106 protein-coding genes, 4 tRNA genes, 1 other RNA gene and 3 pseudogenes (1 of these 114 cut by a window edge) are annotated in these 113,648 nt (G+C 62.8%); 56 read left to right on the forward strand and 58 right to left on the reverse strand.

Features of this window, described 5'->3' with window-relative positions; genetic code table 11:
• Positions 1-243 precede the first annotated feature (243 nt).
• Positions 244-1,149, reverse strand: a complete 906-nt coding sequence (locus tag BMY29_RS07080) for a helix-turn-helix transcriptional regulator (RefSeq protein WP_049988500.1) — start codon at positions 1,147-1,149, stop codon at positions 244-246.
• Positions 1,150-1,299: 150 nt separating this feature from the next.
• Between BMY29_RS07080 and BMY29_RS07085 the strand changes: the two genes are divergently transcribed.
• Together BMY29_RS07085 and BMY29_RS07090 are read left to right on the forward strand one after the other, a co-directional pair.
• Entirely contained in the window at positions 1,300-2,382 is a 1,083-nt protein-coding gene (locus BMY29_RS07085) for a class I SAM-dependent methyltransferase (protein WP_049988501.1), read from the forward strand.
• A gap of 379 nt (positions 2,383-2,761) precedes the next feature.
• Entirely contained in the window at positions 2,762-4,156 is a 1,395-nt protein-coding gene (locus BMY29_RS07090; protein ID WP_049988502.1) for an FAD-binding oxidoreductase, read from the forward strand.
• Positions 4,157-4,725: 569 nt separating this feature from the next.
• On the opposite strand, the gene BMY29_RS07095 is transcribed toward BMY29_RS07090, so the two are convergent.
• The gene (locus BMY29_RS07095) at positions 4,726-5,970 is read right to left on the reverse strand and encodes a S8 family peptidase (protein ID WP_049988503.1); all 1,245 of its coding nucleotides are present in this window, start codon (positions 5,968-5,970) and stop codon (positions 4,726-4,728) included.
• Positions 5,971-6,432: 462 nt separating this feature from the next.
• On the opposite strand from BMY29_RS07095, the pseudogene BMY29_RS21705 reads away from it, so the two are divergent.
• The 4 genes and pseudogenes from BMY29_RS21705 to BMY29_RS20545 form a co-directional block, all read left to right on the forward strand.
• A pseudogene (locus BMY29_RS21705) lies at positions 6,433-7,250 on the forward strand (tyrosine-type recombinase/integrase); the annotation flags it as partial.
• Between the two features lie 15 nt (positions 7,251-7,265).
• On the forward strand, positions 7,266-7,400 hold the full coding sequence (locus BMY29_RS21655) for a hypothetical protein (RefSeq protein WP_338141470.1): 135 nt from the start codon (positions 7,266-7,268) through the stop codon (positions 7,398-7,400).
• Between the two features lie 540 nt (positions 7,401-7,940).
• Complete coding sequence (locus tag BMY29_RS07105) at positions 7,941-8,189, forward strand: hypothetical protein (protein WP_049988504.1); 249 nt, start codon at positions 7,941-7,943, stop codon at positions 8,187-8,189.
• 117 nt (positions 8,190-8,306) lie between these two features.
• Positions 8,307-9,248, forward strand: a complete 942-nt coding sequence (locus BMY29_RS20545; RefSeq protein ID WP_143067664.1) for a hypothetical protein — start codon at positions 8,307-8,309, stop codon at positions 9,246-9,248.
• 983 nt (positions 9,249-10,231) lie between these two features.
• Here the strand turns inward: BMY29_RS20545 and BMY29_RS07115 are convergent.
• Together BMY29_RS07115 and BMY29_RS07120 are read right to left on the reverse strand one after the other, a co-directional pair.
• On the reverse strand, positions 10,232-10,654 hold the full coding sequence (locus BMY29_RS07115) for a DUF7992 family protein (protein WP_049988505.1): 423 nt from the start codon (positions 10,652-10,654) through the stop codon (positions 10,232-10,234).
• A 214-nt stretch (positions 10,655-10,868) separates the two neighbouring features.
• On the reverse strand, positions 10,869-11,468 hold the full coding sequence (locus BMY29_RS07120) for a DUF5789 family protein (protein WP_049988728.1): 600 nt from the start codon (positions 11,466-11,468) through the stop codon (positions 10,869-10,871).
• A 347-nt stretch (positions 11,469-11,815) separates the two neighbouring features.
• Between BMY29_RS07120 and BMY29_RS21660 the strand changes: the two genes are divergently transcribed.
• Both BMY29_RS21660 and BMY29_RS07130 read left to right on the forward strand, forming a co-directional pair.
• Positions 11,816-12,415 (forward strand): hypothetical protein, encoded by a 600-nt coding sequence (locus BMY29_RS21660; RefSeq protein WP_338141400.1) that lies wholly within the window; start codon positions 11,816-11,818, stop codon positions 12,413-12,415.
• Between the two features lie 952 nt (positions 12,416-13,367).
• Entirely contained in the window at positions 13,368-14,087 is a 720-nt protein-coding gene (locus BMY29_RS07130) for a DUF2270 domain-containing protein (protein WP_049988506.1), read from the forward strand.
• Between the two features lie 69 nt (positions 14,088-14,156).
• Here BMY29_RS07130 and BMY29_RS20550 read toward each other — a convergent pair whose 3' ends face one another.
• From BMY29_RS20550 to BMY29_RS07140, 3 genes and pseudogenes are all read right to left on the reverse strand, one after another.
• Positions 14,157-14,555 (reverse strand): hypothetical protein, encoded by a 399-nt coding sequence (locus BMY29_RS20550; protein WP_143067665.1) that lies wholly within the window; start codon positions 14,553-14,555, stop codon positions 14,157-14,159.
• Between the two features lie 235 nt (positions 14,556-14,790).
• Positions 14,791-15,419 (reverse strand): annotated as a pseudogene (locus BMY29_RS07135) (IS6 family transposase).
• 364 nt (positions 15,420-15,783) lie between these two features.
• Positions 15,784-15,858, reverse strand: a tRNA-Arg gene (locus BMY29_RS07140).
• Between the two features lie 170 nt (positions 15,859-16,028).
• Here BMY29_RS07140 and BMY29_RS07145 point away from each other — a divergent pair.
• The 4 genes from BMY29_RS07145 to BMY29_RS07160 all read left to right on the forward strand — a co-directional run bounded on the left by BMY29_RS07145 (position 16,029) and on the right by BMY29_RS07160 (position 18,536).
• The gene (locus tag BMY29_RS07145) at positions 16,029-16,217 is read left to right on the forward strand and encodes a DUF7511 domain-containing protein (RefSeq protein ID WP_049988507.1); all 189 of its coding nucleotides are present in this window, start codon (positions 16,029-16,031) and stop codon (positions 16,215-16,217) included.
• Positions 16,218-16,394: 177 nt separating this feature from the next.
• Positions 16,395-17,252 carry a geranylgeranylglycerol-phosphate geranylgeranyltransferase gene (locus BMY29_RS07150; protein WP_049988508.1) on the forward strand — a complete coding sequence of 286 codons (858 nt, stop codon included), beginning with the start codon at positions 16,395-16,397 and terminating at the stop codon, positions 17,250-17,252.
• Positions 17,253-17,435: 183 nt separating this feature from the next.
• Positions 17,436-18,068, forward strand: coding sequence for an RAD55 family ATPase (locus BMY29_RS07155; protein ID WP_049988509.1), 633 nt, complete (start codon positions 17,436-17,438; stop codon positions 18,066-18,068).
• A gap of 57 nt (positions 18,069-18,125) precedes the next feature.
• Positions 18,126-18,536 (forward strand): CoA-binding protein, encoded by a 411-nt coding sequence (locus tag BMY29_RS07160; RefSeq protein WP_049988510.1) that lies wholly within the window; start codon positions 18,126-18,128, stop codon positions 18,534-18,536.
• 49 nt (positions 18,537-18,585) lie between these two features.
• On the opposite strand, the gene BMY29_RS07165 is transcribed toward BMY29_RS07160, so the two are convergent.
• The 3 genes from BMY29_RS07165 to BMY29_RS07175 all read right to left on the reverse strand — a co-directional run bounded on the left by BMY29_RS07165 (position 18,586) and on the right by BMY29_RS07175 (position 21,512).
• A complete protein-coding gene (locus BMY29_RS07165; RefSeq protein WP_049988511.1) occupies positions 18,586-19,752 on the reverse strand; it encodes a class 1 isoprenoid biosynthesis enzyme in 1,167 nt (388 codons plus the stop codon).
• Between the two features lie 103 nt (positions 19,753-19,855).
• Positions 19,856-20,836: a PLP-dependent cysteine synthase family protein gene (locus tag BMY29_RS07170; RefSeq protein ID WP_049988512.1), complete on the reverse strand. Its 981-nt coding sequence runs from the start codon at positions 20,834-20,836 to the stop codon at positions 19,856-19,858.
• A 334-nt stretch (positions 20,837-21,170) separates the two neighbouring features.
• Complete coding sequence (locus BMY29_RS07175) at positions 21,171-21,512, reverse strand: DUF5798 family protein (protein WP_049988513.1); 342 nt, start codon at positions 21,510-21,512, stop codon at positions 21,171-21,173.
• A gap of 160 nt (positions 21,513-21,672) precedes the next feature.
• Between BMY29_RS07175 and BMY29_RS07180 the strand changes: the two genes are divergently transcribed.
• Both BMY29_RS07180 and ffs read left to right on the forward strand, forming a co-directional pair.
• Positions 21,673-21,807, forward strand: coding sequence for an Hsp20 family protein (locus tag BMY29_RS07180; protein ID WP_241471231.1), 135 nt, complete (start codon positions 21,673-21,675; stop codon positions 21,805-21,807).
• Between the two features lie 164 nt (positions 21,808-21,971).
• Positions 21,972-22,283, forward strand: an RNA gene (gene ffs / locus BMY29_RS07185) — signal recognition particle sRNA.
• A gap of 204 nt (positions 22,284-22,487) precedes the next feature.
• On the opposite strand, the gene BMY29_RS07190 is transcribed toward ffs, so the two are convergent.
• From BMY29_RS07190 to BMY29_RS07200, 3 genes are all read right to left on the reverse strand, one after another.
• Positions 22,488-23,438: a mechanosensitive ion channel family protein gene (locus tag BMY29_RS07190; RefSeq protein ID WP_049988514.1), complete on the reverse strand. Its 951-nt coding sequence runs from the start codon at positions 23,436-23,438 to the stop codon at positions 22,488-22,490.
• Positions 23,435-23,683, reverse strand: a complete 249-nt coding sequence (locus tag BMY29_RS07195; RefSeq protein ID WP_049988515.1) for a YhbY family RNA-binding protein — start codon at positions 23,681-23,683, stop codon at positions 23,435-23,437. The genes BMY29_RS07190 and BMY29_RS07195 overlap by 4 nt, the downstream gene beginning before the upstream one ends.
• A 97-nt stretch (positions 23,684-23,780) precedes the next feature.
• Positions 23,781-24,059, reverse strand: a complete 279-nt coding sequence (locus tag BMY29_RS07200) for a ribonuclease P protein component 4 (protein WP_049988516.1) — start codon at positions 24,057-24,059, stop codon at positions 23,781-23,783.
• Positions 24,060-24,270: 211 nt separating this feature from the next.
• On the opposite strand from BMY29_RS07200, the gene BMY29_RS07205 reads away from it, so the two are divergent.
• The 3 genes from BMY29_RS07205 (at position 24,271) to BMY29_RS07215 (ending at position 28,962) form a co-directional block, all read left to right on the forward strand.
• Positions 24,271-26,142 carry an ABC transporter substrate-binding protein gene (locus BMY29_RS07205; protein WP_049988517.1) on the forward strand — a complete coding sequence of 624 codons (1,872 nt, stop codon included), beginning with the start codon at positions 24,271-24,273 and terminating at the stop codon, positions 26,140-26,142.
• 5 nt (positions 26,143-26,147) lie between these two features.
• Positions 26,148-27,014 (forward strand): phosphatase PAP2 family protein, encoded by an 867-nt coding sequence (locus BMY29_RS07210; protein WP_049988518.1) that lies wholly within the window; start codon positions 26,148-26,150, stop codon positions 27,012-27,014.
• 169 nt (positions 27,015-27,183) lie between these two features.
• Positions 27,184-28,962: an ABC transporter substrate-binding protein gene (locus BMY29_RS07215; RefSeq protein WP_049988519.1), complete on the forward strand. Its 1,779-nt coding sequence runs from the start codon at positions 27,184-27,186 to the stop codon at positions 28,960-28,962.
• Between the two features lie 204 nt (positions 28,963-29,166).
• Here the strand turns inward: BMY29_RS07215 and BMY29_RS07220 are convergent, their stop codons facing one another.
• Positions 29,167-29,544 (reverse strand): hypothetical protein, encoded by a 378-nt coding sequence (locus tag BMY29_RS07220; RefSeq protein ID WP_049988520.1) that lies wholly within the window; start codon positions 29,542-29,544, stop codon positions 29,167-29,169.
• 37 nt (positions 29,545-29,581) lie between these two features.
• Between BMY29_RS07220 and BMY29_RS20985 the strand changes: the two genes are divergently transcribed.
• Positions 29,582-29,740, forward strand: coding sequence for a hypothetical protein (locus tag BMY29_RS20985; RefSeq protein ID WP_160290087.1), 159 nt, complete (start codon positions 29,582-29,584; stop codon positions 29,738-29,740).
• Here the strand turns inward: BMY29_RS20985 and BMY29_RS07225 are convergent.
• Positions 29,737-30,528, reverse strand: coding sequence for a DUF2797 domain-containing protein (locus tag BMY29_RS07225; protein ID WP_049988521.1), 792 nt, complete (start codon positions 30,526-30,528; stop codon positions 29,737-29,739). The genes BMY29_RS20985 and BMY29_RS07225 overlap by 4 nt on opposite strands.
• Positions 30,529-30,770: 242 nt before the next feature.
• Between BMY29_RS07225 and BMY29_RS07230 the strand changes: the two genes are divergently transcribed.
• The 4 genes from BMY29_RS07230 (at position 30,771) to BMY29_RS07245 (ending at position 35,625) form a co-directional block, all read left to right on the forward strand.
• Complete coding sequence (locus tag BMY29_RS07230) at positions 30,771-32,918, forward strand: alkaline phosphatase D family protein (protein ID WP_049988522.1); 2,148 nt, start codon at positions 30,771-30,773, stop codon at positions 32,916-32,918.
• A 69-nt stretch (positions 32,919-32,987) separates the two neighbouring features.
• Positions 32,988-33,350, forward strand: a complete 363-nt coding sequence (locus BMY29_RS07235; RefSeq protein ID WP_049988523.1) for a BsuPI-related putative proteinase inhibitor — start codon at positions 32,988-32,990, stop codon at positions 33,348-33,350.
• A 110-nt stretch (positions 33,351-33,460) separates the two neighbouring features.
• Positions 33,461-34,408: a CbiX/SirB N-terminal domain-containing protein gene (locus BMY29_RS07240; protein ID WP_049988524.1), complete on the forward strand. Its 948-nt coding sequence runs from the start codon at positions 33,461-33,463 to the stop codon at positions 34,406-34,408.
• Complete coding sequence (locus tag BMY29_RS07245) at positions 34,405-35,625, forward strand: DR2241 family protein (RefSeq protein ID WP_049988525.1); 1,221 nt, start codon at positions 34,405-34,407, stop codon at positions 35,623-35,625. The genes BMY29_RS07240 and BMY29_RS07245 overlap by 4 nt, the downstream gene beginning before the upstream one ends.
• Positions 35,626-35,838: 213 nt before the next feature.
• Here BMY29_RS07245 and BMY29_RS07250 read toward each other — a convergent pair whose 3' ends face one another.
• The 3 genes from BMY29_RS07250 to BMY29_RS07260 all read right to left on the reverse strand — a co-directional run bounded on the left by BMY29_RS07250 (position 35,839) and on the right by BMY29_RS07260 (position 38,067).
• Positions 35,839-36,426, reverse strand: a complete 588-nt coding sequence (locus tag BMY29_RS07250) for a DUF7524 family protein (RefSeq protein ID WP_049988526.1) — start codon at positions 36,424-36,426, stop codon at positions 35,839-35,841.
• 15 nt (positions 36,427-36,441) lie between these two features.
• The gene (locus BMY29_RS07255; RefSeq protein ID WP_049988527.1) at positions 36,442-36,636 is read right to left on the reverse strand and encodes a methytransferase partner Trm112; all 195 of its coding nucleotides are present in this window, start codon (positions 36,634-36,636) and stop codon (positions 36,442-36,444) included.
• A gap of 66 nt (positions 36,637-36,702) precedes the next feature.
• Positions 36,703-38,067, reverse strand: coding sequence for an adenylosuccinate synthase (locus tag BMY29_RS07260; RefSeq protein WP_049988528.1), 1,365 nt, complete (start codon positions 38,065-38,067; stop codon positions 36,703-36,705).
• A gap of 415 nt (positions 38,068-38,482) precedes the next feature.
• Between BMY29_RS07260 and BMY29_RS07265 the strand changes: the two genes are divergently transcribed.
• Positions 38,483-38,788, forward strand: coding sequence for a hypothetical protein (locus BMY29_RS07265; protein ID WP_049988529.1), 306 nt, complete (start codon positions 38,483-38,485; stop codon positions 38,786-38,788).
• Between the two features lie 321 nt (positions 38,789-39,109).
• Here the strand turns inward: BMY29_RS07265 and BMY29_RS07270 are convergent, their stop codons facing one another.
• The 5 genes and pseudogenes from BMY29_RS07270 to BMY29_RS07290 all read right to left on the reverse strand — a co-directional run bounded on the left by BMY29_RS07270 (position 39,110) and on the right by BMY29_RS07290 (position 44,669).
• Positions 39,110-41,707, reverse strand: a complete 2,598-nt coding sequence (locus BMY29_RS07270; RefSeq protein WP_049988530.1) for a DUF7527 domain-containing protein — start codon at positions 41,705-41,707, stop codon at positions 39,110-39,112.
• Between the two features lie 48 nt (positions 41,708-41,755).
• Positions 41,756-42,034, reverse strand: a complete 279-nt coding sequence (locus BMY29_RS07275; protein ID WP_006181940.1) for a UPF0058 family protein — start codon at positions 42,032-42,034, stop codon at positions 41,756-41,758.
• 69 nt (positions 42,035-42,103) lie between these two features.
• Positions 42,104-42,745, reverse strand: a pseudogene (locus tag BMY29_RS07280) (DUF998 domain-containing protein).
• A gap of 157 nt (positions 42,746-42,902) precedes the next feature.
• On the reverse strand, positions 42,903-44,093 hold the full coding sequence (locus BMY29_RS07285) for an ABC transporter ATP-binding protein (RefSeq protein ID WP_049988531.1): 1,191 nt from the start codon (positions 44,091-44,093) through the stop codon (positions 42,903-42,905).
• A gap of 108 nt (positions 44,094-44,201) precedes the next feature.
• Positions 44,202-44,669, reverse strand: a complete 468-nt coding sequence (locus BMY29_RS07290; RefSeq protein ID WP_049988532.1) for a DUF5793 family protein — start codon at positions 44,667-44,669, stop codon at positions 44,202-44,204.
• A 229-nt stretch (positions 44,670-44,898) separates the two neighbouring features.
• Between BMY29_RS07290 and BMY29_RS07295 the strand changes: the two genes are divergently transcribed.
• The 5 genes from BMY29_RS07295 (at position 44,899) to BMY29_RS20555 (ending at position 48,795) form a co-directional block, all read left to right on the forward strand.
• On the forward strand, positions 44,899-45,627 hold the full coding sequence (locus BMY29_RS07295; RefSeq protein ID WP_049988533.1) for a class I SAM-dependent methyltransferase: 729 nt from the start codon (positions 44,899-44,901) through the stop codon (positions 45,625-45,627).
• A gap of 284 nt (positions 45,628-45,911) precedes the next feature.
• Positions 45,912-46,859 (forward strand): beta propeller repeat protein, encoded by a 948-nt coding sequence (locus BMY29_RS07300; protein WP_049988534.1) that lies wholly within the window; start codon positions 45,912-45,914, stop codon positions 46,857-46,859.
• Positions 46,860-47,039: 180 nt separating this feature from the next.
• A tRNA-Gly gene (locus BMY29_RS07305) sits at positions 47,040-47,110 on the forward strand.
• 154 nt (positions 47,111-47,264) lie between these two features.
• A complete protein-coding gene (locus BMY29_RS07310; protein ID WP_049988729.1) occupies positions 47,265-48,359 on the forward strand; it encodes a tyrosine-type recombinase/integrase in 1,095 nt (364 codons plus the stop codon).
• A 52-nt stretch (positions 48,360-48,411) separates the two neighbouring features.
• On the forward strand, positions 48,412-48,795 hold the full coding sequence (locus BMY29_RS20555; protein ID WP_143067666.1) for a hypothetical protein: 384 nt from the start codon (positions 48,412-48,414) through the stop codon (positions 48,793-48,795).
• On the opposite strand, the gene BMY29_RS20410 is transcribed toward BMY29_RS20555, so the two are convergent.
• Positions 48,792-50,114 carry an HNH endonuclease gene (locus BMY29_RS20410; RefSeq protein ID WP_049988535.1) on the reverse strand — a complete coding sequence of 441 codons (1,323 nt, stop codon included), beginning with the start codon at positions 50,112-50,114 and terminating at the stop codon, positions 48,792-48,794. The two genes, BMY29_RS20555 and BMY29_RS20410, sit on opposite strands and share 4 nt — an antisense overlap.
• A 135-nt stretch (positions 50,115-50,249) precedes the next feature.
• On the opposite strand from BMY29_RS20410, the gene BMY29_RS07320 reads away from it, so the two are divergent.
• The 3 genes from BMY29_RS07320 to BMY29_RS07330 all read left to right on the forward strand — a co-directional run bounded on the left by BMY29_RS07320 (position 50,250) and on the right by BMY29_RS07330 (position 52,508).
• The gene (locus BMY29_RS07320; RefSeq protein WP_049988536.1) at positions 50,250-50,897 is read left to right on the forward strand and encodes a hypothetical protein; all 648 of its coding nucleotides are present in this window, start codon (positions 50,250-50,252) and stop codon (positions 50,895-50,897) included.
• Between the two features lie 82 nt (positions 50,898-50,979).
• Positions 50,980-51,855 (forward strand): GIY-YIG nuclease family protein, encoded by an 876-nt coding sequence (locus tag BMY29_RS07325; protein ID WP_241471232.1) that lies wholly within the window; start codon positions 50,980-50,982, stop codon positions 51,853-51,855.
• 50 nt (positions 51,856-51,905) lie between these two features.
• Positions 51,906-52,508, forward strand: a complete 603-nt coding sequence (locus tag BMY29_RS07330) for a PH domain-containing protein (RefSeq protein ID WP_074854664.1) — start codon at positions 51,906-51,908, stop codon at positions 52,506-52,508.
• Between the two features lie 179 nt (positions 52,509-52,687).
• Here BMY29_RS07330 and BMY29_RS21665 read toward each other — a convergent pair whose 3' ends face one another.
• Positions 52,688-53,212, reverse strand: coding sequence for an SWIM zinc finger family protein (locus BMY29_RS21665; RefSeq protein ID WP_338141401.1), 525 nt, complete (start codon positions 53,210-53,212; stop codon positions 52,688-52,690).
• Positions 53,213-53,909: 697 nt separating this feature from the next.
• On the opposite strand from BMY29_RS21665, the gene BMY29_RS07340 reads away from it, so the two are divergent.
• The 3 genes from BMY29_RS07340 to BMY29_RS21710 all read left to right on the forward strand — a co-directional run bounded on the left by BMY29_RS07340 (position 53,910) and on the right by BMY29_RS21710 (position 57,752).
• Positions 53,910-54,131 (forward strand): hypothetical protein, encoded by a 222-nt coding sequence (locus BMY29_RS07340; RefSeq protein ID WP_049988537.1) that lies wholly within the window; start codon positions 53,910-53,912, stop codon positions 54,129-54,131.
• An 88-nt stretch (positions 54,132-54,219) separates the two neighbouring features.
• The gene (locus BMY29_RS07350; RefSeq protein WP_143067667.1) at positions 54,220-57,459 is read left to right on the forward strand and encodes a BlaI/MecI/CopY family transcriptional regulator; all 3,240 of its coding nucleotides are present in this window, start codon (positions 54,220-54,222) and stop codon (positions 57,457-57,459) included.
• A 176-nt stretch (positions 57,460-57,635) separates the two neighbouring features.
• A complete protein-coding gene (locus tag BMY29_RS21710) occupies positions 57,636-57,752 on the forward strand; it encodes a C2H2-type zinc finger protein (RefSeq protein WP_394297058.1) in 117 nt (38 codons plus the stop codon).
• Positions 57,753-59,036: 1,284 nt separating this feature from the next.
• On the opposite strand, the gene BMY29_RS07365 is transcribed toward BMY29_RS21710, so the two are convergent.
• The 3 genes from BMY29_RS07365 to BMY29_RS07375 all read right to left on the reverse strand — a co-directional run bounded on the left by BMY29_RS07365 (position 59,037) and on the right by BMY29_RS07375 (position 60,728).
• On the reverse strand, positions 59,037-59,432 hold the full coding sequence (locus BMY29_RS07365; RefSeq protein ID WP_049988541.1) for a hypothetical protein: 396 nt from the start codon (positions 59,430-59,432) through the stop codon (positions 59,037-59,039).
• Between the two features lie 86 nt (positions 59,433-59,518).
• Positions 59,519-59,971 carry a type II toxin-antitoxin system antitoxin SocA domain-containing protein gene (locus BMY29_RS07370; protein ID WP_049988542.1) on the reverse strand — a complete coding sequence of 151 codons (453 nt, stop codon included), beginning with the start codon at positions 59,969-59,971 and terminating at the stop codon, positions 59,519-59,521.
• Entirely contained in the window at positions 59,964-60,728 is a 765-nt protein-coding gene (locus tag BMY29_RS07375; protein WP_143067668.1) for a TrmB family transcriptional regulator, read from the reverse strand. The genes BMY29_RS07370 and BMY29_RS07375 overlap by 8 nt, the downstream gene beginning before the upstream one ends.
• Before the next feature lie 111 nt (positions 60,729-60,839).
• Here BMY29_RS07375 and BMY29_RS07380 point away from each other — a divergent pair, with 111 nt between their 5' ends.
• From BMY29_RS07380 to BMY29_RS07385, 3 genes are all read left to right on the forward strand, one after another.
• Complete coding sequence (locus BMY29_RS07380; protein ID WP_049988545.1) at positions 60,840-62,084, forward strand: hypothetical protein; 1,245 nt, start codon at positions 60,840-60,842, stop codon at positions 62,082-62,084.
• An 80-nt stretch (positions 62,085-62,164) separates the two neighbouring features.
• Positions 62,165-62,255, forward strand: a tRNA-Gly gene (locus BMY29_RS20990).
• Between the two features lie 335 nt (positions 62,256-62,590).
• Complete coding sequence (locus BMY29_RS07385; protein ID WP_049988546.1) at positions 62,591-63,358, forward strand: helix-turn-helix domain-containing protein; 768 nt, start codon at positions 62,591-62,593, stop codon at positions 63,356-63,358.
• 144 nt (positions 63,359-63,502) lie between these two features.
• On the opposite strand, the gene BMY29_RS07390 is transcribed toward BMY29_RS07385, so the two are convergent.
• The 4 genes from BMY29_RS07390 to BMY29_RS07405 form a co-directional block, all read right to left on the reverse strand.
• Positions 63,503-64,441, reverse strand: coding sequence for an LLM class oxidoreductase (locus tag BMY29_RS07390; protein WP_049988547.1), 939 nt, complete (start codon positions 64,439-64,441; stop codon positions 63,503-63,505).
• Positions 64,442-64,496: 55 nt separating this feature from the next.
• Positions 64,497-65,267: an ABC transporter permease gene (locus BMY29_RS07395; protein ID WP_049988548.1), complete on the reverse strand. Its 771-nt coding sequence runs from the start codon at positions 65,265-65,267 to the stop codon at positions 64,497-64,499.
• Entirely contained in the window at positions 65,264-66,373 is a 1,110-nt protein-coding gene (locus tag BMY29_RS07400; protein ID WP_049988549.1) for an ABC transporter ATP-binding protein, read from the reverse strand. Before BMY29_RS07400 ends, BMY29_RS07395 begins: the two co-directional genes overlap by 4 nt.
• A 99-nt stretch (positions 66,374-66,472) precedes the next feature.
• A complete protein-coding gene (locus BMY29_RS07405; RefSeq protein ID WP_049988550.1) occupies positions 66,473-67,018 on the reverse strand; it encodes a hypothetical protein in 546 nt (181 codons plus the stop codon).
• A gap of 118 nt (positions 67,019-67,136) precedes the next feature.
• Between BMY29_RS07405 and BMY29_RS07410 the strand changes: the two genes are divergently transcribed.
• The 3 genes from BMY29_RS07410 to BMY29_RS07420 all read left to right on the forward strand — a co-directional run bounded on the left by BMY29_RS07410 (position 67,137) and on the right by BMY29_RS07420 (position 69,908).
• Positions 67,137-67,697, forward strand: a complete 561-nt coding sequence (locus BMY29_RS07410) for a GNAT family N-acetyltransferase (RefSeq protein WP_049988551.1) — start codon at positions 67,137-67,139, stop codon at positions 67,695-67,697.
• Between the two features lie 107 nt (positions 67,698-67,804).
• Positions 67,805-68,782 carry a flap endonuclease-1 gene (gene fen, locus BMY29_RS07415; protein ID WP_049988552.1) on the forward strand — a complete coding sequence of 326 codons (978 nt, stop codon included), beginning with the start codon at positions 67,805-67,807 and terminating at the stop codon, positions 68,780-68,782.
• 106 nt (positions 68,783-68,888) lie between these two features.
• Complete coding sequence (locus BMY29_RS07420) at positions 68,889-69,908, forward strand: zinc-dependent alcohol dehydrogenase family protein (RefSeq protein ID WP_049988553.1); 1,020 nt, start codon at positions 68,889-68,891, stop codon at positions 69,906-69,908.
• 37 nt (positions 69,909-69,945) lie between these two features.
• Here BMY29_RS07420 and BMY29_RS07425 read toward each other — a convergent pair whose 3' ends face one another.
• The 4 genes from BMY29_RS07425 to mvaD all read right to left on the reverse strand — a co-directional run bounded on the left by BMY29_RS07425 (position 69,946) and on the right by mvaD (position 73,345).
• Positions 69,946-71,148: an NAD(P)/FAD-dependent oxidoreductase gene (locus BMY29_RS07425; protein ID WP_049988554.1), complete on the reverse strand. Its 1,203-nt coding sequence runs from the start codon at positions 71,146-71,148 to the stop codon at positions 69,946-69,948.
• Between the two features lie 139 nt (positions 71,149-71,287).
• A complete protein-coding gene (locus BMY29_RS07430; RefSeq protein ID WP_049988555.1) occupies positions 71,288-71,575 on the reverse strand; it encodes a HalOD1 output domain-containing protein in 288 nt (95 codons plus the stop codon).
• A 123-nt stretch (positions 71,576-71,698) separates the two neighbouring features.
• Positions 71,699-72,169 (reverse strand): Lrp/AsnC family transcriptional regulator, encoded by a 471-nt coding sequence (locus BMY29_RS07435; RefSeq protein WP_049988556.1) that lies wholly within the window; start codon positions 72,167-72,169, stop codon positions 71,699-71,701.
• Between the two features lie 192 nt (positions 72,170-72,361).
• On the reverse strand, positions 72,362-73,345 hold the full coding sequence (gene mvaD / locus BMY29_RS07440) for a phosphomevalonate decarboxylase MvaD (protein ID WP_049988557.1): 984 nt from the start codon (positions 73,343-73,345) through the stop codon (positions 72,362-72,364).
• Positions 73,346-73,618: 273 nt separating this feature from the next.
• On the opposite strand from mvaD, the gene nth reads away from it, so the two are divergent.
• Positions 73,619-74,302 carry an endonuclease III gene (gene nth, locus BMY29_RS07445; protein WP_049988730.1) on the forward strand — a complete coding sequence of 228 codons (684 nt, stop codon included), beginning with the start codon at positions 73,619-73,621 and terminating at the stop codon, positions 74,300-74,302.
• Between the two features lie 101 nt (positions 74,303-74,403).
• The gene (locus BMY29_RS07450) at positions 74,404-74,664 is read left to right on the forward strand and encodes a hypothetical protein (protein ID WP_049988558.1); all 261 of its coding nucleotides are present in this window, start codon (positions 74,404-74,406) and stop codon (positions 74,662-74,664) included.
• A gap of 113 nt (positions 74,665-74,777) precedes the next feature.
• On the opposite strand, the gene BMY29_RS07455 is transcribed toward BMY29_RS07450, so the two are convergent.
• Both BMY29_RS07455 and BMY29_RS07460 read right to left on the reverse strand, forming a co-directional pair.
• A complete protein-coding gene (locus BMY29_RS07455) occupies positions 74,778-75,608 on the reverse strand; it encodes an NAD(+)/NADH kinase (RefSeq protein WP_049988559.1) in 831 nt (276 codons plus the stop codon).
• 110 nt (positions 75,609-75,718) lie between these two features.
• Positions 75,719-77,029 carry a M28 family peptidase gene (locus BMY29_RS07460; protein ID WP_049988560.1) on the reverse strand — a complete coding sequence of 437 codons (1,311 nt, stop codon included), beginning with the start codon at positions 77,027-77,029 and terminating at the stop codon, positions 75,719-75,721.
• Between the two features lie 145 nt (positions 77,030-77,174).
• On the opposite strand from BMY29_RS07460, the gene BMY29_RS07465 reads away from it, so the two are divergent.
• The 4 genes from BMY29_RS07465 (at position 77,175) to BMY29_RS07480 (ending at position 79,530) form a co-directional block, all read left to right on the forward strand.
• On the forward strand, positions 77,175-78,239 hold the full coding sequence (locus tag BMY29_RS07465) for a polyprenyl synthetase family protein (RefSeq protein WP_049988561.1): 1,065 nt from the start codon (positions 77,175-77,177) through the stop codon (positions 78,237-78,239).
• Between the two features lie 131 nt (positions 78,240-78,370).
• Complete coding sequence (locus tag BMY29_RS07470; protein ID WP_049988562.1) at positions 78,371-78,766, forward strand: DUF7541 family protein; 396 nt, start codon at positions 78,371-78,373, stop codon at positions 78,764-78,766.
• Positions 78,767-78,848: 82 nt separating this feature from the next.
• On the forward strand, positions 78,849-79,097 hold the full coding sequence (locus BMY29_RS07475) for a DUF6684 family protein (protein WP_049988563.1): 249 nt from the start codon (positions 78,849-78,851) through the stop codon (positions 79,095-79,097).
• A 160-nt stretch (positions 79,098-79,257) separates the two neighbouring features.
• Positions 79,258-79,530, forward strand: a complete 273-nt coding sequence (locus tag BMY29_RS07480; protein WP_143067669.1) for a DUF7520 family protein — start codon at positions 79,258-79,260, stop codon at positions 79,528-79,530.
• A 45-nt stretch (positions 79,531-79,575) separates the two neighbouring features.
• Here BMY29_RS07480 and BMY29_RS07485 read toward each other — a convergent pair whose 3' ends face one another.
• The 17 genes from BMY29_RS07485 to BMY29_RS07565 all read right to left on the reverse strand — a co-directional run bounded on the left by BMY29_RS07485 (position 79,576) and on the right by BMY29_RS07565 (position 97,533).
• Complete coding sequence (locus tag BMY29_RS07485) at positions 79,576-81,276, reverse strand: methylmalonyl-CoA mutase family protein (RefSeq protein WP_049988565.1); 1,701 nt, start codon at positions 81,274-81,276, stop codon at positions 79,576-79,578.
• 117 nt (positions 81,277-81,393) lie between these two features.
• Positions 81,394-82,134 (reverse strand): SDR family oxidoreductase, encoded by a 741-nt coding sequence (locus tag BMY29_RS07490; protein ID WP_049988566.1) that lies wholly within the window; start codon positions 82,132-82,134, stop codon positions 81,394-81,396.
• 174 nt (positions 82,135-82,308) lie between these two features.
• Positions 82,309-83,127 (reverse strand): CBS domain-containing protein, encoded by an 819-nt coding sequence (locus tag BMY29_RS07495; RefSeq protein WP_049988567.1) that lies wholly within the window; start codon positions 83,125-83,127, stop codon positions 82,309-82,311.
• A 121-nt stretch (positions 83,128-83,248) separates the two neighbouring features.
• Positions 83,249-84,781, reverse strand: a complete 1,533-nt coding sequence (locus BMY29_RS07500) for a DHH family phosphoesterase (protein WP_049988568.1) — start codon at positions 84,779-84,781, stop codon at positions 83,249-83,251.
• A 76-nt stretch (positions 84,782-84,857) separates the two neighbouring features.
• Positions 84,858-86,384 (reverse strand): NADH-quinone oxidoreductase subunit N, encoded by a 1,527-nt coding sequence (locus BMY29_RS07505; RefSeq protein ID WP_049988569.1) that lies wholly within the window; start codon positions 86,382-86,384, stop codon positions 84,858-84,860.
• Positions 86,384-87,913 carry a complex I subunit 4 family protein gene (locus BMY29_RS07510; RefSeq protein WP_049988570.1) on the reverse strand — a complete coding sequence of 510 codons (1,530 nt, stop codon included), beginning with the start codon at positions 87,911-87,913 and terminating at the stop codon, positions 86,384-86,386. Before BMY29_RS07510 ends, BMY29_RS07505 begins: the two co-directional genes overlap by 1 nt.
• On the reverse strand, positions 87,910-89,958 hold the full coding sequence (nuoL, locus tag BMY29_RS07515) for an NADH-quinone oxidoreductase subunit L (protein ID WP_049988571.1): 2,049 nt from the start codon (positions 89,956-89,958) through the stop codon (positions 87,910-87,912). The genes BMY29_RS07510 and nuoL overlap by 4 nt, the downstream gene beginning before the upstream one ends.
• A gap of 1 nt (position 89,959) precedes the next feature.
• The gene (gene nuoK / locus BMY29_RS07520) at positions 89,960-90,265 is read right to left on the reverse strand and encodes an NADH-quinone oxidoreductase subunit NuoK (protein ID WP_049988572.1); all 306 of its coding nucleotides are present in this window, start codon (positions 90,263-90,265) and stop codon (positions 89,960-89,962) included.
• On the reverse strand, positions 90,262-90,678 hold the full coding sequence (locus BMY29_RS07525) for a hypothetical protein (RefSeq protein ID WP_049988573.1): 417 nt from the start codon (positions 90,676-90,678) through the stop codon (positions 90,262-90,264). The genes nuoK and BMY29_RS07525 overlap by 4 nt, the downstream gene beginning before the upstream one ends.
• Positions 90,675-90,959, reverse strand: a complete 285-nt coding sequence (locus BMY29_RS07530) for an NADH-quinone oxidoreductase subunit J (RefSeq protein ID WP_049988574.1) — start codon at positions 90,957-90,959, stop codon at positions 90,675-90,677. Before BMY29_RS07530 ends, BMY29_RS07525 begins: the two co-directional genes overlap by 4 nt.
• Before the next feature lie 40 nt (positions 90,960-90,999).
• On the reverse strand, positions 91,000-91,461 hold the full coding sequence (locus BMY29_RS07535; protein WP_049988575.1) for a NuoI/complex I 23 kDa subunit family protein: 462 nt from the start codon (positions 91,459-91,461) through the stop codon (positions 91,000-91,002).
• Entirely contained in the window at positions 91,458-92,564 is a 1,107-nt protein-coding gene (locus tag BMY29_RS07540) for a complex I subunit 1/NuoH family protein (protein ID WP_049988576.1), read from the reverse strand. Before BMY29_RS07540 ends, BMY29_RS07535 begins: the two co-directional genes overlap by 4 nt.
• A 1-nt stretch (position 92,565) precedes the next feature.
• A complete protein-coding gene (locus BMY29_RS07545) occupies positions 92,566-94,224 on the reverse strand; it encodes an NADH-quinone oxidoreductase subunit D (protein ID WP_049988577.1) in 1,659 nt (552 codons plus the stop codon).
• The gene (locus tag BMY29_RS07550) at positions 94,221-94,928 is read right to left on the reverse strand and encodes an NADH-quinone oxidoreductase subunit B (RefSeq protein WP_049988578.1); all 708 of its coding nucleotides are present in this window, start codon (positions 94,926-94,928) and stop codon (positions 94,221-94,223) included. The genes BMY29_RS07545 and BMY29_RS07550 overlap by 4 nt, the downstream gene beginning before the upstream one ends.
• A 6-nt stretch (positions 94,929-94,934) precedes the next feature.
• Entirely contained in the window at positions 94,935-95,342 is a 408-nt protein-coding gene (locus BMY29_RS07555; protein ID WP_049988731.1) for an NADH-quinone oxidoreductase subunit A, read from the reverse strand.
• Positions 95,343-95,612: 270 nt separating this feature from the next.
• Entirely contained in the window at positions 95,613-96,251 is a 639-nt protein-coding gene (locus BMY29_RS07560) for an AIR carboxylase family protein (RefSeq protein WP_049988579.1), read from the reverse strand.
• Positions 96,252-96,309: 58 nt separating this feature from the next.
• Positions 96,310-97,533 carry a 5-(carboxyamino)imidazole ribonucleotide synthase gene (locus tag BMY29_RS07565; protein ID WP_049988580.1) on the reverse strand — a complete coding sequence of 408 codons (1,224 nt, stop codon included), beginning with the start codon at positions 97,531-97,533 and terminating at the stop codon, positions 96,310-96,312.
• A gap of 306 nt (positions 97,534-97,839) precedes the next feature.
• Here BMY29_RS07565 and ribH point away from each other — a divergent pair, with 306 nt between their 5' ends.
• From ribH to BMY29_RS07590, 4 genes are all read left to right on the forward strand, one after another.
• Entirely contained in the window at positions 97,840-98,286 is a 447-nt protein-coding gene (ribH, locus tag BMY29_RS07570) for a 6,7-dimethyl-8-ribityllumazine synthase (protein WP_049988581.1), read from the forward strand.
• Positions 98,283-99,431 carry a pyridoxal phosphate-dependent aminotransferase gene (locus BMY29_RS07575; protein ID WP_049988582.1) on the forward strand — a complete coding sequence of 383 codons (1,149 nt, stop codon included), beginning with the start codon at positions 98,283-98,285 and terminating at the stop codon, positions 99,429-99,431. Before ribH ends, BMY29_RS07575 begins: the two co-directional genes overlap by 4 nt.
• A gap of 810 nt (positions 99,432-100,241) precedes the next feature.
• Positions 100,242-100,344 (forward strand) — tRNA-Gln (locus tag BMY29_RS07585).
• A gap of 368 nt (positions 100,345-100,712) precedes the next feature.
• Positions 100,713-102,026 (forward strand): aryl-sulfate sulfotransferase, encoded by a 1,314-nt coding sequence (locus tag BMY29_RS07590; protein ID WP_049988583.1) that lies wholly within the window; start codon positions 100,713-100,715, stop codon positions 102,024-102,026.
• A 219-nt stretch (positions 102,027-102,245) separates the two neighbouring features.
• On the opposite strand, the gene BMY29_RS07595 is transcribed toward BMY29_RS07590, so the two are convergent.
• Both BMY29_RS07595 and BMY29_RS07600 read right to left on the reverse strand, forming a co-directional pair.
• Positions 102,246-102,584 carry a hypothetical protein gene (locus BMY29_RS07595; RefSeq protein ID WP_049988584.1) on the reverse strand — a complete coding sequence of 113 codons (339 nt, stop codon included), beginning with the start codon at positions 102,582-102,584 and terminating at the stop codon, positions 102,246-102,248.
• A 169-nt stretch (positions 102,585-102,753) separates the two neighbouring features.
• Positions 102,754-104,112 carry a DolP-mannose mannosyltransferase gene (locus BMY29_RS07600; protein WP_049988585.1) on the reverse strand — a complete coding sequence of 453 codons (1,359 nt, stop codon included), beginning with the start codon at positions 104,110-104,112 and terminating at the stop codon, positions 102,754-102,756.
• A 280-nt stretch (positions 104,113-104,392) separates the two neighbouring features.
• On the opposite strand from BMY29_RS07600, the gene BMY29_RS07605 reads away from it, so the two are divergent.
• The 4 genes from BMY29_RS07605 to BMY29_RS07620 all read left to right on the forward strand — a co-directional run bounded on the left by BMY29_RS07605 (position 104,393) and on the right by BMY29_RS07620 (position 110,557).
• Positions 104,393-106,078 (forward strand): alkaline phosphatase family protein, encoded by a 1,686-nt coding sequence (locus BMY29_RS07605; protein WP_049988586.1) that lies wholly within the window; start codon positions 104,393-104,395, stop codon positions 106,076-106,078.
• A 114-nt stretch (positions 106,079-106,192) separates the two neighbouring features.
• Positions 106,193-106,885 carry a helix-turn-helix domain-containing protein gene (locus BMY29_RS07610; RefSeq protein ID WP_049988587.1) on the forward strand — a complete coding sequence of 231 codons (693 nt, stop codon included), beginning with the start codon at positions 106,193-106,195 and terminating at the stop codon, positions 106,883-106,885.
• Between the two features lie 202 nt (positions 106,886-107,087).
• Positions 107,088-108,740, forward strand: coding sequence for a right-handed parallel beta-helix repeat-containing protein (locus BMY29_RS07615; RefSeq protein WP_241471233.1), 1,653 nt, complete (start codon positions 107,088-107,090; stop codon positions 108,738-108,740).
• Positions 108,741-108,919: 179 nt separating this feature from the next.
• Positions 108,920-110,557: an oligosaccharide flippase family protein gene (locus tag BMY29_RS07620; RefSeq protein ID WP_049988588.1), complete on the forward strand. Its 1,638-nt coding sequence runs from the start codon at positions 108,920-108,922 to the stop codon at positions 110,555-110,557.
• Positions 110,558-110,839: 282 nt separating this feature from the next.
• Here BMY29_RS07620 and BMY29_RS07625 read toward each other — a convergent pair whose 3' ends face one another.
• Positions 110,840-112,102, reverse strand: a complete 1,263-nt coding sequence (locus BMY29_RS07625; protein WP_049988589.1) for a polysaccharide deacetylase family protein — start codon at positions 112,100-112,102, stop codon at positions 110,840-110,842.
• 189 nt (positions 112,103-112,291) lie between these two features.
• On the opposite strand from BMY29_RS07625, the gene BMY29_RS07630 reads away from it, so the two are divergent.
• On the forward strand, positions 112,292-113,296 hold the full coding sequence (locus BMY29_RS07630; protein WP_049988590.1) for a glycosyltransferase family 2 protein: 1,005 nt from the start codon (positions 112,292-112,294) through the stop codon (positions 113,294-113,296).
• Positions 113,297-113,500: 204 nt separating this feature from the next.
• Positions 113,501-113,648 carry the 5' portion of a PKD domain-containing protein gene (locus BMY29_RS07635; protein WP_049988591.1) on the forward strand. The gene runs 1,073 nt beyond the window's last position, so only the first 148 of its 1,221 coding nucleotides appear in the window; the start codon lies at positions 113,501-113,503; its stop codon lies beyond the right edge, outside the window.

Raw genomic sequence — 113,648 nt, forward strand, 5'->3', positions numbered from 1 at the left:
TCGGTTACGAGCCGTGCTTCACGTCCCGTTCTGGGAGGAATAGTAACCGAGAGCAGTTACGGAGCCGTCGACCGGCTCGGCCGAGAAACAGCGTCGCTAACCGGACTGGGAACCGGCGGCCACGACGGTTTGGACGTACGCACGCTCGACGCGATACGCCACCCGAATTACGAAGGATGCACTCGCAGCCAAGGGAACCCTCTTTTCCGGTTCACGATGGGTGGTAGCGGCAGTCCGCAGCGCTCACTGATCCACCCGGCCGTCGAGTGGGGTCGAATCCGCCTTGACTGATGCGTAGACCCGGTCGGCCCACTCACGGGCGAGGGACGAGTCCGTGTCGACGAACGCCTGCATCAGCCCCGTCTCATCGTCGTATCCACCGATCCCGACGCGGTCATCGAAGATCGCGAGTCCGTAGGGTAATTTTTCGCGGGTTCGAAGGGTTAACTGCCCGCGATCGATCGCCTCGTTCGTCCGGTTCGGGTACGTGTCCACTAGTTTCTCGACGACCTGCGGCGTGTAAACGATCTCGCTCTCGGTGGCGTCGAATAGCTGTTGGTAGAATTCGCCGATGCTCAACGGGGCCATGTGCGTCGTATTGAACCCACGGAACGTCTCCGACTCGTTCACGAGGGAGATGAACCGCTCGACTGGCCGATACGGATCAGACGGTTCCGCGACGGTCACGGTCGCATCGACCATCGGTTCGATGGCGAACTCCGCGTGATGCGGGCAGATCGCGTCCAACAGCGGCCCCATCCGGTGGGCGGTGCTCACGTTCGCCTCGAATCGAAGTACCTCGTCAGTGACCGCCTCGCCACGTCCCGTCAACTGGAACCGGCCATCGACCTTCTCGACGAATCCCTGTTCGCCGAGCCACTTCATCAGTCGGTGACTCGTCGCCCGCGAGACGTCGAGTTGCGCTTCGATCTCTCGACGGTCTCGTGGCTCCTCGCGGAGCGCTTCGAGGACCGGGCCGTGGCGCACGATGTCGCTAAGCCGGTCCGGATCGATTCGGTTACCGGCCGCGTCGAGACGCGTACCGAGATATTGCTGGTTCCGTGCGTTCTGCAGGACGGCCTCTAGGATCGGCGACGCAGGTGGCTTGAACACGTGGTCTGCCGATCGATCGTCTTCGGGGGATCCCATGTCATTTACTAGCTCAGCGTAGGCTGGCATGGGTAGTAATTCTATCCCGCACGCGACGCGAAATCCCTCTCACGTCCTGAAACGGCGTCCACGCCGTCGAACGTCGTCTCCGTAAATGAGGCTAATACGTCTGCCGTCAACGGTCCAAGTATGACGCCGCCGACTCTCGCCGACGAACCGATCGACGAAGAAAAATTAGACGAACTCGTCGGGATGGCCGTCAACGAACTCGGAGCGGCCTATTACGCGCCCCTGATCGTCATCGGCGACAGGCTCGGTCTCTACGAGGCGTTGGCCGACGGCGGCCCGCTCCTTCCCGTCGAGTTGGCCGAGCGGACCGACACCGTGGAACCGTACGTCACCGAGTGGCTCGCCGCGGGAGCGGCTGGCGGATACGTCACCTACGATCCCGAAACGGGGCGCTACAGCCTCACGGCCGAGCAGGCGGCGTTGCTGGCCGACGAAGACAGCCCCGCGTTCCTCGCCGGCGGGTACCAGGGTTTGCTGGGCTATCAGCAGAGCCTCTCGGAGATCGAAGCCGATTTCCGAACCGGTGAGGGCGTGGGTTGGCACGAGCAGGACGAGGACGTGTGTCACGGCACCGAGCGTTTCTACCGGCCAGGCTACGAGACTCATCTCGTCACCGAGTGGATCCCCGCGCTCGATGGAATGGACGCGAGGCTCAGGGCGGGTGCGCGTGTGGCTGATGTTGGTTGTGGTCACGGTGCATCGACGATCATCATGGCCGAAGCCTACCCCGATTCGGAGTTCGTCGCCATCGATTACCACGATCACTCGATCGAGGCGGCCCGTAAGCGAGCCGAAGAAGCCGGTGTCGCAGACCGGATCAGTTTCGAGGTAACGACCGCGAAGGAGTACGACGGAGCCGACTACGACCTCGTGATGATGTTCGACGCGTACCACGACATGGGCGATCCGGTCGGCGTGGCGTCACACGTCCGGGAGACGCTCGCCGACGACGGGGCGTGGCTGTTGGTCGAGCCGTTCGCCAACGATCGGGTCGAGGACAACCTGAATCCGGTGGGCAGGGCGTTCTACTGCGCCTCGACGATGGCCTGTGTTCCGAACTCGCTCGACCAAGGCGGTGATCCCGTACTGGGAGCACAGGTTGGCGAAGCGCGTCTCCGTGAGGTGATCACCGAGGGCGGGTTCACTCGGTTCCGTCGAGCGACTGAGACGCCGTTCAACCTCGTACTCGAAGCCAGGCCCTGACGGAATCTGAGTGAATCCCGGCTATAATTATCCGATCCGTCCCCGCAGGAGTTGTACGTCACTCGGCGATCGATTTTCTCGAAGGCAACCAGTTTGGCTGCACGCAAATCCCGGTGGCAGCCACTCGCTCGTCCATCGAACGAATCGACCTTTGAGATTTCGACCATCGATCGAATCGTCCTTTGCGGTGTGCGGCGTCCGACCGTCTCGTCGGGCTGGTGCTGAGAAGTTACCTAGGAATCCATCGATCCGAAGAAGCCCGCCCTCGTCGTGCACCGCAGTGTGTCTTTGCAGCGGTTGCACGACCAGCAGCGGCTGCGGAATTCCCACTCGATGCCTATCTATTCCTCGTGATCGTACCTCGCTTGAGGCGTGACTAATGACCATCAACGCTCCGATCGACGAGCGCGAATACGACACGCTCGAGCAACGACTCCACGGCGAGGCGCTCCAACCCGGAGACGACGGCTACGACGAGGCTCGATCGATCTGGAACGCGATGATCGACCGGGAACCGTCCGTCATCGTCTGCCCCACCGGGGCAGCCGACGTGATGACCGCGGTGACGTTTGCCCGCGAGCGCGACCTCCCGCTCTCCGTCAAAGGCGGCGGCCATAACGTCGCCGGTAACGCCATCTGTGACGACGGTCTCACGATCGACCTGTCCTCGATGTCGTCGGTGCGGGTCGATCCCGCGGCCCAAACCGCTCGCGTCGGGCCCGGTGCGACGATGGCCGACCTCGACCACGAGACGCAGGCGTTCGGTCTCGCTACGCCTGGCGGCGTCATCTCGACGACCGGCGTCGCCGGAGTCACGCTCGGCGGCGGGATCGGCTGGCTCAGCCGTAAATACGGCCTCTCGATCGACAACCTTCGGTCGGTCGATGTCGTCACCGCGGACGGGGAGGTCGTAACCGCAAACGAAGACGAGAACCCGGATCTCTTCTGGGCGATTCGCGGCGGGAGCGGCAACTTCGGGATCGTCACGTCGTTCGAGTTCGACCTCCACGAGGTCGGCCCGGAGGTGCTCTTCGGACCGATCGTCTACCCGTACGAGGACGCACCCGACGTGTTTGCCCGCTACGAGGAGTTTACCCGTGACGCGCCGCGGGAGTGCACCGTCTGGGCGAACAGCGTCGCGGCGCCGCCGCTCCCGTTCCTTCCCGAAGCGGTCCACGGAACCACGGTTCTCATACTGATGGGATTCTACGCCGGCGATCTCGACGAGGGCAAGGCGGTGCTCGAACCGCTCCGCGAGTTCGGTGAGCCCATCGCCGACGCCGTCGAACCGATGCGCTACACGGAGGCCCAGAGCCTTCTGGACGACCTGTACGCCGAGGGGGCTCGAAACTACTGGAAGGCGCCCAATTTCACGGCGCTCGGCGAGGAGACGATCGACACCATCCTCGAGTACGCCGAACGGTCCCCGACCCCGCAATCCGAGATACTCATCCATCAGGTCGGCGGGGCCGTCAACGATGTCGCGTCGGATGCGACCGCATACCCCCACCGGGACACGGAGTTCATCGTAACCGTCGCCGCGCGCTGGGAGGACCGGACGAAAGACGACGAGTGCATCGCGTGGGTGCGAGAGTGTCACGACGCGCTCGCTGAAACCGCGACGGGCGGGACGTACGTCAACTTCGAGGGCGACCGCGAAGGCCGTGAGCGGAACGCGTACGGCGAGAACTACGACCGACTCGTCGAGTCGAAACACGAGTACGACCCGGAGAACCGCTTCCGGTTGAATCAAAACGTGAAACCAGCAGACTAGGTGAGTAGTGGGTCGTGGACGCTCCATACTCACCCACCGCAATTGACAGAACCCGACCAAAACGCTCAGCTGTTATTAAATAGAAGGTACAAATGCGGCGCTAAGTGGTTATACGGCTCGTACCCCTCAATAGCGGAAGTTGAACCGATCGATCGCGGTATCCTCGAATCTAGATCATAGAGATCTACGACCGTTCAAAATGGCCGAAACTCTTTTTCAGAGTCCCACTTCCAGTTCAAGCTATCGAACGAAGGCAACGGCGCTGCGTTCGATTGGAGAATCACTCCGCCATTGTTAAGTGATCATGCTCCTCGAAAGTATGGGAGCTGAAGGCTGTTTTCGACCGACGAAAGCATCGCCCTCTCGCGGTTCCCACGATGTATGACACGACATATGTGTGGCTCCTGTTAGGTTTTACATCGGCACCACGAACCATGAGTCTGAAGCCGATCGAACATACGACGCGCTCAAGGACGGATAAACTTCCGCTAACCAGATATCGGGAATTCTACTTTCTTCCCCCTTCTGCTGAGAGTGTCACCGAGGTACTTTCGGTGCGGCCCTCGAAATCAGTGGGTCGTCTTGCTTTTCTCCTGTTTGTTCTTCAGGTGGGTCGCAACGGCTGCGGCGTTGACTAGACCAGCGCCTTGTTCTTCGGGCGGGAGACCGATGTCCTCTGCCGTCTCCATCATGAAGGTTCGCGCTTCGCCAGCAGTAAACCCGAGTGCCATCAGTAATGCACCTGTCCCACTCACATGTGGTGACGCCATCGATGTCCCGCTGAGTACGCCGTAGTTATCGTTCGGGAAGGTCGAAAGGACGTCCACACCGGGTGCCGCGAGCTCGATTTCGGGACCGAAGTTTGAGAACCACGCGAGTTCGTCGTCGGAGGTCGTCGCGCTCACCGCGAGAACTTCGTCCGCAGATGCGGGATAGCTCACCGGACCGGCCTCGTTTCCTGCTGAGGAGATCAGTAAGACTCCTTGCTCAGACGCAAACTCGACGGCAGCCTGGACAAGTGGCGAGAACGGCCCGCCTAAACTCATGTTCGCCACATCGTACCCCTGTACAGCGGTCCAGAGGATGCCAAGTGCGACATCCGAAGCGAATCCGATCCCGTTCTGATTCAGCACCTTCGCGGCATGCAGTGTGGTTTCCGGCGCCACGCCGAGAACACCGAGCTGGTTGTCAAGCGCACCGATCGTTCCGGCGACGTGCGTTCCGTGACCGTGATCATCATCCCACGGTGCATCGCAGTCTCCTTGACACGGCGTGAACGCAACCCCCTCACCCACGCTTGCGGACAGGTCCTCGTGCGTGGAATCGATTCCCGTATTGATCACCGCGACATGAGACGTTTCGCCTCGGATTCCCTTCTCGTGTGCAACCGGCGCACCGATCCGATCAACGCCCCAGGGGACTATTTGGCCGTCTGGATCGTGGACCCGAATCTCCTGTGGCGGCAGACCGGTTCGATACCGCGGATCGGCTTCTATAAACTCGATGGGGTCAGCCTCGGAGAGTTCCTGCAACCCCTCGGGAGACGCCTCAATGGTGACCGTATTGAGTGGATCGATATCATAAATGACCTCTTCTGCCACGGCTTTTGCTCTCTCAGCTCCCCTCTCGTCGGCATATTCAACGTTGAATCTGTCTTGGCCGTCGAGCGTGCTCAGTTGCTCCTCCATTCCAGTATCTTGTGCTTGGATACTGGTCGCACCTGCGATCCCGCCCAACGTGAGACCTGCTGCGCCCACCGTTTTAAGGATATTCCGCCGGCTGAGATTGCCGATGTCCGCTATCTCATCAGGCATGTCAAACTAGTCAGAGATATTCGTGTAAATCGTATTATTCCAACTACCAGTAATTCAGCAACAGCTAAAATAGTAGCATCAAGAACTCACCAAGAGTTCTTTTCAATTTCTTGTGTATAAATTAAACAAGTGAGCAGATTTCCTGTGTATATTCGTATTACAAGTTTTGTAAGTAGAGGATATAGTCCATCAGTTACTGAACGCTTTTCGAAATAGGCAGTGAATCCTGGCGAATCGCAGGACGACAGGGATCCCCGTTCGATAATCGAATGAAATCAAACGCGCGATCGGCGGATTGTTTATAAATTATGTACTGCCGTCTTCCGAATGTGATTCGTTCAAAAACGAATGGGTGCTGCAGGCACTAGTTCGAGTGTCGAACGAATCGACATTTGAGGTGTGAGGCGTCCGAAATCGGACGTCTCAAAACGGTAATTCTGGGGAATCGCGTGGAGATGACCAATGAGTCTCGAACCAATCGACCCCGAACACGCACTCGAACTGTACTTAGCCGACCGTGAAAACAGTGTCACCCAAGCGACGATCTATTCACATCGTTCACGACTGGGCCACTTCATCCGGTGGTGCAATGAGGAAGGAATCGGGAACTTGAACGAGCTATCAGCCCGCCAGCTCCACGAGTTCCGGATCTGGCGGCGTGTCGAATGCGACCTGGCACCGGCTACCGAGAAGACCCAGATGGACACGTTACTAGTCTTCATCAAGTGGCTGGAATCCATTAATGGCGTTGAACAGGATTTGCACACGAAGGTGCTGTTCTCCGGCGCTGACTGGTAACGACAACATCCGAAGCGTGATACTGGACTCAGAGCGAGCTGAACAGATCTTGGAATACTACGGAAATATGAGTACATGTCGCGGCCGCACGTGGCGTTGGAACTAATGTGGCACACAATGCTGCGGGTCGGTGCAGTCCACGCACTGGATTGTGCCGACTACGATCCTGTAAACCAGGCTCTCGAAGTAATCCATCGTCCAGAGACTCGAACACCACTGAAGAACGGTGAAACGGGAGAACGGTTCGTCGCGCTCTCGGAAGACGTCTGTGAGGTGCTCGACGACTGGATCGAACAGCAACGACCAGCAGTCACTGATGAACATGGCCGTGAACTACTCGTGACAACGCCGGAAGGGTGTGCTCACACAACACCCTTCGCGGCGACTGCTACCGGTACGCTCTCCCGTGTGTCCCGACGAGAGAGTGCCCGCACGGGCGCGAAATGGAGGAGTGTTCAGCGGCCGACTACGACGGCGCTTCGTCCGACGTGGCCGTAATGGACCCGTTCGAATTCTATTCGAACGACGGCCGCCAGCACTGGTGGCGCTCGGATACACGGGACGCCTGGTTCGCGCGAAACGTCTACGTCCCGATGAGTACGACACTCGGCGATTCGCGCGACGAGTTGTGAGATGAATAGCACGACAACCGACCGGCGGCACGCGACAACTCCCGATATAATACAACCATGAGTTCCAACCCCAACGATCCGACAAACGACAGCGAAATCGACGAAATAAGTATGAGCCGGCGCGACACGATAATGGCAGGCGCAGCGGCTCCGATGTCATTTTGGGATCGGTTCGAACTGTTCGGCGAGGAATCGGAAGCGAGTATGACATCCTCCGCATCCTTAACGCCGAAACGCCAGTCGATGAGGAAGTCACTAAACTCGATTTCGGCGATAACCTTTCGGTCGAACAGACTGGCGAGGACGGCGTCCGAATCGATGCAGCGGCCAGTGGTGGCGACAGTTCCTTAGCGGAATGGTCTGAAACCGACACTGGTGTGCTCTCAGGCCCCTCGCTCAACGCGGGTGAAATAAATAGCACTCTCGAACTTATCGGACCCGATGACGACATAGCTACTATCAATTCACTACTCTCCGAACAAGGAACGATCCTTCTTTTCGAGACCGGAAGACACGATTTAGCTGACGAAAGGGTACGATATGCTCACGAACATGGCCGGTAAACTCGCGTGGCTCAAGCAACGCGGCGACCTCAAGCAACGGGTCGTGATCGAACGGATAGTTGTGACGACTAAGCAGATTGAAACTCTGGACCTCCCGCGGAAGCCGATAGAGGAGAGTATGGCGGCCGGGACTGGCGGCGATGTACCGCTACCCAAGGATTCAATCTATGGTTCAGATCGATCCGACATTGCGAACGATACAAGCACTAATAAAACAATTAAGTGAATATATCTAATTAATTATTGTAATGGTATTAATTCAGTATACCCATGGGAGCAGTACCTATAGATAACCAATAGACATATCCAAAGATTTATTAGTTATTGCACGTGTTTAACTAATATGCAACGTAGGAAATTGCTAAAAACTACTGGGATTGGTCTTGTAACAACTGGTACCTTTGTTGGTCAATCATTAGGATCAACACAAAGAGATGATCCTAAAAGTATTAAAGAGGATATGATAGAAGCAACAAAGACTCAAAGAGATGAGGGAGAGAAAGCAGCAGACGACGTCTTAGAAGATAATGGTTATCGTACCTCTAGGAAAAATTATAAAGTTAAAAATATAAAATTAGGCCAAGGTACTAACGGGGAAGACCTAGACATCGAGGAAGAAGATCAGGAAGATGGAATAGGTATCGAGTCAATTGAGGATCCGGATGATGGGGGTATTGGATTAATTATGAGAGGAACAACTAGAGATTCGTCTGATATATATACATTCCAACTCCAATATGATTATCATTTTGAGTTCTATCGTCACGCTGATCCAAACGGCGGTTGTACTATTGAGGACATCAGTTATGGTGTTGATCCAAAAGATGGAGTTGGTCTTTTTTATAAAAACCCAGAATCATATTGGAAACTTGCTACTGATAATGTTCAGGATGACATTATCACAATAGGAAATACTGAGTTTTCTTCAGATGCGTCATCTTATACTGATGGAAAAATCGGGTTTAGAGCCGACGATAAAGAACTGTATAAGTCCTGGTTATCTAGCTTTAGTGATTATCCTTGTGTAGATGAGGGACGATACATTAATCAAAAATTTGGAGGTACGTCCGCTGTAATGCTTAAACCACTTGGGGACTACTCCGAAACACAAAGAGCTGTTTATATGAGATATACCCATGCTCATGACTCCTTTGCAATTAGTCCCTCACTTTCACTTGGGATACCACCAAGCGTTTCAATCGAAGGCTATAACAGTGTTGACCAAACAGAGATAGCTGAAAAACCAGATGGAGACGTTCTAGTTATTCGTCAAGAAGACATATAATACCTCCCCCCCCCAACATCTAAATAACTATTATGATTTCATTAGTTTTATTATGGGTGCATTTATCAAGTCCTCGTATCTGCACTTGAAATGAAGTACCTTAGCAGAGTTAGAAGGGAGAAAAATAGTCCACCAATCACCATTAAAAAAGGAATATCATTTTCTTCTACAGCGCTTAATTGTGTGTAAATCATTAATATCCCACCTACTAACGATATATGCATCCCAATAATGCTAATATGCGTTTTATCCATGACTATATCTACTCACAACCCCAATTAATAATTTCGATTAAAGGACGATGTTTAGTAAATATAAAATTATATTAGTGATGGTCACAAAAAGTAGAATATATCTAATCCCCATCTAGTCGTAGTCCAGTCGGAACATAGCTCACCAGCAATATGCTGCACTAGCTGTCTCTTTGGCACTACTAAGCGCGACTGAGTTCCTGGGCCTGGCGATAGTTCACAGGCAGTCACGAAGTAGCGGTCGATGATCTTCCCCGCAAGATGGTTCGGTTATCGGAGCCACTGACGGGCACTCGAGCGCACGTGTCTGTTGACACTGTCTTGCCTATTATTCACCATATGATTATTTGCCTCCGGGCTGTTCTTGGCTCTACCGAATCGCATGACGGGAGTGACCGGTTCACAAATCATGACGAACTCCAGCCAGGGTGGCGGCAGAGAATTTATATACACCATGCCGCCAGCTAATGGATTCGAACCGTGACGAAGTGTGATGGGCGCTGCAGGCTCTAGTTCGACCATCGAACGAATCGACCTTTGAGGCATGAGGCGGTCGAACTCGAGCAACTGAGAATAGGACTGATAACAACCATTTGATACTCTTGCATCTCCATGCGAGATACATAGCGCATAGTCAGCATGTTCCGACCGCAATCGAGGAGCAGGGGCGATTGCTTATTACAGAGAAAATCTATATCTCGGACGCCGTCGAACAGGCTGTAGTGACTGGAATCACTCCTCGCGTTTACCGTACGTTTCCTCACCCCAACCATAGTCGGACGCTTCGTCGTTCCGTTCGAGGTAGTCCTCCAGTACCTCCTGTACCGCTCGGCCGAGATCCTCTAACTCACCGTCAATCATTGAAACCGTGCTCGAATCGAGCGACTCAGTCGCATTTCGCTCCCGCCAGTCGTCCGAAATCATTGGGGCGTCGAAGCGAAGGCGGTCTTCGGTTGGGTCCCAGTAGAAGTCGAACGCTTGGAACAGGCCGAGGTCGCTGACAATTCGAACGTGTTCTTCATCGAGATTCGTGTACTCGGTCCACTCGTTGAATCCCTCCTTCCACGCACCCTCCTGAAGCAGGTCTTCGATGTCCTCGCGGTAGAAGTCCTCTGACCCGAGCGTCTCTTCTTGCCACTCGAACTCGCGAGGCATTCCTCGGTTCGAGAGGTCTGGTGGTTCCGGCACCTCTATATCGAGCGCCATAACAGTGGTTTCACTGGTAACACAATAAAGGCATAGCAGTTCCAAACGAGACGGAACGAGACGCCTCTCGCAAGAGAATATCCCGTTACTGGATAGAGGGCGCGTATCGGTCACGCTTGGAACTTGACAGCAGTCATTGTAACGATCGCCCGTGATCGTCGGTCTATATCCCGAGCCACTCGTCGTTTCGGACCTGATATCCGTTCGCCCGACAGAACTTCGCCGCTTCTCGGCGTACCGCCCGGGACGTCGGGAGCGTTTCTTTGTCGCGGATTTGCTCGACGATCCAGTCGCTGATGGCTTGGATCCCTTCATCGTCGTCATCGGCGTCGATCGCTTTGAGTTCTTGGAAGGTCTTCTCGTAAGCCTTGCGCTGTGTCCAACTGAAATCCGTATTCCGAAGCGTCTTGCTGGCTTCCACGACCCGTTTCATGGCCGCGGCAACTGTCGGCCGCTGTACCTGCACCCGGACGGCAGCTGGAGAGTCGAACGTCTCCTCGTCTGTCTCCGGTACTAGTTCCTCGATACTGTAGCTCCCCTCGACCGATTCGATCTTACGATCGCCGATCGCCGCGGCGACCTCGATCCCCGTCGCCGGGAATGTCAGCTCTTCAAGTTCCGCCTCAAAATCGGCGAGTTCCTCCGCTTCCACCGATGGCTCTATTTCGTCCCCGCGCTCCAGTTCTGTGGCAATTTCACGCTCTTGCTGGCGTCTTTCAGCGTCGTGTGCTTGCTTGTCTCGACCGCGCTTATCGTCTGCCATCCTAGAATTTTGGCTCTCCAGCCAGATAGCTCTGTGGTCGGTAACAGGTACTCCTAAACGTTTACACCAGTCATTAAAATCGAGTGTATCGGTCATCGCTCGACAGGTCGACTAGTTCACTGAACACCAGTGGAATTACCGGTGTTTGAGTTCTGAAGCCATCCTCTGTATTCAACACGGTATTCCTGACAGAATCTGATGTGATTTCAGCCTGAGTTCTCTTATCCGGCGCAAGCAGAGAACTGGCCGTCAATCGGCGATTGATTTTCTCAGTGTGGGCCAGTTTGGACGTACGTGGACCCCGGTGGAAACTACCTGTCGTTCGATGATCGAACGAAAGCAGAATCGTGCCCATTCGACCGATAATCACCGCGCTGATTGGCGATTATCGGACGTCAAATGTATGGGCGCTGCAGGATTTAGTTCTGCGAGACGGTCCCGGAATAAATTCCGCGCTGCGACTCGCTTCGTTCGCAGACCACAAGGGCCTGCTCACAACCCGCGACCTCAGTTCCAGGCGCGAAACCGCCGCGCCGGGCATCCTGATGTGGCCGAAGCATAACTATAGGCAATTATTGAGCTATGCGAGTCGCTCGCTTCCGAATCAAAAACAGCCGTCAATCTGCGAATCGATAACAGTCGCCTTTGCGACCCGTGCATGCAGATTCGTTAAAACATCAACAATAGGCATGACACGAACCCCCAACAATAGGGAACTGATTCCCACCGAACCAAGCGAAGCACTCCAACTATACATCGACGACCTCGAAGTCGATGGAGCAGCACAAGCCACCATCTACAGTCACAAATCACGGCTCGGCCATTTCGTCAGATGGTGCAACGAAGTCTCCAATATCAATAACCTCAACAACCTAACCGGACGCGACATCCAGAAGTACCGGACATCCAGAAGTACCGGAAATGGCGACGTGACGATGGTGATCTGAACCGAGTCAGTGTCAAAACCCAGATGGATACTCTCCGCCGGTTTATCCGATGGTGCGAGAGTTCAGATGCAGTTCGCCACGATCTCCATCTCTCCGTCCGATCACCTGATCTTGATGACGGAGACAATCAACGAAGCGAAACCCTTCCAGAAGAGCGATCAGAACCAATCCTCGAATATCTCAGCCGTTACCACTACGCATCAGTCCAACACACCGTCATCGCATTGATGTGGACGACATGCGCCCGTGTCGGCGCTCTCCACGCTCTCGATCTCGACGATTACGATCCAAAGAAACAATTCATCCACTTCGTCCATCGACCGGACACAGAAACCCCTCTGAAAAACAAGGAAGACGGTGAGCGATACGTCTCTCTCGATTCAGAAATGTGCCGTATCCTTGACGATTACATCGAACACAATCGCCATGAGGTAGCCGACGATCACGGCAGAAATCCACTATTCACATCAAAACAAGGACGATGACATACAACCAATCTAGGTCATTCGTCTACCAATGGACTCGGCCATGCATTATCGGAGATGAGTGCCCTGTGAACCGTGATCCAGAAACCTGCGAAGCAATAGATAATCAGCAGTCGTATAAATGTTCTGAGAGCGTCGCACCACATGCTGTGCGCCGTGGTGCGATCACGCGCTGGCTCCGAGAAGAAGTTCCACCAGAGGTCGTAGGAGACAGAGCCAATGTGAGTAAGCGAGTAATGGACCTACACTACGACCAAATGACAGAGGAGGAACGAGCCGAGCAAAGACGCGACTGGTTCACAGACACCTGATCGTAAAAGCAGATAGTACTATGATTTCTTTATTTAGGATTGATGGCGAAATTGATGTTCAGTAGAGATGCGTACTGTTCAATGTTCTCCAGTACATGACACTCAGATTACGCCGTCACCATAACTGCTTATGGAGCGAGGAGATGTCTCTCCTCTATGACCGATTCGGGTAACGACGAGTTCGACCCAACAGCACCAGACCAACGGGAGATTGGCCGCGAAATGGTTGACGACAGTACGGGACTCGGTTCGGTGATGGCCCACGCCTATCGCGGAGAGATAGACCGAGTGGGGACATGGCGGCAGCGCCTCGACGAGTCGACGACGTGGGCGGTGACGCTGATGGCAGCAATCTTGACGTGGGCGTTTTCGAGTACCGATAATCCACACTATATCTTGCTGATCGGGATCGTTATCGTCACCATCTTTCTGGGCATCGAAGCACGGCGGTACCGGGACTACGATGTCTTTCGCTCTCGTGCCCGAGTCATCCAAGAGAACCTGTTCGCAAACGCCCTCGATCCGTCCCAAGGCACCGAAAGTCACGACTGGCGAGCGGAACTGAGCAGTGACTATCGTAGGCCGACGCTGAAAGTCTCGTTATACGAAGCACTCGCAAACCGACTCCAGCGTGTGTACCTTGCTCTGCTCAGTGTCCTCTTGGTCGCATGGGTCTTCAGGATTACAGCGTTCGCGCCGCGCCAAGACTGGCTGACAACCGCTGAAATCGCCCGTATCCCCGGGATTGCTGTGGTTGCCGTTGTGGGTGTGTTCTACGTCGTACTGCTGGGCATCACCTTCTGGCCCCGCGAGCGCCATGCCAAGGGTGAATTTCGTGAAGGGGACACGGACGACTGGAAAGAGACAGACCGATAAATCCGTTCTCTGTACTGAGCAGTAACTCTGGATGCTATAGTATCCTTCAGAAAGAAACCGTATTCTCAACTAGTCATAAACAGAGGCTTCTCTCGGAATTTCTGACTGCCAACGTCCGCAATTTGGTCGCTTTGCAAACATCCATCCGCTCTCTGAGTTCCTGAATGGAGTCTCTACAACTGTTTCATCTACGATCTTGATTAATGCATCCGTTAGGTCATGGAAATCCACCAGCACGAACTCTACTGCTGTATTATCCGTCATATATCGTAGCATCGCAGCATCACCGATCCGAAGGACATGAATGCGATCACGGTCATCTATTGTTAGTCTATCTTGGATCACTGAATCATCTTCAGGACCGGACACAGGCCACAGTATCGCTTCAAGAATTGATGATGCAGCAAGTTGCTTCCCGAGGGACTTCTCTACGAGAATACCGTGGGGAACATCATCCATGTAGGCCATCACATAACCACCTCCCCATCGGTCTCTTCGTATAAGATTGAGAGCGTACACTGGTGGCACAGATCAACGGATTCACCGTCGATACTAATTGGGTATTCGGCTGTCGTATCCCCGCAATCGTCGCAAATTGGTTTTTTCTTCGTCGACATACGTATCTATACCCGTAGATAGGATTGATGGGCACTGTCTAGTTTAGCACCTCCGCTGGTGTCTGTCCGCTAAGTGATTGGTGCAGTCATTGTGTGTTATAGTAGTGTACGAACTGTTCAAGCCATTCTCTGACGCTCGCCCGACTGCCCACCCATGAATTTGGAAGCGGTCAACTCGCATCTTAAGAGTGTGAAACCACTTTTCGATCAGGTTTCGATCAACATAGTCGAGCTGACCGCTCAACCCTAATCGGGAGAGGGCAGTCAGGTAGCCGTAGTCATCGACGAGAAACACCGTCACGGTGAGATCGTGTTTCTCGGTTAATCGATGCAGGAACGCAGCGGCTGGATCGGTGCCTCGTCGTCCGAACACTGCAACATCGAGAATGAGCCGAGAGTCTATGTCTATTGCAGCGTATACCCAAGACCAGTCACCGTTAATCCTGACAGCGGTCTCATCAATGGCGATCCGCGACGGCTTCGCCGTCGACGGGTCTGAAACGCTGTCAGCCAGCCGATGTACCCAGTGCCAGATTGCTTGATGAGATCGTTTGACGTCTATCAAGCGAAGAATCGCTTGTGTCTCTCGAAGCGAGCACCCGGTCGCGTGGAGGCGGACGGCGAACACCCTGACGGGCGTCGCCGTCCGCTCACGCTCCCAAGCTTCATCAAATTCCGCCGCGTAGCACTCGCTGAGCAGGTCTGCGAGCGTCATAGCCAAACTAGCTCTACGACCTGCTCGTTTCTCAAACCGCGCTAACTAGACGGTGCCTGATATAGCGTTTTCTCATATATTCACAATATCTACTAACGTATGTAAAATTCAACCAATCTTCATTGTCGTGAGCATTCGTATTGAGGTTAAATCCAGCCTTGTTATCTATTCACAAACCGTAATCTACAAACATTCAGCCCCCGTCTTTTGCACTGAAGAATCGCACGACAGGATAGAGGCATAGGCTCAAGCGACACGCCACGTCATTAACGCAAATAATGCACTCCCACCACTCACGATGATTCAGAAGGTAGCAACCCCAGAAAAGCTAAATTGGCTTGCTGGGCTTCAATACGTATGTGGATGGGCGCTGCAGGATTTGAACCCGCGACAGCTTGGTCCGAAGCCAAGTACTCTGTCCAGACTGAGCTAAGCGCCCTCACCGTTTCGTTCCTGGCGGGACCGTATAAGTCACTCGATTTGTTTGAGGTCCGCCAGGCGCGACCACGTCCCTCACTCGCACCACTCGCGGGACTTGCGAAGAATTCTCAGTGACTGACAATCGCCGCACGGGGTCTTTGGGATGGAGTCCCAACGAGTACCCGTGTCATGACGGTCAACGAGGCCTCCCCTTCCGACGAGGTGCAGTCCGGTGCGGCGCCGCTCGAGTTGCTCGCCGACAAGGGCGACGACGGCGTCTGGACCGCCGTGCCCGCCAACGCGACCGGTGACGAACGGGTGAGTAAGTGGCTCGAGATCGACGCCGACGCGGTCTGCGATCTCGATACCTGGCGGTGAGCCCGAGACCGAGTCCGATACCGACCCGCCAGGCCGGCGCTGGCCTGGTCCGATAGCGAACCGGCGCGAGCGCCGACTCGATCGAGTCGATTCGGATTTGCTTTCTCCGCTATCAGCAGGCCTTCGTGCCACCGGCGGATCGTACCGTTTAACCACCGCGACTGACCAGTTGCTCCCATGACAGCGGGGGAGACGGTCCGCGGGTTGCTCGAGTTGACGCGGCCGGTGAACGTGATCGCGGCGAGCGTGCTGACGTTCATCGGGGCGTTCGTCGCCGGCGGCGCGGCGTCGGCACCGACGGCGGTCGCCACCGCGGTCGCCGCGACGGGCCTGGCGGTCGGCGCTGGAAACGCGATCAACGACTACTTCGACCGGGAGATCGATCGAATCAATCAGCCCGACAGGCCGATTCCCCGGGGAGCGGTGAGCCCGCGCGGTGCACTCGCGTTCAGCGGACTGCTCTTCGCCGGTGCGGTCGCGTCGGCGGCGTTACTCCTGCCGCGCCTGGCGATCCTCATCGCGGCGGTCAATCTCGTCGCGCTGGTGGCCTACACCGAGGTCTTCAAGGGGCTGCCCGGGCTCGGAAACGCGCTCGTGGCGTACCTGGTCGGGAGCACGTTTCTCTTCGGGGCCGCGGCGGTCGGTAACATCGGGTCGGCGGTCGTCCTCTTTCTCCTGTCGGCGATTGCGACGCTGACGCGGGAGGTCATCAAGGACGTCGAGGACGTCGAGGGCGACCGCGAAGAGGGGTTGCACACGCTCCCGATCGCGATCGGGGAGTGGCGGTCGCTCGCCGTCGCCGCCGGCCTGTTGCTCGCGGCCGTGATCGCGAGTCCGGTCCCGTTCCTCCGCGGGGACTTCGGCGTCGCTTACCTGGCGGTGGTTGTCCCCGCGGACGTCGTCATGCTCGTCGCGGCCTACGAGAGCTTCGAGGACCCGACCGCCGGCCAGTCGCATCTCAAGTATGGGATGTTTCTCGCCGCGCTGGCGTTTATCGTCGGACGGGCTGCGATTTCGGTCCCGATGCTCGGTTAGCCGATTGCACGTCGAAGCCGGCTGGACCACGGGGGTTCGAAACGCCCGAGTGTAATGGAGGTAGTATGATCAAAAGTACTATATGCCGGTTCTCGTATTTTCATACAACACGCCGGACGCCTGAGGGGGAGTGAGTCCGGCAGTGGTCGTCGCTACGACGATCCATGGGAGAGAGTATCTGGTATGTATGACCTTGCAGATGTCCTGCCGGACGCCGAACTCGACCCGGGGACGAACGTACTCGTCGCGGGCCCGCCACTGACGGGGAAACGACGGATCGCCTTCGAAATCCTCGCCAGCGGTGCGAACCGCGATGACGGGTCGATCGTCGTCACCACGAAAGACAGCGCCGACAAGGTCCTGGAGGGCTTTGACGAGTACGTCGAGGAGGGCGTCGTACCCGATATCGGCGTCGTCGATTGCGTGACCAAACAGCGCGGGATCGGGACCATCGACGACGATCCGCGGATCAAGTACGCCTCCTCGCCCGTCGACATGACCGGGATCGGAATCAAGCTCTCGGAGTTCCTCCAGGAGTTCTACGAGACTCGCGAACTCACGGAGAACCGCGTGCTCTTGCACTCCGTCTCGACGCTGTTGATGTACTCCGACTTACAGACCGTGTTCCGGTTCCTCCACGTCTTCACCGGTCGGATCCAGAGCGCCGACGCGATGGGACTGTACGTCATCGACTCGACGTCACACGACGAGCAGACGATGAACACGCTCAAACAGCTGTTCGACGCGGTCATCGAGGTCACGGAGACGGCCGACGGCGAGGAGCCCGAGATCCGAACGGCCGGGCTCTCGACGTAGCGCTCCGCGGTCACCCCGATCCCGAGACGTTTACTCGTGGACTTCCTACATCGAGCCATGCCAGTCGAATCCGCGGACGAACTCGAGGAGATTCTCGCGTCCGAAACGATCGCCGTCGTCGGCTGCTCCAGAACGCCCGGCAAGGCCGCCCACGACGTGCCGAAGTACCTGCTCGATCACGGCTACGACGTGATCCCGGTCAACCCCCACGCGGACGAAATATTCGGCCGCCAGGCCGCCGACTCCCTCGCGGCGGTCGAGGACGAGATCGACGTGGTCTGTGTCTTCCGGCCCAGCGAGGAGGTCGCCGGCATCGTCGACGCAGCCCTCGCGCGCGACGACGTCGACGTCATCTGGACCCAGCAGGGCATCCGCGACGACCAGGCGGCGGCCCGCGCCGAGGCCGAGGGCCGACGGGTCGTCCAGAACCGGTGCATGAAGGTCCAGCACCGACGGCTCGTCGCCTGAATCGGTCCGCGACACTCGGCAGTCGACAGTCGGGAGTCGGGGGCGGTAGTCACGGCGTCGCCGTCGACGCGCCTCGCAACTCCGCGAGGGCGTCGTCCAGCGTCGTCGGCATCAGCGAGTCGGCCAGCGTCCCGACGTGCCGACAGAGGACCGCCGTCCGTACCAGGCGGTCGTCCGGCAGGTCGGCCAACGTCGCGCTCGCGTCCTCGGGGTCGACCGGGACGGCGATCGGGAGCGCATCGAGCCGGTCGGCGACGAAGGCGCGCCTGGTCGCCGCGTCGCCGGTCAGGTGCTCGCGGAGCGCGGGCCGGGCCGTTGACGGGACGGTCTCGGCGACCGGAACCGAACAGACCGACTCGCGATACCACGTCAGCGCGCGGAACGCGGCGTCGAGCAGCGCTCGGTCGGAGTGCTCGAGCGACGCCCACAGGTCCGCGGCGGCGGCGTCGATCGCGGCCCGGCGCCGGTCGACGAGGTCCCGGAGGCGGTCGGGCACGTCGGAGGCGAGAACCGCGTCGACCAGTTCCTCGGTCGAGCGATACGCGTCTGGATCGCCATCGAAACAGACGAGCGGCAGGGTCGCGACGTCGTTGTCGATATCCGCCGGGAGGTCCGCCAGGTCGTCGATGATGGTCAGTACGAACAGGCCGTTCGTCGCGATCGTCCGGACGGACTCGAGTTGCGTTTCGGAGTAGGACCCGGTCGCGCCGACGAGGTCGGCCGCGAGGTCGCCCCAGACGCTCCCGCGGGCTTCGACGCGAGCGATTGCGTCGTCGACGGACGCCGTCGTTGCGTCGAACGTCTCCTCCGCGAGTTGCCCGGCGCCGATCTCGCGGATCGTCTCGAGGACCGGGGTCAGGTCGACGTCGGCCGGCGCCGCGCCGACGGCGTCGATAACGTTCGCGAAGACGAGGTCCCCCGCCGAGATGTGTTCGTTCAGCCGTCGCTTTCGGTCGCCGGACCACTCGTCGGCGGCGGTATCGGTATCGACACCACCCTGATCAATCGCGTCGTCGTGGAGCGCACTCGCCGCGAAGCAATCGGTCGGGATCGACGCGAGCGTCGCGGCGAGATCCTCGCCGTCGGTCTCGAGAGACGCAAAGAAGTACGTGAACGTCCCCAGCAGGCCGCCCTGATCAGCATAGTGCTCGAGTTTCGTCCGGAGGGCGGGCGAGACCGCCGCGTCGGACGGGAGGGCGTCGGGCAGCCGACTCATATCTCCACTCCTGTCGGGGCGGTTTAAAGAGTGTACTGGTCGGCGACTGCCGGACGCGACGCCGGGACGGTCCCTGCGGGGTCTCCCGCCGCGGGAACCCGTCTTACGAAGTCCACTCCTCGAACGACCGGTAGATCCCCTTCGAGAGGTAGCGCTCGCTCGAATCCGGGAAGATCGTCACGACCGTCTCGTGGGGCGCCTCGACGTCGCCGTCGGCGATCTGTTGGGCAACTCGTTTCGACGCGACGCTTGCGGCCCCCGCGCTCGAGGCGACCAGGTGGCCCTCCTCGCGCGCCAGGCGTTTGAGTTCCGCGTGGGCGTCGCGATCCGCGATGGCGAGGACGTCGTCGATCAGATCGGGGTCGAACAGTTCGTTGGTTGTGGTGTCGTGGGTGCCGATCCCCTCGATCTTGTACTCGGCTTCCTCGCGGTCCTCCTCGAAGAGTTCGCCGTACACCGAGCCCTCGGGTTCGACGGCGACGACGTGGGTGTCGGGATCCTGTTCGAGCGCGTAGCGGGCGATTCCCATGAGCGTGCCGGCGGTGCCACACCCGACGACGACCGCGCCGACCTCCCCGTCGAGCGCCTCGTAGATCTCGGGGGCGGTCGTCTCGTAGTGGGCCTCCGCGTTCAACGGGTTCGAGAACTGCTGGGGGACGGCGGCGTCGTCGAGTTCGTCGGCCAGATCGTGGGCGCGCGCGATCGCCCCGTCCATGCCGTCCTCCGTGGGCGTGTTGATGACCTCGGCGCCCAGCGCCGCCATCAGCTGCTGTTTCTCCACGCTGAATCGCTCCGGAACGACGAAGATTGCGTCCAGACCCAGTTGTTCGGCCGCGATCGCCAGGCCGATGCCCGTGTTCCCGGCGGTCGGTTCGATGATCGTCCCGCTAGGCGGGACGTCGCCGCGCTCGAGCATTCGTTCGAGCATGTACTGGCCGATGCGATCCTTGACGCTGGCCCCGGGGTTGAACGTCTCGAGTTTCGCGTAGATCGGGACCCCCTCGGGACCGTTCTGGAGCCGAACGAGCGGTGTTCGACCGATCGTCTCGAGCACCGAATCCACCGGCTCCTCGTGGGTCGTCATTACGCTGGCAAATGTTGCCTCCGTTGTTAGATCTTACCTTTACAATCGCGAGTGGGAGGAGACACCGTCTCACTGCCGCTATCGCGGCGACGACTCGTTTCCGAGCGGACGTCGGATTGTGAGTGGGGAGCGGGGCTGATCAAAGAGCGCTCCCTACCAGACGATATCTACCGATCACAGTTGACCGCCGCGACCGATCGAATTCCGGCCGCGAGACAGAGAACTGTGGGTCTGAATGTGAAGATTCCGCGCGCCCACGGCCGGTCACGCCCCGATAGGGGACACAGGACGCGACGACCAGGCCGTGCGGTTCGTCGACCGGCCGGCTACGCCGTCACTCGGCGGTCGCGTCGGAGGCGTCGCTCGCCGTCGAGTCGTCCGCGTCGGAGTCGGTCGCGTCGCCGGCGTCCGCCTCCGCGTTCGCGAATTCGGCCTCGTCGATCGCCGCTTCGGCCAGGATCTGCTCGCCGTCGATCCCCTGCTCCTCGGCGATCGCCAGCAGGAGTTCGCGCTGCTCGGTAAGCTGGTGGTCCATCCGCGTGACCGTGTCGTGCGTCTCGTCCATTTCCTCTTCCAGGCTGGTGATCCGCTGCTGGAGTTTCTGTACCTGCTTGTACATCGCCTCGGCCCGATCCGAGAGGCCCTGAATCTTCTTTGCAGTACTGCCGAGTCCCATATGCAAACGATCTGTCGCAGAGCTAATGGGCCTTTTCCTCCCTCGGAGCATACCGGGCGAGACCGGTGCGTCGCCCGGACGAGATTCGGTCGCCCGATGACGATCGGTATGGGGTCGGAGATCAGCGTAAAATCCGACCGGGTTCGAGAACATCCGTCGTGTGTGTCGATACGTTCCTGACTACTCGACTGACGACGAGGCCATCAGCGCCGAGTACACCAACGGCGTCCTCGAAGTCCGGCTGCCGACCGCCGAGACGACGGCCCGCGGCAAGGAGATCCCGCTCGAGGGCTAAGCGGCGGCGGTCCGCCGTCTCTTCCTCGAATGAGCTGCCTCCATCGTTCTCGTCCCGGTTCGGTTCTCGTTCCCGTTGCCGGTAAATCGGCTCCCGAGTCCGGTCCGGGATTGGAGTCCGAGCCGGGAAGGCGAAAGGTCCTTAAGTACCCGTCCACTATGATGGGATGGACTAGGTCGGGCAGTTTGGCCCTGCTCACTACCCGCGCTATGGTCATTAGCGGGGACCGAACACCGTAGGCGTCCGGTCCGACCGGCCGGGGCCTCGGGAGCCAACAGAGAAGCCTCGTCCGTCGGGGACAGCGGTCCGCGATGGCCGTCCGCAGGGACGTCCCATCGCGGTTAGTCGGCGACAGCCCATCAGGCGCGGAAGCGAGCAGTGGACCGCCGGACACCTGTCGCTCGACGGGTCGCGGGGTGGAGAAGGCAACCGAGATTCCCCCGGTCGGAACGCCGGGCAACTGCGGCCGTCCGCATTCATACCTGATTTAACGCCGCGTGAGCGGCGGCGCTACGCGCCCTGCGCACGCGGTGAACTGTCGATCGAAAGCACTCCTCCTTCCGTTCGTTTCGCTCACGTCGGTCGTCGCGAACCCCACTCCCAGCTATCGAGGTGACGGCTCGAAGCTCTCTCGATCCGGTGTGAACGGAACGAGAAGAAACCCGGAATCGAGTATCGTGTTACTCGGCCGGTTGCACGACGCTCTGTCCGCTGTCGCTCCCGAACGACAGGTCGCCCTCGAGCGTGCGAACGGGGTAGGGGATGTCGATCCCCTCCTCGTCGAAGCGACGTTTGACCGCCGTGACGTACTCGCCGCGGATGCGGACGAAGTCCGCGCGGTCGGGGTTCGCGATCCAGAACCGCGACTGGAGCCCCATGTCGGAGTCGCCCAGTTCCGTCAGGCGGACCGACGGGGCGGGATCGTCCATGATGTTGGGGTGCTTCTCCGCTTCCTCGACGATGATCTCGGACGCCCGATCGATGTCGTCGTCGTAGCCGATGCCGAAGACGAACTTCAGCCGGAGCTTGTCGGCGTCGACGGGGTTCTTCAGCACGTTGTCGGTGAGTTCCGTGTTCGGCACCGTGAGCAGTTCGTTATCGAACGTCCGGACGCGCGTGACGCGGAAGCTGATGTCCTCGACGACGCCTGAATAGGTGCCGTCGTCCCACTCGATCCAGTCGCCGATCCGGAACGGCTTGTCGGTGTAGATGAATGCGCCCGCGACGAAGTTCGAGAGCACGTTCTGCATGGCCAGGCCGACCGCGAGCGTTCCGGCGGCCGCGATCCCGGCCAGCGACACGAAGAAGTTCCCGAAGCCGCCGAAGCCGAAGGCGACGGCGATCGCGACGAAGAGGACGCCGAACCGCGCGAGCATCAACAGCGGATTCTGGGCGTGTTCGTCGAGGTCGCGCCTGTCTAAGGCCCGTTTGACCAGCGGTAGAATCAGGACGCGACCGACGATCCAGATCGCGACGAGCGCGATGAGAAATCGAATCGCCCCTTCGGCGGCCCCGGCCTGGGCCGCGGTGAGTCCCGCGTCTTCGAGTGCTCGACCGATCAGTCCCAGATCCAAGTCCCCGCCCCCGTTCCCGGCCTCGCCCTGAAGCGGAACGGCAGGGATGGCGCTCATCGGTGGAGCACCGCAGTGTGTCCGCGCGTGTCGATGAGGTCGGCGTTGACGCGGTCCGCGAGGTCCGCCGCCTTTTCGTCGGTCGAACTCCCGGCGCGAGCCGCCCGCAGGAATTTCACTTTCACCAGGTCACGATTCGTCAGCTGGTCGTCGAGTTCGTCGACGACGGATTCGATGCCGCTCTTGCCGACCCAGACGGTCACGTCGAGGTCGTGCGCGCGGCGCTTGAGTTCTTGTTGGTCCATACCCCTGTGTAAAGGATGGAAGCGGTTTCAATCTCCCGATGCGGACCGGTCGCGAGTCGGCCGACCGTGAGCGGACATCGCGGCCTGGCCTCGATCGTCAGTCCTCGTAGGGGTATCTCGCGTGTGCGCCGCAGTTGCAGGTGATGACGACGTGGTCGTCCTGAAGCCTAACGCGAGCGTTGGTTCCCGGTCGGAGGTACGCGTCGCAGCGGTCGCAAGTGAAGCGGCGAAACATCCGCGGGAGCGTCAGTCGGTTTCGCTCCGCAACCCGCTGTGCGAGGCGGACGTAGTAGCGAGCGCGGTCCTCGTTCCCGTCCGTTGCCGCCGCTCGGGCGAGGTCGTGCAGGCGCTCGATTCGGTCGGCGGCGACGTCCATGGTCGACGGTTCGGTCGGTCGACGTATTGATGTTGCGCTCCGGCGGCGGCGCCGTTTACCACCCGCTGAGAAGAGTGTCAACTAATATCATACTGTGGTACAATTGAGACGAATGTGTGGCGGAGTGAAAAGATTCTTAATCCTACCCCGTATTCGATCATAGTACGCAATATTGTTATATATCAAAGGTAAAGAGGTGTGACAGAACAGGATGAATTCGAACCGAACACCGCCTGACGACGGCGTCAGCAGACGCTCGGTCCTCGCCGCCGGTGCGGCCGGCGCCGCAACGGTGACGAGCGGTTGCGTCGATCGCGTCCGGAGCGTCGTCGATCAGAACGGTGACGACCAGATCTCGCTGTCCATCGCCACGGTTCCGGCGGACGCGGACAGACAGGCCGTCCAGATCGCCCGCCGGCTCGAAGCGAACCTTGAAGCCGTCGGAATCAACGTTTCGCTGGACATGCGGTCGCGGTCGGAGCTATTAGAGGCTGTCCTGATCGAACACGACTTCGATCTCTACGTCGGTCGCCACCCCGCCGATTACAATCCCGACTTCCTCTACGAATCCCTCCACTCCACGTTCGCCGGCGAGGCCGGCTGGCAGAACCCGTTCGGTGTTACCGGCGTGTTCTCCTTCGATACCGACCTCGAACGGTGGCGTACCACCGGCGAGATCGCACCGGTCCTGCGAGCCCTGGCCGAGGAAAAGCCGTTCGACCCGATCTGTTTCCCCCGCGAGTACCGCGTCGCCAGAACGGATCGATTTACCGGCTGGGAGGACGGACACCTCGCGACCCGCCACGGCTACCTCGGGCTCGAGTCGGCCGACGACGTCGAACAACTCCACGCTCTCGTCACCGACGCCCGCGTTTCGACAAACCTCAATCCGCTCTCGGCGACGGTCAGAGAACGTGGAACGACTATCGACCTGCTGTACGACTCCCTGGTTACGGAACGGGACGGAGAGATCGACTTCTGGCTCGCCAAGTCGGTCGACTTCCTCGACCCGGACGAGGCGAGGGAGTTAGAATCCGATCCCGATGGTGACTCCGAGTCCGATTCCGAGTCTCCGACCGACGCCGAATCGGAGTCGGAACCGAACGAACGGCAGGACGTGACGCTCACGGCGAACGTAACCCTTCGAGAGGGATGTACCTTCCACGACGGCGAGCCGGTCACCGCCGCCGACGTCGCCTTCACCTACCAGTTCCTTCAGGATACGGCGCTGGGACGGGCCAACGTCCCGTCGCCGGCACCGCGATACCGGGGCCACGTCGACGCGGTCGCGGTCGAAGGAATCTCAATCGAGGACGACTACGAACTGATGATTCCGGTGACCGGGAGCGAAGCAATCGCCGAGCGAGCGCTCACCGTCCCGATCCTGCCCGCCCACATCTGGCGTGAGCGGGTCGACCGGCGCACCGCCAACGGCGAGCTTACCGCGCCCCAGGGACGGTGGGCCGTCGTGACGACGGACAACATTCCGCCCGTCGGCAGCGGCCCGTATCAGTTCGAGAACCGCGCCGAAGACGAGCACCTCACGCTCCGTCGGTTCGAAGATCACTTCACGCTCCGCGAGGACGTCGAGCTTCCCCAGCCGACCGTCGAAGAACTCCGGTTCAGCGTCGATCCCAGCAGCGCATCCGCGGTCGAACGGATCGCCAACGGCGGTGCGGACGTGACGGCCTCGATGCTCAAGGCGTACTCGATCGGTGCCATTCCCGACTCATCGGACGTCACACGGGTGGAACCCGACTCGGACTCGCGTACCTTCTACTTCCTCGGCTTCAACGTCCGAGAGGCCCCGTTCACCAACACCCTCTTCCGTCGAGCGGTCACCCGGTTACTGGACAAGCAAGCCATCGTCGAAGAGGTGTTCTATGGGGACGACTACGCGACGCCCACCGCGACGCCCGTCACCGAGGAGTGGGTACCGCCGGACCTCGAGTGGAACGGCGAGGACCCGGTAACACCGTTTCTCGGCACGGACGGGGAACTCAACGTCGAAGCGGCGAAAGCGACGTTCGAGCGAGCCTACTTCCGATACGATGATAATGGACGGTTGCTTGGAGGCTACTAACAGCGATGCTCGCCGAGGTGCTGACACAGCTCGTCATCGTAATCGCGGCCCTGCTGCCGATCTCAGTGGCCATCTTTATCGATCGCGAGCGCCTCGCACGAACGCGCACTGATTGGCGGCGCCGTCTCCGGACCGCCGCCCCAATTATCGGTATCCTGGCCGTCGTCTTAGTGATCAATCGGGTCGCCAGGCAGACGGCCCCGGCACTCTCGCGGCGGATCGGGGTCCACCTGACCGCCACGTTCTACAACGTCGAAGGGGAGTTCATCCTGCTCTTCCAGTCGATCGCGACGGCAGAGACGACGGCGTACTTCTCGGCCATCTACGTCTACGGCTACACGTTTCTGCTGATCTTCCCGATTATCGCCTACTTCACGCTCTCGGATACGCGGATCTTCCGGCGACTGCTCGCAGCGTACGCGCTCAACTACGCGATCGGACTACTCTTCTATATCTTCGTGATCGCGTACGGCCCACGGAACCTGATGCCCGCCGAACTCGGTGAGACGATGCTGTACGATACGAATCCGCAGTACAAGTATCTCACACGCGAGGTCAACACCAACACCAACGTCTTCCCGTCGTTGCACACCTCGCTCTCGGCAACCGTCGCGGCTTTCGCCTCGATGACGCGGTCGGAGTTCCCGAAGTGGTTCCCCATCGCCGTCGTCCTGGCGGCTAGCGTCGCGATTTCGACGATGTTCCTCGGCATCCACTGGGGGATCGACGTCACCGCCGGCCTGATACTCGCCGCCGTTTGCGTCGCTCTCTCGGATCGCCTGGTCGATCGCTGGTCGCTGTCGGAGTTATTGGACGACCGGTTCCCGCAGCTTCAGGAGTGGTTAACGGACGATGACGGCGAGCAAGCGTGACTGACCCGTCTGAGCGGAATCCGCCGTCGCGACAACGCGGGTCGAGCGCGTTCTGATCGGCCGTATCACCCGTATCGCAGTTTTATACGTCGGTTAATCGCACCCTTTCGATCCGCACAGAGCACAATACTGTTATATCGAGGCTCTTCTACTATGATAGACGAGCGAAATGAAGGGACGACGGGCCGCCCACAACCGGTGTAGCCGCGGCGACGAGAGCAGTACCGTTAGCCGTCGTGCGATGCTGGCGGCGACGGCTGGGCTGACGGCGTCGACCGCCGGCTGCCTGCAACAGGTCCGGGACATCCTCGCCCCGGACAACATCAGCCAACTCTCGCTGACGATCACTACCCTCCCCGCGGACAGTGACAGAGAAAGTACTCGACTCGCGCGCGAACTCGCCGAGGTCCTCGAGACGGTCGGGATCGACGTCTCCATCGACATCCGATCGCAGGTCGACTTCCACCAGACGGTGCTGTACGACCACGAGTTCGACGTCTGTGTCGGCCACCATCCCGGCGGGACCGACCCCGACTATCTCTACGAGGCGCTGCACTCGATCTACGACAACGAGTCGGGCTGGCAGAACCCCTTCGGATACACCGACCCGACCGTCGACGACTATCTCGAGGAGCAGCGGCGCGTCGGCGGCGACGAGCGCCACGAGGTAGTCGCGAATATTCTCGACGAAATCGCGACCCAACAGCCGTTCGTTCCGATCTGCGTCCCCGAGGAACACCGGATCGTCAGGACCGATCGGTTCGGCGATTGGGGCAAGGGTCACCTCGCGACCCGCCGCGGGTATCTCGGCCTCGAACCGTCCGACGGTGTCGACCAGTTACGGGCCACGCAGATCGACGCCAGGCCGACCGAGAACCTCAACCCGCTTGCGGCCGACTACCGAGATCACGGGGCGTTCATCGACCTGCTCTACGACTCGCTGGCGATCGAACGCGACGGCGAGATCGAGCCGTGGCTCGCCGACGAGTGGAAATGGGACGACGGGACGATCGACGTCCATCTCCGCGAGGGGTGTACGTTCCACGACGGAGAGCCGGTGACCGCCGAGGACGTCGCCTTCACCTATCGATTCCTTCAGGACATGTCCCTCGACGAGACCGAGGCGCCGTCGCCCGCACCCCGATATCGGGGCCAGACCGCGATCGTCGAGACGATCAATCCGCGCGGCCGCGAGCACCTCGAACTCACCGTCGACACGACGGAAACGGTCGCCGAACGCGCCCTCCTCGTTCCGATCTTCCCGGCCCACATCTGGCGCGACAGAGGCGGCGACGTGATGGGTCCCGGATCGGGTGCCAGCATCGCCCAGGGAACGACGGAGGCGGTCGTCGCGGATAACATACCGCCGGTCGGGAGCGGCCCGTTCCAGTTCGAAGATCGGACACAGGGCGATCTACTCACCTTCGAACGGTTCGACACCCACTTCACGCGCCGGCCGACCGTCGACCTTCCGGAGCCGACCGTCGACGAGCTGTCCGTCCGGATCGATCCGAGCGAGGAGGCGGCCGTTCAGATCGTCGAAGACGACACCGCCGACGTCACGAGTTCGCCCATCGATACGGGGCTCGTCGACGAATTCGAGGGGACCGAGGACACGATGCTGCTCGAGGACCCGTCGTGGACGTTCTACTTCTTGGGGTTCAACGTCCGCAAGGCGCCGTTCAACAACTTCCGGTTCCGGCGCATCATCGCACAATTGCTCGACAAGGAGTGGTTGACCGACACGGTGTTTCACGGGCGCGCACGCCCCATCGCGGCTCCCGTCCCCGAGCAGTGGGTTCCCGATCCCCTCACCTGGGACGGCTCGGATCCGGAAACGCCGTTTCTCGGCTCGGACGGGGAGGTCGACGAGAGCGCGGCGCGCTCGGCGTTCGAAGACGCCGGCTTCCGGTACGACGATCAGGGTCGGCTCCGGGTCAGACAGTAACTCCTCGCGCGCCACCAACGCGGGCGCGGTCACGGCCGCAGGTGCGGCCGTCGGCCGGGGCCAGGCGTGACGCGAAATCGAGCGGACGGGTGAGTAGTGATGGCGTATCGCTACGACGGGAAACGACGACGTGGGAGTGAGAGCCGTGCACCGCTGATCAGGGTGGTGTACGGAGAAAACGGATCGCTGCGGAACGATTCCTCGTTACTGGTCTTCGAGCGCGTCGGCGATGCGCTTCAGCGCGCGGGTCTGGTCGCGCATCTCGTCGCGGAGTTGGCGAACTTCGCGGACGAGTTCCTCGTTGCTCTCGTCACTGCCGCCAGGACCGGCACCCGGGCCGCCGGGACCGGCACCCGGGCCGCCGCCCATCATGCCGCCCATCATCTGGGCGAACGGGTTGCCGCCGCCCATACCGCCGGGACCGCCACCGCCGCCGAACGGGCTCTCGGGGGCGTCGCCCTCGCCTTCACCCTCTTCGGCGCGCTTCTCGCGGATTTCCTCGACTCGCTCGCGGAAGGACTTTTCCTCGCTCTCGCCGTCGTTGCCCGCGTCTCCGTCGGGAGCTTCGTTTTCGTCCGTCATACGAACCGATTCTGGAGCGGCGGGGAAAAGGGTTGCCATGTCTCGGATGCGCGCGGCGGGCCTGGTCCGCGAGCAACGCTCCCGACCGAGTGGCCGCGCGAACTCGCCGACGCCGTACTCGACGTCGTCGGCGACGAAAAACGAGGATGCCGGGGAAACCGGCGGGACGAAACTCGAGTACGTCGAGACGGGCTAGCCGAACGAGCCCAGCGACGACTGGAGATCGCGATCCGTTCGCCCCGCTTTGAGTTCGTGTCCGACGAGATCGCGCATGTCCACGGCGTAGGTCGTGCCGCCGTGGTCTAGAACCAGAAGCCGCCCTTTGACGCCGACGACCGTCCCCGAGGCGATCGTCTCGCGCACCGGGCGGGCGTCGAGGTCGATCCCGTAGTCGAAGTCGAACTCCTCGATCACGTCGAACTCCGCGAGGAGGTCTCGCCAGGCGGTCTCGTCGACGGCGGCCGCGAGCGAGGCGACTTTCGTCGGCGTCCGGACGCGGTCGACCAGGCGCTCGGCGATCTCGGCCTCGATCTCGCGGGCGACCCGGCCGTTCGAGACGGTGTGGATATGGGCCGCGCGGTCGGCGCCCTGCTCGCGGAGGCGGGTCTCGAGCCGCCAGCTACGGGTGACGCCGACCTTGAACGTGTCCGGAGCGAAGGCGGCGATGTAGACGGCGTGGTCCTCGTAGCAGTCCATCTCGTCTTTGAGACAGGTCCCCGTACAGCGGGCGCAGACCCACGTGCTCGTGTGGTACTCGCAGTAGGGGGCCGACGAGCGGTCACAGGTGACGTGCGTGCCGTCCTCGTCGATCGCCCCGGCGCAGCGGCGCTCCCCGAGCGAGTAGGCCAGGTCGTCGCCGGACGCTACCGGGCGCGGGTCGACGGTGGCACCGGCTCCGTTCTCGTCGCCGTCGGTATCGGCATCGGCGTCGCTGATCAACAGTGCCGAGCCGTTTCCGCTCGATCGGTACCCGACCAGTTGCACGAATTCGCGTTGGAACCGGGCGCAAATAGGCGTAGCGCTCCCGCCACATAGCCGACTGGGTGTGGCCCGCGGACTCGCCGGGCCGGTGAATCACACCACGGCGATCGATAGAGCCGTTCGAGGCGCTATTCTCGGGACCGTACCGATACGACGGCAAACGTATCCGTCAGTTCGGAACGTGTCCCAATATATCCAACATATACAGGCTGTTGACTGTGTCCAGTGCGTGACTGACTGCAGTCATGAGTGATTCCGACGCGGACCGACGGGGCGAACCGGCGACGGACAACCGACGCACGTTTCTTCAGACGATCGGCCTGGCCGCGACGTCGACCGGCCTGGTCGGGACCGCAGCGGAGGCGCGGGCGCAGGACGCGACGGGCGAGGACGACGGCGAGCGAGAGCGAGTCGAGAACGACATCATGACGTTGACACACGGCGTCGCCGTGGGAGACGTCACTGCTACGACCGCAGTCGTCTGGGCCCGTGCGGAAACGGCGGCGACGATCCACGTCGCGTACAGTCCCGACGAGTCGTTCGACAGGGTCGGATACGAGCGGACGACGGTCGACGGCGAAACCGACTTCACCGGCCACGTCCGCCTGGCGGGGCTCGACTCCAACACGCGGTACCGCTATCACGTCTGGGCCACGAAATCGGCGGCGGCGTACCGGCCGCTGCGCGACCGCGGCGGCGCTCCGAACCGTCAAGGCAGGGCCGACGAAAGCCAACCCGGTCGCGGGTCAGGCGCCAATCGGCCGGCCGAGGAACTGATTCCCGACGCGGTCGAGAGCGGCACGTTCCGGACGGCACCGGCGCCCGACGAAGAAGTCGGCGTCTCCTTCGCCTGGAGCGGCGACACGTGGGGGTACGGCGACGACCCCGTCGAACCGCCGTTCCCGGGACTGCGGACGATCGCGGAGCGCGAACCGGACTTCTTCCTCTATCACGGGGACACGATCTACGCCGACGCGCAGACGCCGGCCGGGAAGATCACCGAGGATACCCCGGTCGACGAGGCCCTCGAGACCTACCGAGCCAAGTACAAGGAGATGCGCGAGCCGCCGGCGGAGGTCGCCGAACGAACCAACCTGCAAGAACTACTCGAGACGACGTCGGTGTATACCGTCTGGGACGATCACGAGGTCATCAACAACTTCGCGGGGCCGATCGAGCCGCTGATGCCCGAGGGCCGGCGGGCCTTCCGCGAGTACTGGCCGCTCGACCGCGACGACGACGCCGAGCCAGGCGAGTCGAACCGGTTCTACGATTCCTTCCGCTGGGGCAAACACGTCGAACTGTTCGTCATCGACACGCGCCAGTACCGCGATCCGAACGTCGAACTCGACTCGAAGACGCTGCTCGGCCGCGAGCAACTCGCGTGGCTGAAGGACGCGCTCGCTGACTCCGACGCGACGTGGAAACTGCTGGCCTCGCCGGCCCCGCTCGGCTACCCGTCGGACTCCTGGGCGACGCCAGGCGACCGGACCGGCTACGAGGCCGAACTCCTCGAACTCGTCGAGCACGTACAGACGGCGCCGGTCTCGAACCTGGTCGTCGTCGCCGGCGACGTCCACAAGTCGATCGTCGGCGCGTTCGATCCGAACGACGACGGCGAGTTCGAGTTCGTCGAGGCCGTCGCCGGCCCGCTGGGCGCGCCCGCCGGCCCCGCCGACGACCTCTACCCCGCGCTCAACCCGACCGAGTTCTTCGCCAAGGGCGAGTACGCCAACTTCGGCACCGTCGACGTCGCCGACTCGGGCGAAACGCTGACGATCGGCATCTACGACGAGTACGGGACCGAGCAGTTCTCGAAGACGATCCACACGTCGGACATCTCCCCCGAAACCGAGCCCGTCGACCGCATCGAGAGCACGTTCGACGAGGACGCCGACGGCTGGCTCATCTCCCAGAACGGCGGGAGCAATCACCCCGTCTACCGCGACGGCGGCGGCAACCCCGGCGGCCACATCAGCGACGAGGAAAACCAGGGCGGCGTCGCCTGGTACTACCAGGCGCCGTTCGAGTACCTCGGCGACCGCGAGTCGTTCTACGGCGGGCAGTTGACCTTCGACCTCCGCCAGGCGCGGGCCGACCGGCAGTTCGACGCCGATCCGGTGGAGGGCGGCGACGTCCTGCTCGCGAGCGGCGACGCGAAACTCGTCTACGAGTTCCGCGGCCCGAACAGCGCGCCTGGCGAGGAGTGGACGACGTTCGAGGTTCCGCTGACCGCCGACGCGACCTGGATCGATCTGACGAGTCGGGACCCGCTCGCGACCGAAGACCGGTTCCGCGAGGTCCTCGCCGACCTGGAGGTCCTTCGGATCCGCGGCGAGTACCGGTCGGGCGACGACGCGAGCTACCTCGACAACGTCGTCCTCTCGAAGTAGGCCGGTCGCATCCCGTTGGCGGGTCCGCGCGAGGGAAAACATATCCGCGACGACCCCGAACCACGGTCCATGAGCCTCGAGGGATCGCTCGAGACCGCGGGCGACGACGAGCGAGACGCCGTGCTGTTCGTGCTCACCGTCACCAACGAGGGCGACGAGCCGATCGAACTCCAGTTTTCGGACGCCTGTAAGGCGGAATTCGTCCTCGTGGACGGCGATGACACGGGCGACGGCGAAGGCGAAGAAGTCTGGCGGTTCACCGAGGGACGCATGTTCGCGCAGGTGCTCAGTTCGGAGACGCTCGAGCCAGGCGACTCGTCGAGTTACGAGGCGGAGTGGTCCGATCCCGAACCGGGCGAGTACGCCGCGGTCGCCGAACTGCGAGCGCGAAACGAGACCTGCGACGCCCGGACCGACGTCTCGGTGTCGTAATACGGAACCCATCGCTCGCGGAGCCGTACCGGGCGAGAACGGCGTCGTCGGACCCGGCGACGCCGACCGCCAGCGAAGTCCATAAACCGTCTCCCTCCTAAGCGCCGCGCATGCAAGCGCTGGTCGTCGCGGCGCACGGATCGCACCTGAATCCGGACGCCTCGGACCCTACGTACGCCCACGCGGACACCGTCCGCGAGACGGGGGCGTTCGACGAGGTCCGGGAGGCGTTCTGGAAGGAGGAACCGCACTTCCGCGAGGTGGTCCGCACCCTCGAGTCCGACGAAGTGTTCGTCGTCCCGCTGTTCATCAGCGAGGGTTACTTCACCGAACAGGTCATTCCGCGAGAACTGCGCCTCGAGGACTGGGGCCCCGAGAAGTGGGACTCGGACGGTACCAGTGCCTCGCAGGCCACGTTGGAGGCCGAAGACGTCGGGAAGACGATCCACTACTGCGGTCCCGTCGGGACCCACGACGCGATGACGGACGTGATCGTCCAGCGGGCCGAGACCGCCACGGCGGACCCGGACGTCGGCGAGGTCGCCGGGTCGAAAGACCCGGAGGCTCGTCGGAGTATCTCCGACGGTGGGTTCGGCCTGGCGGTCGTCGGTCACGGCACCGAGCGCAACGAAAACTCCGCGAAGGCCATCGAGTACCACACCGAACGGATCCGCGAGCAGGGCCGCTTCGACGAGGTCAAGGCCCTGTTCATGGACGAGGAGCCGGAGGTCGACGACGTCACCGACTACTTCGAGACCGAGGACGTCGTCGTCGTCCCGCTGTTCATCGCCGACGGCTACCACACGCAGGAGGACATTCCCGAGGACATGGGGCTGACCGAGGACTACCGGCTCGGCTGGGACGTCCCGGCCGAGGTCGACGGCCACCGGATCTGGTACACCGGCGCCGTGGGTACCGAGGACCTGATGGCCGACGTCCTCCTCGAGCGGGCGGCCGACGCCGGCGCGGACATCGGCGACGCCCGCGAGACGGTCCGCGAACTGGCCGGCTCCGACGCCGAACCGAGCGCGGAACGGGTGCGGGGGACTGACGCGTGACGGTGGCGACGAACGACCTCGAGACGCTCGTGGCGCGCGCGTCCGAGGACGTCGACTTCGACGGCCTTCGACTCGAGACGACCGGTGCCAGCGGCGACGATGACGGCGACGACAACGCCAGGTACACCCTCAAGACCCCGAAGAGCGAGCGGACCGGGCTCGACGAGGACGACCTCCGCCAGGCGCTCGACGCCTGCGAGGAGTACGTTACGAACTGGCGCTACTGGCAAGAGACCGTCGGCGGCGAGGGCACCGCCCGACGCGCGTTCCTCCGGTGGTGCGAGCGGGCACCGCTCGCCGACGCCGAGGGAGCACGAGCGGGTGACGGTGCGGGCGAGAGTGAAATACCCGCGACCGGACCCCGGAGCGACCACGGCGAGGGCGAGTCGGCCCCGCTCGCGGTCCCGGACCGATACGACGCCCTCCGCGGTGGGATCGACAGGGAGTGGGGGCAGCTATGTATCACCACCCGCTTCCTCGACGCGGACGACCCTAACGGCGAGCGAGTCTACGACCTGTGGCACGTCGACGACGCCGACAGCAACATCGCGGACCTCGAGGTCTACGACGATCCCCGCGACGCCCGCGAGATCGCGACGTACGACGAAGACGGCCACTACCGGCCGCTGAAGACCGCGCCCACCCTCGCGTCGGGGTGGGCCTTCACCGGCCTCTCGGGCGACGAACTCGTCGAGACGGTCGGGTTCTTCTACCCCGCGACGGTCGCCAACTGGCACCGCGAGCTGCGGGGCAATCTGGACGTCGACCACTGGACCGAGACCGCCGAGCGCCAGACCGGCATCTACGACGTGATCGACGAGCTCCCCAGGGAGGCCGTCGAGTGGATGGCCGAGGCCTGCTGCGTCGACTCGCAGTGTCTCCGCCGGCGCGAGTGGGAGTACGACGAGGACGACGACCTCGACGTCGACGGCGGCGACGGCCCCTTCCCCTGTCGCGAACCCTGTTCGCTCGTAATCGCCGCGGCCCGCAAGTGGGCCATCCTCGAGTCCGAGGAAGAGCACACGTACGAACTGGAGCTGACGACGAGCGAGCTCAACCAGCTCGAAGCCCTGATCGACGCGGTCGCGGAGGGCCGCACCGACGAGATCCGCGAGGCCGACGTCAACGACGGCGCGAACCGCTACCGGGCGCGCTATCTCCGCGCCAAGCGGTTCGACGACGAGGGGTCCCTCGAGGCGACGCGGGTCGACGACTGAGTCGCCGTTCGCTTTCCTTCTCACCTATCGCTCGCCGTCGCGGCCACGACCTCGGCGACCCGGTCGCCGACCGCGGGCGGCGTGTCCCGCCGCGAGTGGCTCGTCTCACGGGGTCGACCGCGACGCTGGCATCGCTATCGGTCGGCCGTCGACGACTCGTCGGAAGCGGTATCGCGTCCGCGGGCGGCACCCGATGACACGACTCGCGCCGCGCTACCGGACCAAGAGGAAGAGCGCCACCGCGAACCCGACGACGACGATCGCTACGCCGACCGTCGCGATGGGGCCGCCGACCGTCGCCGCCGTCAGCGCCGCGATGCCGACGGCGACCAGGCCGAGCGCGAGTACCGCGAGCGTCGCGGGGTCGAGCCCGACGGCGGCGAGCCGGTCGACGGCACTATCGAGCGCCGTCGGGTCGGGCTCCGATCGGGCGGGTTCGGAAAGCGACTCGTCGACGTCGATGTCCGGCGTCCCCGGGACGACGGTGACGTCGATCGATACCGACTCCGAACCGTAGCCGGTCAAGATCTCGAGTCGTCCCTCGACGGGTTGCTCGATGGCGTCGGCATCGACGCCGATCGGAACGGCGGTGACGCCGTCGGGTTCGACGTAGTAGTTCGCCTGGTCGATCGTCGCGACGTACTCGAGGTCACCGGCGAGCCGACAGTGGACGTGCGCGGGCGACGTGTGGCCCTGCAACAGGAGCGTGACGGACTCCCGGATCTCGAGGGATTCCGTGGCTACCTCGAGCGCGTCGGCTGACCCGCGGTTGACGTGGACGGTGACCTCGGTTCCGAGCACAGTAGATCGGGCCGATTAGGCCGGCGTTTCCTCGCGCATGTCCGGCGGCAGCAGGTTCGGAATGCCGTCTTCGATGGGGAAGGCCTCGCCGCACTCGGTGCAAACGAGATCGCCGCCGACGACCTCGTCGTCGTCGTACTCGGCGTCTTCCAGTTCCAGATCGTGTTTATCGAGCGGACAGCAGAGAATGTCCAGCAACGACTCCTTCATACTACGTAGGCTTGCCGCCTCCAGCAAAAGGTTTCGGGAACGTGCCCGACGAGTCGACGCGGTGCGTTACTCGTAGGGGTTCTCGACGACGACGGTCTCCTCGCGGCCGGGACCGACGCCGACCGCGTAGATCGGGGCGTCGAGTTCGTCGCTAAGGTACTCGAGGTAGGTCCGCGCGTTCTCGGGGATCGCGTCGTAGCCGTCCTCGGCGACCGCTTCCCAGTCGACCTCGGGCCAGCCGTCGAACGACTTGAACGTGGCCTCACAGCGGCCCCACTGCTCGGTCGTCGGGGGCATCGTGAAGATCTCCTCGCCGTCGAACTCGTAGCTGTGGCCGATCTGCACCTCGTCGAGGCCGGCGAGCACGTCGATGTGGTTGACCGCGAGGCCCGTAAAGCCGTTCGCGCGGGCCGCGTGCCGGAGCATCGGCATGTCGAGCCAGCCGACGCGGCGCGGGCGACCGGTGACGGTGCCGTACTCCCCGCCTTCGTCGCGGATGTAGGTCGCGAGGTCCTCCTCGTCCGCGCCTGCGCCCTCGTCGGCGTCGTAGTCGGGCGTCTGACCCTCGACGCCGCCGAGTTCTGTCGGGAGCGGGCCGGTGCCGACCCGCGAGAGGTAGGCCTTGACGATGCCGATAACCTCGCCCTGTCCGACGACGGTGGGGCCGAGGCCGGTGCCGACGCTCGCGCCGCCCGCGGTCGGGTTCGAGGAGGTCACGTAGGGGTAGATACCGTGGTCGATGTCGATCGAGGTCCCCTGTGCGCCCTCGAGCATGACGTTGTCGCCGGCGTCGATCCGCTCCTGGAGGAAGGTGCCGCAGTCGACGGTCATGTCCTCCTCGGCCAGGCGCTCGCCGTACTCGCGGTAGGTCTCGTAGAGGTGATCGATGTCGAACTCCTCGCCGGTCTCCTTGCCGAAGACCTCCTCGGCGAGGGCCTGCTTCTGGGGGACGACGTACTCGAGGCGCTCGCGGAGCGCGTCGGGATCGAGCAGGTCGCCGACGCGGACGCCGCGGCGGCCGGCCTTGTCCTCGTAGGTCGGGCCGATGCCGCGCTTGGTCGTCCCGGCGGCGAGATCGTCCTTCTCTTCCTCCTCGATGCCGTCGAGCGCGCGGTGATAGGGGAGAATGACGTGGGCGCGCTCGGCCACGCGGACGTCGGGATCGAGACCGCGCTCGCGGAGCGTATCGATCTCGTCGAACAGCGTCTCGGGGTTGACGACGCAGCCGTTGCCGAGGACGCCGATCTTGCCTCGGACGGCGCCGGACGGAACGAGCGACAGTTTGTACTTCTCACCGTCGTGGACGACGGTATGGCCAGCGTTGTCGCCGCCCTGATAGCGGGCGACGACGTCGGCGGCGTCGCCGTAGAGGTCGACGACGCCACCTTTGCCTTCGTCGCCGAGTTGCGACCCGACGATAGTGACGGTCATAACAGCGGCGGGTTCTTGCCGGGCCGATAAACAGATTACGGTATACGGGTGGCTGTGCCGTGGGACGCGACAGCGGCCGCTCGTACGGCCACTTCTCGCGGAATCGGGGCGCTTCGTCCGGACGACTCGAGCGAGCGACCGTGCCGCGCCCGCAAATTACCGCTGCTTGCGGTCGGCCGCGGACCGCGAGAATTAACTACAACCGTTCTAAATCCTCAGCTAGACTCGGGTCGCTTCCGATGCCGGGACTGAATCGCGAGCCGATCCACATTTGGATTCCGAGCGCGCTCGTCGCCTGGCGACACTCGGAAGCGGAAGCGTTAACTACTGACAGGCATCAGCATTTAGTTGGGACCGGCCGTGGCAATCTGCGAGGGTAACTTTTAAAAGTCCCAAAGACAAGTTAACAAATGCCATGATAGACAGACTTGAGAAGGAAGTCGATATGCTGGAACGACATCTGCAGGTCCTGAAGATGGTGATCGAGAACGAGCCTATCGGGATCGTCAAGATGTCGAACGAGACGGGCTACCCCCATCACAAGGTTCGCTACTCGCTTCGCGTTCTCGAAGAGGAGAACCTCATCGAGCCCTCCAGCCAGGGCGCAATCAAGACCGAGCGCACGTCCGAGTTCGTCGACGAACTCGACGGCAAGATCGACGACATCGTCGACAAGCTCGAAGGGATGAAGATCGAGGACGTCGCCGAAGCCGAAAGCTAGTCTCTCGGACGCCGAATTCCGTTCGAACACGGACTTGCCGCCTGCCTCCGCAACTGGTAGCGATGCGGTGCGATGCACTGCTCATCTGAACTTTTCGCCGCCGTTTCCCACTCTGTAGCCGGCTGCTCGCTTATCGCGCCGTCGTTTCCGCGCGAGCGATGCCTCTCCGCAACCGACCGTCGGACCGTCGATTTACCGCGGTCGCCGACGGCTGCTGCCGACAGCTCGAGACGTGAATCGAATGGCGAAAACAAAACCGAAACCGAAGCACCCGGTTCGAGGGTGATCCGCGGTTTTGTGGTTAGACAGCAGCGGTACCGGTCACAGCTCGGGCACGTTCATGTGGAACCCCTCGGAGCGCGACTCGGCCAGGCAAAGGTGATACCCGCTCTTGCGCGAGAGGTTGACGTAACTCAGGTTCGAGCCACGGCTGAGGAGCCCGCCGCTGGTCGCCTGTTCGGCCACCTCGAGCGCGCCCGGTTCGAAGTAACTCGACGTGACGGCCATCGTCGCGGCCAGGTCGGGATAGTTCGCCTTCACCGCGGAGGCGGCCGCTTCCAGTTCCTCCAGGAGGTCCTGCGACGCCGGTTCCCGCGAGTCGTTGAGCGTCGCCAGGACCAACGGGTTCCCCATCTTGTCGAACGCGACAACGTCGAAGGTCACCTGGTCGGGGACGTCTTCGGTGTCGTCGTCTTCCAGAGAGATGGTCGCACCGAGTTCGGCTCGGTCGATCCGGGGGATCGCATCGTAGAGGTCGGCCAGGCCGTCCGCGTGGCCGGTGTCCCGGATCTCGTAAAGGAGTCGTTCGGTGAGCCACTCGACGAACCGAAACTCCATGGTCGAAGTGAGGAACTCCTCGTAGGGATCGCCGTCGACGACCGCGTCGCCGGAGTCGAATGGGGTGTGGTGTTCGAGCCGGAGGTTCGAGGAGACGTCGCTGCGATCGGCGTTGCCGTTGTGGGCCGTCTCGAGGGTGGATTTGCTCTTCGAAGCGTACCGGACGAAGAGGTTCGTCCCGGAGAGGGCTTGTGCAGGCGAGAGTTGGGTTCCCCCCGCGGCGGCTGCCCCGCCGGTGTCGGAATCGCGCTCGCGAGCCCGCCGTAGTTCCGTCTCGAGTTCGTCGATTCGAGACCGGAGCCGCTCGACCGTCGCCGAGAGCTCCTCGTTCTCCGACCGCAGCCGGTCGCGGTCGGTTGTGAGCTCCTCGGCTTTCGTCGCGAGGGCGTCGCGTTGCTCCTGAAGCGTCTCGAGTTGCTCGGTGAGCGCGGCGATCCGTTCGCGGTCGGCTCCCGTGTCGGCGCCGGCACCACCGCTGCCACCGCCGGCACCGGTTTCGGCCCCCGCGTCGGACTGGGAGCCGCGAGACGGCTGCTGTCGGGTACGCTCTCCGGACGGGCCGTCACTGCCTTGCCCTCCGGGCGACCGCGGCGTCGACGTCGTTTCGGTCGCTTCTCGGCCCGTCTGCGCCGCGTTCACAGCGGCTTCAGCGGCCTCTGCGTCCGCCGATGGCGAAGATTGTCCCGCGCTCGCACCGCGGCCTGGCGCGTCGGACTCCGGCTTCGGCTGGCTCTTGTCCGGGTCGATCGACGGAATGCGACGGGTCTCGCGCCACTGTTCCTCGCGTTCGAACTGTTCTTCGAGGTCGTCGTCCGCGTCCTCGGACTCGGGGTCGGAGTCGTCAGCGGTCGATTCGGGGACGTCGGGGCCCTCGACCACCACGTCTTCGGTCTCTTCAGCTTCCTCGTCTTCGACCCAAGAAATGTGCTGATCTAACTCCTCGGCCGCCGCTTCGACCTCGGAGAGATCGGGATCGGTGGGGGACTCGGTATCGGCATCGGCATCGGCAGCCGCCTCAGCGTCAGTTCCGGTCGTGTCGCCGTGGGCCGGTTTAGCACCGGCGGCCGTCTCCGTCCCCTCGGAATCGGTCGATTCGGCGCTCGCCTGGTCGGCGGCTGGCTCGGGCTCGCCCACACTCGCGTCCGCCGGCTCGTCGGTCGACGATGTAGCGGGCGGAGTTGCATCGGCGCCGGCGTCGGGATCCGGGTCGGCCTGGTCGGTCGTCATTCCTGCCTCCGCCTCGGTTTCCGTCGGATCCCCCGTGAGGTCGACGTCCGAGGTCAGTGCCGACGAGTCGTCGATCGTGACGTCTTCGATCGGATCGGTCCCCGCGGCTGCTCCGGCACCGGACGCGCCCTCGGTGCCGGCCGGTTCGGTGTTCGAGACGTCGATCGGTTCGATCGGCGAGCCGGTCGGATCAGCGGTCGAATCGGCGTCGGAACCGGTGCCGGCAGCCGCGCCGGCGGCGTCGACCCCGGCCCCGGAGCCCGTCGGTTCGGGACTCGATCCCGACGCGGACTGGGAGTTCGGTTCGGCGTCGCCGGTTCCCGGAACGTCGGTGACGTCGATTTCGACGTCGGTCACCTCGTAGATGCCGACCTCGTCAGCCGCGCGCTCGAAGGCCTCTTCACCGGTGTGCAGGCGCTCGGCGTTGCCGATGTAGGCGGCGGCCATCCGGCGGCCGCCGTAGTAGACGGCGTAGTAGTCGCCGCTGAGTACGTTTTCGCTCAGTTCGATGTAGCCGGTAAACGAGCCGCTCTGGAGCGTTTGATCGACCTCCCGGAGCGGCGTCTCGTTGGTGTAGTACTTCGCCCTGGTCTCGCCGCCGCGTTCCTCCATCGTACAGAGCAAGGGCAGCGACGGGTGGGGCGCCTCGTAGCGGGTTCCCGATGCGGTCTCGAAGTCCTCGACGTCGCCGTCGAAGACGCCGACGATGCGGCCGTTGAGCATAAAGAGCCACGTGCCGGCTCCCGAGACGGCACCAGAGAAATCGGCGTCAGCGAGATCGGAGAGACCGTCGAAACCGCCACTGAAGGGGCGGGAGTCCCACTCCTCGACGCGCTCTTGCGTGCGCGGGTCCATAGTTCAACAAGAGAGAACCGGACCAAATACGTTTCGCCTAGATATTCCCTATATTTTTGATTCCGCGTCCTCGGCGAGCTCCTTCATTCGCTTGCCGATCCGACCGGCGCTGGAGAACTCGTCTTCGCTCATCGCGCTCGCGAGCGCGTTACCGAGGACGAAGACCGCGTGTTTGTGCTCGCTCTTCGACTTGTGGACGTGCGAGGGGTCGACGTCGAGCTGGCGGTACGGGTCGAAAAGCGTTTCGTCGACCTCCTCGCGCTCGGAAAAGTACTCCATGATAACGACGAGTTCTTCGTGGAGCTCGAGGAGTTCGTCTTTGTGCATGTCCGCGTATAGGTGGGGTCTCGATTTAAATATTGTGTGGCGATCGGTCGCAAAACCGGTCCCGACCGCTCAACGAGAGGATTCGTCCGGGTTTCCGTCGGTCCGACGGCGAAGGGTGACCGCGAGCAGGAGGATCCACCCGCCGAACGCGACGGCGGCGACGAATTCCGGAACTGCGAACCACGTCCTCGTATCGATCTCGCCGAGCGCCAGCACCCAGGCCAGCCAGGCGACCGGATGGACGTTCCCGAGCCAAAACGACGCGACCGCAAGGCGGCCGTCGCCGGATAGTGCCACCCCGGTGCCGTAGACCCACGCCGCGACGGGAGCCACACCGAACACCGTCAGGGCCGCAACGCCGTGCAGACTTCGACCGAGGTAGACCGCCGTGTGATCGAGGAAGAAGATCCCGACGCCGATCAGTCCGACCACCGCGATCGCGAGCAAAATCGCGCCGACCCGTTCGACGGCGTTGCGACTCGCGATCAGGACCCGCCAGGCGAACGGCAGGCCGACCAGGCCGCCCAGAACGAGACCGCCGTTGAACAGCGGGAACGTCGGCGCGCCGTACCGGCCCATGTCCGAGAGGGCTCGGCTCCGTCAGGTGAACGTCTCGGGCGGCGCGACGACGGTCGCGAGGAGGATCGCGCCCAGCGCGACGATCGGGGCCGCGAATCCGCAGGTCGTCGCGGCCCGTTTCGTATCAACCATGGTACTGCTTTGGATAGCCTGGCGTATCACCGTAACCGTTCGGCTCGAGGAAAGGAGAGACGGGAATCGAACGGCGCGGCGAGAGCGATCAGGTACGAGAGACGAATCGTGGGGCGACCGAAATCGACTCGAATCGGGGAGTCGATCGCGTCACTCGTCAGTCGGCGCCAGCAGGCGTTGCGTCCGCGTCCGACTCGGTGTCACCATCGACATCGCTGTCCTCGCGGTGATCCGCGGGGAACCAGGCGAGTTCGTGATCGGCGGTGACGCGGACGCCGACGCGCTCGTCCAGGTCGATCCGGTCGGAGTGGTTGTGCATGCATTCGATGGTTTCGCCGTCGTCGAGTTCCACGCGGTAGAGGACGGTCGGGCCGAGGTAGCGCCGGTAGACGACGCGACCGTCGGCCTCGCCCTCCGCGGCCGGGTACGCGGTCACGTCGTCCGGCCGGACGAGCAGGTCGACGGCGGTGCCGTCGTACTGGTGGGCCAGGCCGTGGACGTCGTCGCGGAGCACGCGGCCGAGCGCGGTGTCGACGTGGTCGCCGTGGACATCGCCCGAGAGGAAGCTGGCGTGGCCGAGGAAGCCGGCGACGAAGCGAGACTCGGGCTGCTGGAAGACCTGCTGGGGCGTGTCGACCTGTTCGATGTCGCCGTCGCACATCACGGCGACGCGGTCGGAGATCGACAGCGCCTCCTCCTGGTCGTGTGTGACGGAGATGGCGGTGACGCCGGTCTCCTTGATGATCCGGCGGACCTCCTCGCGCATCTCGACGCGGAGGTCGACGTCGAGGTTCGAGAAGGGCTCGTCGAGCAACAGCATCTCGGGTTCGGGGGCCAGCGAGCGGGCGAGCGCGATCCGCTGTTGCTGGCCGCCGGAGAGTTCGTCCGGGTAGTGCTCGCCGTGTTCGGCGAGGCCGACCAGTTCGAGGAGGTCGTCGACGCGGGCGTCCCGGTCGGCCTCGTCCCAGTCCCGCAGGCCGAATGCGACGTTCTCCCGGGCGGTCAAGTGCGGAAAGAGCGCGAAGTCCTGAAAGACGACGCCGACGTTGCGCTCCTCCGGCGGGACGAAGCGGCCGTCGTCGGCGACGGTCTCGCCCTGTAGGCGAACCCGGCCGGCGTCGGGTTTTTCGAGGCCGGCGATCAGCCGGAGCGTCGTGGTCTTGCCGCAGCCTGAGGGGCCGAGTAGGGTCATAATCTCGCCGTCGCGGACGGACAGGGAGAGGTCGCCGATGACGTCCTCGCCGCCGTAGCGTTTCGCGATGCCGTCGAGTTCGAGAACCGTCTCCCCCGTCGTCGATTCCCGGACCGGTTCCTCGCCCGCCGTCGTAAGCAGTTGTCCGTTGGCCATGTATCGACCCCCCGGCGTTGGCCGGCGTACATTCTCTTTAGGCAAGCCTAAAACACTTATAATTGCCGGTCGGATTCGGACCGACGGGAACGCGAAATCGGAGCGGCGTCAGAGTTCGACGCCGCTGGGGATCAGGCTGTGCTGGCGCAGCAGATTCCCCTCGTCGTCGTACACGAGAAACGTGCGTTTGTCGTAGCTGACGAACGGTTCGCCGTCGAGCGTGATCTCGACTTCGTACCGACCGTCGTCGTCGGCGGTCTCGCCGTAGCCACGCGCCGCCCGAATGAACTGGAGGACGTCGTCGGCATCCTCGTTGAGTTCGAGGATGAACTCGCCGGTGACGCGGTTCGTGACGCTCACCACGCCTGGCGTGTCGTCCTCGAGCGGCCCCTGCAGTCGGAGGGCGGTGTCGGTTTCGCTCGCGTCGAGTACGTCCCCGTCGGGACCGGTCAGGCGCTCGCGAAGCATCGTCGCCGGGCCGGTGAAATCGATCGATACCGAGGGCTTTTCAGGCTCGCCGTCGGTTTCGACCCAGTCGATATTGTTAACGTCTAACGTGAAGTGCTCGCGCCTCATTCCGTACTCGTTCCTTCGGACTCCCGCGGTATGAACGTAACGCACGACAAATCAGCCGGGAAGATAGTTCGGGAAACGAGTATTCGACGTCCGTCGACCGGACGAATTGCCTAATTTGTGATCGGCGCTGTCAGATCGCCGGTACGATCGCGACTTCGACGGGATCGAGGAGTCGGATTACCGATGGCCAGTCGAACGTTTTTTGCGCGTACCCGGCCGAACCCCGACGATGGCAGACCAGCAGGACGGGGGTCGGGATCGATCGACGACGTCGCCGGATCGCGAGGGGGCCAACCGGACCGTCGGGACCGACCGCGGCGCGGTCCGCGACACCTACGACCGGATCGCCGACCACTTCGCGTCCACGCGGGAGTACCCCTGGCCCGAGGTCGAGGCCTTCGTCGCGGACCGAGCGGACGACTGCGCGGGCGGCGTCGGACTCGATCTCGGTTGCGGGAACTGCCGCCACGCCCAACTCCTGGCCGACGAGTGCGCCTCAGTCATCGGTCTCGACGTCAGCCGCGGCCTACTCGAGACCGGCCGTGCTCGCGCACGCGAGCGCGATTTCGCCGCCGTCCTCGACCTGATCCAGGGCGACGCCGCATCTCTCCCGTTGGCCGCCGACAGCGTCGACACCGCGGTCTACGTCGCGACGCTCCACCACCTGCCGACGCGAGCGGCCCGGCGCGCCAGCCTCGACGAACTCGCGCGGGTCCTCGCTCCCGACGGCCGCGCGCTGGTCAGCGCCTGGTCGACCGCCCACGACCGGTTCGACGAGACCGACGGCTTCGACACGACGATCGAGTGGACGCTGCCCGGCGGCGAGACCGTCGACCGGTTCTACCACATCTACGCGCCCGACGAGTTCGAGGCCGACCTGATCGACAGCGATCTCGACCTCCGCGAGTGGGAGCTGTCGAGTGGCAACTGTTACGCGACGGTCGCGGGTTCGAGGTAGTCGAGGGCGGACCAAGAGCGGAGTCCGGCGAGTAAGCGACGACCGGACAGCCCCGGTCGTGCGGGTTCGGCGACCGACCGATCCGACGTGTCCCGCTACCAGTTATGACGTCCGTGGTACGAGCTTGTACGGGGGCAGGGGGAGAGGTATTTTCACCGGACGGACGCAGTAGATTTCAGTTCGGTTTTCAGTCACTGAAATCGAATGAAACGTTTCGAATGGAGTTCATTCTCCGAATAATGTCCGATTTTTATGATCGTCTCGCCGCTAGTCCCGAACGCGCTATGACGCGTCTCACCAGACGTTCGGCGCTGCAGTTCGCAGGCGCATCGCTCGCCGCAGCCACCGTCCCCGCGACGGCGACCGCCGACGAGTCCGACGACTGGACGGTCGTCGAGACGCCGGTCGACAGCACCCTCCACGACGTCGCCGACACGGCGACGACCCCGCACGCGGTCGCAAGCGGCGGCCTGGTCATCGAACGCACGGAGGCGGGCTGGGAGGTCGTCCTCCAGGGCGGCCCCACCGGCAACGGAAACGACCTCTACGGCGTCGACACTACCGACGACGGTGAGCGGCTCTGGATCGTCGGCGCCAGCGGCGCGATCGGCGAGTACGACGTGACGACCGGCGATCTGATCGACCGCTCCGCGCCCAATGACTTCACGGCCAACTTCAACGATGTCGCGGTCACCGGCCCCGCGGGCGACGCGGACGTCTACGTGGCCGACGACTCCGGCTCGATCCACTACAGCTTCGACAACGGGCGAGAGGGCACCTGGGACTACGAGGCCCCCGGCAGCGGCGCCGGCTTCAACGCGATCGAATTCTACGAGGACCGATCGGGCCACGTCATCGACACCAACGGCAAGGTGTTCGCCACCGACGACGGCGTCACCTGGAACGCCATCGGCATCGAGGACGCCGGCGTCACCTACTACGGCCTCGACAGCGACGCCGCGGACGACGTCCGCGTCAGCGGCGGCAACGCCTCCGTGTTCACCTACGACGGCAGTCAGTGGGGTCTCGAGAGCCTCGGCGATGCGGACCTCTTCGACGTCGAGACCGACGGCGACAACGGGTACACCGTCGGCAGCGGCGGCGTGATCTTCGAACTAGACGGCGGCGAGTGGTGCCAGCAGCAGACTCCGACCGGCGAGAACCTCTTCGCCGTCGCCCGCGGCCCTGTCGACATCGCCGTCGGCTCCGGCGGCGAGGTGCTCGAGCGGTAAGCCGCTCCGATCGACTTTCCCGCCGTGGAGTCCGGGTTCGATCGCGACGAATCGTCTTAAACTATCGCGTCACCGTTTTTCGACTGCGTTGCGATCGCCACCGGGCGGGGCGTCGACCGTCGCCTGGCGACGGCGCGGAAAAGGAAGATCCTTAAACGTGGAACGAAAATCGGGAACTGCGCGCGGATGGTCTAGTGGCAGGACCTGAGCCTTCCAAGCTCATGGCCCGGGTTCAAATCCCGGTCCGCGCATAGTTTCCCGCGCCTCAGCGCGCGAAACAGTAGTTTTCGAGTGTCTGTGGAAACACAGACATATGCCGATTACAACTCATAGCCCGGGTCTCGAGATTGACCCCGACGCCGTCGTGTGGTTTTCAGATGTATCAGGCTCATTAGAGGTGACAGTATGAACGTACCGGTGGTCTCATCACCAGTCGAGGAGCGGCTCGACGAGCGGCAATTGGTCGATTACCGGGAGTACAAGCGTGATCTCCTCAAATGGCTGCACCATCTCGGGAAGAACCCTGATCACGCTGAAGGATATGCAGAGACCACAGTGCGGCAGGTCTCATACAAAGTGGACAAGTTCTACCGATGGCTCTGGAACGAAGAGGGTTATACTACCAGTGCAACTCCCGACGATGCAGACGACTACATGCGCCACCTGGTCTATTCAGACACGGAGTACAGTACTGGTCACAAGGCGAGTTCACAAAAGTGCCTGAAACGGTTGTTCAAGTGGCGACGTCACGAACTCGGTGAAGAGGTTGAATGGGAGCCGACACACAGCTTCTCACCGGACGCGTCCCAACCGCGTGATTATCTCACTGTGGAGGAGCGCAAACTGATACGAGAGGCTGCTCTAGAGTACGGAAGTGTCCCTTCGTACAGTGCCCTTGACCCACAGGAGCGGCAGTCGTGGAAACGGTACCTGGCGCAGCGATTCGAGAAGCCTATCGACGACGTGAGTGTAAGCGACTTCGACCGCGCCAACGGATGGAAAATTCCGAGCCTCACCTGGGTATCACTGGACTGTGGTCTTCGCCCGGTTGAGGTCGAGCGCGCTACAGTGAATTGGGTAGACACGGAAAACAACGTCCTACGCATCCCGAAGGCCGAATCATCGAAGAACACGGAAAACTGGATCGTCGGTGTCACTGAGCGTACATCAACAGCACTCGAGCGCTGGCTAATCGAGCGGCAGCAGTATGATCAGTATCAAGACACCGACGCACTGTGGCTAACGCGACACGGCAATCCGTACAACTCTAGCTCGTTGAAGTACATCCTCTCTCGTCTCTGTGAGATAGCCGAGATTCCGACTGAGAACCGAAGCTTGTCATGGTATGCTATTCGCCATTCGGTCGGCACCTACATGACTCGAGAGCAGGACTTAGCGGCCGCACAGGCACAGTTGCGCCATAAGAGCCCGGAGACGACGATGCGTTACGACCAGACGCCAATTGAAGACCGACGCGATGCACTCAACCGGATGGGATAATGGTAATTCTGTAGAAACTGATATAACGTTTCACTTATTAGACGGTATCTGTATGTCGGGAAAGACAAAGACCGTCGGTCTCAAAATGGATGATGGATCTTACGAAGTGTTGCCAGAGGGAATGGCCGGATCTCGAGAAAACGTGAGCCAAATAATCTTACCAGCGAGTATCCCATGGGAGTCTGACGTACAATTGTATCCAGCAGAACTTGAATTCGCTGGGAGTGAAGAGCGTGCGATGGGTGGTGAGACCATTTACGATGCGCGACACATTGGGACTGTTCCAAATACTGGAGACGAATTCTACGTTGAAGCGACGTTCCAAGAATATCCAGCAAATGATTTTCAGCTTGTTGACGGTGGCGCAACTGGACCGGCGTCTTTTGCGCACTTCGCTCCCGATGATTTGAAATCGTATATGTACGCTGTTCTTTAGAGAAATATTAGATTCCGCTGTTCTGCTTTTGCTATTAACTCCTGATTGAATTCATCACCATTACGCCCTTGATGCACCCGTCGATGGCAGTTTGGACACAGTGCGATGACGTTCTCTGGTGCATCTGGCCCGCCGTCACTCTGCCGTGTGAGGTGATGGACCTCGAGGAACGGCTCACCGGTGCTAGTTACGAAGGGAGCTTCTTGCTCACATCCCTGACAGACGCCGTCTGCCATCCGAAGTGCAAACTCACGGACGTACTGTGATCGTGGATAAGAGCGGCCGCCAGAACGGCTTGAGGAAGTGCGTGATCCTGTTGGCGAGCTCTGTTTTGCTTTCTCGAAAAGCTCCTCATCCGAAAGCGACGTCGGCGTTCCCTCCTCGATTTCAATCTCTGTGCCGCCCACAGGGGCTAACTGAAACTGGAATGCTTCACGAGGGTCATCATTCTCGTCGCGCAGTGTCCTAGTATCGTACCCGATGTATTCGTATTCACCGAGGTAGGTGACAATCCACGGCAGGTCTGTGCTCTCAAAGAGATGAAGGGACTTGCCGTTCTCCTTGTGGTCGCGAATAGCTTCGTTGCCGCCGTCCATCGTCATATCGCCTTCCGTTCCTTCGCCAGTGTAGAGGAAGGTGTCGTTCTCAAGGAATTTATCTTCGTATCCGTAGTCATCGCCTGAGTCACCGGTAAAGATGAGAACTAGAGGAAGGTCACTCGGTTTGGCGATTCCTTTGTATCGTTCTCCTTTGAGCGCATCGTGGATGAACCACCGATTATACGCTGCGCCAACTTCGAACGTGCCACCTTCAATCGGGATAGAGTAGACACCATTGTCTTCAGTGACCAGCTCGAGCGATTTGAGCCAATCAAGGTGCTTAGTTACGACGCCCTTGGGTAAATTGTGATCAGGATAGGCATCACGGAGATATGTTTGTATCTCTTCGACCGTTCGGTAACCGTTCGGAATGATCCTGGCGATCTCCCGGAATCCATCGACAGCCTTCTCGAGGCCCTCATACATAACCAAGGGCTCGTTATGCCGCCAGAAGGTCTCGCCCTTGTTTGTAGTTTGATAGCCATCTGGAGTACTGTCGAGCAGGTCGATGGACTCGAGGAACGAGATATTTCGGCTGACGGTTTCTTCTGCATCAGCGGGTGTAGATGCTCTTGATCCGGCAGATGTATTTTCTAGCAGCCAGTCAAAAAGTGCTGCTTCAGTCGGTTTTTGTTCTGAGATATACTGGAGGGTCGAATGGAGATCCTGAATCCGATCATCAACCCCACCGAAGAAGCGTTCGGTCGTCATCCGGCTCATAGCAGTCTACCTTCATGCCAGACGTATATTCATGTGGAAAATTCTCCAGCGGGATGAGAAAAAGGAAGAGATGACGATTAACTTCTCACATCGAGTGATAGTACTTATAACCTCGCGGCAGAGGTCTGAACAATAATGACAGAGGAACAGACGCTGACTGGGAAACTCGTAGAATCTTTTGCTGATGTCATCCACGATGTCGATCGTACTATCGGTGAAAATAAGGACTACGGCGCTGGGATCGGACCTCACGACGAGAACGATCAGGTCGATGCTCTGATCGAGGAAGTCCGCCGTCAAGATAATCTCCCTGGGGATGTATCCACTGCGAAGTCCGACCCATCAGGCGTCACATACCCTGGTACCCAATCCGCCGATTTGGTGATTGAGGCCCCTGAGTTAACGGAATACTGTGAAGCGAAGCTGTTTCGGTTCATAAAGGCGAACGGTAACCCATCGCCACGAGGCTACAGCAAAGTCTTCAGCCCCTATCAGTCCCATAGTCCGCGCTCGTTCATTCATGATGTGGACAAGCTAGCTGCCGCCGACATCAGGGCCGCAAAGACACTCTTGGGAATCTATTATAGGCCTATCAAAGGCGCCGGATCTCATATCACTGGACAGGCTATCGCCAAAAAGTTCGTGTCCGATGTTGAGCAATGGACTGAACACGAGATCAGCCTCGACACGGTCGTACCCTTCTCAGGACTCCAGCATGATGTCCACCAACGGGGAGCGATACTCGCTTGGAAACTTGACGATCAGCCTGAGCGTTTTTTCTAGAGCGTTCCATTAGATCGCCGTCCTGGTACCGTGACCCCTTAGGGTAACGCTGCTCGTGTCACCTTCAAAGAAGGTAAGAGCGATGGGTGCAGACAAACTGACTATGCAGCCGTATTATGAGTCCGACTGGTTAGGTTTCGACTGGTCGGACTGGGTCAGCTTCGCCCCTTCTGATGGTTATCTCTCAACGGCTCCAACCGACGAAGGTCTCTATCGCGTACGTCATCAGCGCACAGAGGGTCTCGAGTACATCGGACAGACTGGTCGAAGCCTTCGGGGACGTCTCCGAGCGCTGTCCGGATGTTACAAACCCGAAATGCCGTTCACTGATCCACATGTTGCGGCGCCGTGTCTATGGGCCGTCCGTGAAGAGTACGGACCGGAGTTCGAAGTTTCCTGGATCACCCCCGATGTGGCCCCAGATCGTTCGCAGCGCTTAGCCATTGAAGAGGCGTTGATTGCGTCATATCGACGCGACACTGGAGAAAGCCCAACAGCGAACTTCGGTCGAATCATTCCTGGCTATCGACGCTCGAGTAACCGGTCAGGTGGGTTCACTGGGGGTATTCTCGAAGAGGGTGAAAGTGAGCCGAACTGTGAGCCGGGAACTGGACCGTTGCCATGGACGGATGCCGATGCAATACTCTCAGATTCGTGGATGGGTCTTGACTGGTCGGAACCTGAACGCTTGGCAGATGCGTACCAACAGATTCCGAAGGAAAGCGGCCTGTATCGGATCTGGAATGAAGACGACGTCCCACCGTTGGAATACATCGGACAGAGCGGAAACCTCCGAAGTCGGCTGTATCGCCACCGTCGAAACAGAGACGGTGATCTATTGTTCAGCTATACGACGCTGTCAGAACTCGACGCAGCCCATAAGCGAAGTGAGGTCGAAACCGAGTTGATCGGTGCTCACTGGCTTGCTTGTGAGATGGCTCCACGAGACCAGTTCTAACTCATGAAATTCACGTAACGATTATCACGTATTAGTTACTCTCACTTACTATGGGGTTATTCAGTTCAGGAGATGATGACTTGGGTGATTATGAGTGTGAGCCACAGGGAGAATACGTCACAAAAGCTCGAATTGAGAAGGTAGAAGATATCTTAGATGAGGGCGAGAAGATACACTATATAACCCGCGGATCAACCGTCGACGTTGAAGGGTCATCTGCTGGGAAATCATTATTCGGCGACGATAGAAGTCGCAAGTCTGGCACACGAGGGTACGTACGAGCAGTCTACACTGATAGCCGAGTAGCAGTAAAGATTCCTCAGTGGTTGGGCTCTGATGAGCGGTCTGTACCGTATGAGAGCATAACTAGTGTTGATCTGGATACTGGACTTGTTAATAAGCGCGTTTCCCTCCAGACGCCTGGGCAAACCTACCATATTGAAGTCCAAGAGCCAGGTAAAGACGAAGTTCGAGAAATTGTGTCGTTCATCAGGGAGAAGATTAACGAGGTAAATCAACCAGACACAGTCGTGGCAGAGTCAGAACCAGACCCACTTGATCAGCTGGACAAACTTCAAGAGCTTCATGAGAAGGGTGTCGTAGACGATGAAGAATTTGAAGAAAAGAAACAATCTCTGCTTGATAAGGTGTAATACGGATTATGTTCAGTTTTCAGATAGAACACATTAAGTAGCTAAACGGTATGGAAGAGTCGACCGGATAACGGTTACACGGCCGGGAACCTACTCCTCTTCACAGGTGGCCCGTGCCCGCTTGATTTCCAGAAGCTCCAGCTCGATCTGCTCGAGTTCTGCCTCTGTGACTTTCCGCTTCATTCTGGGACCTCCGGATTCGGTGTGTCGAAGTCAGCGTTAAAGCAAGGGAAGCAAGGGAGCTCTTGGTCAACACTCCAGCACGAACAGTCATCGGGTCGCAGTGGACCGCCATCAGTAACTGGTCGCTCTGTCGCCGCAGTGAGGACCGGTTGACGGATCGCGATGGCGACGCGATGCTTACACGGCTCATCATGATGGACGTCGGCCGGGCATTCACAGCAGACCGGAATGCCACCCTTGACGTTGACGCGATACTCATGATTTTCCGGGTCAGCGTAGCTGCCGTTTCGTACCGTGACGATCCCAGGAGCGGTTAACTCGAACTCGAATGCTTCGTATTGTGCGCACTTTACGACTTTGTTATCCGAAACTCCAAGGTGATGGAGTATGTTTTCTGTCATGGCTTCTCCCAGAAAGCCAGTCCGGGTGCTGCAACACCCGGGCATTTTGACTGACTTTCTTAGATAGACATACAATCTGTATGACAATAAGTCTAAACATTCTGACATACAGGCGGACATATGACCAGCTTTGGTACAGACTCATGGCACCTCATGAACCCTGCGATTGACCCCCTATACAGCGATTATGATGGGGTTGAGGGGATTCAGTGGCCATTTTCACGATTAAGTAGTATTTTTATGATATTTCTCATCTCGGCCATTATCGGCAAATGACTCTCGACAACTGACCAGTCGAATTATCGCACTGAGGGCTGCATAGCGGTGCTTCAATGTTGGTCTTAGTATTTACTATAAATATTCAGCTACTTGGTTTTCTGTATAATCGGGCCGGTCGAAATCGTTAGTACGTATTGGCAGGTAGATCTTCATGTAAGTAAGGTGGTGAACATAAGAAAATCGCCAGACAGGATGGAGAACCATTAATTGTGTGTAGATATAATGATATATTGGACAGATGATGGAAACTACACTCGGCGTCTCGAAGGAGACGCGCAATCGACTGCGGAGGCTGAAAGGCTTCGAACGCACTTACGATGAGCTCCTTCAGGAGATGCTCGAAGAATACGACGAATGATGCAACTGAAGAAGCACAGTTCCTGGACGTTGGCAAATTGGGCTTGGGACCTCGAGTTGCCGACGCCCAGCGAAACGACGCAGTACCGCGAGGACGTGAGTCCTGTGTTTAAGAAAATGGCACACGCCATTGTAAATCTTACACATTGTCTCACCTCCTCGTGGTGTCAACCACTACGGAATGACAGAACTCATTAACATTCAGTTTTATCGGCTCAGCGACATCAACATTAGCGAACTGCCGCCGGAGATGCACCGGTCAGTAGTGAGAGTAGACGAATGCGACACGCCAGATTGCAGTGGCAACCCAACCCTGCTTGCGCTCAAAGGGGAACGCTACGGTCTCCACTGTGAGGACTGCCACGACAAAGCCGCTGAGGAGGCAATCGGGGTAATCCTATGAAATCAATTACCATCAGTAAGATTCGTGACATCGCAAGTATAGACTCCTATACCCGCGATGTCACGAACATCACCAACAGGTGGTTCTGATGGCGGCTGCGGCTGATCAATCGTCGCAGTGGCGGCAGTGCCTCGTTGACGCTCTCGAGTTCTTCCATGATCAGATCGATCAGGAAATCGAAGATCACACAGCTAATGGGGAGCACCCTGACCGACCGACGACCGCTCGAGAATATTTCAAAGAGGCGCGCGGATGGACTGACGAGACGGTCGAAGCGAAGTTGCTCGGTTGGGCACCTCCGGATCGAAGCGCACTTCGAGATCATCTCGGTCGGCTCGGATATACGCTCGATGAGATGCTGGCGACGGGGTTATTCAGTGAGTACGGACATGCGACCTGGCAAGGGCGGTACGTCTTGCCCTACTTCGATGAAGCCGGTGATCCTGTGTATGCTATCGCGCGGTGTACGGGGTCAAAAGGCGGTGGCAACGCGGGCTATGACGGGCATCCAGCAGACTTTATCCCGGGGAAGTATGCAAAGATGTCCCACACAAAGGACTACGCCGAGGTTGACGAACCGATTTACGGCCTCTCAACTCTCAAGCGCGATGGTCCAGTAATCATCACGGAGGGGATCGCCGACGCGATTACGACGCATGAAGCAGGCTATGCGTGCCTGTCTCCTGTCACGACTCGATTCAAACAGCGTCACCGTGAGTTGCTCCTCGAGAGACTCGAGGGAGACCGTCTGGTGATCGTCATTCAGGACGCTGAGGTGCCGGGATCGTCGTACGAAGATGAGTTTGGCTTAGACCTCCCACAGTTCGGTCCGGGCATCGAGGGAGCTGTTCAGACTGCTCACTATCTGCATGAAAACGGAGTCGATGCGCGTCTCGGTGAGCTCCCTCTTCTGGCAGATAGCCTTCAGAAGGTCGACCTCGATGACTACCTCCAGGAGTGGAGTGATACCTTAGCTCCCATCGTTTCCAGCGCGAAGCCGGCGGCGCAACACCCGGCTCATGATCCGACGACGAGAGAGATCGACGTAGAGCGAACCGAAGTGTCGCCCTCAGGTGAGGGATCGGCGCTCTGGAACCTGACGATGCCGGACGTCACCGGCCTGAACTGGGGGTATCGCGGCCCCAGTCCGCTGGGTCATCACGGGGATTCAGAAGATTACTTCCTTCTCTTGGAGAACCGGCAAATCGGCTACGATCACAAGTACGACGCGACGTATCACCCGGTGACCTATCTGCTGTGCAATGCAGGTGTACGGCGCCAGAATAATCCTGAGGGGCCTCTCACTGACGAAGAGAAATTTGAATCCTGGCGCTATGCAAAGGCAGAGGGTCTCATCCCATCAGACGACGAGGTGCCCTATGCTGCTCTCAGAGGCGTCGCCCTCAAGCACGGACTCTGCGAACGCGACGACATCACCGACGGCTGGAAGCTCACACCGTCGGCCTATCTTGCAGCAATCGAAACGATCGAAAACGAGTACGGTCTCGAATCGGGCCGTAACACGAACGGGGAGCCGGTAGCGCTCATTCCATCGGTCTCGAACGAGTGGGACTGGCGAAGCGACGAGCCGTCTATACCCCTTGAGGAAGCCCGGTCTCGGTGCCAAGCAGCGATCGAGGAGGCGCTCATTAATCGATCGACTGCGATCATCGACGCACTCCCCAGCATGGGGAAGTCTCGAGGCGTAATCAAGGCGGCTGCAGGAACAGGTGAACCGCTCACAATTCTCGTCGGCCGCGGGCACGAAGAGATGTACGAACAGTATGAAGAATGGTGCGAAGAAGACGGCCTCAAGTGCAAGCGTCTTCCGAGCTTCACTTCGGACTGCGAAACCGCGAATGGTACACACGGTGACGCCTGGCGCGATAGAGTCATGGAGCCGTACAGTCGGGGGGCTACAGGGCGCGATATCCACATGCGGATCGAAGATATGCCGTGTAAAGAGGACGGCTGCACCTACCGATCCCAATGGTCGTTCGATCCCGATGAATACGACGTCCTTATCGGGCACTACACTCACGCTCACGTCTACAAAGCGATTCAGGGGCGAGCAGTCGCATTCGACGAATTTCCTGGTGGTGCCTTCGAGCTAGACTCGGTGAAAGGGCTGCCAGGAACGGTCTCGACGTATCTTGAAGATTCTCCCCTTCCAGTCAATGATTTCACTGAATTGATCGAATGCCGGCGTGATCCAGCCCTCCGAGACGAAGCACTTCGACAGTTCGCTTCTCGAGACGGCATAAAAGTCGCGCCGGATGCCGATCAGGCATTTACACAGGGTGGTCATTCCGCAGCGCCATTCGTCGTTCTCATGCTTATCTTCGGTGAGGAAGTCATGGACGGGTGGGAAGTAGCAGATATTGAATCGTCACGATGTCTCTGGCACCGGCCTACTCAAACCTTCTACATGCTGACGCCACCAGATCTCTTGCCAGGCCGCGGGGTTATCGGTCTCGACGGCACACCGACGTCGATCATGTGGAATCTGGCGCTTGATCAGCGGTTCACCCATCGGGAAGTTCTCGACAAAGACGAACGCTCAAAGTATATCACTGAGACGATGAGCATCGAACTCGTCAGAACGACAGAGAGCATCAAGCCCTCGGGGAAGGGCGGCCGATACGTGAACGTCGAGGATGACACGGCGCTCTTCGAGAACATCGCTCAGGAACACGACGAAAAGCCGGCACTCATCGCCCCTCAAGCTGCGTTAAAACGGTACGAGCAGTCCGGCGCGCTTGAGTACATCGATGGAACACAGCACTACGGAAACCTGCTCGGATCAAATGAGTTCAAACACCTGCGGGTCGGTGTCGTCTCTGGATCGATGCACTATGGCGACAGATTCATCGAGAAATGGGCGGCCTACGCCGACGAAGACATCGACAGAGAGGGCAAGGGGGTGAACCTCACCTATGGCGATTTCGGCGATAAGATCCTCACCCACATGCGCGAACACCAGACACTACAAGCCATGTTCCGATTCGGCCGGGACGGAAACGGCGCTCGGGTCTACATCAATACGAATACCCTTCCCGACTGGATAGAACCGCACGACGAAGCGCGCGTCGTCCGCTGTTGGTCAGATGGAGAACGACAAATTCTCGAGGTGATCAACGATCTGGACGAGTGGAAAACGAGTGATTTGATCGAACACCCTGACATCGAGATCAGCAAACGCCAGATTCACCGAGTGCTGAACAAGCTCACTGAACGAGGATACGTAACAAAGACACGGAAGGGCCGTGCTCTAGTCTGGCGCGCTGACGGTGACTGCCCGGAACACGGCGATGTCGAATTAGGCTGATTGCCAACAGTAAGATTCGTGACATCGCGGGTATTAGACTCTAATACTTGGGATGTCATTAATTAATCGAGTAAATTTCTATCTGAACAGCATATGACCCCCACCTCTAAGTCACGTCACCACTGGGTTGAAAGTTTGAAATCCAGAAGACTGCTGAAGACAATGAGGAGTCACAGCTGCTCAACAGCTGGCGTGACGAGGGCAGCGATGTCTACGTTTGCGCTGAGTGCGGCAAGGTGTTCGAGACGGCTGACAGCCTGAACGGTCATCAGTCGGCTCACAGGGACGACTAGCCTCGATACAGCGCTTGGAAAACACATGGCGAACAACTGTGGCGCTGTAGAATCTCACTCCATCTCTTGTGATGAAGTGTACGAAGCACTTCCGGCCCTGTTCTGCAGAGCTGAGGTAGCTGAACACTTCGAAGCCTGCTATAACACTGTGAAGAAGCGCATTTGGGTCCTCGAGGAAGAGGGTGACGTCGAGCGCCTAAATGGAACGGACATCTGGCAGCGAAACTCCAAGGGGTAACGCTGTTAGGACAGTACCATATTCCTTTCAGTCCCTTTAAATATTTATTGACGTATATACATTACTAGAACTTGATGCTAATGCCCGGTGCAGTGACGTTAAGCACGGCGGTGTACCTGCAAACAATCTCGAAACGACAGAAACCGCTCCTTGTGCTCCTGCTCATCATGGGAGCGTGGGTGATGCTGATATGAGCTACAGCAAAGAGGCAGCCGACGAAGTCCGTGAGGCTATCCCTGATGGCCCCCTCACCCGGGGGTTGTGGCCAAAAACAAGAGGACCTGTCTCTCCGGCATGTAGCCACCATTCTGGACAGCCTAGCGGAAGAGGGGGTACTGAAGCGTAGGAAGGTCGGCCAGACCTGGCTGTATGTTCACAGCCGCAATGGCTGGCCGACTGTCTCCCCCGAATCAGCTGACGATCGAACCAGAAAATCGTGAAAACAAATGATAACAAAACCAGGAGATGGGTTTAACAATCCGATTCGAGTGACTGGAGAGTGGCGCAGTGAGCCAGAGGAGAACGGTCACACTGGTGGTCAGTTCCAACGTCGACTCAAGCGGATCACTCAGTGTGTGAGGGTACACGAGCTAAGTTGTGATACCTACGTCTGCGATTTCGTCGTATTCTGTGACGAGCTGACTGAGCAGATTCGACGACACATCAAGCGGTCAACGCGCTTCGATTAAGACTCAAGGGAAGACATCCAGCGCTGGGGATCGACGAATGTCAGTGCAGTCATTCACAATGTTCATGATGACGGCTTCCGAGTCGAGGAGTTCGTGATCAGGTTGCCGAGTGCCGATCTACCTCGAGATGAGACCCCGGATGCTGTAGCTAGCCTGATCGAAAAGGCCGCCGGCCTCGAGCGTCGATGTATGGATTCGACCACCGGTCTCTGCGATGGCAGGAAGCTTCTGCTCTGGAACAGTGCCAAAGGGATTTGATGATCCGTATCCACACGTGGGTGTCCAGGATGCTTCGATCCATCCGACTGTGTTTCTGGATTTTCTTTCTGACCTGTGCAGTGACTATGACCTCTGAGATCACGCTACAAAGATGGCGTATCCCATTAATGAACAGCCAGTAATCAATACTGCATAGGTGAACTCGTTACCATCGTTGAAGCGCCAGCTGTCTACAGAGTCATTCACGTAGATTAACGTAAGGATGAGCGCTAATCCGAGCGCGAATAGGAAAAAGCGTGTATCTGAAAGAAATCCCAGAACCTCTGTTTTCAGCCAGCCACTGAGGATTGCGGCACTGAGAATGCTTCCAACGATGATCAGATAGGTCTCCTGTTTCGTCTTGAAATTACCGCGGAAGATGAAAGCGGTACTCCCCGCTGTGTAGAAGTGATCTTTAATCCACGAAATCACAAATGCGATTAGAAGAATCGCTACCCCTTCCTGTGCCCATTCTAAAGGTTGCTCGAGCACCATTACTGTTAGAGAATAAATGAGACATGATATACTTGTCGGCCTACTTAACACATACAATAGTGAACGGAATGAAGCGCTCTGAAACGTCAGTAGATGCTGTTTTCAGCGTACTTTGGGTACCGAGAATACACTTCTTCAATAAGATCAGAAAGTTGCTTATCGTTATATTCCTGTTTGATTTCTTCTGCGAGTGCCAAAATACGTCGGGCCTCATCCTGAGATAGCTGCTGTTCAACAAACTCCTCACCCGCTTGTTGAATTCTATAATCGTATTTCGTTTTATCGCGACCGATCTGTTCTTCCTGGTCATCTATCATATCTTCTTCTGCAAGAAAATCAAGATCATCATAGACTTCTTTCGAGAAAGGCCCATAATCGTATGCAATAAAGTCATAATTACTAGACTTTAATGGATTGTCATCAATCTCCTGGAAGCGCTGCTGCATCAGAAAGATCATTTTCTGCAAACGAGTTCGTCCCTCAATTGGCTCTCCACCATCAGCGTACATCAGCGCGAGAGGGAGCAATTTCCTATGCATGGGCGTCGAACTCTTCTGCGTCGTTAAATATCTCTTCGAACTCCCTCGTGAAAACACTTGCCATCGTTTCATCGCTAAAGATAATCCCTGTGTTCCCACGGTCAATTTCCATGACAACATGCTCCTGATCAATAACGTAGAAGGTTTGATCTACATCTTGATGAGTCCAGACAGGGATATTGAATGATGTGAATTCTTTAATTTCCTGCTGTCGTGCATTCCATATGACTGGCTTAACATCGACCTCACTATCAGCAAGGCGTTCCAAAATACGAAGATCGCTCGTCTCATACCATCGAGGGTCGGGCTCAAGAGCATACACGCTTTCTTCTGCTTGTTCTAACATTTCCCGGAGTTTTCGAATAGTTCCGGACTGACCACCAAGGACCCAAGACGAGCTCGTAGATTGATCTCTGCTCCGTGGATTGAGCTCATATGCCGTGCCGAGCGTTTCAATCAGTTCAGTAGCTTTGTTGTTGAACTCCTCCTTCCGTTCTCCGATCAGCTTCTCCGGGTTCTGGACGTCATATATTGTTGGATTAGCATCTTGTTCTGTGACAACGCCTTCATTTTTGAGGTCGTCCAGAACGTCATATATTCGTCCTTGGTGAATATCTGTTCTAACAACAATTTCCCGAGCTTCTAGCGGGCCCTCAGCAACGAGACAGCGGTAGGCTGCTGCCTGATACTTCCCCCACCCCATTATATCTTGAAGCGGTTTATCTGCTTTCTCGAGGGTCTTCTCCGGACGACTCATAACAACCACTATAGTTGTTTTTCTAATAAACTTTATTCTTCGTAGTCTAAGAAACTCACACTTGGGTGGTTCAATCTCACTTATATACCCCCAGCGCACGTATCATATACCATGAGTTCCACACCAGAAACGAACTCTGACGACGACGACCAGAACGACGAACGACTCATCAACGCGCTTTCCACGCGCGAAATCCGACGAGGGCTTCTCGACTCGGATATCGACGTGGGCGAGAACGCGGACCGCGAAGAGGTGTTCAATCTCCTCGAGACACACCCTGCGGCAGACCAACTCCGAGAGGACATCGTCGAGGGGGCGAAAAAGCGCATCCTGGAAGATGGGCATGTCAAGCATGACTCCATCGAAGGGACTGGTCAGGGAATTCCGGTCATCAGCGACGCTCTCACTCTGGCCGAGGTGTACTACTACGACTCGTACTTCCAGTACACTGACCACACTGCGCGTGTATACGAAGCACCTGACTTCGGTGGCGTTCTCCGGGACATCGCCGAAGACGCGGACTCACCTGCAGCAGCCCGAAACCTGTTCATGGAGTTCTGTGAATCGGAGGACGTCGACCCTGCATACATCGAAGCGACTGAAGATGTTCCGGCTCCGCTCATCGATAACACCGACGACCAATTCAGCCCCCGTCTCGTGAAGTTCGAGGACGCCAACACCATCTACCTCGAGTACTGGAAGCGCGGAAAGACGATGAGCGAGTTCGACGTTCGGACCGGCGACTACGAGAAAATCAAGACGCTCTACCGCGCGGTCGTTCGTGTCAACCTCGACACTGGACTCATCGAGACGATGGGTGACAACAGCCAACAATCCAATGAACAGTTGGTCAAACGGTTCCTCGGTGAGTTCAGTGGCTCCGACACTGTGCGCCGAATCAACATCCGAGGTCCGGACATCCGGCGGACGAAAAGTGACCTCGCACTCCTCACGAGCCTCAACGAGTTCGTGGGTGAAGAGGCGAAGGTTCGGCTGACTCGCAATCAGAGTGGAAACGTCGAGGCTGACCCGGCTCACGACCAAATGGAAAGCGAGCGCGACTACTCAAAGACCAACTTCCAGATTTTCATCGGAGAGACGGCCGATGGCTGGGAACTGGTCTACCCGAGAGAGCTCGGAGAAGAACCGGACAGCGAGGATGAGGTCACAACGAGTGACGTTCTCACGGCAATCGATGAGTCATCCCGAATCGACTACGAGGACGTGAAGGACCTCACTATCACTCTCGACGGTGAGAAGTCGACGTACCGAATCCAGAAGAAGGACCTCGCCCCGAGCACCAGGGAACAGGTCTTCGACCTCCTCGCTGAGGAACTGGGCTGGATTTCGGACTAAGATGCGATAAGCCAGGGGCTCACAGTGCGGATTTTTATATCGTAGGATACACTGTACATAGGTACAGACACTCGGAACTCGCGCTTGGTACGATGGTACTCCGCGAAATCTCCGATTTCGCACCCTGAGCCTTCCAAGCTCATGGCCCGGGTTCAAATCCCGGTCCGCGCACTTTTCGACGAACGGACGTGAAGAGACCGTACGTGATAGAGGGATTTGAAACACGCGAGCCGCAGCGTCCGAACGAAGTGACGAAGTGAGGGCGACCGTCTCGCAGTCGGGTTCAAATCCCGGTCCGCGCACTTCGCACCGCCTTCAGCCGTCGGAATTGGTTTCACCCCCGATTACCGAGTGGTCGGTCGTCGGTCCCGCCTGACCAGGCCAGAAAATAGCTGCCGGTCAGACGGTAGAGACTGAACCGACGCTGCTCTCGCGGGTCGCCGCGAATCGGCGCGCTCACTCAGTATTGCCAACCCATATGGTTGGCGATAGCCAAACCCAGGCGCATGCGCGAGTTCGCGTTTACGATCGAGTACGACAAGGGGGCGGATCCGCTTATGGACGTTTTCATCGAGTATCCGGACGCCCACGCACGGACGATCTCTTGTCATATGTCTCCGAACGGAGTGTGGCGAGTCGACAGGATTGCCGGTCCGGAGGAGGCCCTCGAGCGGATCGACGAGATCTATACGGCCCCGGAACACTGTAACGAGTGTATCGGCTCGCGCCACTGCCACACCAATTGGGAGCACGAAATCCTCGAATCGAACCCCTCCCGCCGGACGATCTACACCTACCGTCCGTCCGCGAGTGATTGCCATTCGGTGCTCCATCTCGCCTGCATCTATCTCGGTGAGGGCATCGTCCCCGCCGCGGAACGGCGCGGCAATCGCTACGAATGGAGAATACTGATGCGCGACGACGCGGACGCCAGCGGCCTGCACGAGGCGCTCAACGAAGAACTCAGGGACGGACTACGCGTGAACTTCCGCCAGATCGGCGGCCCGTCCTACTGGGCGGAAGAAGCGATTTCGCTCGCCGAACTTCCCCACGAACAGCGCGAAGCGATCGAGGCGGCCGTTCGGTCCGGATACTACGAGACGCCGCGGAACGCGTCGATGGCGGACATCGCCGAGGTGCTCGATATTCCCCGGTCGACGCTCCAGTATCGTCTCCAACGGGCCGAATCGTGGATTATCGGCTGCTTCGTCTCCCGGTCGATCGCCGACATCGGCGACGAGTTCTCTGCGCTCCCGATGGTCACCGAGTTATGAGGGGCCCATCGCCGACCGAACCGTCTCGATACTCTGTTACGGCGCATCCACCAGGAGTTCGGTTCTCGGCTGCCGGCTGCCGTCGGTGGAGACGATACTAGACGTCGTCCCCCTCCGCTACTGCTTCATCGAGGGTAGTGAGGACTAGTCCGGAATCGCCGGGAAGACTTCGGTCGCCAGTTCGTCCATCACATCTCCGGCGGGCCGTTCGTTGTACTTGAGATTGAACAGCAGGTGGTCAACCCCGATCTCGTCAAGCTGGCTGATGTACTCGATGAGCCATTCGCGGCCCGCTCGAAAGCCCTGGTGAATCCGGGACGGCGGCTCCGAGGGGTCGGCGGCGAGGTCGATGTACATCGACTGTCCGAACGGTTTGAACTCGTTCCCGGTCAACTCGCGCCACCGTTCGATGGTGGCGGCCTGGTCGTCGAGCGACTGCATGTAGTACATCCATCCGTCGCCGTTCTCGGCGATCCAGTCCTCCTCCTGTCGCGCATGGCCGGTGATGAGCAGGGGAATCTGCCCGGTCGTCGGCTTCGGAACGAGATCGACATCGCCGTCCATCGTCCCGAACGAGGAGTCGATTTCCGGGAACTCCTCGGACCAGAGGCGTCTGAGCGCGGCGACGCTCTCCCGGAACCGTTCGCCCCGTGCGGTCGGGTCCGTATCGAACGCCTGGTACTCGACGGGGCGGTCGCCGCTGGCGAGCCCGAGGACGAGTCGTCCGTCGGACAGGTTGGTAACGGATGCCGCCGCCTTCGCGACGTGAATCGGATGGCGCAGCGGTAAGACGATCGCACCCGTCGCTAGCGCGATCTCGTCGGTGTGGGCTGCAATATGGCTCAGATACACCCACGGGTCGTAGATCTGACCTGCGTCTCCGAACGAGGGATCGAGCAAGGGAACGTCGCGGAACCAGAGGGCATCGAAGCCTAACTCCTCGGCTCGCTGTGCGAGTTCGACTTGTCGATCCATCGACGGCGTGGTCCCCTCGTACGATTCGAGCGGAAAAATCGCGCCAAACGTAAGCTCGTCCGAATCGTACATCCGTCGGAATCCCGGATGATCGTGTCGATCAGCCATCTGTAGTCACTGTTTACTCCGGATCGAGTTAGACTCTATTTTGGCATATGACGAATCAGACCGCCTCGACGCGTTCGAACAGCGCCGCGCCGATCGTGACCATCACCACCGACGACGCGACGAGAGCGCCGAGATCGAGCAGGACGGAGAACGACGACGTACCGACGAGGACCGCCCGCAGCCCGTCGACTCCGTAGGTCAGAGGATTCACGTACGCCAAGTACCGGACCGAACTCGGCAGTCCCTCGATCGGGTACAGCGCGCCGGAGAGGAAAAACAGCGGGAAGATGACGAACTGGACGATCAGGCCGAACCCCTCGCTGTCGCTGAACTGGGAGGCCAGCGCGATGCCGAAGCCGACGAACGTGATCGCGAGGAGGACCAGAAAGACGACCGCGACCGGCACCGAGAGGAGGCTCACGGGCTCGAACCCCAGCGGAATCGAGAGCAGGAGGATGAGCAGCGCCTGGACGAGCGCCGTCGTCGAGCCGCCGGCGATCCGTCCGAGGACGATCGACGTGCGACTCACCGGTGCGACGAGAATCTCCTTCAGGAAGCCGACCTCCTGGTCCGCGAGGATCGAGAGTCCGGCGAAGGACGCCCCGAAGAGCATCGTGAAGCCGACGATCCCTGGGACGAGGTACTGGAGGTAGTCGACGCCCTCCGGAAGACCGGGGATCGCCGCTCCGCGGAACCCGAAGCCCATGAAGACGAGAAACAGCAGCGGCATCGCCAGCGAGCCGACGATCCGCGACGGCGTCCGGAGGAACCGCTTCGTATCGCGCAGCCAGAGCCCGTAGATCGCCTGCGCGTCGACGAGTTTCACGAGCGGTCCTCCGTGGAGACCGCGCTCGAACGGTCGTCGTGCACGTCCGCTCTCGATTCGGTTCCGGTCGCGGTCGACCCCGACCTGGTCCCGCCGAGCGCAGCCAGGCCCCGGCTCCGACCGGCGCCCGCGGCCGCGCGGTCGCGGTCGGTCAATTCGAGGAAGACGTTCTCGAGGGTCGGCTCGCGGAGGTCGATCGACGTGATGCCCGCGCCCGTCTCGTCGGCCAGGCGGACGAGGGCGGCGATCCGCGCGTCGCCGTCGTCGACCGTGACGTGGACGCCGGATCGGCCGTCGGCGACGGCGTAGTCGCGACACCAGGCCCGGTCGTCGAGGCGGTCGAGCAGCGCGGACGGGACGTCGGATTGCCCCTCGGTCCCGGCCTCGGCCCCGTCGCTCGCGAATTCGAGGGCAACGACGTCGCCGCCCAGTGACTCCTTGAGCGCCGCCGGCGCGTCGATTGCGACGATGTCGCCGTCGTCGACGATTGCCACGCGATCGCAGAGCCGATCGGCCTCCTCGATGTAGTGAGTCGTCAGGACGATCGAGACACCGGCCGCCTCGTTCAGTTGCTCGATGTACTCCCAGGTGTCTCGCCTGGTGCGCGCGTCGAGGCCGACGGTCGGTTCGTCGAGGAAGAGGACCGCCGGTTCGTGCAGCAGGCCGCGGGCGATCTCGAGGCGGCGTTTCATGCCGCCGGAGTAGGTGCCGACGGGGTCGTCGCGGACCGCGGACAGCCCGACGAGCCCGAGGACCTCGTCGATGCGGTCGGCGCGGTCGCTCCGGGCCTGGCCGTACAGCCGGGAGTGGAAGGCCAGGTTCTCGGCGCCGGTTAGCTCCTCGTCGAGGGCGGGTTCCTGGAAGACGATGCCGAGACTGGAGCGGACCGCCCCCTTCTCGGACCGGACGTCGTGGCCGTTGACCGACGCGGTGCCCGAACTCGGCGGGAGGAGCGCCACCAGCATGTTGATCAGGGTCGACTTGCCCGCGCCATTGGGGCCGAGCAGGCCGAACAGCTCGCCGCGCTCGACCGTAAACGAGAGGTCGTCGACCGCGGTGACCCCGTCGAACTCCTTGGTGAGGCCGTCGACGTGAATCGCGTCCATGGAGGGTTACTGGTTCGATAGCTACGGATAAATTATCGTCGATCGTCGCGGGTATTTTCTCGCAACTGCCGATCCGAGAACCACCCGGACGTCGGTCTGCTACAGGGTGGCGTCGGTAGGCCGGTCGCGGAGATCGACCGTCGCGGCGAAGACGACTCCGAGCACGACGCCGAACAGGAGGTGGCCGAGCAGGCTGCCCGCGGCGGCCGTCGGGAACGCCGCGGCTCCGCTACCGCCGACGGCGTTCACCCAGACCGGGAGGACGAGCAGCGGCAGGATCGCCCAGACTGCGAGCCCGAAGACGAACCCGGCGCCGATCAGCCGCGCGACGACGCCGGCCCGGGCGAGGACATCGGTCGCGACGTCGGTCCGAAGCACGCCCAGAATCGGATCGCGCGTGACGAGCATGCCGAACGCGACGCCGAGGACGATTCCGTGTGCAATGTGAACGGCCCAGCCGACGGCAGTCGTCGGTTCGAGCCCGTAGATGGCGGGGATAGCGCCCGCGAGGATTTCGGGATCGAGCAGCCACATGAGGATCCCGAAGGCGATCGCGCCGAGGGCGCCGCCGAGTACACTCCCGACGATCCAGCCGGTGCTGCCGCGCAGGCCGAACGCGGCCACGGTATTGGAGTCGCTACTCATCGGTCGGCGCTACGCCGAACGAGCCCAAAAGTATTGGTTAGGTTAGGCATTCGGCATCTCAGGTTGGCCGGAACGTTCCGATCCGTGCATTGTTGTACCTCGCCCGGCAACTCCCGCCGTGGAGTACGACCTGCTTGGCTGGCCGCCGGACGGCCCGAAACTCCGGCTCGATCACGAGCGGTTCAGCTACGCCGGCAAGTTCGTCATGACGAACACGGGGAAGGCGGTGGCCCGGACCGACGACGGCGAGATCGTCGCGGCCGTCGCGTTCAACGAGGACCGCACCGACGCCGACGCGCTGTGGCTGCGCTACGTCACCGTCGACCGCGAGCGCCGCGGCGAGGGGATCGGGCCCGCGCTCCTCCGGCGGGTTCGGGACCGGGCGATCGAACGCGGCTACGACCGGCTCCGGATCGCCGTCAACAACCCGTTCGCCTACGAGGCGCTCTACCGGACCGGCTTCGCCTACACCGGCGAGACGACAGGTATCGCCGAACTCGTCCTCGAGTATCCAACACCGGGTTCGGACCCGGGCGACGACCGAAACCGATCCGCTCGCGAACGGTACCAGGCCGGCCTCGACGAGTTTCGCGAACGCGACCTCTCGGACGAGGAAGCGGCGTTCCTCGAGTCCCGTCGCGGGAGCGAACCGCCCGAGCGGGACCCGACCGGCGAGTGAGCGGGCCGATTATCGCGTCGCGCGTCGGCGCGCAGCGTCGCGACGAGCACCGACGAGGCGACTGCGAAGCCAACGATTCAAATCCCGGTCGACCCAAGTGACCGGCAATGGGAAACGCTGCACTTCGGGACATCGCCGTCATCGAGGAGATCCCCTTCGCGGACGTCGAGGGCGTCGTCGCCGTCGACGCGCACAACTGGCTCTACCGGTACCTGACCACGACGGTCAAGTGGACCGATAGCTCGAAGTACACGACCGCGGACGGGTCCGAGGTCGCCAACCTGGTCGGCATCGTCCAGGGGCTGCCGAAGTTCTTCGAGAACGACGTCACGCCGGTGATGGTCTTCGACGGCGGTCCCTCGGAACTGAAGACCGACGAGATCGAGTCCCGCCGGGAGCAACGCCGCAGCTACGAGGAGCAACTCGAGACCGCCCGCGAGGAGGGCGACGAGGTCGCCATCGCGCAACTCGAATCGCGCACGCAGCGGCTGACACCGACGATTCAGGAGACCAGCCGGGAACTGTTCCGACTGCTCGACGTGCCGATCGTCGAGGCGCCGGCCGAGGGGGAGGCCCAGGCCGCCCACATCGTCCGGCGCGGCGACGCCGACTACGTGGGCTCGGAGGACTACGACGCCCTGCTGTTCGGCGCGCCGCTGACGCTGCGCCAGCTGACGAGCAAGGGCGATCCCGAGCTGATGGACCTCGACGCCACGCTCGAGCACCACGACCTCACGCTCGAGCAGCTGATCGACGCGGCGATCCTCATCGGGACGGACTTCAACGAGGGCGTCTCCGGCATCGGTCCCAAAACGGCCATCTCGGCGATCACCGAACACGGCGACCTCTGGAGCGCCCTCGAGGCCCGCGGCGCCCACATCGAGCACGGCGACCGCGTCCGACAGCTCTTTCGCGACCCGAACGTCACCGACGACTACGAGTTCGACCCGACGATCGATCCGGACCTGGCGGCCGCGCGGGAGTACGTCACCGACGAGTGGGCCGTCGACCCCGACGAGGTCGAGCGCGGCTTCGAGCGCATCGAGGAGAGCGTCACGCAGACCGGACTCGACCGCTGGACGTGAGGACGACGGCGGACGCCGCCGCTCGCGTCTTGTCGGTTGCTCGCAGCACCGGTAAGGGGGTCGCCGGACGCAGGACCGAAGGGGCGCCCGCTCTTTCCCTCCCCCGATGAAAGCCTACGAAGTTCAGGAAGCCACGAGCGACTACGAGGGTGTCGTCCGGACCGACCGCGACCGTCCCGAGCCGGCCGCCGACGAGGCGCTCGTCCGAATCCGCGCGGCCTCGCTGAACTACCGCGACCTGGCCATCGCGAACGACGACCTCGCCTATCCGGGCGCGTCGCTGCCGGTCGTCCCCCTCTCCGACGGGGCCGGCGAGGTCGTCGCGGTCGGCGACCGGGTCGACCGCCTCTCGGAGGGCGACCGCGTCGCGACCCCCTTCGCCCCCGACTGGATCGACGGCGAGGGCACGCCCGAGAAGATCGCCCGAACCGCCGGCGGAAACATCGACGGCGCGCTCGCCGAGTACGTCACCTTCCCCGCCGCGAGCCTCCCGATTCTCCCCGATCACTTCTCCTACGAACAGGGTGCGACGCTGTCGTGTGCCGGCCTGACCGCCTGGCGAGCCCTCGTCGAGGACGGCGATCTCACCGCCGGCGAGACCGTCCTCGCGCTGGGAACCGGCGGCGTCTCGACGTTCGCGCTCCAGTTCGCGACGGTGCAGGGGGCCGAGGTCGTCGTCACCTCCTCGAGCGACGAGAAGCTCGAGCGCGCCCGCGAGCTCGGCGCCGCGGAGACGATCAACTACGAAGAGAACCCCGACTGGGGCGAGACCGTCCGGGAACTGACCGGCGGCGGGGTCGACCACGTCGTCGAGGTCGGCGGGCCGGGCACGCTCGAGCGTTCGCTGGCGGCCGCCGGGGTCAACGGCCACGTCCACCTCATCGGCGTGCTCGCCGGTCAGGACGGCCTGGTCCATCCGGGCCCGATGTTGCACAAGTCGCTCACCGTCGAGGGCGTGATGGGCGTCGGCAGCCGCGCGATGTTCGACCGGATGAACCGCGCCATGGAAGCCACCGAGCTGGAGCCGGTGATCGACCGCGTCTTCGACTTCGACGAGGTGCGGGAAGCCTACCGGTACCTCGAGGCCGGCGAGCACCAGGGGAAGGTCGTCGTTTCGCTCGACTGAGCGGGTCGGTCGCTGCGACTCGCCGCTGGCTCGCCGATCACCGATCGGGCCGAAACCGGTCCGGAAGGGCCTCACGGTACGCGAGCCCCACCGCGTCTTCGACGCCGCTGACGGCGGAGAGATAGCCGATCCCGACGCTCGTTTTCACCGCCTTGGCCGGCCGTCCGGTGAGGACGCGCTCGCCCAGCGTCGCGACCGCGTCGTCGCCGACGCTGACCGCCCAGCCTGGCGACTCGAACGAGAACGTCGCGAGTTCGGGCTCGGATCGGTCGGACCCGGCTTCACCGGCGGCGACCGATCCACCGGAACCGGTCCCGGTCTCGGTCGCCGCGATCCGAGAGATGTTCTCGGCGACCGTCTGCGCCTCGCGGACGGCGGCCTGGGCGCTCGCCGGGACTCGCTCCCCGTCGGCGTCGATCACGCTGACGGCGTCGCCCAGCGCGAACGTCCGCTCGTCGAGTCGGAGGTCGCCGTCCACGGGGGGTCGCTCCCCGGACAGCGCGTCGGCTCCGCGGAGGCCGCCGGTCCAGACGAACTGCTCGTACGCGACACGCTCGCCGGACTCGAGGTGGACGTGCGCCTCGTCGGCCCGCACGACGGTCGCCCCGGTCCGCACGTCGACGGCCTGGTCTTCCAGCGCGGCCCGAACCGCTCGCCGGAAGTTCGCCGGGAAGTTCGGCGCGACGCGCTCGAGTCGTTCGAGGATCGTGATCGTCGCGGCGCTGCCCTCCTCGCGGGCGAGCGCCGCGAGTTCGCCCGCGACCTGGACACCCGAGAGGCCGGCGCCGACGACGACGATCCGAGGGCTGGAGTTGGAGCCGCCGGTACGGAACGTTTCGAGCGCCGTCCGCCGAATCCGATTCGCGTGGACCAGGCGCTTGAGCGGCGTCGCGTGCTCGCGAACGCCGTCGATGCCGTAGTAGGCCGTCCGGGCGCCGAGACAGACCGCCGCCAGGTCGTAGGAGAGCGAGCCGGACGAGAGGGACACCGTGCGCTCGTCGAGATCGACGGCCTCGGCGCGGGCGACGCGGACGGCGGCTCGATCGAGCACCGCCGGCAGCGGAATCGTGATCGCCGCGGCGAGTTCCGGCCGTCGAATGACGCGGTGGAGTTCGTGCTGGACCAGGTGATCCGGGGTGGCGTCGACCAGGGTGAGGTCGACCTCGTCGGGGAGGTCCCGCTCGAGCAGCCGCGTCAGGGTCAGTCCCGCGTACCCCGCTCCGAGAACGACGACGTGCATACGACCGGATTCGGACTCGAAGCGTATAGAAATAGATGGGGCCGTCGGTCGGGACAGCTGTGTACCCGACAGCGGAACGGTAGCGACCCGGACCGCGGGCGGCTCGCGGTTCGGTCGAACTGAACGCACCGCGCCGCGCTCACTCGTCGGGCACTGTGTGCTCGTGGGAGCGGGGATCCTCGTCCGGTGCCGAAACGTCGACGCGACCGGCCCCGGTGACGACGACGGAACAACCGCTGTACCGGAACTGCACGCGGAGCTCTCGCGACCCGGAACGAACGATCGAATTGAGGGCTTCGGGTTCGATCACGTCGTAGAGCGGCGGTTCGAAATCGATCGGCGACGTGTCGTACGCGGTCGCCACGGCGTCGACGACCGCCTGGCTCGGCGAGCAATGCTCATCAGAAGGTGGACAGCTGTCGGTCATCGCCCTGGCTAGCGGAGACGCGTCCTAAAATATGTTGGAGATTAGATAAATTTTCGCGGGGACTTGAACCCGACGGTAGATTCCTCGGAACAGCACCAGTCTTCGGGGAAAGTGACGCGAAACTCACGCGTCGTTCGTATACTTCCTTCCGAGGTGGTTGAACGTCCGGTTGTTCTCCTCGACGACGACGCTCGTCGTCGTAATTTCGATGCCGAGGTCGTGGAGTTCGTCGGCGACCGCCTCCGCTCGGTCCTGAGATCGGGTGACGAGTTCCACGTGGAGGTCGTCTTCGTCGGTCAGCAGCCGCCTGACGGTGATGACGTTCTCGATGTCGCTCACCTTTGCGACGATGTCCTCGTCGCTCGCGTGGACCGTCCCGACGAGGAGCATCCGCTGTTCGAACCCGGCCTTCTCGTAGTCGATCGCGGGCGCGTATCCCGCGATGATCCCCCGCTCCTCGAGGTCGTTGATCCGGGAGGCGACAGTGCTCGCGGCGAGATCGACCTGCTCGCCGATCGATTCGGTCGTCGCGTTCCGGGCGTCGTCCTGAAGGGCGTGGAGGATCGCCATGTCGATCCTATCGAGATCCGCCATCAGTGTTCACTACGAGTAACCTACGTCAACGATCCATATGACTCTTCAGGCGTTCTTATTTGGAAAATCGGCAGTTGCAGCCGGCGATCACCAGCAGCCATCGCGATCGATCGACGACTCGGCGGTCACGACTCCGTCCGGAGAGCGGAGGCAAATTCGGGAGCTTCGCGGCGGAGAGTGGAGTTCCGGCTCTCAGAACAGGTGCTTGTCCTCGTCGAGCAGCTTCGCGGGTCCGCCGACGTCCCAGACGGTCGTGGAGACGCCGCAGTCGGCGACGGCCTCCTCGACCTCGTCGACGTGTTCCTCGGTGGTGTTGACGTAGACGCTGGCGCCGGTGTCGGTCGAGAAGTAAACGGGGATGTCCTCCTCCTCGCGGAGTTCGCGCACGCGGTTGAAGATCGCCAGGGTGGCCGGCTGCCAGTAGATCCACCCCTCGGGACCGGTCATCGTCGTCGCCGCGAGCGAGAGCGAATCGTGTTCGGCGAGTTCGAACGCGCGATCGAAGTCGTTCTCGCGGAGGGCGTCGCGCATCTCGGCGATCTGGCCGTGAATGTGAGCGTTTCGAGCCTGGAACATGTGGCTGTCGGCGGCCTCGCGGTGGGCGTCCTCGGTCTCCTTGTGGTAGGGGACCAGGCCGACGACGATTTTGAGGTCCTCGTGGAGGTCCGACGGGATGCGCCGGGAGCGACAGTCCTCGTCGTTGAGGCCGGTGTGGAGCTGCGAGAAGGCACCGGTGACCGCGCGCGCGGCGGAGGCGGAGCCGACGCGGGCGATCGTGGAGATCACCTGCTTGGAGGCGTCGATTTCGGCCGCCTCTGCCAAGGCCATCGCGGCGGCCGCGAAGCCGGACGAGGACGAGCCGAGTCCGACGTTAGAGGGGAAACTGTTCTCGCTCTCGAGGCGGACGGGGTAGACGGTGTGGGCGGCGTCGGACAGCGAGCGAGCCTTCTCGACGACGGCCTCGACCCGTTCGTACGCGCGTCCGTCGAGTTCCTCGCCGTCGACGACGAACGTGTCCTCCTCGTAGTCCATCGAGAACTCGACGGTCGTCCGAGTGTGGCTCGGCGCGGTGCAGACGCTGATACTATCGTGATAGGGGAGTCGCTCGATCTCGTCGCGCATCCCGTGATACTTGACTAACCCCTGAATGGGGTGGGCCATCGCCGTGGCTTTCATACCCTGATACGTGGCTGAGGGCCGCTTAAAGCTCACGGCATCCTTCTGGACCCCGTTATCGGGCCGCTCGGGCGCTCAATCGCCGCGTACGTGTTCATCTCCGCTGTCCACCGTCCCGCCGCCCTACCGCCCTCTCGATTACTGCTCCGTCGCGTCAGCCGCGTCGTCCGCATCGACGTCGGCCCCGCTCGCGTCCCCGCGGCCGCCAGGCGACTCGTCGCGCTGCCGTTCCGAACCGAACGGCTCAAATGCGCGCTCTCCAACGGATTCGGCATGGGAACCCCGCTCGAGACCCGCGCCGACCAGGCGGCGGAAGTCATCGATCGCCTCGAAGACGCGTACCCGGACTCGACGATCTCGCTGCGGTACTCGAACCGGCTGGAGCTGCTGATCGCGGTGATCCTCTCGGCCCAGTGTACCGACGAGCGGGTGAACAAAGAGACGAAACACCTCTTCGAGAAGTACGACGGGCCCGAGGACTACGCGAACGCGCCCCAGGAGGAGCTCGCGGAGGACCTGAACTCGATCACCTACTACAATAATAAGGCCAAGTACATCCGCAGCGCCTGCGAGACCATCGTTGAGGAGCACGACGGCGAGGTGCCGGACACGATGGACGAGCTGACGGAGCTTTCCGGCGTCGGCCGGAAGACAGCGAACGTCGTCCTCCAGCACGGCCACGACGTCGTCGAGGGGATCGTCGTCGACACGCACGTCCAGCGGCTCTCGCGGCGGCTCGGACTGACCGAGGAGGAGTATCCGGAGCAGATCGAGCAGGACCTGATGGGGATCGTCCCCGAGGGCTACTGGCAGCAGTTCACCCACCTCTGTATCGATCACGGACGGGCGACCTGTACGGCCCGCAATCCCGACTGCGCCGACTGTGTCCTGGCGGACGTCTGTCCGTCCGCGAAGGGCGACAGCGAGATCGATCTCGCCTCCGGCGAACCGTGGTAATCAGCCGGTATCGGCGCTGCTGACCCGATATCACCGACACGCCGACCCTCGCAAGCCCAACGCCTTTTCAGGGACCGACGATACCCTCAATCGGGATCACTATGTCCGACAACACCGACGAACGCGAGAACACCGGCAAGGACGAACACGGACGGGACGTCGAGCTCGCAAAAGAGAAGAGCGACCCCGAGGAGGCTCGAGACGAGGAGGAGCTCACCGAGGAAGAGAAGGAGGCCCGCGAGCGACAGGACGAGGAAGAACGACGTCAGGATATCGAGCAGCAGTCCGCGGAACGAGAGGCCGACGCCACCGAGAACGCGAACCCGGACCACCACCGAGACGAGCCACCGTACAACAGCTAACCTCGCTCCCGGCGCGATCGATTTCGCGTCCGCCCGTCCGACGGTAGCCAACGGCCGGTGGATCCCGCGTTTTTCGGCCGTTCCCGCTCCGTCCGAGGGACTGCTCTATCGTGTTACAATTCTGAATATCCTGGAACGACCAGCGTCGGGAGCGTTCCGACGACCGAGACGGTGACCCGGGAGTCGACGGTAACCGTTCCGACCGACCGGCCGTCGGCCACGAGGGTGACATCGCCCTCGTCGCGTTCGACCGTCACCGCGAGGTCGTCGTTCGGCAGCACCCACCGCCTGGTCTGGGTCACGAAGGGAGCGATCGGTGCGACCGCGAGCGCGTCGAGGGCCGGCGAGAGCTGGGGTGCCTCGACGGCGCTCGCGTAACCGTGGCTTCCCGCGGGCGTCGCCGCGACGACGCCGTCGGCGCGGAAGGTCGCGACGTCGGACCCCCGGCTTCGGACGCCGTACTCGGAGATCCGGGCCGGCTCGTCGGTGACCAGGGTCACGTCGAACAGCGCGCGTTCGTCGACGGCGGACGCGGAATCGGGGTCGTGGTCGTCAGCGCTCCCGGACTCGAGGGTAACGCCCAGCACGGATCGCGGCCGTCGGGCGACGTCCCCGTCGAGGACCGCATCGAGCGCGGCGACCAGGCCGTCGCGGACGACCGACTCGATTCCGGAGACGGGGCCAACCGGGAGAATCGGCGTGTCGACGCCGGTGCGGGCGGCCGCGGCCAGGGCGGCCTCGCCGGCCGTAACCAGCACCGACGGGTCGGCCGCGAGCACCTCCTCGAGATCGCCGCTGACGTGGGTCGCATCGACAGTCGAGAGCGTCGACGGGTCGATCGCGTCGATGTCGGCGCTCCCGCTCCGGTCAGCGTCGGTCGCCTCCCCCTCGCGATCGACGACGCCGACGACGGGGTCCTCGCCCGCGCTCCAGGCGGCATCCATGCCCGTCAGTTCACACGGGCCGCTCAAAAGCGTACGGTTGTCGGGCGCGCTCGCGTGCCGGCGTCCGATCGTCGCTCGCCTCGACGACGTCGACGATGGGTCGACGGCGCCTACGCGTCGTAGGGCCAATCGCCGGTGATCCGCATCCCCTCTGCGAGGTCCTGGGATTCGAGATCTTCGACGATGGCCGCGGGCTCCCGGTGGTCGATCGTCACGTCCTCGCGGGCGAGTTCGACGACGTACTCGGTCAGGAGGATCGCCTGTTCGCGCAGCGTCCGGGGTTCGAGTTTCTCGATCGTATCGGCGAAGGTATGACCCCAGCCGCGGCCGACGTCGTCCGCGGTCGACTTGACGTGACAGCCCGGGACGCCCCACTTGACCAGCGACCAGTGGTCGCTGTGTGGTCCGACCTGCGGCACCGTCTCGATCGGGTGGTCGTAGCGGTCCGCGACGTCGGTCGCCGCGTTCCGGAGCGCGTCGAACCCGTGCGTGACGATCGAGAGGGTCCGATTCCGGACGACGCCGTCGCTGTTGACGACCGCCTTGATCGACTCGAGGTCCGCCCGATCGGCGTAGCGTTCGGACCCGACCAGGCCGACCTCCTCCGCGCCGAAGGCGACGAACTCGACGCGGGTCTCGAGTTCGTCCTCGCGGGCCGCCAGGGCGGCGGCGAGTTCGACCACCATCGCGGTCCCCGCGCCGTTGTCCATCGCGCCCTCGGCAATGTCGTGGGCGTCGACGTGGCTCGTCACGAGCACGCGCTCGTCGGTGTCGGGGCCGAGTTCGGCGCGGACGTTCTGGCTCTCAGCGTCGTGAATGTCCGCCTCGACGGAGACCGTGATCGACTCGCCGTCGAACCGCCTGGCCAGGCGCGCGCCGACCTCGTTCGAGACGCCGACGGCGGGGATCTCACCGATCGGATCCTCGTCGGTGCCCACGCTGCCGGTCGGCGGCAGACAGCCCTCGACGTGGTTGCGGTAGACGAAGCCGACGGCGCCGTTTTCGACGGCGTGGTAGTACTTCTCCCGGCGGTGGACGTACCGGTCGTAGTAGTCCGGGATGTCGCTGCGGACCATCACGATCGCGTCCTCGACGTCGGTCGACTCGAAGTCCTCGGGGAGGCCGTAGCCGAGGTCGAGAAGCGGCGCGCCGACGCGCTCGGACGGACTGCGCGGCAGGGCGATGCAGTCCTGGGTCGTGTCGCCGGCCGTGATCGCGCTGTCGCCGCGCGTCCAGCCCTGAATGTCGAAGGTGTCGAGGCGGGCGTTTCGCGCGCCGGCGTCGGCCAGCGCGTCCCGGGTCAGTTCGGCCGCCTCGCGTTCGCCCTCGCTGCCGGCCATGCGGTTCCCGACGTCGACGAGGGCCTCGAGGTGGTCCCAGCCGACGTCGCTGGTGAAGATCGTGCCGATCCAGTCGGACATGAGTACGGCTGCAACGTGGCGACACTGCCGTGTAACGGTTCCGCTCGCCCGGGCCGGCGGCCGCGAGAACGCCGCAGTAGTTTGTCCCTGTTGTTGACACGACTAACTGCGAATCTTTTTTAGCCCGCTCCCTCTCGGATCGGGTATGCGGGAGACGCTTGCCGATTGGCGGCCGGCCATCGACGAGGCGATCGCCGACCTGGTCCCACGCGAGATCGACGCCGACTACCTCGAATCGTTCTTCGGCGCACCCACCTACGAGTACGATCCGGCGGGGATCCAGCACGCGCTGTCGACGCCGCTGTGGGATCTGCTCGACCGCGGCGGAAAGCGGTGGCGCGCGGTGCTCTTTCTCGTCTTCGTGGACGGATTCGGCGCGGATCCGGCCGAGTACCTACCCTACGCCTGTATTCCGGAGATTCTGCACAACGGCACGATCATCGTCGACGACGTCGAGGACGAGGCCACGATCCGACGCGGCGAACCGGCGTTACACCGCATCTACGGCCGCGACATCGCCCTCAACGCCGGCAACGCGATGTACTTCCTGCCGCTGAAAATTCTGACGCAGGACCCGGCCGACCTCCCGGCCGATCGCCGCCTGGCCGCCTACGAGATGCTGATGCACGAACTCAACCGGACCCACCTCGGCCAGGGGATGGACATCTGCTGGCACAACGAACGCGACGTCCGAATCGGGACCGAGGAGTACCTCGAGATGTGCGCGTGCAAGACCGGCTGTCTCGGCCGGATCGTCGCACGCCTGGCCGCGATCATCACCGACCAGCCGCCCGAAGTCGAGCGGGCCGTCGCCGAGTACGCGGAGCTAACCGCGGTCGCCTTCCAGATCGGCGACGACATCCTGGACGTCGAGAACTCGCTGGGCCGGGCCGGCGAGTTCGGCAAGGAGTTCGGCAACGACATCCGCGAGGGCAAGAAGACGCTGCTGGTCATCCACGCCCTTCAGGAGAGCGACGCCGAACAGGCACAGCGGCTACAGGAGATTCTCCAGGCCGACACCACCGCCGACGACGAGGTCCTCGAAGCCCTCGCGATCCTCGAGGACGTCGGCAGCATCGAGTACGCCCGGGAGCGTGCGCTCGACCTGGCCGCCGAGGCCCGAGCGGCGATCGCGGACCTGGACTTCGACGACGAGACGGCCTGGAAGCTCGACGAGTTCACCGAGTTCGTCATCGAGCGCGACGAGTAACGAGCCGACCGGCGTTCCGAATTCGCTCGCCTGCTTCCTCCTTGATTTCGATCATCGTCTCCATCCCCGGAACAGTCACAGCTGCCGAACGGCAGGGTCAGATACTACCCCCTGGACGTGGAAGGTCGGGTATGGCCGATCACTCGAGGCGGACCGAACCCGAGACCGACCGGACCGACGCCGCGACCCCGTGGCCGCTGCTCGTGGCCGTCGGCCTGGTCGGCTCGGAGGTCGGTATCGTCGTCGATCTCACGCCCGTCGCCGTCGGCGGCCTGGTGATCTTCGCCGCGAGCGTCGCCGGCATCCTGGCGGACGCCGACTACGTCGACCGCCCGCTCGCGCTCGCGGCCAAATTCGGCGCCGCGTTCGTCGCCGTCGGCGCGGTGTTGATCGCCCACGCGACCGGGACGGTGCCGATCGGGCTCCTCGATCCGCTGTCCGGCCTGGCGAGTCGCGGCGCGGCGTTAGTTGTCGCCGGCGTGGTGACGACGGTCGGGGCCGGGCTCCTGCGGTCGCGGCGCGCGTAACACAAGGTACCGAGTCGAAACCGACCCGAAAGCGACCGATCCATCCGAGTAAGAGAGACCCCTCCGAAACTAGTTTCAATCCATGAGCAGACGCGCCTTCGACGCGGAAATCGCGCTCGACCTCACAGTCAACCTGATCCCGTTCCTGATCATCGGGTTCTTCGTCGTCGTCTTCGCGGTGTTCAACCCCTGGGGATTCGACCCGCTGCAGTCGACGGTCCAGTTTGCCGTCCTGATCGTGACGATGGGGACGCTCGCATTCGTCACCTACTACGCAGCCAGGGCGATCGAGACCGACGACCACACGCGACACGACACGTCCGAGACGTGACGGCTGAACCCGTGTCAGTTGATGATGAGGACGAACCCGGTTAGCGCCATCAGGATCGCGATCCCGACCAGCAAGAGTAAGAACAGTTCCTTCTCTTCCATAGTCGCTCAGTCACCGTCGCGGCGCAAAAACCTACTTCCTGAGCGACGTACCGGCAGTCGTGTTCGACGATCGAACGATGGCGGGCCGGGGCGTCGTCGTCGGCCTCGGGCTCGCGTTAGTCGCCGCGACCGCCGCCTTCGGGGCCGTACTCGGCGCGACGCTCCCGGGACGGACCGGGCTCGAGGAGATCACCGTCCTCACGCTCGCGGTGCCGGTCTCGCCGGTCACGCTCGCGATCTACGGAGCCGTGGCCGTGGGCGGCCTGCTGATAGCGATCGGCGCCGTCGTCCGCGTCCTCTCGCGGTTCGACGAGGACGCCGTAGAGTCGTGATCGGGACCCGACACCCGACGGCCGCGACGGGCTCGAGACGCCCCGTCAGGCCAGGCCGATCTGCTCGCTGTAGGCGCCGTACTGATCCTCGAAGACGCCCATGATCTCGCCCATCGTGGCGTAGGCTTTCACCGCGTCCACGATGAACGGCATCGTGTTCTCGCCACGTTCGGTGGCCTGACGAAGGTCCTCGAGCGCGTCCTCGACGGCTGCGTCGTCCCGCTCGGCCGTGACGTCCTCGAGCCGACCGAGTTGGCGCTCCGCGGTGGTCTCGTCGATCTGGAGGATGTCGGGACTGGTGTCCTCCTCGAGGGTGTACTCGTTGACGCCGACGACGACCTCCTCGCCGCGCTCGACGCGCTCCTGATACTCGTAGGAGGCCTCCTGGATCTCCCGGAGGAAGTAGCCGTCGCCGATGCCCGTGAGGATGCCGTCGCGAACGGAGCCGTCGCCCATCTCGCGGATCGCTTCGATGTAGCGCATCGCACGTTCCTCGACCTCGTCGGTGAGCGTCTCGATGGCGAAGGAACCGCCCATCGGGTCGACGATGTCCGCGGCGCCGGATTCCTCGGCGATGATCTGTTGGGTGCGCAGGGCGACCCGGACGGCCTTTTCCGAGGGCAGCGCCAGGGCCTCGTCGAAGCTGTTCGTGTGCAGCGACTGGGTCCCGCCGAACACGCCGGCAAGCGCCTGAATCGTGACGCGAACGATGTTGTTCAGCGGCTGTTGGGCGGTCAGCGACTGACCCGCGGTCTGGGTGTGGAACTTGAGCCGCTTGGACTCGTCGGCCTCGGCGTCGTACCACTCGTCCATCACCCGGGCGTAGATCCGCCTGGCCGCGCGGAACTTCGCGATCTCCTCGAAGAAGGAGTTGTGGCAGTTGAAGAAAAACGACAGGCGCGGCGCGAACTCATCGACGTCGAGCCCGCGGTCCATCGCGTCCTCGACGTAGCCGAAGCCATCCGCGAGCGTAAAGGCGAGTTCCTGAACCGCCGTCGACCCCGCCTCGCGGATGTGATATCCGGAGATGGAGATCGGGTGGAACTTCGGCGTCTCCGCGGTACTGAACTCGACGACGTCCGTCACGAGATCCAGCGAGGGCTCCGGCGGAATCACCCACTCCTTCTGGGCGATGAACTCCTTGAACATGTCGTTCTGGAGGGTCCCGCGCAGCTTCTCGCGGGGGACGTCCCGCTGGTCGGCCAGCGCGACGTACATCGCGTAGATCACCGGCGCGGAGGGGTTGATCGTAAAGGAGGTCGAGATCTCCTCGAGGTCGATTCCGTCGAAAAGGATCTCCATGTCGCGGAGGGTATCGACGGCGACGCCCTCCCTGCCGATCTCGCCCTCGCTCATGGGGTCGTCCGAGTCCAGCCCCATCAGCGTCGGCATGTCGAAGGCCACCGAAAGCCCGGTCTGGCCCTCGTCGATCAGGTAGTGAAAGCGCTCGTTGGTTTCCTCGGCCGTCCCGAAGCCGGCGAACTGGCGCATCGTCCACGTCCGCCCGCGGTACATCGTCGGGTACGGCCCGCGAGTGTACGGCTCCTCGCCGGGGAACCCGAGGTCGTCGAGGTAATCGAGGTCCGAGACGTCCTCGGGCGTGTACAGCCGGTCTACCTCGTGGTTCGAGACCGTCGCGAACCGCTCTCGTCGCTCGCCGTGGCGCTCGAGCGTCGGCGCTACCGTCTCCGCCTCCCACCGCTCGCCGGCGTCGCGGATCTCCTCAAGTTCCTCATCATCGTACATGGTCGTAATATTTGCCGACAGAGCTATGAAGGTTCGGGCGCGACCGGTCGCGCTGAGAACGCGTCCGTTGTAGCCCACCCTCGGTCAGTTTCACTCTCGATCCGGTCCCGGAGGCGGTCAGATCCGGAGGTGTTCGCGCCCCGCTACCAGGCTGTCGTAGGCCCAGTCGATATCGACGCAGCGCTTCGGCGTGTCCGCCAGGCCGTCGCGACTGACGACTTCGACGGTACGGTTGCGCGCATCGGACGTGAACGGCGCGGCGGCCATGACCGCGGCGACGTCGGCCCGCGGGATCGATCCCGAGACGGAGTCGCCGCCTTCGCCGGCGATGACCTCGCCGCTAGGTGGGTCGTTCGTGAGTTTTCCCGGGCGGATAATCGTGTATCCGAGTCCGGACCGGCGCAGTGCCGTTTCGGCGTCTTGCTTGGCCCGCAACGTTCCTCGAACGAGGAGCCTGGTGGGCAGCGACAGCCCCGCTTTCGAGTTCCCGACGCCGATCGCGCTCTCGAAGACGAAGTAGGACACGTCCGCCGCGATCGCGGCGGTGACGAGGTTGATGACGCCGGTTCGATCGACCAGTTTGCTGCCGGTCACGTGGCGCAGGCCAGGCGACGTTCCGAGCGCGCAGTAGACGATGTCACAGTCTTCGACGGCGGCCACGGCGTCGGCGGACTCGAAGAAGTCGGCGACGATGACCTCGTCGGCTCCGTGGCGTTCGAGGGTGTCCGCGGCCGCGTACGATCGCGTGGTCGCGCGGACGGCGATCTCGGTCGGCCGCAGGACGGAGAGGAGTTCGATCCCGGTGTCGCCGCTGGCACCGGCGATGAGGATGCGGTCAGGTGTGCGTGATCCAGCCATCGAGCGAGGTACCGCACGGACACGGAAAACGGTCACCAGCGGTCGGCCGGACTGACTGTCCGCGGTCGGCAACTATGAGACGCCGTCGAAAATCGCCGCGGCCACAGGCCGTCGGACGCCCGATCGCCCGAGCGGTCCTGGGTTCGGCGCTGTCCGTCTGCGGCACCAGCCCGGCTACGGCTCCGCTCCGCCGTTGGACTGGAGCCGTTTCGTCGTCTGGACTAGCGGGTGGCGCGCGTAGTCGACCACTTCGATGTCGTCGATCCGTTCGAGCTCTTCCTTCTCGGCCGTCCGGGCCATGCCGAGGTCGATCTCGTCGTCGACGACGATGACGTAGGCGTCCATCTCGTCGATCCCCAGGCGGTCGGCCGCGAGCACGCGGTGATGACCGTCGGCAAGCAGGAGGGTCCCGGCGTTGTCGATGACCACCAGCGGTTCGGCCAGGCCGCGCTCGAGTTCGTACCGGCGGCCCTCGAGTTCGTCGGCGTACACGCGGCCCTGGGTGGGCGTGAGGTCGGCGAGGGGGACGGTCCGTCGTTCCTCGCGCAGGTCGACTTCGTGGATCTGTTCTAAGGTCCGCTTCAGTTTGCCGACCTTCTCGGGGGTCGCGCGCTCGATCTGGCTGCGGATAACGTCGGCGTTGGAAATGATGCCGACCAGGTTGCCCGCGTCGTCGACGACGGGAAGCTTCTGGATGCCCGATCGGAGGATGACACGGGCGGCGTCGGTGACCTTCATGTCGGGGTGGGCGACCAGAAGATCGGTCGTCATGACCCTGAAGATCGGATCGGTGTCGTCCGCGAGCAGCAGGTCGCGGGCGCTGATGAAACCTTCGACGCGTCGGCGCTCGCAGACGGGGAAGCCGCTGTGTTCCTCGCTCTCGTCGATTCGCGTCGCGACCTCGCCGACGGTCTCGTCGGGCGATACCGTGACGACGTCGCGCGTCATGTAGTCCTTAACCCGGGGCTTGGTCCGGTCCGACACGACCTCCATACGCTGACGAACGGGCGCCGCGCGCAAAAGCACTGTCACTGGCGCCGGTCTCCGACGCCGGGCGTGCCCGGCACGGAAGAGGGGCCGACGGAACGAGGGAGGACGAGCGGGACGTGACGGGTCAGGCGGACTCGGATCCCGACTCGCCGTCGCCGGCGTCGCTTCGTTTCGTGAACAGCCACTCGCTGGTCTGGTCGTAGGCGTCGACGGGAGTGCCGGGCCGCGTCTCGATGGCCTCGAAGAACCGGTTGGTGATGACCTCCTCGACGACGCTGACGATCGACTCGACCTCGTCCTCGTCGACCACTTCCTCGTCCTCGTCTTCGTCCGCGCTCCCGAGGATCCCGATCTCGAGTTGTGCGCCGGCCATATCGGCGTGGCCGCCGGCGCTGCCGATCCGCTCGAACGCGTCCCGGAGTGTCTCGCCGAGGTCGACGTCGTTGGCCCGCGAGCGTGCCGAGACGTAGACCATCTCGTCGTCGAACCCGAAGACGAGCGTCGTCTCGACCCCTTCCATCGCGAGCAGTTGATCGGCCGCCTGGGGAAGGGCGTCGCGGTCGCTGATTCGGCCGACGCTGGCGGCGGCCACCGAACCGCGCTGGATCCGGTTCTTGATCGCCCGCGCGATCGTCTCGAGCGTGTCGCCCTCGAGCGAGGGTTGTTCGATCTGCTCCAACAGCGACGTATCGACGTGGGGACACAGAATCGACGCGGCCCGGAAATCGGCCGGCGAGACCTCGCGGGTGAAGTCGTTCGTGTCGACCCGGATACCGTACAGCAGCGCCGTCGCCGTCGCCGGGTCGAAGGGGATGTCGAACTGATCGACGTACTCCGTCAGGACGGTGCTCGTCGCACCCGCACCCTGCCGCAGATCGACGTACTCGCCGGGGACCGGCCCGCGAGGCGGGTGGTGGTCGATGACGATATCGATGCGAAGGTCCGACGGTAACTGATCGTTGACGCCCGGCCGAGAGTGGTCGACGAGGGCGACGGCCGCGTACTCCGAGATCGACTCGTCGGGCGCGAGGTTGCGCAGATCCAGATCGAGCAAGTTGACCATCGCCCGGTTCTCCTGGTGGGAGATGTCGCCGAAATAGCAGGCGTCGGCCTCGACGCCGACCGACTCGGCGATGTCGACCAAGGCCACCGCGCTCGCGATGGCGTCCGGATCCGGGTTGTCGTGGGTGACGACCGCCAGGCGACCGTCGATAGCCGCGAGTTGCTGTCGGAGTTCGAGGGCGGCCTCGGCGGACGGACTGGCGGTCGCGTCGAGCACGCGGTCGGCCAGGGTCTGTCCCGGGCCGACGACGTGCTCCGCGAGGGCCTCGAACCGCTCGCGGTCGCCCGTCGTCGCGTTACCGCCCAGATAGGCCACGATCGACGCGTCGGGAAACCGGTCGCGCGCGGCCTCGAGCGCGGCCCGGTTGACGTCGGTGCGGTCGCTGGCCACGAAGATCACGTCCGGCATGTCCTCGGTCGCGATGGCCGCGGGATCGCTCGGATCGGCGCTGCGGGCCGGCACGCTCTCGTCGCGCAGGGTCTCGACGACGCTCTCGTCGTCGGTGATCGCGAGCAGCCGGCCGTCGCGCTCGGACAGTCGCTCGGTCACCTGGCGGCAGACGGTCCCGCAGCCGAGCACGAGCCGGAAAACCATGTATCGCGGCTTGTAACCCCGAGCGGTAAAAGGTACCGGGTCAGATCGGACGAAAACGGCGGTCGATCGCGAGCGCTCAGGCGACGACCGCGGCCGCCGCTTCGATCGCGGCGTCGGCGATCGGACTGAACGCCGGCAGGATGAGCACCGTCAGCACCGCTGCGGTGATGACCGCCGCGTAGAGCCCGATCGGCTGGGAGAGGCTGTCGCGGTCGAGGATCGGTTCCTCGATCCACAGCGCCTTGACCAGCCGCGAGTAGTAGTACAGCGAGAGCGCGCTGTTGACTACGAGCGCGGCGGCGACGACGAGCAGGATCGTGTTATCCGCGGCCGCTTCGAGCGTCGCGGTGTACAGCAGGTACTTGCTCCAGAAGCCGCCGAACGGCGGCACGCCGGCGAGGCTGAACATGAACACGGCCATCGCGGCGCAGGCGAACGGCGCCTGCTGCGAGAGGCCGTTGTAGTCCTCGAAGGTGCGGCCGACGCCCCAATACTCGGCTAAGCCGACGAACAGGAACGCGCCGGTGTTCATGAAGCCGTAGACCAGCAGGTGCATCATGGCCGCGCCCATGACGAGTTCGCCGCCGTCGGCCGACAGGCCCGCCAGGCCGATCAGCACGTAGCCGGCGTGGCCGACCGAGGAGTACGCGAGCATGCGCTTGACGTTCTCCTGGGTGGCCGCGGCGAAGTTCCCGACCGTCATCGTGACGATCGCGAGGATGACGAAGGCCCAGGTCCACTCGACGCCGATGACGTCGGTCGTGGCCTCGAGCGGGAACGCGGTCGTGAACACGCGGAACGCGAGCACGAAGCCGGCGGCCTTCGAGGCCGACGAGAGGAACGCCGAGATCGGCGCGGGCGCGCCCTCGTAGGCCTCGGGGGCCCAGAAGTGGAAGGGAACGCTCGCGGTCTTGAACGCGATCCCGCCGATCAACATTAGGATGCCGAGCCCAAGCAGGCCGCCCATCTCGCCGACGTCGCCGAGGGCCTCGGCGATCGCCTCGAGCTGCAGGGAGCCGGTCGCGCCGTAGACCAGGCTGACCCCGTAGACGAAGATCGCCGAGGACAGGGCGCCGATCAGGAAGTACTTCAGGCCCGCCTCGACGCTGCCGCGGTTGTCCTTTAGGATCGCGACCAGCGCGTACGACGGCAGGCTCGTCAGTTCGAGCGCGATGAAGATCGTCACCAGGCTGTTCGAGGCGGCCATGATCGACATCCCGGTCGCCGCGAGCACGACCAGCGAGTAGTACTCGGCCTGGTAGGTGTGATCGCGCAGGTAGTCGTGGCTCGCGACCGCGACGAGGGCGGTGACGACCGCGATGATGATCATGAAGTACAGCGCCAGGCGGTCGACCACGAATTGGCCGCCCATGAGGTCGATGACGCCGTAGTTCTCGATGCCCGTCGCGCCGACGCCGGCGGCGGTGAACCAGACGGCGACGGCCAGCGACGTCAGCGCGCCCACGACGGTGGTACCGGCGAGGATCGTCCGGTTCGTCGAGCGCGGCTTGATGCTGTCGAAGACGAACAGCACGAGCGCCGTCGCCGCGAGGATCAGTGCCGGTGCGAGCGCCGCCCACTCGGGGAGTTCGACGACCGCCATCAGAGATCACCTCCGTTCTCGAGGATCGGATCGACTGCGTCGGTTATCATGTCGAAGATCAGGTCGGGGGCCACGCCGAGGGCGATGATCAGCCCCAGCAACACGACCATCGACGCGACGTCGTGCAGCGGCGCCGTGCCCACCTCATAGTCGGTTTCGAGCCGGTACGGTCCGAACACCGTCCGCTGGAGCGCGAACAGCAGGTAGCCCGCGACGATGACGATGCCGAACATCGCCAGCGAGGTGAACAGCGGCGAGTAGTCGAGCAGTTCGGAGCCGAAGGTCCCGAAGAAGATCGTGAACTCGCCGTAGAAGCCGCTCATCAGCGGCAGTCCCATGTAGCCGAAGGCGCCGGCCACCAGAATGGCGACCGCGATCGGCATCCGGTCGGCCAGGCCGGACATGTCGGTGACCATCCGGGTGTGGGTGGCGTTATAGATGACGCCGACGGCCATGAACATCAGCCCGGAGATCAGGCCGTGGGAAACCATCTGGAAGGTCGCGCCGCCGACCCCGAACTGGGTGTAGGCGACCAGCCCGAGGATGACGTAGCCCATCGACGAGACCGACGAGTAGGCGACGATCCGCTTCAAGTCGGTCTGGGCGAGCGCGAGCATCGCGCCGTAGATGACGCTGATCACCGCGATCGCCGCGATCGGGACCGCGTAGGTCGCGACCTGGTCCGGGAACATCGTGAAGTTGAACCGGAGCAGGGCGTAGGTCCCCATCTTCAGCAGGACGCCCGCCAGCAGCACCGATGCGGGCGTCGGCGCCTCGACGTGGGCGTCCGGTAGCCAGGTGTGGAAGGGGACGATGGGCACCTTCACCGCAAACCCGAGGAACATCGCGACGAACACGACCGACGCGAGGGTCGTCCCGCCGAGCCCGAAGAAGCCCTCGGGACCGCCGTTGACCATCGCCGTCGCGATCTCGGGCAGGGCGAACGACGTGACCGAGTCGCCGAGTCCGAAGACCAGGGCGATGAACGCGCCGAACATCACCAGCGACGCCACGTTCGTGTAGACGAAGAACTTGATCGCGGCGTACTTCCGGCGCGGGCCGCCCCAGATCCCGATCAGCAGGTACATCGGGATCAGGACCGCCTCCCAGAAGACGAACCACAGGAAGAAGTCCAGCGCCGAGAAGACGCCGAGCAGCATCGCCTCGATGAACAGGATCAGCCCGTAGAACTGGGACTCCCGCTCGTCGATCGGCGTCCACGAGCTGACGATCGCCAGCGTACAGAGGATCGTCGTCAGGACCACGAGCGGCAGGCTGATGCCGTCGAGGCCGACGAACCACGAGATCGAGTACTCGCCGACGTCGATCCACGTCGCTCGCGACTCGAACGCCAGCTCGCCATCGAGCAGGGCGTTCCCGCTACCGTCGAACGCGGCGAACAGCCACAGGGACAGCGCTGCCGGCACCAGGCTGATGGCGAAGGCGAGTTTACCGGCGATGCGATTCGGCGCGAGGAACGTCACCAGCGCGCCGAGCAGTGCCACCGCGATCAACGCTTCGATCATCATGCGAACCACCCTCCGAGATAGCCGAAAATCAACAGCAAGCCGATGAAGCCGCCCACCAGCAGCGCTGCGTAGTTAGTCACGATACCGGTCTGGATGCGTTTCACCCAACTGCTGCCGAAGAGGCTCACCGTCGACGTGCCGTCGACGATCCCGTCGATGACGGTCTGGTCGAAGCGGTCGGCCGCGCGAGCGATCGGCAGCGTCAGCCCCTCGGCGAGCCAGACCTGATACTCGTCCTGGTAGTAATTGCTCCGCAGGACGTCGTACGCGCCGCCGAGCTTCGTCATGTGGCGGGACGGCTCGGGGACGTTGTACAGCGTGTGCGCCGTAAAGGCGCCGGCCAGCGCCAGGCCCAGCGACAGCCCGGCGCTCAACAGCATCGTCGTCGTCTCGGAGCCGATGACGCCCTCTTCGAGCGGCACCGTCTCGTGGTAGTCGTGGTAGGTCAGTCCCTCGACGTAGCCGTACTCGCCGTCGAGCCAGAACTCGAGGAACGTGATGTCGGCGTGGAGCAACTCCGCGACTGGCGCGAGGTTGACCAGGCCGGCGACGGTCGCGAGGATCCCGAGGACGGCCAGCGGGATCTTGATCGGCAGGCCGACCGGGTGTGGATCCTCGGCGGTCTCGGACCGGGGCTCGCCGTGGAAGGTCAGGAAGACCATCCGGAAGGTGTAGAACCCGGTGAAGAACACCGCGAGCAGCCCCATCGCGTAGGCCGCGAGGAAGACCGGCTCCTCGAGGCCGACGGCGAGCGCGTCGAACAGCACCTCGTCCTTCGACCAGAACCCGGAGAACGGGACGATCCCCGCGAGCGCGAGCGCGCCGGCGAGGAACGTGTAGTAGGTGACGGGCGCTTTGTCCTTCAGGCCGCCCATCTCCCACATGTCCTGTTCGTGGTGCATCAGGATGATGACGGCCCCGGCACCCAGGAACAGCAGCGCCTTGAAGAAGGCGTGGTTCATGAGGTGGAAGACCCCGGCGACGTAGCCGCCGACGCCGAGGCCGAGCATCATGTAGCCGTACTGGCTGATCGTCGAGTACGCCAGCACCTGCTTGATGTCGTCTTTGACGACGCCCATCGTCGCCGCGAACAACGCGGTGAAGCCGCCGACGAAGGCGATGATCGCCAGCGCGGTCGGGGAGAGCGCGTAGTAACCGAACATCCGGGCGACCAGGTAGACGCCGGCCGCGACCATCGTCGCCGCGTGGATGAGCGCGGAGACGGTGGTCGGGCCCTCCATGGCGTCGGGCAGCCAGGTGTGCAGCGGGAACTGTGCGGACTTGCCGATGACCCCGCCGAGCACGAGCAGCCCGGTGATCGTCACCCAGGTCTGGGCGTCGAAGCCGAACAGCGTCGCGCCGTCGTCGATGGCCGTCTCCGCCGCGGCGACGAACGACTCCTCGCCGGCGAAGCCGACGGTGCCGAAGGTCGCCGCGATGGCGACGACGCCGATCAGGAAGAAGTAGTCACCGAAGCGGGTGACCAGGAACGCCTTCTTCGCGGCCGAAGGCGCCGATTTCGTGCGGAACCAGAACCCGATCAGCAGGTACGAGCACAGCCCGACGAGCTCGAAGAACATGAACGCCATCAGCAGGTTGTCCGCAAAGACGAACGCGAGCATGCTGAAGGTAAAGAGGCCGAGCTCGGCGTAGTACCGCGGGAGCCCGGTCTCGCCCTCGGCGTTCATGTAGCCGAGGCTGAAGATGTGGACGAGGAACGCGACCAGCGAGACGATCACCAGCATCAGCGCCGAGAGCGGGTCGATCAGGATCCCGAACGTGAACTCGATCCCCTCGGTGCCGACCTCGCTCGCGGCTGCGCCAGAGGTCCACTCGTAGAGCGTCTCGTGGTACGTTTCGCCGCCCGCGACGGTCGCGAGCATCAGTACGGAGAGCAGGAGCGAGCCTGCCGTCGCGAGGATGCCCGCGAACGCGCCCTTCTTCGGCATGTACTTCCCGAAGGCGAGCGCGACGACGAACGCCACGAGCGGGAGCACTGCGATCGCCGGTGCGAATCCGAACGGTCCCGTTGCTGTTGCTGCCATCTTACCACCTCATCGTCGTTGGAACTGTGACGTCGACGTCACGGAAGTTGCGGTACAGCACCAGGATGATCCCGAGTCCGACGGCGACCTCGGCGGCGGCCAGCGCCATGGTAAACAGCGCGAACAGCTGGCCGGTGAGGTTGCCGTGATAGAACGCGAACGCGATCAGGTTGACGTTGGCCGCGTTCAGCATGAGTTCGACGGACATCAGGAACAGCAGTGCGTTGCGACGCGTCAGGATACCGAACAGGCCGATGCAGAACAGCGCCATCGACAGCAGGACGTAGTACTGCACGTCGACGGTCATCGCTGTTCACCCCCATCGGACCGCTCGCCGCCGTCGGTGGCGGCCGGCTGCGGGCCCGCACTGCCGGACGTCTCGCCGGTCGACGAGAGCGCGGCGACGGGCTCGCCCCCCTCCTCGCGTTTCGCGAGGACGAGCGAGGCGTCGAGCGCCGCGTCGAGCGCGACGGCGACCAGCAGGACGGCCGCGAGGAACGGCTCCGTGCCGCCGACTTCCTGCAGTTCCGTGAAGTCGAACAGCGCGTAGCCGAGTTCGGCCGTGATCGAGATGCCGTCGGGGTAGCCGGCCCCGGCGGCCTCGGTCATCGGTTCGAACGGCGTGTTGACGACGACCAGCGCCATCACCGCAAAGAGGGCGACGGCGAGCAATCCCGGAACCAGCGTCCGGCCGAGCCGGAGTTTCGGGCCTGTCGTCATGCCTGTACCACCTCGTCGGAGTCCGCGTCAGTCTCGGATTCGTCGCGCTGGGTCAGCATGACGGCGAACGTGATGAGCACGAGGACCCCGCCCACGTAGACGAGAACCTGCATCATGGCGACGAACTCCGCCGCCAGCATCACGTAGTGCACCGCGACGCTGAGCAGCGCCACGCCCAGCAGGAGCGCCGAATGCCACGGGTCCTGCATGAGCACGACACCCACCGCGCTGGCCAGCGTAACGAACGCGAACAGCGCGAACGCGATCAGCTCGTAGTTCATGGTTTGTTGGTAGTGCCCGTTTGCGGGACGGGCGGACCCGTTACTGGTAGTCGACCTCCCCCTCACCCTCGCCGACCCAGGCGCCCCGGTCGGGTTCCCTGGAGGCGAGCGGGTCGATGTCCTTGTACCACGGTACCGCCTTCAGCTGCTCTTTGTTGTAGACGAAGTCGTGTTTCGTGTCCGCCGTGAACTCGAAGTTCTCCGTGAGCAGGATGGCGTCGACCGGGCAGACCTCCTCGCAGAGCCGGCAGTAGACGCACTGCCCGATGTGGAGGTTGTACTGTTCGCCCTGTCGCTGATCGTTCGTCACGATCTGGATCGTGTCGTTCGGACAGACGTTCTCGCACTGGCGACACCAGATACACCGCTCCTGGCTGAACTTGTGTACGCCGCGAAAGCGCGGCGAGACGTCCGGTGCGGTCTCCGGATACTCCACCGTGAAGGTGGAGCCGTCCAGCGCGTGCTTCATCGTCGTTGCCATCGATTTGAGTATCCCGATCATGCTATCAGCCCCACGATTACCGCGGTCAGGATGAGATTGGCGAAAGCGAGGACGAGCAGTCCCTTCCAGCCAATCTCGATCAGTTGGTCGATCCGGACGCGTGGCACCGCCGAACGCAGCCACTGCGTCGCGAGGAACACCGCCCAGATCTTGATGGTGAACCAGACGATACCCGGCAGGATCGGCCCGGCGGGCCCGCCCAGGAAGATCGTCGCAATGATCGCACCCCCGAGGAAGATGTGGAGGAACTCCCCGAGGTAGATCAGCACGAAGTAGACCGAGGAGTACTCGGTCTGGTATCCCGCGACGATCTCGGTCGGTGCCTCCGGCGTGTCGAAGGGGTTGCGGCCGACCTCCGCGAAGTTCGCGACCAGAAACAGCACGAACGCAAACGGGTTGACCAGCGCGTACCACGACGGCACGTCGATGCCCGCGACCGTCACCAGCGTCTCGTGCTGGGCCGCGACGATCTCGCCCATCTGCAGCGTTCCGGCGAAGATCACGATCGACATCCCGGTGACGACCAGCGGGATCTCGTAGGCGACGTTCTGTGCCACTGCGCGGAGCCCGCCGAGCATCGAGTACTTGTTCGCCGACGCGTAGCCGGCCATCACCAGGCCGAGGCTCGCGATCCCCGAGACCGCGAAGACGTACGCGAGTCCGACCTCGGGATCGGCGAGGTGAATGCCGCTGCCCATCGGAATGACGGCGAAACCGAGCAGCGCAGACGACGCGACGACGATCGGCGCGAGGTCGTAGGCCGGTCGGTCCGCGTTCTCCGGCACGACTAACTCCTTCGAGAGGAGTCGGACGGCGTCGGCGACGATGATGAACAGGCCGGCCGGACCGAGCCGATTGACCGCGATCCGGTCCGTGAAGGCGGCGGTGATCTTTCGCTTCGCCCACGGCCCGGCGACGCCGGTCATCGCCAGCATCAGGTTGCCGATGATGAAGGCCGCGATGAACGTTGCGAGCAGTTCGCCGGCCAGGCCGAACCCGTCCAGGCCGGTCAGGCGACCGATCCGCTCGGGGAGCAAGACTGTGTCCTGCAGCGGCACTGCGGGCGCCGCGTCGGTCGCAGTCGCGATTCCGGCACCGGACATGTCAGCGGTCCACCTCCCCGAGCACGATGTCTAAGCTACCGAGTGACGCGATCAGGTCGGGCACGTACTCCCCTTCAGACATCTCGGGCAGCGCCGAGAGGTTGTGGAAGCAGGGGCTGCGGATCTTGAACCGGGCCGGCTTATCCGTGCCGTCGGCCCGGATGTAGATCCCGAGTTCGCCCTTCGCGCCCTCGACGCTGCGGTAGATCTCCGTGTCCGAATCCGGCTTGAGCGTCCGGGGGACGTTGCTCTGGACCGTCCGTTCGTCCTCGGGCCAGTCCTCGAGCAGGTCGAGACACTGCTCGATGATCTTCGCCGACTCCTCGACCTCCTGCATGCGCACGAGGACGCGGCTGTAGTTGTCGCAGCCGTTCTCGGTGACGACGTTCCAGTCGAGTTCATCGTAGTAGCCGTAGGGATCGTCGCGGCGAAGGTCGTAGTCGATCCCGGAGCCGCGAGCGACGGGCCCGGTGCAGCCGTACTGTTTGGCCGTCTCCGGCTCCAAGATGCCCGTGTCGTGGGTCCGGATCTGGAAAATCTCGTTGCCGGTCAGCAGGTCGTGGTACTCGTCGACCTTCGCCGGGAGCCCGTCGAGGAAATCTCGGCACTTCCCGATGAACTCCTCGCGGGGTTCGGGCAGGTCCCAGGCGACCCCGCCCAGGCGGAAGTAGTTGAACATGAGCCGCTGGCCGGTCAGGTCCTCCAGAATGTCCTGGACGACCTCGCGGTCGCGCATGCCGTACTGGAAGATGGCGGTGAAGTCGCCGTAGACGTCCAGCGCGAAGGTCGCCAGCGCGAGCATGTGCGACGCGATCCGGCAGAACTCGGCGCCCATCGTCCGGATGACCTGGGCGTACTCGGGGACCTCGATGTCCGCGAGGTCTTCGGCCGTCCGGGCGTAGGCCCACTCGTTGAGGAGGCCGGCCGAGACGTAGTCCCAGCGGTCCGGGTATGGCATGATCTGGTGGCGGTAGGTCCCCTGCTGGCACATCTGCTCCTCGCAGCGGTGCAGATAGCCGATGTCGGGGTCGACGTCGACCACCGTCTCGCCGTCTAAGACCGTCTCGATGTGGAGCACGCCGTGGGTCGCCGGGTGGTGGGGCCCGATGTTCAGGAACATCGTGTCCGACTCCTCGTCGTGGTGGTCGGGCCGGACCGGATTAGCGTGCTCCGAGAGGGTCACGACCTGCGGCTTCTCCTGATCGTAGTCCAGCGAGAGCGGATGGCCCTGCCAGGTCTCGGGCAGGAGGATCCGCCGCGGATCGGGATGGCCCTCGTAGTCGATGCCGACCAGGTCGAAGGCCTCGCGCTCGTGCCAATCCGCCGTCCGGAAGACCGGTTCGGCGGACTCGCTGACCGGGTCGTCCGTCGTCGTCGGGACGACGATCGAGACCTCCTGGGTCGGATCGGCGTACTTCCGGAGGTGGTAGATCGACTCGTAGCGGTCCTCGTACTGCTGGGCGGTGAGATTGGCGAGGTGATCGAAGCCCGCCTGGTCCCGCAGGTCGCCGAGGACGTCCTGAACGTCGTCCGGGCGGATGACGAACCCGGGCGCATTCAGGTGATCATCGCGCGCGAGCGCTCGGTCGCCGATCACCACTTCGAGGTCGTCCTCGGTGACTTCGACCGGCGGTCGCCCTCGTTCGAGCCCCGTGCTCATGGCGAATCAGCCCAGTTATAGCGCATGACGAGGTCGTCTTCGTCGATGTCGTTAGCGAGCTTCTGGACGAGTTCGTCTTTCGGTAGGTCGCCGAACTCCTCGAGCTCGTACGGTTTGACGACGACGGGCGTCGACTCGCCGTTGCGGATCCGCTCTTGGAGTTTGGCGATCCCGTAGACCAGCGCCTCCGGCCGCGGCGGGCAGCCGGGGACGTGGATGTCGATCGGGATGATCTCCTCGGCGCCTTTCACGACGTTGTACCCCTCCTGGAAGGGGCCGCCGGAAATCGTACACGACCCCATCCCGACGACGAACTTCGGTTCGGGCATCTGGTCGTAGACCCGCTTCATGCGGGGGCCGAACTTCGAGACGATCGTCCCGGGCACGATCATCACGTCGGCCTGGCGAGGCGAGGCGCGGGGGACGCCGGCCCCGAACCGGTCGAGGTCGTGTTTGATCGCGTACGTGTGCATCATCTCGATGCTGCAGCAGGCGATCCCGAACTGCAGCATGAACATTGAGTTGCCCCGAACCCAGTTCATGAACTTGTCGAACTTCGTGAGGATGAACGGGGTGGAGCCGAAGGCCTCCCGGAGTTTGGAGTTGAAGCGATCGTCGGTGCCCTCACCGATTCGCGACTCCCGGGTGTCTGTCGACGGTGCGGCGCTGCCGTGGATCGATTGGCGTGGTTGTTCGCTACTCATGGTCTGTCAGGGTCTGTCGGGTCCCAGTTGCCGGGGTGTCTTCGCCCACTGTACCGCGCCGTTGCGCCACGCCCACGCGAGTCCGACCAGCAGGATGGCGACGAACAGCAGCATCGGCCCGAGCGCGCGGGCGAGTGAAATGCTCTCCGCGGCCAGCGCATCCTGGTAAACGACCGTCCACGGGAACAGCAGGACGGCCTCGATATCGAAGATGACGAACAGAAGCGCAACCATGTAGTACTGGATGTTGAACCGGATGCGCGTGCCGCCGGTCGGAACCTCGCCACTCTCGTAGGTGGCGCGTTTGCTCATTTCGGGCACGGTGGGCCGTATGAGATACGACACCGCCATCATCCCAAGCGGTATCAGTATCCCGACGAGCGCCAGCGCCCCGATAGCGATCCAATCATTCATCTCGGTAACGTCCGGAAGTTCCGACCGCATCCACATAAGGGTTGATTCTTCGTTTTTCGGGGAAACACGGGCTACAGCGCGACTTCAGCGGCGAGATATCCTCCTGAATAATCACTGTAGAATCGTTTCGCAAGTGAAGAGTCGGTAAGCGAAAATTACTCTCACCCGAAAAACACCGATAAGATCGGATTGCGCGCGGTAATTCCGCTTGGGGCGGACGGGTCCGACCGACGCCTCGGAAGAATCCAAAGCCGACTCGAGTCCGAGCGCTTAGCGATCGCGGTCCCGGAACGCCGGCGTCCCCTCGTCGTGGAGCTCGCGCGAGACGGCGCCGACGCCCTCGCGCAGGCTCTCGTGGTAGGCGACCAGGCGGTCGCGCACCGCGTCGTGCTGACGGGCGAGAATCTGGGCGGCCGAGAGCGCGGCGTTGAACGACTTGCCGGCGTCGACCGCGACTAGCGGCGCGCCGGTGGGCATCCCGATGACGCTGTCGACGGACTTCTCCTGAACGGGGACGCCGATGACCGGCAGCGGGTAGGCGATCGACGCGGTCATGTTCGGCAGGTCTGCGGACTTGCCGCCCGCGCCCGCGATGACGACCTCGAGGCCGCGGTCCTCCGCCGTCTCAGCGTAAGCCGTCATTAAGTCCGGCGTCCGGTGGGCCGATGTGACGTAGGTCTCGAACGTGAACCGCTCACCGGGTGGATTCTCGTAGTCGGTCTGCTCGGCGAAGCCGAGTTCGTCGACGAAGGCATCGTAGGCGCCCCGTCGCTCGCCGCCGGTCATCATCGTCTCGAGATCCGAGTCGCTGCCCATCACAATCCCGACGTCGGGAGTCGCCTCGCTCGGGCGGTCCTGCTCGGCCTCGCGGCGCAGCCGGTCGATCAGGTCGCTGACGCTGTCGCTCATGACCGGTAGTGGTCGGGCCGGTGACTTCAATCAGGGGTAAACGCCGTCGACGAACGGCTCACTCGGTCCGGAAGGTCACCGCATCCTCGAGTTCGCGCGCGGTCTCGAGCAGGTCCTCGACGTCGGCATCCTCGTTCTCGCCAGAGACCGTTACGTGGCCCATCTTGCGCAGCGGCCGAACCTGCCGCTTGCCGTACCAGTGGAGGTGCGCGCCAGGCGTCTCGAGAATGCGGTCGATGTCTCCCAGCCCCGCACGCTGTTCCTCGGCGACGTCATCAGAATCGCTTTGCGATTCTGATTGGCTCGAAAGAGCGAAGCTCTTTCGAACGTCGCCGAGCAGGTTCGTCAGCACGGTCGGCGAGCGCAGCTCCGTAGAGCCCAGCGGCCAGCCCAGTACGGCGCGGGCGTGCTGTTCGAACTGCGACGATTGCGCGCCTTCGATGGTCCAGTGCCCGGAGTTGTGCGGGCGCGGCGCGATCTCGTTGAGCAGAATCTCGCCGTCGGTCGTCTCGAAGAGTTCGATTCCATACACACCGCGACCGTCCATCACCTCGAGGACGTCGCGCGCGACGTCGTACGCACGGTCGGCGACGCTCTCGCTCGACCGCGCGGGGACGACGGTCTCCCGCAGAATCTCCTCCTCGTGGATATTTTCGCCCAGCGGGAAGGTCGCAACGTCGCCGTCTCCCTTGACGGCGATGACCGACACCTCGCGCTCGAAGTCGACGAACGACTCGACCATCGCGGGGCCGGCGACGGACTCGAGCGCCTCTTCGGCCTCGGCCTTCGATTTGACAGGGACGTTCCCGCGGCCATCGTAGCCGCCGGTGCGGGCTTTGAGCATCACCGGTGCGCCGTAGTCGTCGATCGCCGCGCGGACGTCGTCTGCGTCCTCGACCTCGCGGAACGGCGGCACGGGAACGCCGGCGTCCTCGAGTTCGCGCTTCTGGACGAGTTTGTCGTGGATGGTCCGCAGCGTCGACGGCTTCGGGTGGACCGGCGTCCCCGAGTCCTCGCTAACTCGCTCTAAGACGTCCTGATCGGCCAGTTCGATCTCGAAGGTGAGCACGTCAGCGCGCGCGGCGAGTTCGCGGATTCCCGCCTCGTCGTCGAAGTCGGCGACGATCTGATCACGGACGACCGGCGCCGCTGGACAGTCAGGCGTCGGATCGAGCACGACCACTTCGACCCCCAGCGGCGCGGCCGCCTCGGCGAGCATCCGTCCGAGCTGTCCCCCGCCGACGACCCCGAGCGTCGGGCCCGGCGTTCGGAGCGTTGTCATCGCGCGGCGGTTGATCCCCCCGCCGCTTAAGCGTTCTCACTTTACGACACGATCGTGCGCACAGCGCGGCGCGAACGTTCTCGATCTGATCACGATCGAGGACACTACGGGAGCGTGGCGGCGGCCGGTCGATAGCGATCGAATGGGATTTCAGCGGCGATACCGACGGTTTCGATCAGAGCTACCGCGCGATCGCGATCGCCGATCGATCGTCGCACGACGACGACGACTCAGCGAGAGCGGTCGACGAGCGACTCGCCGCGTGAGAACGGTACCTCTTTTACCCGCCCACACCACCGCTCGCGTATGTCCACGCTCGGACTGGTGGTCGCGGAGTTCAACCGCCCGATCACCGAGCAGATGGAGCAGGAAGCGCTCGAGGCGGCCACCGCCGCGGGCGCCGACGTGTACGAGACGGTCCGCGTCCCGGGGGCCTACGACGCGCCCCTGGCCGCCGACCGGCTGGCACGCCGCGACGCGGTCGACGCCGTCGCCGTCGTCGGGACGATCGTCACCGGCGATACGGACCACGATCAGGTAATCGGCGACGCCACCGCCCAGCGGCTCTCCGACGTGAGCCTCGAGCGGGACACGCCCGTGACCCTCGGCGTGACGGGCCCCGGCATGTCCGCCGCGGAAGCGCGCGAGCGCATTTCGAACGCGGCGACGGCCGTCGACGCCGCGCTCGATCTCGTCGACGAACTGCCCGATCCCAGTGCCGACGCCGCCGCAGATTCCGATTCAGACCAATGACGATGGAATTCACCGACCGCCTGACCCGAGTCGAACCGTCCGCAACGCTTGCCATCTCCGCGCTCGCGACCGAACTCGAGAACGAGGGCGCGGACGTCGTCGACCTCTCCGTCGGCGAACCCGACTTCCCCACGCCCGAGAACATCGTTCAGGCCGGCAAGGACGCGATGGACGCCGGCCACACCGGCTACACTACCTCCGCCGGCATCCTCGACCTCCGCGAGGCGATTTCCGAGAAGCTGGCCGCCGACGGCCTCGATCACACCACCGACGAGATCATCGTCACCCCCGGCGCGAAGCAGGCCCTCTACGAGATCGTCCAGGCACTCGTCGGCGAGGGCGACGAGGTCGTCCTGCTCGACCCCGCGTGGGTCTCCTACGAGGCCATGGTCAAGATGGCCGGCGGCGACCTCACCCGCGTCGACCTCTCGGACTCGGAGTTCCAGCTCGAGCCCGCGCTCGACGACCTCGAGGCCGCGGTCTCCGACGAGACCGAACTGCTGATCGTCAACTCGCCGTCGAACCCCACCGGCGCCGTCTACTCCGACGAAGCGCTCGAGGGTATCCGCGACCTGGCCGTCGAGCACGACGTCACCGTCATCTCCGACGAGATCTACAAGGAGATCACCTACGGCGTCGAGCCCACCAGCCTCGGCACGCTCGAGGGCATGGCTGACCGCACCGTGACGGTCAACGGCTTCTCGAAGGCCTACTCGATGACCGGCTGGCGCCTGGGCTACTTCGCCGGCCCCGAGGACCTCATCGACCAGGCCGGCAAGCTCCACAGCCACTCGGTCTCCTCGGCCGTCAACTTCGTCCAGCACGCCGGCATCGAGGCCCTGGAAAACACCGACACCGCCGTCGACCAGATGGTCGAGGCCTTCCGCGACCGGCGCGACCTGGTCGTCGACCTGCTCGAGGAGCACGACGTCGACGTCGCCGTCCCCGAGGGGGCGTTCTACATGATGTTGCCCGTCGACGAAGACGACCAGGCCTGGTGCGAGGGCGCGCTCGAGGACGCCCACGTCGCGACGGTCCCCGGCAGCGCGTTCGGGACCCCCGGCTACGCGCGGATCTCCTACGCCGCGAGCGAGGAGCGACTACAGGAAGGCATCGAGCGCCTGGCCGAGGAAGGCTACCTGTAACTCGCGGCCATCGCGTCTCGCTTCGCTGTAGAAGCGCAATACGACCGTTTTCGCCGGCCGTTCACCGTTCGTCTCCGAGCAATTGCTAGGTCGGTCTCGGTAGCGGCCGCGGGTTTATCCGCGAAGCCGCGGCTACCCTCGGCATGAACTGCCCCACGTGCGGGAAATCGCTGCGGACGGAGCGGGGACCGCGCCAGCATCACACGAAAGTCCACGGCGACCCGCTCCCGACCCGGACGCGCACCGGCTGCGGAACTGCGTTCTCCGACTCGAAGGCCAGGCGAGTTCTGCGCGGACTGTCATCCGAAATCCAAACGCCGGCGAACACGACGGGACCTGGCGCGACGCGACGGAAACGACGAGCAGAACCGTGGCTTCCTCCGGACGCTCTCGTGGGACGACGCCTGGCTCGCCGAGCACGTCGTCGGACCGGCCCACCAGCAGGGGAGGGCGGCCCGATCGAATACGGTCTCGCCTGGTGACGGATTCGACGCCAGGCGCCGGAACGAGATGACTACGAGTATCAGCACTGCGGGACGGGAAAGGAAGCGCTCAGTCGGAATCCAGACTGCATCATCTGCGGCCCGTTCGGTCGTTCGACGATCCGGTGGACGCGCACACAGTGGACAGACGTGGTTACGCTCTGTCGGAGCTGTCACCGGTGGGTCGAAGAGGGAGACATAGCCGTTTCACCTCGCGCCGAAAAGTAACACTATTGTGCAACCGTTTCGTACCTCGTGAGTGAAGTCCCGTGGTGGTGAGCAGTTCCAGAGGAACTGCGAGGTACACGGGATGACGAGTGAAACGAGGAGTCCCGTGGTGTAGTGGCCAATCATATGGGCCTTTGGACGTGTTCGGTTCAGTCCGTCACGGAAGACAGCCCATGACGGCGGTTCGAATCCGCCCGGGACTATTCTGCGACGAACGGACGTGAGGAGCGAATAGTCCCGGGCGGATTCGGGCCCAGAGGACGAGCGGATTCGAGTCCTCGCGGTTCGAATCCGCCCGAAACTACAATTTCTAACGTTCGAATTCCAACAGCTGCAAGTAACGTAGGTCGAGAAGTTGCACGGAGAGTCGATTATTCAGAGCGCCCCTTCACGCTCGCGTCCGCAGAACGCTTCCGCTCCTCCCAAATTCTATGGTATACTGAAATGTCAGGGAAGAAGGGGATAGATGACACGATATCGTACGCTTGCGTCGCCAAGATTCATTGAGTTTCGCAGCGTGCATTTCACGAAGATGGTCTGATCGCTGGATGACCCATCAAAACCAGAACGTATGAACCAGCGGACCCGCGTCACTATCGTCGGCGTCGTCATCACCCTCCTGGTCGGATCGCTCGTCGTCCAAGCGGCCGTTATCGATCGCAGTGTGGAGGTCGTAAACGGCGATGGGAGCCACCCCGGCAACACGCTCGTCGGCGTTCATTCGTATAACGACGACGGGCGAGTTGTCGAACTGACGCCCGACGGCGAGGTTGCCTGGGAGTGGTCGGTGCCGAACTCACGCGTATTCGGCGTCGAACAACTCGACGAGGAGACGGTACTGGCGGCCGTCGCCGTCAGGACGCCCGCCGAAGACTGCCCCGAGGAGCACCTCGAGTACGAGGAAACAGACCATCAGTGCGTCCACAATCGCGTCGTCGAGATCGATAAGAACTCGACCGAGGTCGTCTGGGAATACGACTGGTACGACGAGTTCATCGCCAACCACGAAGTCCACGACGTCGAGCGCCTCGAGAACGGTGAGACGGCGATCGCCGACATGGGGAACGATCGCGCGTTCACCATCGACCGCGACGGTGAGACCACCTGGGAATGGCACGCCGAGGATCACCTGACGCCTGGCACGCCGTTTCACGAAGAGTACGGCGGTCCCGAAAAGGAAGGGGAACACGACGACTGGACGCACATGAACGACATCGACCGACTGGAGAACGGGAACTTCCAGATAAGCATCCGCAATTTCGACGTGATCATCGAAGTCGATCCGGAAACCGACGAGATCGTCGACACAGTCGGCGAGCCGGGGAACGATAGCATGATGGACCACCAGCACAATCCACACCGCATCGAAGCCGAGGGGACGATGGTCGTCGCCGACAGCGAGAACAGTCGAATCATCGAACTCGACCTCGAGACCGAAGCGCACATCTGGCGCTACACTGGCCCCTCGAATGATCACCTCCAGTGGCCGCGGGACGCCGACCGACTGCCCAACGGCAACACGCTCATCACCGACTCTCGAAACAACCGCGTGCTCGAGATCGATCCCGACGGGGAAATCGTCTGGCAGTTCGACGATCTCGCCGGCGAGGTTATACCGCTGCCGTACGAAGCGGATCGGATCGGCGCCGATGAACAGTCGGACGTCCCGGCGGGGGACGAACTGACCGAGATCGACTCCGAGCCCGGTCCCGTGGAGTCGACGGTTCGGAAGTGGGAGGCAATGGCCCAGTACGTCTTCCCGACGTGGATGCACCTCCCGCAGATACTGCACGTCGTCGGCATCACCATCGGACTACTGTGGCTCAGTGCGGAGGGGTTCGTCTTCGCCTGGCGACGCAGGTTCCGTGGGCGATTCGTTACGTGACTGGCGGTTCCTGAAAGCCGTCTCATCAGCGGGGCGAACACTACACGTCGGAGTCCCTTGATGGACTGGGAGCCGAAGGTCACGACTGCGAGAAGTCTGCCTGCTACAAGTGCAAAATTGACCGTGTTGAGGCGGTTTTAGACCCATCAAGTATATTTATTCCATCCTCATATAGGATTAATAAACGACACGAGTGATGACGGCCAGCAGCCAGTATGCTCAGACGTCCTGCTGTCCGACCTCCGACAAGCGGGGCTGGTCCGAGGGGGATATTCGAACCCAGACGACGTGCCCGCTGATCGCACTCAACGAGGCAATGACTAGGAGCGAGCAGAAGTACCAGGGTTGGGATTGAACCACCAGCAGCCCTCTCGCGGGGGCGGGCACGATGCCGAGTGCCAGCAGGTAGAACGCCGTGAGGAGAGCGAGCGAAGACCGACGGTAGCCGTGCCAATACAGGATGCCAACGAGAATACCCGAGAGTAATCCGAGTTGGCCGGAATGCAGTTCGGTAACGGTACTGAATATCGACGAGAGGATCGTCTCGACGGTAGCCATTAATACGTCCCCCTACTCGAGAATCGGTATACGACTTGACCTGCAATTGTGCGTTTAATACGGCGACCGATCGCGGCGCGAGGGGAGGTCTGGGACGGACATTGAGCGGCCGCCTTCCGGGAACGGCACGTCCGCCACGAGGGTGATAGGTGCGGCGATCGAACCCGCGTTAGCCGCGATCGATCCGGCTCGGCCACCCGGGACACTCGCGCGCGTCCAACCGGTCGTCGGTCATCGAGATCCACCGCAACTCGTTCCAACTCAGCCGGTAGTGGCAGGTCTCCGGTTTCATCATCCCCCAGTAGATGGTCCGCATCGGCGGCACGTCCGCCTCGTTCCACGTTACCGTTATCGGCGGGACCTCGTCTCGTTCATTCTCCTGTTCCATCTCCGTAAGCGTCGACTTCAGAGAGGGTGAACCGGCGTTCCAGACGAGTCCGAAGAGGACGAGCAGCCCGATGACGGAGAAGATCACCCACCGGGAGCGATTCGATCGGGTCGCGTCGTCACCACCGATGGCCGCCGTCACGGACCACCGTGCGTTTGCGCGCTCGACGGTAAGGGCCACGCCGAGCGCGACGAAGACGAGCCAGAGGAACGCGTCGGTCGAGCCGTCCATGTCGATAAACAGGACTTGGCACCCGAGAATCACCCCTCCCGCCGGCACCCACCGCAGCTCTCGGCGATCGCCGACCGCGACGCGCGCCCACCCGTAGAGCGCAACCGGAAGAAGCACCGACCCGTAGCCGAACACCAACAGGATCGAGTAGACGCGTTCGGCCAGGGTGTACGGCGAGCCGGCGATTAGCGGCGCGAGCACGGTCTGGACGACCATAGGAACGAGCGCATTCGCGGCCGCGAACGCGACGAGGACCGCGCCGGTCACGACGCCGCCGCCCGCAATCGCAGAGAGCGCGGCCCGCCTGCCGGTTCGCTGGTACGCTATCCCGACGACCAACAGCGCGAATGCGACCCCCGACTGCCACGAACCGGCGCTCAGCGCCGCGGCGGCCCCCGCGAGAAAGGGCCGTGGCCGTTCGCGGAGGATCAGGGCGAGCGCAAGAACGCCGAAAAACAGCGCGTAGAACTGCGATCGCACCCCCAGTAACGGGAGAACGAAGAGTTCCGGGACGACCAGCATCGTGAGGCCCGCGGCGACCGCCGCCGTATCGTTCCCCGTCGCGAGGTGGGCCACTCGTCCGACGAGCAAGACGCTCGTAGCGGCGACGACCACCGTGAGCGTCACGCTGAGACCGTGCAGGACGAGCATATTTCCGCCGGCGAGGACCGCAAGTGCGGCCGTGACGCCGTACGGAACGGGCGGATTCACGTCCCAGACGTCGACGTACGGAACGCCGCCGTTGAGGATGTACCAACCGGTGTGCTGGAAGAACGCGGCGTCGGTCGCGATCATCGGCCACTCCGTCAGCAGGTATCCGACGAAGCCGCCGATGTACAGCACGGCGACGACCGGACCGAGGGTTGCGAGCCAACCGGGGCACTGTTCCGTCGGGGAACGGATGGGCATGGTGGTGAACTCACCCGCTATACGGGTACGGACACCGGAGAGCTACCTCATTGTGTCGGTCGGTTCGTCACGGAACCGCAGGTATGCGCCGCTACAGGCGACTCGCTTTCTACCCGATCCGACGAGCCGTATTTCGGCCGAACGAGGGGATTAACAGCTTGATAATGAAGTATCGCGTCTTCCTCTCGGGACGTAGATAGCGTGGTGCAACGAACGACGCCGCTGCCGAACAGCGGCAGCGAGCGACTGGAGATACTTGCTATATACGAGAACGATTAAGATGTCTGGGACGTTTCGCCGTGACGACGGTGCATCGACCGGGGGTAACGTCAACGAATCGGACGGGCTCGATACGTTGCTTATCGGGATCGACGCCGGGTGTATGCCGGTGTTCGAGCGACTGTTCGAAACCGATCGGATTCCGACCATCGAGCGGCTCTGTTCCGAGGGTGTAACCGCGCCGCTCGAATCGCAGATCCCGCCGTGGACGCCGAGCGCCTGGCCGTCGATCTACACCGGCGTCAATCCGGGGAAACACGGCGTGGTCGGGTTCGTCGGATACGACGGCTACGACTGGCACGTGACGAGCAACGACGACGTCCGCGAGCACCCGCTGTGGACGCTGCTGGATCGCAACGACCGGTCGAGCGTGGTCGTCAACGCGCCGGTCACCCATCCGCCGGACGAGTTCGACGGCGCGGTGCTCCCCGGCTTCCTCGGACCCGAGGACCCGGCCTGTCACCCCGAGGGGCTCTTAGCGGAGGTCCGCGAGGCGATCGGCGAGTACCGCGTCTACCCGAATTACACGCGCGACGACGACTCGCTGTCCGAGGACGAGAAGCTCGCGGAGTACGAGAACCTGATCCGGATGCGCGGCGACGCGTTTCGCTACCTCGCCGACCGGTTCGATCCGGACTTCGGCTTCGTCCAGTTCCAGAAGACGGACACGGTCTTCCACGAGTTCGGCGGCAAGGACCGATACATCGACCCCGTCTACGAGGCGACCGACGAACAGATCGCGGCCATTCTCGACGACTGCGATCCGGATCGGGTCTTCATCGTGAGCGATCACGGAATGGGTCCCTACGACGGCTACGAGTTCCGGATCAACGAGTTCCTCCGCGACGAAGGGTACCTCGAGACGACCACCGGCGGGAAGGGGATGCCCTCGTGGACGCCGATGCGCCGGCGCCTGCGCGAGGGCGAGGAGTGCGACACCTGGGAGCCGGGAACCGTCGCCCGCGCGGCGTCGATCGCCGCGCGGTTCGGCGTCACCGCCAGCCGCATCCGGACCGCCCTCGAACGAGTCGGCCTGGCCGACCTGGCGATCGAGTACGCACCTGGCGGGGTCTCCCGGACGGCCAACGAGCAGGTTGACTTCGCCGAATCGAAGGCCTACGTCCGGGCGCGGACCGAACTCGGCGTCCGGATCAACCTCGAGGGACGGGATCCACACGGCGTCGTCCCGCAGGCGGAGTACGAGCAACTCCGCGAGGAACTCATCCGGGCGCTCCAGGGCGTCGAAGCACCCAATGGGGAGCCGTTCTTCGAGACGGTCGCGCCGCGCGAGCAGTACTTCCACGGCGACTACCTCGACGAGACGGTCGATATCGTCACGATCCCCGCCGACTTCGAGCACGCACTTTCCGAACAGGTGGGTCCCGTCGATCGCTTCGGGCCGGCCGAACCCTGGAACCACAAACTCGACGGCGTCTTCGTCGCGGCCGGCGAGGGAATCGACGCCGACGCCGCGGTCGATCGGGCCCACATCTTCGACGTCGCGCCGACGATCATGGCCGCGATAGGCGTTCCCTACAGCGATCGCATGGACGGCAGCGTCGTTCCCGTCGTCGATCAGGTCGACCCGACCACCTATCCGGCTTACGACGAAGACGACGGCGCGACGCGGCCGGCCGCAGACGAGGCCGTCACGGATCGCCTGGCCGATCTCGGCTACATGAATTGACGAGTCGAGCCCGGATGCGACCGCAAGCGACGGTTCACGTGAGTGCAGACGTGCTTAGTCGGCCGATAAGTATGGGCTACCGGGCCCGAAGACAGTGTACGGAACCGATCCTCGATGGGATTCATCGCAGAAGTCCACCTCGGTCACGACGAGCTGCCGTTAGTACCGACGATCGAGCGCTGTCCCGACGTGGCGCTCAGGTACGAGTACGGGGCGACGCCGAGCGAGCGCCGCGTCCGGTTCGTCTCCGCCTTCGGCGGCGAGTACGAAGCGCTCGAGGCAGCGATGCGTTCGGATCCGACCGTCTCGAATCCGACGCGTGTCGCGACGTTCGAGAACCGTGCGATCTACCGCGTCCGCGTCGACACCGATCTCGAGATCGTTCCGGACCGGTGTGCCGACCAGGGGCTGTTCGTCTTCACGGTCACGAGCGGCACCGAGGGATGGGTCACGCGGGTGTATCTCCCAGATCGGGACGCGCTATCCGCGTTCCGAACGGAATGTCGCAACCGCGATATCTCGTTTCGCATCAACCAGCTGTACGATTCTTCGGTATCCGACGACCGAACCTACTTCCTGACCGACCGGCAGCACGAGATTCTCACGACGGCGTACTACGCCGGCTACTTCGAGGTCCCGCGGGGAGCCACGCAGGACGACCTCGCCGGCCGGCTCGACATCTCCGACTCCGCGGTCTCCCAGCGGCTCCGACGCGCCATCGCGGAATTGATCGGTGCCACCCTCGCAAACGGACGCACCCTCGACGAGTACAGCGAGGCGACGCCCCACGACGCACGGTCCGGATAATCGGGCTTCGACGGCCGGTAAACCGGTAACGCGGCCGCCGGAAACCGGACGTTTCCGACCGGGAACGACCGTTGCGATTCGAACAACTGTCCGCCGCTGATGGGGTGTCCGATTCTCGGCGCCCGGATCGCGGACTTAAAAGCTTGCTATCCGAATCCATAGATACTGGACCCCGTCATTACTCAGGAAATAGTGACTTTCAATGTCGGAACGAAGTGGTATGCAGCGCTCGAATCGGAGTGGGTCTCGCCGTTCTCAGTCGACCGCCAGGGGTGACGGTCGACGCTCTCTCGCTGACTCGACGGAACGATCTCGATCGCGACGGACGTTCCTACGAGGGGTGGGAACCGCGTGTCTCGCCGGGATCGGGCTGACGTCGACCGTCAGCGCGTCTTCTTCGGACCCGTACGCACAGTATTACGACGACTACTCCACGGTCATCGACGTCACCGAGGCCGGTGCGGACAATACCGGCACGGAATCGATCACGCCCGTGCTCGAAGACCTCCGCGGCGACGATACCCTGCTCGTGTTCCCGGAGGGGCGTTACTACATGGACGAACAGTTCCGGTACACCGGCTTCGAGAACTTCGGGGTCGTCGGCGAGAACGCGACGCTGGTCCCGGCGAACTTCCACGACTTCGACGGACCGCAGTATCGGCTGTTCCGCCTCGGCGTCCCGTACAGCCCCGGGCGCCGCCTCCGTTTCGAGGGATTCGACGTCGACCAGTCGGCCCCGGACACGGGGATCCGGGCGATCGAAGCCAACGTCTCCGGTCGACTCGAGGTTCGCGACGTGACCGTGCGCGGAGAGCACGACAGCGGTACGTGGGGGCCGGGCCTGTTCAACATCACCGATCCCGACGGGAGCGGGATCGTCGAACGGTTTCGCGCTCCGGACGGCGCTGCGTGGGTCGAGAACACCCCGAACGCGGGCAACCGCTGGCGCGGTCCGATCGGGATCGAAGCGAACCAGAACGCAGGGACCCTCGAGTTCAGACGCTGCTGGCTCGGCGCGTTCCCGAACAACGGCCTCTACGCAGCGGGCGGCGACGGGGCGATCATCGTCCACGGCGGCTGGTTTCGGAACAGCAACGGCGCGAACGTCCGCGTCGGCGGACGGGGCAGTGAGATTCGGTGGCCAACGGTCGAAGTCGACGCGACGCGGCCGGAAGACCGAACGCAGCGCGGTATCCGGATCGAGAGCGGTCGGAACATCGAGATCAGCGGTGCCGCCGTCGAGATCACGTCGCCGATGCCCACCAGTCACGCGATCTCGGTGATGAACACCTGCGAGAGCGCGCGCATCGAGAACACTCGCGTGACCATTCAGGGCTCGGATGTGAACCACGGGATCGTGCTCTCGCCCGAGTGTGGCGAGGCGACGATCGTCGATACGTCGGTTACTCACGAGACCGCGGGCGGCTATCCGCTGTGGATTCGGGAGAGCGATCGAACCGAACAGATTCTCGCGGAGAACGTCACGATCACGGGACGCGCGGGGGACGACGGCGGCTTCCGCGACGGGATCCGCTGCGAGCGGGACAACTGCCGGTTCAACGGCGTCGAAGTCGAGCAGTATGGTCGCGACGGGACGGACCGAAACGCCATCGTCAACACGGGGTCGGACGTGACGATCTACGAAAGTACCTTGCGCGCGAACCAGTATCCGTACGTCGATACCGGGAGCGAGACGCTCGTTCGCGACTCGGACCTCGAATCGTCGAGCGGGCGCGAGGCCGTCTGTCTCTACTCGTCGTCGTCGAACCCGACGTTCAAGAAGAATCGGCTCGCCGACGGCATTCGCGATTTCGGCGCGAGCGGCGTCACGACCTGGGAGAACTCCTACGAGTAACTCGCAGACGGAACTCTCCGAGAACGAATTTTCGCGCGATTCACCGGTCGGCAGCCGTTTAACCCCCGTATAATAACGCCGCGCTGTTGCCACCGTCTTGATACAGTGAGTCAGTCGGATGGTGACCGACCGCCGGCGACGGCTGTCGATCGCCGACTCGAACGTCCCAGGGTGAAACCGTGAACAGGAGCATCGCGAGCGGCGTCGTCTCGGTCGTCAGCGCGAAGGTCATCGTGCTCGTTATCACTGCGCTCTCAACGCCGCTGCTGTATCGGCTGCTGGGCGCATCGGAATTCGGCGAGTACTCGTTTCTGCTGTCGGTCTTCGCCATCTACATGATCTTCGTCAGTTCCGGCATCACCGACGGCGTCCGCAAGTTCCTCGCCGAGGACCGCGCCGCAGCGAACTGGAGCGAACACGTCGTCGGCTTCTACCTCCGCCTGGCGATCCTGCTGGCGGGCCTCGGCGCGGTCCTGTTGGTCCTCGCGACCAGGACTGGGATCGTCGAGTTCGCGTTCGGCTCCGAGTTGCAGCTTTACTTCTACGTTCTCGCCGCGCTCGTGGTGACGGCGCAGTTCCGCGATTACACGCGGAAAACGCTCATGGGGTTTGGCCTCGAGCGGTACTCCGAGCCGCTGAAGATTATCGACAAGCTCGGCTTCGTCGCGGTCGCGGTCCCGCTCGTCTACCTCGGTGCCGGCGTGCTCGGCGCGCTTGCGGGCCACCTGGTCGCGAGCACGCTCGTCGCGGTGATCGGCCTGGTCCTCGTCCATCGGCGGGTGCCCCTGTCGTGTCTCTTCAGTCGGCCGACGGAGCGGTTCCCCCGGAAGCAGATGCTCACGTTCAACTCGATGAGCATCGCGCTGATCTTCCTGCTGATGTCGCTGTATCACATCGACATCGTGATGCTCCGGCGGTTCCGGGAGAGCGCGGCGGTGGGTAACTACAAGGCGGCGCTGACCCTCGCGGAGTTCCTCTGGTTCATTCCGATGGCGATCCAGACGGTGTTCGTCCACTCGACGTCGGAGCTGTGGTCGCAAAACCGCCTGCGCGAGATTTCGAATCTGGCCTCGCGGACGACGCGGTACACGTTCCTGCTGACGGCCGTGATGGCGGTCGGGCTCGCGGCACTTTCCGACGTCGCCGTGCCGCTGTACTTCGGCGAGGAGGCCACGCCGGCGATCACCCCCCTGTTGCTGTTACTCCCCGGCGCGCTCGGCTTCGCGCTCGCGCGGCCGATCCTGGCGATCTCCCAGGGCGAGGGGTCGCTCCAATACCCGGTCGCGGCCACGGGCGTCGCGGCGCTGATCAACGTCATCCTCAACGTCACTCTCATTCCGATGTTCGGGATGAGCGGCGCGGCCGTCGCGACCAGCGTCGGCTACGGCTCGATGTTCGTCTTCCACTGCGTGAGCGCCCGCCGCGTCGGCTTCGATCCGCTCGCGGACGCACGACTCGGTCGCGCACTGCTGACGACCGGCCTGGCGGCGGTTCCCATCGTGGCTCTCGCGCGAGCGATCGCGAGCCCGTTGCTCGCGCTCGCGGTCGTTCCGCCGGTCGGATTCGCGATCTTCATCATGTTCGCGTTGCTCGTCGGCGCGCTGGATCCGGCCGAACCCTTCGAGGTGCTGTCGGCCTTCCCCGACCCGATCGGGTCGAAGGCGGACGCGGCCTACGACCGGCTCGCCGGGAGCGAAAGTGATTGGATGAGCCGGAGCTGGTTACAGAGCCTGCTGTTCGTCGCCGGGCTGTCGCTGCTGCTCTCGGGACTCGCGCTGGGACTCCTCGACCCCGGGTTACAGAACGTCATGCCGTGACGAGGGGCCGAACCAGCGGGAACGAGGTATCACTCGGCCACAGCGCACGACGGCCGTTCTAATAGCGTTCCGTCGCCTACGCGCTGGTTTTCCGTGAACTCGACGGATACGACAGACGGCGGGTGAAGGCGGCCGTGCCACTCCGCGCGAAGACTGCGTGAGGATGAGTCGTGCAACGAACGCAACGAATGCGACGAACGAGCGACGACTGGCGCTCCCGTGTCGCAGGGTCCGTATCGGCGGCGACGCGCTCCGAGTCAGCGGTGTCGGCGTCGGTCTCGCTTACGACTCCAACAGATCCGACGCGCTAACGACCTCGACGTCCTGCCGGTCGACGTAGTCGAGCACGTCCTCGAACGCGCTCTCGCTGATGCTGTTCTCGGTATCGATGTAATCGAACTTCAGGACCGCGAGCTGGCCGTACTCGGCAGCGTAGTCGACGTATGTCTTCGTCTCCGCACCGGCCTCGCCGGAGAAGAACCCGACGTTGTGCGGGTCCGTCAACGGGAGCGCGTTCGGCCCGCCGCCGAACCGGAACGCCTGGTCGTGGTGCTCTTCGACGAGGTCGCGCGCGGCCGGGCTGAGGATGTTCCGCGGCGTGACGAAGTGCCTCGCGCCGTCCTCGAATCCGCGGTTCTCGAGGTACGCCTTCGTCCGCTTGATCATCCCCTCCTGCTCCTCGGGGGAGTACTCGTGGAGGAAGTGGGCGCCGGTCCGCGGTCGGGCGGCCATGTCCCAGCCTGCGTCGCGCAGTTCGGTGAGCCGATCGATCGTAAGCCGGCCGGACTCCCCGACGGCCTCCGGCATGACCGCTTCGACGCCGGTGAATCCGTACGACTCCATGTGTTCGAGGGCGGTCTCGTAGTGGCTCTCGAGCGTCCCGTCGAACAGGAACATGACCTTGCCCGTCCCGGGTCGCTCGACGGCCCGGAGATCGTCGACCATGCAGTCGATCGATCCGGACGGATCGCCGCGGCGGCGGACGGTCAGCCGGAGTTCGCGAACGTCAGAGAGGTCGGGCTGGGTGTCGATCCGGTCGGTACCGAAGTCGACGCGCACCCAGCGGTCGGTCGGCCCGGTGAGGATGCGCTCCGTCGCGTGGACGTTCCGCGAGTTCGGCGCGAACAACTCGAGCGTGAGCCGGACCTGATCCCGTCCGGTGAACTTAGTGGCCAGCGAGAGGTTCTGACCGCTCAGGTCCAGTCCGTCCGGGTACGTTCGGTAGATCGCGGCGTACTCGGCGTCCTCGCCGGCCGTGAGGCGCGCCGACTGCGAGTCCGCGTACGGGTCGTCGGTCGCGGCCTCGAGTTCGCCGGCACCGATCATCGCCGTCCACTCGTCTACGGCCTCGAAGCGCTCGACCGGCGTCCCGGGGAGGCCCAGATCGTCCGCATCGGAACCGGACTCGTCGGTCGAGTCCGACTGGGTCGACGTCGGCTCGCCGGACCCGCGCAAGTCCTGTAACGGCGAAAGACAACCCGCGAGTCCGAGCGTTCCAGTCGCTGCAACTGTCGTGATAAACGATCGGCGGTTTCGATCCGTCATCGAACGCGTCGACGAACCGTTTACTCTTTCTTATACAGCAGTTAGCGCACGCGCGTCGCGCTCGCATCGCCTCGGCCGACCGCCAAAGCCAGCAAGGGCGTCCAGTCGATCCGATCCCTGCGTCGACGGCGCCGCCAGGCGAGTTTAGCCACGCGATAATAAACCGGCGCGGGGGGATAGAGCCGAGAAATGACTCGCGTCAGCGTCATCATTCCGACGTACAACAGGGCGGCGGCGCTCCCGACTGCGATCGACAGCGCGCTCGAGCAGACGATCGACGACCTCGAAGTGGTCGTCGTCGACGACGGATCGACCGACGACACCGACTCGGTGCTCGCCGAGTACGAGGATTCCCGAGTGCGGCCGGTGGTCCACGCGACCAATCAGGGTGCGAACGTCGCCCGAAATACCGGCATCGAACACGCTCGCGGGGAGTACGTCGCCTTCCTCGACTCGGACGACGAGTGGCATCCCGAGAAGCTCGAACAGCAACTCGCGGCCCTCGAGGACCGCTCCGACGACTGGGTCGGCGTCTACTGCGACACGGCCTACGACTTGGACGGGGCGAGCGGCCTGGTCCGGACGACCGCCGCTACCCTACTGGCTCGCGCCGACGACGAACCCGCGCGGGAGGGCGGCGAGGAGCTGATGGGCGAGATTCTCGCCGACAACGTCCAGCCGGGCGCGGGGTCGACGCTGCTCGTCCGAACCGAGGTCGCCAGGGAGGCCGGCGGGTTCGACGAGGAACTCGACCGCTTCCAAGATCCGGAGTTCTGTCTGCGGGTGCTCAAACACGGGAAACTCGCCTACGTCGACGCGGAGCTCGTCTCCCGCGACGACACCGGCCACCCGCCGGCGGACCTGATCGCGACTGCGAGCGAGCAGTATCTGTCGACCTACGAGGACGAGGTCGATCGCTTCGAGGACGAGGGCTACGAGATCCGCGCGAGCCACGCGCTGATCGTCGCGAAGCGGTACTTCGCCGAGGGCCGACACCTGCGGGGCTGCTGGCATCTGCGGACGGCCGCGGCGGCGCTGTCGCCGCGGCACTATCCCGGTCTCTGCTGGGTCGCCGGCGTCGGCGCGCGACGGCGACCGGCACCGAAAGTCGCGACGCTCGCCCTGCTGTTCGTCGCCGTCGCGCTCGGACAGCGGTCCGTCGCACGGCGAGTCCCGACCGATGACGACGGATAGCTTCGTCGGCGCGAACGGCGGACGAGAGCGGCCGGTGAGCGGACGATCCGCCCGGAACTAGTTTGACGGCTAACCGTTTTCGATAGCGAACGGACCGAAGGCGGCGGGAGCGATCGGCTTCGACCGTTGCAGGAGCGAAACGAAATCGTTGCTGGTTGTTAGCTCGACTGTAGTAAAACCGACCGCTTGCCATCCAACGGACGGATGAGACCCGATAGCCTCTCACGCCGATCGTTATTGACAGTTACAGCAGGTTGCGCACTGACCGGTGCCGGCGTCGCCAGCGTGGTCGGCGACACGGCGCAGTCCGAGGAAGATGCGGACGAGAGCGGCGTCACCCGCGAGTCCTTCG

Origin of the sequence: Natrinema salifodinae, from assembly GCF_900110455.1 — an archaeon.
GTDB lineage: Archaea > Halobacteriota > Halobacteria > Halobacteriales > Natrialbaceae > Natrinema > Natrinema salifodinae.

Coding starts and splice junctions, on each gene's coding strand:
- BMY29_RS07080 (WP_049988500.1), bottom strand. CDS start 1,149: ATGGGATCCCCCGAAGACGATCGATCGGCAGACCACGTGTTCAAGCCA.
- BMY29_RS07085 (WP_049988501.1), top strand. CDS start 1,300: ATGACGCCGCCGACTCTCGCCGACGAACCGATCGACGAAGAAAAATTA.
- BMY29_RS07090 (WP_049988502.1), top strand. CDS start 2,762: ATGACCATCAACGCTCCGATCGACGAGCGCGAATACGACACGCTCGAG.
- BMY29_RS07095 (WP_049988503.1), bottom strand. CDS start 5,970: ATGCCTGATGAGATAGCGGACATCGGCAATCTCAGCCGGCGGAATATC.
- BMY29_RS21655 (WP_338141470.1), top strand. CDS start 7,266: ATGGACCCGTTCGAATTCTATTCGAACGACGGCCGCCAGCACTGGTGG.
- BMY29_RS07105 (WP_049988504.1), top strand. CDS start 7,941: ATGCTCACGAACATGGCCGGTAAACTCGCGTGGCTCAAGCAACGCGGC.
- BMY29_RS20545 (WP_143067664.1), top strand. CDS start 8,307: ATGCAACGTAGGAAATTGCTAAAAACTACTGGGATTGGTCTTGTAACA.
- BMY29_RS07115 (WP_049988505.1), bottom strand. CDS start 10,654: ATGCCTCGCGAGTTCGAGTGGCAAGAAGAGACGCTCGGGTCAGAGGAC.
- BMY29_RS07120 (WP_049988728.1), bottom strand. CDS start 11,468: ATGGCAGACGATAAGCGCGGTCGAGACAAGCAAGCACACGACGCTGAA.
- BMY29_RS07130 (WP_049988506.1), top strand. CDS start 13,368: ATGACCGATTCGGGTAACGACGAGTTCGACCCAACAGCACCAGACCAA.
- BMY29_RS20550 (WP_143067665.1), bottom strand. CDS start 14,555: ATGGCCTACATGGATGATGTTCCCCACGGTATTCTCGTAGAGAAGTCC.
- BMY29_RS07145 (WP_049988507.1), top strand. CDS start 16,029: ATGACGGTCAACGAGGCCTCCCCTTCCGACGAGGTGCAGTCCGGTGCG.
- BMY29_RS07150 (WP_049988508.1), top strand. CDS start 16,395: ATGACAGCGGGGGAGACGGTCCGCGGGTTGCTCGAGTTGACGCGGCCG.
- BMY29_RS07155 (WP_049988509.1), top strand. CDS start 17,436: ATGTATGACCTTGCAGATGTCCTGCCGGACGCCGAACTCGACCCGGGG.
- BMY29_RS07160 (WP_049988510.1), top strand. CDS start 18,126: ATGCCAGTCGAATCCGCGGACGAACTCGAGGAGATTCTCGCGTCCGAA.
- BMY29_RS07165 (WP_049988511.1), bottom strand. CDS start 19,752: ATGAGTCGGCTGCCCGACGCCCTCCCGTCCGACGCGGCGGTCTCGCCC.
- BMY29_RS07170 (WP_049988512.1), bottom strand. CDS start 20,836: ATGACGACCCACGAGGAGCCGGTGGATTCGGTGCTCGAGACGATCGGT.
- BMY29_RS07175 (WP_049988513.1), bottom strand. CDS start 21,512: ATGGGACTCGGCAGTACTGCAAAGAAGATTCAGGGCCTCTCGGATCGG.
- BMY29_RS07190 (WP_049988514.1), bottom strand. CDS start 23,438: ATGAGCGCCATCCCTGCCGTTCCGCTTCAGGGCGAGGCCGGGAACGGG.
- BMY29_RS07195 (WP_049988515.1), bottom strand. CDS start 23,683: ATGGACCAACAAGAACTCAAGCGCCGCGCGCACGACCTCGACGTGACC.
- BMY29_RS07200 (WP_049988516.1), bottom strand. CDS start 24,059: ATGGACGTCGCCGCCGACCGAATCGAGCGCCTGCACGACCTCGCCCGA.
- BMY29_RS07205 (WP_049988517.1), top strand. CDS start 24,271: ATGAATTCGAACCGAACACCGCCTGACGACGGCGTCAGCAGACGCTCG.
- BMY29_RS07210 (WP_049988518.1), top strand. CDS start 26,148: ATGCTCGCCGAGGTGCTGACACAGCTCGTCATCGTAATCGCGGCCCTG.
- BMY29_RS07215 (WP_049988519.1), top strand. CDS start 27,184: ATGAAGGGACGACGGGCCGCCCACAACCGGTGTAGCCGCGGCGACGAG.
- BMY29_RS07220 (WP_049988520.1), bottom strand. CDS start 29,544: ATGACGGACGAAAACGAAGCTCCCGACGGAGACGCGGGCAACGACGGC.
- BMY29_RS20985 (WP_160290087.1), top strand. CDS start 29,582: ATGTCTCGGATGCGCGCGGCGGGCCTGGTCCGCGAGCAACGCTCCCGA.
- BMY29_RS07230 (WP_049988522.1), top strand. CDS start 30,771: ATGAGTGATTCCGACGCGGACCGACGGGGCGAACCGGCGACGGACAAC.
- BMY29_RS07235 (WP_049988523.1), top strand. CDS start 32,988: ATGAGCCTCGAGGGATCGCTCGAGACCGCGGGCGACGACGAGCGAGAC.
- BMY29_RS07240 (WP_049988524.1), top strand. CDS start 33,461: ATGCAAGCGCTGGTCGTCGCGGCGCACGGATCGCACCTGAATCCGGAC.
- BMY29_RS07255 (WP_049988527.1), bottom strand. CDS start 36,636: ATGAAGGAGTCGTTGCTGGACATTCTCTGCTGTCCGCTCGATAAACAC.
- BMY29_RS07260 (WP_049988528.1), bottom strand. CDS start 38,067: ATGACCGTCACTATCGTCGGGTCGCAACTCGGCGACGAAGGCAAAGGT.
- BMY29_RS07265 (WP_049988529.1), top strand. CDS start 38,483: ATGATAGACAGACTTGAGAAGGAAGTCGATATGCTGGAACGACATCTG.
- BMY29_RS07270 (WP_049988530.1), bottom strand. CDS start 41,707: ATGGACCCGCGCACGCAAGAGCGCGTCGAGGAGTGGGACTCCCGCCCC.
- BMY29_RS07275 (WP_006181940.1), bottom strand. CDS start 42,034: ATGCACAAAGACGAACTCCTCGAGCTCCACGAAGAACTCGTCGTTATC.
- BMY29_RS07285 (WP_049988531.1), bottom strand. CDS start 44,093: ATGGCCAACGGACAACTGCTTACGACGGCGGGCGAGGAACCGGTCCGG.
- BMY29_RS07290 (WP_049988532.1), bottom strand. CDS start 44,669: ATGAGGCGCGAGCACTTCACGTTAGACGTTAACAATATCGACTGGGTC.
- BMY29_RS07295 (WP_049988533.1), top strand. CDS start 44,899: ATGGCAGACCAGCAGGACGGGGGTCGGGATCGATCGACGACGTCGCCG.
- BMY29_RS07300 (WP_049988534.1), top strand. CDS start 45,912: ATGACGCGTCTCACCAGACGTTCGGCGCTGCAGTTCGCAGGCGCATCG.
- BMY29_RS07310 (WP_049988729.1), top strand. CDS start 47,265: ATGAACGTACCGGTGGTCTCATCACCAGTCGAGGAGCGGCTCGACGAG.
- BMY29_RS20555 (WP_143067666.1), top strand. CDS start 48,412: ATGTCGGGAAAGACAAAGACCGTCGGTCTCAAAATGGATGATGGATCT.
- BMY29_RS20410 (WP_049988535.1), bottom strand. CDS start 50,114: ATGAGCCGGATGACGACCGAACGCTTCTTCGGTGGGGTTGATGATCGG.
- BMY29_RS07320 (WP_049988536.1), top strand. CDS start 50,250: ATGACAGAGGAACAGACGCTGACTGGGAAACTCGTAGAATCTTTTGCT.
- BMY29_RS07325 (WP_241471232.1), top strand. CDS start 50,980: ATGGGTGCAGACAAACTGACTATGCAGCCGTATTATGAGTCCGACTGG.
- BMY29_RS07330 (WP_074854664.1), top strand. CDS start 51,906: ATGGGGTTATTCAGTTCAGGAGATGATGACTTGGGTGATTATGAGTGT.
- BMY29_RS21665 (WP_338141401.1), bottom strand. CDS start 53,212: ATGTCCGCCTGTATGTCAGAATGTTTAGACTTATTGTCATACAGATTG.
- BMY29_RS07340 (WP_049988537.1), top strand. CDS start 53,910: ATGACAGAACTCATTAACATTCAGTTTTATCGGCTCAGCGACATCAAC.
- BMY29_RS07350 (WP_143067667.1), top strand. CDS start 54,220: ATGGCGGCTGCGGCTGATCAATCGTCGCAGTGGCGGCAGTGCCTCGTT.
- BMY29_RS07365 (WP_049988541.1), bottom strand. CDS start 59,432: ATGGTGCTCGAGCAACCTTTAGAATGGGCACAGGAAGGGGTAGCGATT.
- BMY29_RS07370 (WP_049988542.1), bottom strand. CDS start 59,971: ATGCATAGGAAATTGCTCCCTCTCGCGCTGATGTACGCTGATGGTGGA.
- BMY29_RS07375 (WP_143067668.1), bottom strand. CDS start 60,728: ATGAGTCGTCCGGAGAAGACCCTCGAGAAAGCAGATAAACCGCTTCAA.
- BMY29_RS07380 (WP_049988545.1), top strand. CDS start 60,840: ATGAGTTCCACACCAGAAACGAACTCTGACGACGACGACCAGAACGAC.
- BMY29_RS07385 (WP_049988546.1), top strand. CDS start 62,591: ATGCGCGAGTTCGCGTTTACGATCGAGTACGACAAGGGGGCGGATCCG.
- BMY29_RS07390 (WP_049988547.1), bottom strand. CDS start 64,441: ATGGCTGATCGACACGATCATCCGGGATTCCGACGGATGTACGATTCG.
- BMY29_RS07400 (WP_049988549.1), bottom strand. CDS start 66,373: ATGGACGCGATTCACGTCGACGGCCTCACCAAGGAGTTCGACGGGGTC.
- BMY29_RS07405 (WP_049988550.1), bottom strand. CDS start 67,018: ATGAGTAGCGACTCCAATACCGTGGCCGCGTTCGGCCTGCGCGGCAGC.
- fen (WP_049988552.1), top strand. CDS start 67,805: ATGGGAAACGCTGCACTTCGGGACATCGCCGTCATCGAGGAGATCCCC.
- BMY29_RS07420 (WP_049988553.1), top strand. CDS start 68,889: ATGAAAGCCTACGAAGTTCAGGAAGCCACGAGCGACTACGAGGGTGTC.
- BMY29_RS07425 (WP_049988554.1), bottom strand. CDS start 71,148: ATGCACGTCGTCGTTCTCGGAGCGGGGTACGCGGGACTGACCCTGACG.
- BMY29_RS07430 (WP_049988555.1), bottom strand. CDS start 71,575: ATGACCGACAGCTGTCCACCTTCTGATGAGCATTGCTCGCCGAGCCAG.
- BMY29_RS07435 (WP_049988556.1), bottom strand. CDS start 72,169: ATGGCGGATCTCGATAGGATCGACATGGCGATCCTCCACGCCCTTCAG.
- mvaD (WP_049988557.1), bottom strand. CDS start 73,345: ATGAAAGCCACGGCGATGGCCCACCCCATTCAGGGGTTAGTCAAGTAT.
- nth (WP_049988730.1), top strand. CDS start 73,619: ATGGGAACCCCGCTCGAGACCCGCGCCGACCAGGCGGCGGAAGTCATC.
- BMY29_RS07450 (WP_049988558.1), top strand. CDS start 74,404: ATGTCCGACAACACCGACGAACGCGAGAACACCGGCAAGGACGAACAC.
- BMY29_RS07455 (WP_049988559.1), bottom strand. CDS start 75,608: ATGGATGCCGCCTGGAGCGCGGGCGAGGACCCCGTCGTCGGCGTCGTC.
- BMY29_RS07460 (WP_049988560.1), bottom strand. CDS start 77,029: ATGTCCGACTGGATCGGCACGATCTTCACCAGCGACGTCGGCTGGGAC.
- BMY29_RS07465 (WP_049988561.1), top strand. CDS start 77,175: ATGCGGGAGACGCTTGCCGATTGGCGGCCGGCCATCGACGAGGCGATC.
- BMY29_RS07470 (WP_049988562.1), top strand. CDS start 78,371: ATGGCCGATCACTCGAGGCGGACCGAACCCGAGACCGACCGGACCGAC.
- BMY29_RS07475 (WP_049988563.1), top strand. CDS start 78,849: ATGAGCAGACGCGCCTTCGACGCGGAAATCGCGCTCGACCTCACAGTC.
- BMY29_RS07485 (WP_049988565.1), bottom strand. CDS start 81,276: ATGTACGATGATGAGGAACTTGAGGAGATCCGCGACGCCGGCGAGCGG.
- BMY29_RS07490 (WP_049988566.1), bottom strand. CDS start 82,134: ATGGCTGGATCACGCACACCTGACCGCATCCTCATCGCCGGTGCCAGC.
- BMY29_RS07495 (WP_049988567.1), bottom strand. CDS start 83,127: ATGGAGGTCGTGTCGGACCGGACCAAGCCCCGGGTTAAGGACTACATG.
- BMY29_RS07500 (WP_049988568.1), bottom strand. CDS start 84,781: ATGGTTTTCCGGCTCGTGCTCGGCTGCGGGACCGTCTGCCGCCAGGTG.
- BMY29_RS07505 (WP_049988569.1), bottom strand. CDS start 86,384: ATGGCGGTCGTCGAACTCCCCGAGTGGGCGGCGCTCGCACCGGCACTG.
- BMY29_RS07510 (WP_049988570.1), bottom strand. CDS start 87,913: ATGATGATCGAAGCGTTGATCGCGGTGGCACTGCTCGGCGCGCTGGTG.
- nuoL (WP_049988571.1), bottom strand. CDS start 89,958: ATGGCAGCAACAGCAACGGGACCGTTCGGATTCGCACCGGCGATCGCA.
- nuoK (WP_049988572.1), bottom strand. CDS start 90,265: ATGACCGTCGACGTGCAGTACTACGTCCTGCTGTCGATGGCGCTGTTC.
- BMY29_RS07525 (WP_049988573.1), bottom strand. CDS start 90,678: ATGACGACAGGCCCGAAACTCCGGCTCGGCCGGACGCTGGTTCCGGGA.
- BMY29_RS07530 (WP_049988574.1), bottom strand. CDS start 90,959: ATGAACTACGAGCTGATCGCGTTCGCGCTGTTCGCGTTCGTTACGCTG.
- BMY29_RS07535 (WP_049988575.1), bottom strand. CDS start 91,461: ATGATCGGGATACTCAAATCGATGGCAACGACGATGAAGCACGCGCTG.
- BMY29_RS07540 (WP_049988576.1), bottom strand. CDS start 92,564: ATGTCCGGTGCCGGAATCGCGACTGCGACCGACGCGGCGCCCGCAGTG.
- BMY29_RS07545 (WP_049988577.1), bottom strand. CDS start 94,224: ATGAGCACGGGGCTCGAACGAGGGCGACCGCCGGTCGAAGTCACCGAG.
- BMY29_RS07550 (WP_049988578.1), bottom strand. CDS start 94,928: ATGAGTAGCGAACAACCACGCCAATCGATCCACGGCAGCGCCGCACCG.
- BMY29_RS07555 (WP_049988731.1), bottom strand. CDS start 95,342: ATGAATGATTGGATCGCTATCGGGGCGCTGGCGCTCGTCGGGATACTG.
- BMY29_RS07560 (WP_049988579.1), bottom strand. CDS start 96,251: ATGAGCGACAGCGTCAGCGACCTGATCGACCGGCTGCGCCGCGAGGCC.
- BMY29_RS07565 (WP_049988580.1), bottom strand. CDS start 97,533: ATGACAACGCTCCGAACGCCGGGCCCGACGCTCGGGGTCGTCGGCGGG.
- ribH (WP_049988581.1), top strand. CDS start 97,840: ATGTCCACGCTCGGACTGGTGGTCGCGGAGTTCAACCGCCCGATCACC.
- BMY29_RS07575 (WP_049988582.1), top strand. CDS start 98,283: ATGACGATGGAATTCACCGACCGCCTGACCCGAGTCGAACCGTCCGCA.
- BMY29_RS07590 (WP_049988583.1), top strand. CDS start 100,713: ATGAACCAGCGGACCCGCGTCACTATCGTCGGCGTCGTCATCACCCTC.
- BMY29_RS07595 (WP_049988584.1), bottom strand. CDS start 102,584: ATGGCTACCGTCGAGACGATCCTCTCGTCGATATTCAGTACCGTTACC.
- BMY29_RS07600 (WP_049988585.1), bottom strand. CDS start 104,112: ATGCCCATCCGTTCCCCGACGGAACAGTGCCCCGGTTGGCTCGCAACC.
- BMY29_RS07605 (WP_049988586.1), top strand. CDS start 104,393: ATGTCTGGGACGTTTCGCCGTGACGACGGTGCATCGACCGGGGGTAAC.
- BMY29_RS07610 (WP_049988587.1), top strand. CDS start 106,193: ATGGGATTCATCGCAGAAGTCCACCTCGGTCACGACGAGCTGCCGTTA.
- BMY29_RS07615 (WP_241471233.1), top strand. CDS start 107,088: ATGTCGGAACGAAGTGGTATGCAGCGCTCGAATCGGAGTGGGTCTCGC.
- BMY29_RS07625 (WP_049988589.1), bottom strand. CDS start 112,102: ATGACGGATCGAAACCGCCGATCGTTTATCACGACAGTTGCAGCGACT.
- BMY29_RS07630 (WP_049988590.1), top strand. CDS start 112,292: ATGACTCGCGTCAGCGTCATCATTCCGACGTACAACAGGGCGGCGGCG.